Consider the following 84,990-nt stretch of genomic DNA (forward strand, 5'->3'; position numbering starts at 1 on the left):
GAACGGCTGCATGTGCTGCTTGCGATCGAGCGTGTCACCGACGCAGTGATAAAGCGCGCACCAGGGTTCGAGCCAGGAGTACTTGCTGTCGACCTTGAGGTCGGTCATGTCCTGTTTCTCACCAGCGCGCGCTTTGAAGTGGCTAGGGTCGCGAGCGCCGGCCAGTACCCCTTCGCCCAGGCGCTGCAGGGCGAAGTTGTTTTCGCTGCGCAGGTCGACGTTGTTGGCCTGGGCGAAGCTGGCAATCATCGCCAGCGGCGGCAGGGCGTAGTTGTGGTACGCCAGCGCGCGCTGCTTGCGCTTGATTTCGTTTGGCAAGAAACCCTGGTCATCGATCTGGTTGGCGCCCACCTTGTATTCCTTCACGGCCCAGTCGAACAGGTCGCGACGGTCGGTGGCGACGGCGGTAGCCATGACCGACCAGGCGGCCCAGTAGCTGTGGTTGTTGATCTTCTCCAGCGGCAGATCGCCCCAGTCGCGCACGGTCTGTTCGGCCAGGCGGGCGAACCATTTTTCGATCAGCTCGGCCTCGGTGCGGTGCGCGGCCAGTGGCTGCGAGTTGGAGAACTTCAGGCGCAGCCACGAACCGCTCATGCTGCCCAGCGCCCATTTGCGCATCGACTTGCCGGTGTGGTTGTAGTCGGTGGACAGCAACGCATCGGCGCGCGCCCAGTCGCCCAGCCACGCCAGGGTGCAGTCGAGCTGCGCCGGGCGGCCGTCGCGCATGTACTGGCCAACCATCTTGCTCACGCCTTTCTCAAGGGTGGTGATGTCTTCGGTCGACTTGCGGAAGGCCTTTTCCGAGGCCGCGTTGAGCGTTGCCCGTGCCTTGTCCGAGCCTTCGTACTTGCTGCGGAACTGCAGCGCGCCGGTGTACGGCTTGGGCGCCGCTTCACAGCGGAAGTTGCCGTCGCCGGTCTTGAGCTTTTCGATCCCCTCGTAGTAACCCTGGGGCGGTATCAGCGCGGCGTGCGCAGCACTGCCAAACAGGGCCAGAGCGAGCAGGGCGGGGCGAAAGATGTGCTTCAGATGGGTCATGGGTCGCCTCACTGGCCGGCCTGCGCGGTTTGCGCGGGCACGGCGAAGTTGTTGCGTTTGCAGAGCTTGGCCTCGACCTTCTGGGTGCCGTTCTCCGGCCCCTGTACCTCGAACGCCAGCAGGCTCTGGCTGGCCCAGTCTTCGTCTTCGCGCATCTGGAAGACAAAGCGGCCATCAGTGTCGGAGGTTTCCGGTTTTTCCAGCTTGATGTCTTCGTGGCGGCCGTTGAGGTACCACAGGGTGGCTTGCAACACCTTCACCGACGGGTCTTCGAACTTCACGTCCATCTGCAGGTTGCGGTTGATCAGGTCTTTGATCACGCCGCCCTTGCCGTTGACCATCAGCTCGTTCTTGCCGGGCTTGAGGGTGGTGCTGGCGCTCATCAGGGCCGGGCGGTCGTCGCAGCCGTCATCCAGCAGGCCAAGGATTTGCCGCCAGATGGTTTCCTGGTCCAGGCGGTACAGCGGGGAGAATTCCCACACCAGGATCTTCGGCGGGTTCTTCTGGAATTCCTCGCTGCCCAGGTACTGGATCATCGAGCCTTCCAGGCCACCGCCCGGGAAGGCGACGTTGAGCACGTCGGCGCCGATGTATTGCTCGAGGAAGCCCGAGAAGTTGTAGTTCTTGCCACTGTGGCTGGTGCCGACCAGGGTGATCTGCGCGTTGCCGCCGTCACCGAACAGGTCGTCGCCGCCGCTGGAGCCTTTCGGCTCGGTGGCGAACTGGTCCATGTACTGCACCGCGTAGCTGGTGCCACACAGTTGGCCGGCAACGTTGTGCAGGGTGCCGGTCTTGCCCATGCGCCCGGATTTCTTCGTTTCGAATTCCTTGCGCGGGATGCCTTCGAAGGCCGGCATCTTGTGCACGGTGTCGGCCACGATTTTGGCAGCGCGCTCGGCGCCATACGGCGTCCAGTGCTGGTCGCCACGGAAGTAGAAGTCCTTGCCCTGGTCGGCGGCGGCCAGTTGTTCGTTGGTCAGCGGCGACAGGTCGGGCACGTTGTAGCCCATGCTGGCGAAGCGCTTGAGCATGGCCTGGTAGTTGCCCAGGGCCTTCTGGTAGTCGAAGGCGGCTTTCTCGGCCGGGTTGAGCATGTTGCGGTTCACCAGGCCACGGGTCGGCTGGTACACCACCACCAGTTCCACACCACGCTTCTTGAACGCGTCGTGCACTTGCTGCAGGCGCTTGTAGCCTGCCGGGGTGGTGTTGAACTCGGTGCGCAGGTCTTCGCGGGTACGGAACAGCCAGTCACCGTGGGCCTGTACCAGCGTGGTGAAGTTCTGCTGGTAACGGGTGGTGTAGCGGCTGGCGTCGTGCGCTTCGGGGCACAGCTGGCAGCAAGGCTCGGCGCTGAAGGTGGGTGCCTTCACTTCGTCGGCGCGCACGCCTTGGCTGATCGCCAGAAGGGCGGCGGACAGGCCCAGCAGTTTCATCAGGTGTGGGGTCATGGTCTGGGCTTCCTTAATCGATCATTTCGGTCTGGCGTTCGACCGGGTCGATCAGCACAGCCTTTTGCTGGCGCACCAGCAGGTCGAGGATTTCGTCCTGGCGCTCGCCGAGGATGCCGTTAAGGCTGATACCGCTGGCCTTGCGCGGGGCGAGCATCGACACCTTGTACAACTCGACCGACAGCGGCGAGTCGATCGACAGTGGGCCGGACCCGTTGGCCGCCAGCTCGCCACCCACCACGATCAGCGACACCTTGGTGTCGAACGGGTCGAGGGCGATGTCGCGGTCGGTGTCGGACAGGTCCTTGATGTGGCCGTACACGCCCACCAGGCCGTTGGCCATGGCGACGTTTTCGTACAGGCGGATGTTCACGCTGTTACGCACGCGGATGCCGTGGCGGCGGTTGTTGATCAGCTTGTTGCCCCAGATCAGGTTGTCGCCGCTTTCGTACAGGGTGATGCCGTCGGTGTGGTTGCGGTAGATCTGGTTGTAGGCGATCAGGTTGTTGACGCTGTTACGGTCGATCACCACGCCCGAGAGTTTGTTGTCGTAGCTCTTGTTGTTGATGATCCAGCTGTCGTTCACCTCACGCGAAACGATGATGCCGTGCTTCTTCTTGGTGCCGTACACCGTGTTGCCGGCGATGATCAGGCGGTGCGAACGGTCGTGCGGGTCGATGCCGTAGACGATGTTGTCGCGGTAGGTGCTGTCCTTGACCACGAAGTCCTGGGTCTCGTAGCAGTAGAAGCCGTACCACATGTCGCTGAATTCCGAGCCGATGATCCAGCCCGTGGGTTCGGCACGGCCCATGCGCTTGGCCATGTTCGGCGTGTACTGCGAAATGCTCACGCCATACGACTTGGACTTGGCGTAGCCGAAGCTGGCCATCTTGGTGTTGACGATGTAGGTCTCGGTACCGCCCCACGACAGCAGGAACGGGCGGAATTCCTTGGGCGAGCGGAAGGTCGCCGGGCCGTTGTCTTTTTCGCGCCAGCCGGTCACCTGGGTGTCGGTGACGAACAGCTTGCCGTCATTGACCAGGAACGAACCGCCCTCCTGGGACAGGCGCAGTTGTTTGACCTTGCCGTCGATCTCGAGGATGCCCTTTTGCCCGACCACGATCGGCAGGCGTGCCAGGTACACCCCTGGCTCGACCTCGCTGAGGTACTGCTTGGGTACCTTCTTGCTCAACTCGACAAGGTCGACATGGCCGTCATCGACGAAGATCGCCTGCGGGATGCCGTGCTGGCGCTGCACCCACTCGGCTGCCTTGTTGTCGCCGCCGACGAACTCCTTGAGGGTGTCCTCCTGGAACATGCGGCGCAGGCTGACCTTGCCTTTGTGGCGGCGGTCGATCTTCTTCTGCACCGCTTCGGCGGTGAAGCCGGTCAGGTCGGGCAGCTTTGGCGGGTCCATCTGCAGCGGCTCGATCGGTGCGCTGGCCACGGTGTAGGTCTTGGCCTGCTGCAGCTCCTTGGCGATCACCTTGGGTTCTGCGGCAGCGACCAGGCCGCTGGCCAGCAGCAAGGCGCTGGCCAACAGGCTGTGACGTAAGTGCGGGTGAAGGTTCATAACGGTCAGTCCCCTACCGGCCTCAGAAGCGCCAGATCACATCGACGAAGGCGCGGTGCACGTACGAGTCCGCTTCCTTGCCGTAGGCGTCGCCCGGCTTGAACACACCGGCACGCAGGCGCACCAGGGCGGACGGTTCGTCGATGGCCTGGCTCATCGAAGCGGGCAGCAGGCCTTGCTTGAAGTACTTGGTCACGACCACGTCCATCTCTTGGCCAAGGTCTTTTTCGCCATCGACCAGCGGGCGGTTCACGCCGTTGTCGTTGACCACCGCGTTGATGCCGCTGGAACCGATGTTCTGGTTGCCGTCGACACGCCAGAACTTGTGGTAGATCAGGCTGGCGTCGTAGTCGTCGCGCAGCTGCCAGGAGGCGAACAAGGTGGCGGCCTGCAAGTTGCCCAGCTCGCCGCGGAAGGCTTCGCCGAAGCGGTGCACGCGCGAGCGGGTGCCGGTGAAGTTGGAGCGGTTGCTCTCAAGGCCGGTCTGTTCGAAGTTGTTCGAGCCGTCGTCGCCACCGCCGCCGCTGCCTCGGGCGTAGGCCGCACCGACCTGCCATTGCGGGTCCAGGCGCAGGCGGATGCCGAGGTCGGTGGCCCAGGCGTTGACGTCGCCGCTCTGCTTGCCGGTGGCAACCTGCTCGTCGCCTACGGCCTGGCTGCTGAGGGTGTCGCGGTCACCGGTCAGCCAGGTGACGCTGCCCCAGTAGTTGACGGTGTGGTCGTTGCGCCAGTTGTAGGCGTCGCTGTTGGCTTCAAGGCCCAGCCAGGTGAGGTCGCCGGTGCGGGTCTTGTCCAGCGCATCGACGGTTTCGCCCGGGTTCTTCAGGCTGCCGCTGTCATGGGTGTGGTGGGCGCGTACGCCTACCCAGTGGCCAGGGGTCCACTGCGTGGCGACGTTGCCGTAGATGTGCGTGCGGTCCTTGTCTTCCGGGGCCAGTTCGGTGAGGTCGGTGCGGTACTCGCTGAAGCGCTGGGCCACGCCCAGGTCGGCCTTGAGCAGGGTGGTGTCGAAGGTCCAGTTCAGCGCTTCGATGTTGGTGTCGCGCCACATGCCGTCATCGCTGCGCAGGCGTTGCCGACCCAGGCGCAGTTGCTCGCCCGGGTAGGCGGTGAGGCCGCTGTAGCCGACCCAGAACTCGCGCATGGCCAGGTAGCTTTTGTCCGGTTGGCGGCTGTCGTCACCGGTTTCGGTGCTGGTGCCGTCGTCGTTCTGGCGCAGGGTGTCGGTTTCGATGGTGTCGGTGGCGGCGACTGCCTGGCCCATGGCATAGGCGCTCCAGTTACCGCGCTCGCCGTACACCCAGGGGCGCAGGTCCAGGCCCAGGCCGTTGACGTCGCCGCCAGGGCGGGTGCCCAGGTCACGGTCGTCTTCCGACTGGCCGGTGATTTTCACGTCCAGGCCGAAGTTTTTCTCGGCGGTCATTTCCGCCAGGGTCGGGCAGGACCACAGCAGGGCGAAGCTCAGGCCGATGCCAGCTTTCACGAAGGGATTAAGCGTCATAGCGAGTCCTCACCGTCTACTTCTTTTTCGTCGTCTTGCAGGGCTTCGATGGCCAGGGTGCTGTTGGCCCCCTGCGCGATGCTGCCGCGTGCCTGCTTCTCTTGCGCCAGCAGTTGCTGGGCCTGGCTGCGTTGATCAGGCGTGAGTTGCTGGTCGAGTTGCTGCAGCAGCTCAGCCGATTGCGGCGTCGGGTTGACCTGCGACAGCTGGGCGAACACCCAGGCGTTGCCTGGTTGCGGGCGGATGCCGTGGCCTTCACTGAACAGCTGGGCCAGGGCATAGTCGGCGCTGTTCTGCCCGCCACGGGCGGCGGTCAGCAGGTTGTCGACGGCCTTCTGCGGCTCGACATTGCCCAGGTAGCCGCGGCGGTACAGCTGGCCCAGGTAGTAATGGGCGCTGATTTCACCGGCGTCGGCGGCGGCTTGCAGGTGCTGCTCGGCTTTCTTGGCGTCGGCCGGCAGGGTCTTGCCCTCGTAGTACAGGCGGCCCAGCAACAGTTCGGCGCGTGGCTGTTCGGCCTCGCGGCCCTTGTCGATGTAGGCCAGCAACTGGTCGGTGTCGCCCAGTTCGGGGAAGTCGTACAGCAGTTGCGCCAGGCTGACCCAGGATGCCGGGTTGGCCGGGGCCACCTGTTCCAGCAGGTCCTTGGCGGTTTTCTCGTCGGTCTGGCCCAGGCTGCGGTCGGCCAGTACACGGGCAACGCTGTCGACCCGGGTAGCCGGTACGGCGCCACGGGCGTAGGCAGATTTCAGTTGGGCGAGCAGGGCGGCTTGCTGGTCGGCCTGGCCACGCTTCTGGTACACGGTGGCCAGTTCGACGTAGCAGATGTCGGTGGTGTTCAGCGCGGCCTTGCAGATCTTCTCAACGTCGCCCAGGTGCTGGTCGTAGGTGCCCTGGGTGCGGTACAGCAGCACCTGGGCCAGGCCCGCTTCCGGGTTGCCGGCCGCGCGCCACTGGTCGATCTGCTGCTGCGCGTTGACCTTGGGGAAGCTCTGCGGGTAGCTGAGGTAGAGCATTGCCAGCGGAATCAGGGTGTTGCTTTCGCCCTGTTTCGCGGCCTGCTTGAGCAGGGTTTCGGCTTCCTCGCGTTCGGCCTGGGTGCTGTCGGGCTTGGCCACCAGCAGGCGGCCAAGGCGCGCCTGGGCACGTGGCGAGGTGGCGGCCGCGGCGCGGTAGGTGGCCTCGGCTTCCTTGATTTGCGACGGGTCGCGGGTGGCCACCTTGATGTCCGCCAGGCCCACTTGCGCTTCGCTGTAGCCCAGGTCGGCCAGGGCCTTGTAGTTGCGCTCGGCCAATGCCGTGTCGCCGCGCTTCAGGGCCTCGTTGGCCAGGCGCTGGTCAGGCAGGCCTGCACAGCCGGCCAGGGTGATGGCCAGGGCGAGCGTGCACCATGCGAATGGGCGAGCGCTGTGCGCTCGATCGCGACGCAAGGCCGCTCCTACAGGTTTAGTGCCAGGCGACAGATGGTGGAGCGACTCGGGCTCTGTAGGAGCGGCCTTGTGTCGCGATCGAGCGCGCAGCGCTCGCAACGGCGGCATGCTAGTCATCGCAAGTTCCTCTTACAGCCCGCGGGCCACGGCTTTGTCGATCAGCCAGTTCATAGACGGGCCACGGTCGCTGTTGACCGCTGCCGGGCGGCCGGCCAGTTCGGCGGGCATGCCACTGTCGGGCTTGATCTGCACGCGGATGTCGGAGGACAGGTCTTCGCTGTTGAGGCTGGTGCTGCTGACGATCTGGCCGGTGCGCACTTCGTCTTCGCCGGCAACCTGGAAGTTGACCCGGGTACCTGGCTTGACCTCATCGAACTGGCGGTAGCTGAAGCGGGCCTCGACCATCGGCGTGGTGGTGCGCGGGATCAGCTGGAAGATCGCCTGGCCCTTGGCTGCGTACTGGCCATCGTCCACCAGCTGGCGGGCGACCACGCAATCGCAGGGGCTGGTGAGGGTGCCGGACAGCTGCTTGCCGAACAGTTCCTCGATCTTCGCCGGCTCCAGCTGCGCGTCGTCCAGGTTGCCCTTGAGCATGTCCAGCATGCTGGTGGTGAAGCTGGCCAGTGGTGCGCCCTTGGCGATCTGCCCGCCGCTTTCGACCAGGCTGCTCACGGTGCCGTCGCGCGGCATGGTGACCGTGGTGGTCGGTACCGCGACCACACCGGCTTCGGCATGGCTGACGAAGTACATGCCATACAGCGATTTGGCGACGAAGCCGAACGCCGCGACGCCAACCACGAACACGCCGAGGGTGACGGTGACGGCCTTGAGCCGGCCGAAGGCGCTCAGGCCCGAACCACCGTCCTTCTGTTTGCGTGCCTTGGTGAAGTTGTCGCGCTGCAGGGTGCTGAGCACATCGCCGATGCTGATCAGCTCACCCGACAGGTGGCTGGTGATGATGTGCCGCAGGGTGGCGATGTCGCGTGGTTCAAGGTTCTGGAACTGCGCACCGGTACGGCCGCTGCTCGGGTTGTACGAGCGCACCTGGAACTCGATGTCGATCGACAGGCCCAGGTTGTCGACCACGAACTGCAGGCGCCCGCGCAGTACATCGCCCACTGACAGTGGCTGTTTGGTCTGGAAGCTCAGGCCACCGGCAGAAAGGTCGTCGACCTTCACTTCGTGGGTTTGGCGCTGGGCGTCCAGGAAACGCAGCTTGGCGGGAATGCGCACCCGAGCGTGTTGGCGCTGGGCTTCGGACTCATGCACGACATTGACGTTCACGGCGGTATTCATGGTGGTTTGTTCCTGTTAGATCCGATCCGGGTTGGGCTCACACGACCATGAACAGCACAGCAACGAAGATGCTGGCAGCCGAGAAGGTCATGGTCCGCGAGGACCAGGTGTTGAACCATTGTTGAAAGCTGGCGAGGTCACGCTTGAGGGCAGTGGGCTGACGCGTCCACGACTGCTTGTCGAGGCGGAAGAACACGTAGATCTTCATCAGCGCGCCGATGATCTGGTTGTAATAGAGAATCAGCGGGTAGGCGGGGCCTACGTTGTGGCCGGAGCACAGCAGCATGATGGTGAGGATCAGGCGGGTGATGCCGATCCACAGCAGGTACACCAGCAGGAAGGCCAGGCCGAACTTGAGGCTGGCGATCACCGCCACGGTCAGCCCCAGCAGGCTGGTCCACATCGACACGCGCTGGTCGAACAGCACGATGCTGGTGAACAGCCCCAGACGCCCCAGGCCCAGGCCCAGCGCACGGGAGTTCTGCCGCAGGTTGTTGCCGTACCAGCGGTACATCAGCTTTCGGCTGGCCTTGAAAAAGCTTTTCTCTGGCGGGTGCTCGACCGTGTTGATGGCGGCGTCCGGCACGTAGAAGGTGTCGTAACCCAGGCGCATCAGGCTGAACCAGCTGGACTTGTCGTCACCGGTAAGGAACTTGAAGCGGCCCAGGCGCCAGTGCATCAGCGAGTCGCTTTCGACGTCGGCGATGAACTCGGGGTTGGTCACCACGCTGGCGCGGAACATCGACATGCGCCCGGTCATGGTCAGCACGCGCTTGGACAGGGCCATCGAGCACATGTTGATATGGCGCTGGGCGAAGCGCAGCTTGTGCCACTCGCTCATGATGTAGCCGCCACGTACTTCGCAGAACTCGTTGGTGGTCAGGCCACCGACGTTGGGGAACAGCTTGAACCACGGCACGGTCTTGCGGACCACGCCATCGGCCAGCACGGTGTCGCCGTCGATCACTGCCACTACGGCGTTCTCGTCGGGCAGCATCCGCGAAATGGCACGGAAGCCGTAGGCCAGGCCATCGCGCTTGCCGGTACCGGCAATGCGCACGATGTCCAGCTTCACATGGGCCGGCGGGTTGTACTTGGCCCACAGGCTCTTCACCAGCAGTTCATCCGACATTTCCACCAGCGAGCAGACCACGGTGGTGGGGAAGCCGCAGTTGATCGCCTCGTGGATCACCGAGCTGTACACCTGGGCAGTGGTCAGCGCCTCGATACGGAAGCTGGTGACCATCAGGTAAACGTGAGACGGGTCGGCAGCATTGCCCATTTTCTGCACCTTGCGGCGCAGGTACGGGTACACGCCGTAGAGGAAGATCATGCCGCGGATGAAATGGGTGGCGCCCATGGAATAGCGCCAGATGCCGACTGCGCCGACCAGGAAGATGAAGTGCTTCGATTGCGAGTCGAAGATATCGGCTGGCAGGGCCAGGGCGATCAGCATGAGCAGGCTCATGTAGAGCAGCCACCCGGCGCACTGCAACAGCACGGTCTGGAGCCTTTGCATGTTCAGCATCCGTCGAGAATTCGGGAAAGGGTGGGCAGCGCAAGTGGGGAGGCTTGCGCTGCCCGGCCAGGCACTTACCAGCAGATGCCTTCAGTGCGGCTGGTGGTGCAGGTCGGCTTGCTCATGAAGCCGACCAGGTCGATCACCTGCTTGCCGGCTGGCGCTTGCTGGGCCAGCGCACGGAACTGCTCGTCACGGTTGCCGAGGACGATGATGTCGGCGTTGTCGATCACCTGCTGGAAGTCCGCATTGAGCAGCGACGACACGTGCGGGATCTTCGACTCGATGTAGTCCTTGTTGGCGCCGTGTACACGGGCGTACTGAACGTTCTCGTCGTAGATGTCCAGCTGGTAGCCCTTGCCGATCAGGCGCTCGGCCAGCTCTACCAGGGGGCTTTCGCGCAGGTCGTCGGTGCCGGCCTTGAAGCTCAGGCCCAGCAGGGCGACCTTGCGCTTGTCGTGGGCTTCGATCAGCTCGAAGGCGTTTTGCACCTGCGATTCATTGCTGCGCATCAGCGAGTCGAGCAGCGGTGCACGCACGTCGAGGCTGGCGGCGCGGTAGGTGAGGGCGCGCACGTCCTTGGGCAGGCACGAACCGCCGAAGGCGAAGCCAGGGCGCATGTAGTACTGGGACAGGTTCAGCACCGTGTCCTGGCAGACCACGTCCATCACTTCACGACCATCAACACCTACCGCCTTGGCGATGTTGCCGATTTCGTTGGCGAAGGTGACCTTGGTGGCGTGCCACACGTTGCAGGTGTACTTGATCATCTCGGCCACTTCGATCGGCTTACGGATGACCGGGGCGTCGAGTTCTTCGTACAGGGCTTGCAGGATGTCGCCGCTGGCAGTGTCCAGTTCGCCGATGACGGTCATCGGTGGCTGGTCGTAGTCCTTGATCGCGGTGCTTTCACGCAGGAATTCCGGGTTGACCGCGACACCGAAGTCGACGCCGGCTTTTTTGCCCGAGCAGTCTTCGAGGATCGGGATGACCACGTTCTTGACGGTGCCCGGCAGCACGGTGCTGCGCACCACGATGGTGTGACGGCGGGTGGTGTCACGCAGTACGTAGCCGATTTCACGGCACACCGACTCGATGTACTCCAGGCCCAGGTCGCCGTTCTTCTTGCTGGGCGTACCCACGCAGATCATCGACACGTCGCTGGCACGGATGGCTTCGGCGAAGTCGGTCGTGCCGCGCAGGCGGCCATTGGCGATGCCCTGTTGCAGCAGTGCTTCCAGGCCAGGTTCGACGATGGGCGACTTGCCCTGGTTGATCAGGTCGATCTTGGTGCTGGACACGTCCACACCGATCACTTCATGGCCACGCGCCGTCAGGCAGCCTGCACAGACTGCACCTACATAACCCAAACCAAAGATGCTGATACGCATCGCTATCACCTCATGTGTTTATCACGCCGGCGCCTTCTGGAAGACCCGGCTGGGTTGATTAACAACAGTTTTTGGGCGCACGGATCCATGGCGAGTGCACACTTCGCCGAGCGCAGACCAAATAAATGTGGAACGCAGAAAGTTATGCGCTCAAAGTTGGCAGTAAAAAGCCATCCATTAAAAAACGTGCCTTGAAATGCAGCCGTCTTTATTGCAATGCGCTACTTGGCGCATTGCTGTGCTTGTTTTTTCAAGTGGAAAAATCCTTTGAAATCAACCACTAGGACGAATTGTAAAGGGCGCGTCTCTCCTGCGTGGACAGGGGTTTCGGGGGTTCCCGCCATACCTGTCGAAGTTATCAAGGCGGTAGTAGATACCTGCCCCTTGTCATCTGTAAGTCATCTCTCACAGCCCGTGGGCAGGAAATTCGTTACGGCACTATGAGCGATCCGCCGCAGTAGAAGTTCCTGAGTGGGTTTGGTCAGGATGAAAGTTTTCTAAATATTTATTCAGTTGTGGGCAGTTTCAATTTGATGGCACTCGGGTGTTTCACCCCCGTGTATCAAGGGTGAGACTGTTACGAGATGTTTTTATGCCAGCATCGGAAAATTTTTTTCAAAAAACGTCAAAAAAGGTATGAGCGGTCTTATGGCGTTTGGCGATAAAGGTAGGCGTGGTGGGTTTTTGGCGTCAAAAAAAGATCTTTCTTGGAGGTGGTTGGCAGATCATTCGAGTGGAGCGGAGGGGGCAGGTGGGGTATGCCTTGAGAGGGGCTTTGCCTGTGAGATCGAGCGCCGCCCGCGCGGCGCTTCGCAGCACAAGGCTGCTCCTACATGCCTTTTTTGTTCCATTAGATATCGAAGGGGACGCCGTTGTTCTTCATCGATCTTCAGCTATGCACCAGGGGCGCGCGCCCAAGGTGCAGGAGTAACTGGCCCGAAACAGATGTAGGAGCAGCCTTGTGCTGCGAAGCGCCGCGCGGGCGGCGCTCGATCTCACAGGCGCTGCAACGCTTGCGGCGAGCACCTGTCAGCCCAACGCATCAACCCCAGCTCGGCATCATCCAGCAGCGCTTTGGATGCGTAGGAAGAGTCTGGAATTATTGTAGGTTGCTGGGGTATGTCTTGCGAGGGCATCAGGGCTGAAAGGTGATCGGCCCAGCATATTCAGCGCCTGTGAGATCGAGCGCCGCCCGCGCGGCGCTTCGCGGGGCAAGCCCGCTCCCACATTTGTTCCATTCGATATCGAAGGGGACGCCGTTGTTCTTCATCGATCTTCAGCTATGCATCAGGGGGTGCGCGCCCAAGGTGCAGGAGTAACTGGCCCGAAACAGATGTGGGAGCGGGCTTGCCCCGCGAAGCGCCGCGCGGGCGGCGCTCGATCTTGAGAGCAAAGCGAATGCCGGATCAATCGCCAGGATGATCCCGCAAAAACACCAAATGATCAGCCTTGGACTGCTCGGCACTGTAGTAGTAGCCCTGCACGTCGAACTGCTTGAGCTGCTCCGGGTCGCTGATGCGCTGCTGGATGACGAAGCGGCTCATCATGCCGCGGGCTTTCTTGGCGTAGAAGCTGATGATCTTGTACTGGCCGTTCTTCAGGTCCTTGAAGTCGACATTGATCACCCGGGCCTTCAGCGCGCTGCGTTTCACGGCACTGAAGTACTCGTTGCTGGCCAGGTTCAGCAGCACGTCATCGCCTTGTTCGGCCAGGGCCTGGTTCAGCCATTCGCTGATGCGTGTACCCCAGAAGGCATACAGGTCCTTGCCGCGGGCGTTGGGCAGCTTGGTGCCCATTTCCAGGCGGTAGGGCTGCATCAGGTCGAGCGGGCGCAGCAGGCCGTACAGGCCCGAAAGCATGCGCAGGTGGTCTTGCGCGTAGCTGAAGTCGTCCTCGCCCAGGCTTTCGGCGTCGAGGCCGGTGTACACGTCACCCTTGAACGCCAGCAGGGCCTGCTTGGCATTGGCGGGGGTGAAGTCTGGGGTCCAGCTGCCGAAGCGGGCGGCGTTCAGGCCGGCGAGCTTGTCGGACAGGTGCATCAGTTCGCTGATCTGCGCCGGCGACAGTTCGCGCAGCTGCTGGATCAGTTCCTGGGAGTCGTCCAGGTACTGGGGCAGGGTGAAACGCTCGGTCACAGGTTTGGTGTCGTAGTCGAGGGTCTTGGCGGGGGAAATCACCGTCAGCATCGGGTCGGCTCCTGGCATCGTTGGCCACAGATTCTACGGGCTGGGCGGTGCAAGTCCAAACTATGGCGACGATAGTCACAGACCATGGCCGGTGCAGGCGCTATAGTTCGCGTTTTGCCGTTACGGAGCCTTCCACCGTGCGCATCGTGTTTACCTTGCTGGCCGCTCTGCTGAGCCTGGCCGTGCAAGCCGCCCCATTACCCCAGGTAAGCCTGGACCGCAGCCTGTGGCCGGAACAACTGAGCAGCCCGGCGTTGTTCGATGTGGCCTCGCGGGCCGAGATCCTCTCGTTTGCTCAGGTGCTGCATGAAAGCGAGTTGCTCGACGACGCAGCGCTGGCGGCACGGCTGGAGTTGCGGCAGATCAACCTGCAGAAGGTACGCCTTGTGCGTGCGCGCATGTGGCAGCGGCTGTGGCAAGGGTATGAACAGGCGCAGCGCAGCTGCGAGCAGGATGCCTCATTCTGCTATCCGGTGACATCGATGGCAGGTCTGCGCACCCAAGCCGCAACGTTCGCTGCCGATGTCGGCACGTTCTATACAAGCTGGATTGAACCGAGCCATCAGTTTCATGTGCGTTATCTGGACGAGCAACTGCGCAAGGCGGCACTGCTGCCGCAGACCAGCAGCGAGGTGGAGCGGCTGTCTGCGCGGGAACGCAATGGCGATGAACTGAACGACCGCATGTTCCTGCTGACCTTCGTCGGCGGGCCTGGACCAGATGGCGGCAACACCGACCTGCTTGCCGACTACCTGCGCCGACAGAAGCTTGAAGGTACGTTCTTCGTGTTGGGCAACCGCTTGCAGCAGCGCCGTGACGCCGGGGCGGCGAATGCCTTGCGTCAGCTCTACCGCGGGCAGTGTGTGGGCATTCAAGGTTGGGAATATCGTTCACATGCCCAGTGGACGGAGTGGCAGGACTCATTGCGGCGCAGCCAGGCACGGGTGCAGGCCGACCTGCCGGCAGCGTACGTGCCGTTGTTCCGGCCACCCTACGGGCAGCGTCGGGCCGATGGCGAGGCGTTCATGGCCAGCCAGCAACTGCGGGTGTCGTTGTGGGATATCGATGCCCTGGACGATGGCGCACTGAGCGCAGAGGCCTCTGCGCAGCGGGTGCTGACCCTGATGCTGTTGTGGCGCAAGGGCGTGATCCAGCTTCATGACAGCCTGCCCAAGGCTCAGCCCGCCGTGGAATGGTTGCTGCGCAACACGGCCCAGAGCGGCATTGGCTGGGCGGATTGCCGGGAATATGCTTATCGCGAACAGGGGGTATGACTTCTGAGCGTAGCCCCCTCTGGCTTCGCCGCCAAGGCTTCTTCATCAATCAGAAAAATAAACTTCAAAACACATAAAAATACTTTTTTCGTTCATCGTTTTTGCGGTATGAAGAAACCAGACAGCCGATTCCTGCAGCACAGGTGGCGTCATCCAGGCCCACCTAGCCAGGTTCGCTTCCCGCCCGTAACAACGCGGTGCAGGGGAGACCGGTAGTCACTCTGCGGCGCAACAGACCGCGCCGTGTGGCTTCGACATAAGGTGACCGAGTATGGATGACCAAGGACGCAACCCTTCCTCCAGCAAGCCAATCCTGTATGTGCTCGATACCAACGTCCTGATTCACGACCCCAACGCGTTACTGAACTTCGAGGAGCACCATGTCGCCATCCCGATGACGGTGCTGGAGGAACTCGACAAGCTCAAGACCGGCAAACAGACCATCGCCGCCGAATGCCGCCAGGCCATCCGCCTGATAGACCAGACGCTTGGTGACGCTTCGCCCAGCGATGTCGAGCAGGGCGTGCCTATCCAGCGCAACAAGAGCGGCCCCAAGGGCTTCCTGTCCATCCTGATGACCCCGCGCAACGAGCCGAACAAGCTGCTGCCGGAAAACCTCAACGACAACATCATCATCAACCAGCTGCTCGAAGTACGGGCGCGGCGCACCGACCTGGACGTGGTGCTGGTCACCAAAGACATCAACATGCGCCTGAAAGCGCGTGCCTGTGGCATTGCGGCCGAGGACTACAGCACCGACCAACTGGTGGATGACGTGTCCTTGCTGTCCAAGGGCTACCATTCGGTTACCGGCTCGTTCTGGGACCGCGTCAGCAAGGTCGATACCCGTCAGGAGCGCGGCCGCACCTGGCATCGGGTGCAGATGATCGACAACCTGCCTGCGGTACACATCAACGAGTTCATCATCGATGAACAGGGCTTCGTCGGCTGGATCAAGGGTATCCGCAACGATGAACTGCTGCTGCTCGACCTGCACCAGGAGCCACTGCTGCACCAGGAAGCCTGGGGGCTGAAGCCACGCGACATCCACCAGAGCCTTGCGCTGTTCGCCCTGCTCGACCCGGATATCCACCTGGTCAACCTGACCGGCGCGGCCGGTTCCGGCAAGACCATCCTGGCGCTGGCCGCGGCCATCGAGCAGACCATGGTCAGCAAGCGCTACCGGCGCATCATCGCCACCCGCAGCGTGCAGGGGCTGGACCAGGAGATCGGCTTCCTGCCGGGCACCGAGGCCGAGAAGATGGAGCCTTGGCTGGGCGCCATCACCGACAACCTCGAAGCCTTGCACATGGATGACGAAAGCACCCATGGCAGCGTCGAGTACATCCTCGAGCGCGTGCCGTTGCAGTTCAAGTCGCTGAACTACATCCGAGGCCGTAGCTTCCAGCAAAGCCTGATCCTGATCGACGAGTGCCAGAACCTGACGCCGCACCAGATGAAAACCATCATCACCCGTGCCGGTTCCGGTTCCAAGGTGGTCTGCCTGGGCAACCTGGCGCAGATCGACACCCCCTACCTGTCCGCGACCAGCTCGGGCCTGACCTACCTGACCGAGCGCTTCAAGGACTTCCCCCATGGCGTGCACATCACCCTGCAGGGCGTGCCACGCTCGGTGCTGGCCGAGTACGCCGAGTCGCATCTGTAAAACGATGTGGCCGGGCAGATCACTGCCCGGCCTCTTCGCGGGCACGCCCGCTCCCACAGGTACACCACAGCATTCGAAATCTGTGAAATACCTGTGGGAGCGGGCGTGCCCGCGAAGAGGCCAGACCTGCCGACACATACCTCTGCTCAAACCTGACCCACAGGTTTACACTGGCTGTTCCCTTCACAGGAGCAGAGCAGTGCTGACACATCTTGATTCCCAGGGGCGGGCCAACATGGTCGACGTCACTGAAAAGGCCGTGACCGAGCGGGAGGCCATCGCCGAGGCGCGGGTGCGCATGTTGCCGCAGACCTTGCAGATGATCGTCGACGGCGAACATCCCAAGGGCGACGTGTTCGCCGTGGCACGCATTGCCGGGATCCAGGCGGCGAAGAAGACCAGCGACCTGATCCCGCTGTGCCACCCGCTGATGCTGACCAGCGTCAAGGTCGAACTCAGCGCCGAGGGCGAGGACGCCGTGCGTATTGTCGCCCGCTGCAAACTGGCCGGGCAGACCGGTGTCGAGATGGAAGCGCTGACCGCTGCCAGCGTTGCCGCGCTGACGATCTACGACATGTGCAAGGCCGTGGACAAGGGCATGGTCATCGAACAGGTGCGTCTGCTGGAAAAGCTCGGCGGCAAGAGTGGCCACTACAAGGTGCAGGCATGATGAAGGTCAAGGTGATGTACTTCGCCCGCTACCGCGAACGGCTAGGCGTGGATGGCGAGCGTATTGAAGGCGCGTTCACGGTGCTGGATGACGTACGCCAGGCCCTGGTGGCCAAGGGCGGGCATTATGCGGTGCTGGCCGAGCAGAACCTGATGTGCGCGCGCAACGAAGAGCTGTGCAAGCTCGATGAGCCGCTGGAAGAGGGCGACGAAGTGGCGTTCTTCCCGCCGGTGACCGGAGGCTGAACATGGCAGTGCGAGTGCAGCAAGGCGCGTTCGACCCGGGCGCCGAGGTGAATGCCATGCATGCGGCCAACGTTGGCGTGGGCGCGGTGGTCGGTTTTGTCGGCTATGTGCGGGATTTCAACGATGGGCGCGAAGTGGCGGGGATGTTCCTTGAACACTACCCGGGCATGACCGAAAAGGCCCTGGCCAAGATCGTGGTCGAGGCCGAGCAGCGCTGGCCGTTGCTCAAGGTGGAAGTGTTGCACCGCATCGGGGCGCTGGAGCCGGGCGAGCCGATCGTGTTTGTCGGTGTGGCCAGTGCTCATCGGCAGGCGGCGTTCGATGCCTGCAACTTCATCATGGACTACCTGAAGACCCGGGCGCCGTTCTGGAAGAAGGAGAATACCGAGGAAGGACCGCGGTGGGTTGAAGGCAAGCAGAGTGATCAGGATGCGGCGGGGCGCTGGTAGCCAAGGCAGTATTGGCCCCTTGTGGGAGCGGCCTTGCCGGGACGCCGGACCGGTCGGAAAGGGCCGCGAAGCGGCCCCAGGATTTTAGCGTTGATGCAAAAATTGATGGGGCCGCTTTGCGGCCTTTTCCGACCGGTCCGGCGTCCCGGCAAGGCCGCTCCCACAGGGGATGTGTAGCCCACTGAGATATCAGTGGTGTTTACGCGGCACCGGCTTCAACAGCTCATCCGGCGGCATTTCACACTTGATCTTGCGCCCCAGCAGTTCTTCGATCGCCGGCAGCTGATACGAGTCATCCTCCCCGGCAAAACTGATCGACACGCCACTGGCCCCGGCGCGGCCGGTACGGCCAATGCGGTGCACGTAGTCGTCCGGGTCTTCTGGCAGGGTGAAGTTGATCACGTGGCTGATGCCATCGATATGGATGCCACGCCCGGCCACGTCGGTGGCCACCAGCACGGTGATGCGCCCTTCGCGGAAGCTCTCCAGGGTGCGGATGCGCTTGTGCTGCGGCACGTCGCCCGACAGCTGGGCGGCATTGATGCCGTCGCGCACCAGTTTTTCCTCGATGCGACGCACTTCGTCCTTGCGGTTGGCAAACACCATCACCCGTTCCCAGTTGTTCTGGGTCACCAGGTTGTACAGCAGCTTGTACTTGTCGCTGCCAGCCACCGCATACACGTGCTGCTCGACCGTTTCGCTGGCCACGTTCTCCGGCTCGATCTCGACGATGGCCGGGTTGGTGGTCCACTGCTTGGCCAGGTTCATCACGTCTTCGGTGAAGGTGGCGGAGAACAGCAGGGTCTGGCGCTCGCTCTTCGGTGGCGTCTGGCGAATGATCTGGCGCACCTGGGGGATGAAGCCCATGTCGAGCATGCGGTCGGCTTCGTCCAGCACCATCACCTCGACCATGTCCAGGTGCACCTCGCCGCGCTGGTTGAAGTCCAGCAGGCGGCCTGGGGTAGCTACGAGGATGTCGCAGTGGCGTGCTTCAAGGGCCTTCAGCTGCTTGTCGAAGTCCATGCCGCCGACGAAGCTCATGACGTTCAGCCCGGTGTACTTGGTCAGCGCAGCGGCGTCCTTGGCGATCTGCACCACCAGCTCGCGGGTAGGCGCGATGATCAGCGCACGCGGTTCGCCCATGTAGCGTTCCTTGGGCGGTGGCGTCTGCTGCAGCTGGGAAATGATCGAGATCAAAAACGCCGCAGTCTTGCCGGTACCGGTCTGGGCCCGGCCGATGGCGTCCTGACCACGCAGGGTATAACCCAGCACCTGCGCCTGGATCGGCGTGCAGTACGGGAAGCCCAGGTCGTGGATGGCGTGCATCAGCTCGTTGGACAGCTTGAAGTCGTGGAAGCGGGTCTTGCCTTCCTGCGGCTCGACCACGAAGTCTTCCGGCTTCCACAGGCTGGCCTGCGGCTTGGGCTTGCGCTCGCGACGCGGTTTGTCCTTGGCTGCTTTGTCGGCAGGTGGCGTAGCGGTAGCGGTAGCGGGTTGTTCAGCCTCGGGGGCGGGGTTGGCACGCGGTACGGCCGGTTTTGCTGCGGGCCGGGCCTCGCTGGCGGGTGCGGGCGCAGGCGGCGTCACGCTGGCAGCAGGAGCGACGGCTTGTGGCGCGGCGTCTCCCTTGCCGAATATTTTCTTGAGTGCTTTGAGCACGGTCGTCTCATCAACTGATTAAGGAATGTACGCCGGGCAGTGTAATGCAAGATCCGGGCGCGGCGTAGCGGAATACTCCCACAACTACAAGAGAGCCGGCCTATTGCAGCTGCTCGCTCAGCCAGTTGTGGATGTCGTTCAGTTCTTCGACCACCACTTCGTGTTCCATCGGGTATTCGTACCAGCGGGCGGCGACGCCCCAGGTGTTCAGGTACTCGAAGGCGGTGCGGCCCATGGACGGGATCACCACCGGGTCATGCACGCCATGCAGGCACAGGGCCGGGGTGCGCTGCTGGCAGGCACTCAACTCGTGCTCGTCATTGAAGGTGGGGGCATAGGTGGACAGGGCAATCACCCCACCGAGTGCTTCTTGCCACTTTATATAGGCAGTGTGCAGCACCACCGCGCCACCTTGGGAGAAACCGGCCAGGAAGATCCGCGACAGGTTGATGCCTTTGGCCTGCTCGGCCTTGATCAGGGCAACCACTTGCTCGGCCGACGCTTCCAGCTGCGCTTCGTCAATGGCGCGGGCCGGGGTCATGGCCTTGATGTCATACCAGCTGGGCATGGCATACCCGCCATTTATGGTGACTGGACGGGTCGGGGCCTGGGGCATGATGAAGCGGGTGCTGAGCAGGCGCTCCTGCATGAATTCGGCCACAGGTAGGAAGTCGTAACGGTCGGCCCCCAGACCGTGCAACCAGATCACACAGGCGTCAGCGGTTTTCTGTGGTTCGAGAATCAGCGGGTTGGTCATGACTGCTCCGAAAGTGTGCGGGTCTTGTTATGGCGTGCGTGAAAAGAAGGCGCTGGAAATGATTGTCGGAAAAAGAATGTCGCAACGATACAACTTTCCCTACTTGACGAGCGCTTAAACGCTACAGCCAGAGAATCTGGTACGCGCTTTGCAGTTCAACCTGTGATGCAAAGGGCAGGCCGTGACGGTAACACCCTTTGCACGCGAAGGCTGTCACAGAACAGTCCATTGCGCCAATTGACCCAATAACAAGCCAATACGGGTCGGATACGCCTCAAAAGGGTGCGGTGCAATTCCGGCTCGATACAACAAGAGCGATTTGGAGGTTGTGAATGAAGATGTTGAAAACCACCCTGGCAGTCCTGACCGCTGCCGCCGCACTGGGCGCCGTGAGCACTGCCCAGGCCGGCGCCACCCTCGATGCGGTAAAGAAGAAGGGCTTCGTCCAGTGTGGCGTGAGCGACGGTCTTCCGGGCTTCTCGGTACCTGACGCGCAAGGCAAGATCGTCGGGATCGACGCCGATGTCTGCCGCGCCGTGGCCGCCGCCGTGTTCGGCGACGCGACCAAGGTCAAGTTCAGCCAGCTCAACGCCAAGGAACGCTTCACCGCCCTGCAGTCGGGCGAGGTCGACGTGCTGTCGCGCAACACCACCTGGACCAGCTCGCGCGATGCCGGCATGGGCCTGGTGTTCGCCGGTGTCACCTACTACGACGGCGTAGGCTTTTTGGTCAACAAGAAGCTGGGTGTCTCCAGCGCCAAGGAACTCGATGGCGCGACCATCTGTATCCAGGCCGGTACCACCACCGAGCTGAACGTGTCGGACTTCTTCCGCGCCAATAACCTCAAGTACACCCCGATCACCTTCGACACCTCGGACGAAAGCGCCAAGTCGCTGGAGTCGGGCCGTTGCGACGTGCTGACCTCGGACAAGTCGCAGCTGTTCGCCCAGCGTTCCAAGCTGGCCGCGCCGACCGACTACGTGGTACTGCCGGAAACCATCTCCAAGGAGCCGCTGGGCCCGGTGGTGCGTAAAGGCGACGAGGAGTGGTTCAGCATCGTCAAGTGGACCCTGTTCGCCATGCTCAACGCCGAAGAGGCGGGCGTCACCTCGAAGAATGTCGAGGCCGAAGCCAAAGGCACCAAGAACCCTGACGTCGCCCGCCTGCTGGGTGCAGACGGTGAGTACGGCAAGGACCTCAAGCTGCCCAAAGACTGGGTAGTGCAAATCGTGAAACAAGTCGGCAACTACGGCGAAGTGTTCGAGAAGAACCTGGGCCAGAGCACCGACCTGAAGATCGACCGTGGCATGAACGCCCTGTGGAACAACGGCGGCATCCAGTACGCGCCACCTGTGCGCTGATGGTTGCACCCTGCGGCGGCATCCCGCCGCCGCAGGCTGTTCGAATCCCTACTGTCCGGGGCACTTCATGCAAAATCAAATCGGCGCACCCAAGGGCTTGTCCCTGAACGATCCGCGTGTGCGCGCGTGGCTGTTCCAGATCCTCACGATCGTCTTCGTGGTGGGTCTGGGCTGGTACCTGTTCCACAACACACAAACCAACCTGCAACACCGGGGTATCACCTCGGGCTTCGACTTCCTCGACCGCAGTGCCGGCTTCGGCATCGCCCAGCACCTGATCCCCTATGTGGAATCCGACAGCTATGCGCGGGTGTTCGTCATCGGCCTGCTCAATACCCTGCTGGTGACCTTCATCGGCGTCATCCTGGCGACGATTCTGGGCTTCATCATCGGTGTGGCTCGCCTGTCACCGAACTGGATGATCAACAAGCTGGCGACCGTGTATGTGGAAACCTTCCGCAACATTCCGCCGTTGCTGCAGATCCTGTTCTGGTATTTCGCCGTGTTCCTGACCCTGCCGGGACCGCGGGGCAGCATCAACATCGACGATATGTTCTTCATCAGCAACCGTGGCCTGAACATGCCGGGCGCGTCCACGGCCGATGGCTTCTGGCCGTTCGTGGTTGCCTTGGCGGTGGCCATTGCGGCCATTGTCGTGATGGTGCGCCTGGCCAACAAGCGCTTCAACGAAACCGGCGTGCCGTTCCACAAGTTCTGGGTGGGGCTGGCGCTGTTCATTGCCATCCCGGGCCTGAGCGTGCTGTTGTTCGGCAGCCCGGTAAGCTGGGAAGTGCCGCAGCTCAAGGGCTTCAACTTTGTCGGTGGCTGGGTGCTGATCCCCGAACTGCTGGCGCTGACCTTGGCGCTGACTATCTATACGGCAGCTTTCATCGCTGAAATCGTGCGCTCGGGCATCCGTTCGGTCAGCCATGGCCAGACCGAGGCTGCGCGCTCGTTGGGCCTGCGCGAGGGCCCGACCCTGCGCAAGGTGATCATCCCCCAGGCACTGCGGGTGATCATTCCGCCGCTGACCAGCCAGTACCTGAACCTGGCGAAGAACTCTTCGCTGGCGGCCGGTATCGGCTACCCGGAGATGGTTTCGCTGTTCGCCGGCACCGTGCTCAATCAGACCGGCCAGGCCATCGAGGTGATTGCGATCACCATGAGTGTCTATCTCGCCATCAGCATCAGCATTTCGCTGCTGATGAACTGGTACAACAAGCGCATAGCGCTGATCGAGCGGTGAGGATACGCCCGTGAATGCCCATGTTTTCAAACCCGATATGCCGCCACCGGTGAAAACCGTCGGCGTGCTCGCATGGATGCGTGCCAATCTGTTCTCCAGCTGGCTCAACACGCTGTTGACCCTGCTCGCCATCTACCTGGTATGGCTGATCGTGCCACCGCTGCTGCAGTGGGCCTTGATCGACGCCAACTGGGTTGGTACCACCCGCGCCGACTGCACCAAGGAGGGCGCCTGCTGGGTGTTCGTGCAGCAGCGTTTCGGCCAGTTCATGTACGGCTACTACCCGGCCGAGCTGCGCTGGCGGGTGGACCTGACCGTGTGGCTTGCGGTCATCGGCGCTGCGCCGCTGTTCATCAAGCGCTTCCCACGCAAGGCCTTCTACGGCCTGGGCTTCCTGGTGCTGTACCCGGTGCTGGCCTACACCCTGCTGCATGGGGGTTACCTGGGCCTTGAAAGCGTACCGACCAGCCAGTGGGGCGGGCTGATGCTGACCCTGGTGATCGCCACCGTGGGTATCGTCGGCGCCTTGCCGCTGGGCATCCTGTTGGCCCTGGGCCGGCGTTCGAGGATGCCGGCCGTGAAGGTGGTGTGCGTTACCTTCATCGAGTTCTGGCGCGGCGTGCCGTTGATCACCGTGCTGTTCATGTCGTCGGTGATGCTGCCGTTGTTCCTGCCCGAAGGCATGAGCTTCGACAAGCTGCTGCGGGCGATGATCGGCGTGATCCTGTTCCAGTCGGCGTACATCGCCGAGGTGGTGCGCGGCGGTCTGCAGGCCATCCCCAAGGGCCAGTACGAAGCCGCTGCAGCCATGGGCCTGGGCTACTGGCGCTCGATGGGTCTGGTGATTCTGCCGCAGGCGCTCAAGCTGGTGATCCCCGGTATCGTCAACACCTTCATTGCCCTGTTCAAGGACACAAGCCTGGTGATCATCATCGGCCTGTTCGACCTGCTGAACAGCGTCAAGCAAGCTGCCGCCGACCCGGCCTGGCTGGGCATGGCTACCGAGGGCTATGTGTTCGCCGCCCTGGTGTTCTGGATTTTCTGTTTCGGTATGTCCCGCTACTCCATGCACCTGGAGCGCAAGCTGGACACTGGCCACAAGCGTTAGGAGTTTCGAAATGAGTGAAGCGATCAAGCAGCCTGCCGGCCCCGAAGGCATCATCCAGATGCAGGGTGTGAACAAGTGGTACGGCCAGTTTCATGTGCTCAAGGACATCAACCTGAACGTGCGCCAGGGCGAGCGCATCGTGTTGTGCGGGCCGTCCGGCTCGGGCAAGTCCACCACCATCCGTTGCCTCAACCGCCTGGAAGAGCACCAGCAAGGGCGCATCGTGGTTGATGGCGTCGAGCTGACCAACGACCTGAAGCAGATCGAGGCCATCCGCCGTGAAGTGGGCATGGTGTTTCAGCACTTCAACCTGTTCCCGCACCTGAGCATTCTGGAAAACTGCACCCTGGCGCCGATGTGGGTGCGCAAGATGCCGCGGCGCAAGGCCGAGGAAATTGCCATGCATTATCTGGAGCGGGTGCGTATTCCCGAGCAGGCGCACAAGTACCCGGGGCAGTTGTCCGGTGGCCAGCAGCAGCGTGTGGCGATTGCCCGTGCGTTGTGCATGAAACCAAAGATCATGCTGTTCGACGAGCCCACCTCGGCGCTGGACCCGGAAATGGTCAAGGAAGTGCTCGATACCATGGTAGGCCTGGCCGAAGATGGCATGACCATGCTCTGCGTCACCCACGAGATGGGCTTCGCCCGCACCGTGGCGAACCGGGTCATCTTCATGGATAAAGGCGAGATTGTGGAGCAGGCGGCGCCGGATGACTTCTTCGACCGGCCGCGCAGTGACCGGACCAGGTTGTTCCTGAGCCAGATTCTGCACTGATGCCGTAGCGGCTGCAGATGCGGTCAACTGTGGGAGCGGCCTTGTGTCGCGATTGGGCCGCATGGCGGCCCCGGGGATATGTGCTGCGAAGCTGAATTTCTGGGGCCGCTATGCGGCCCAATCGCGACACAAGGCCGCTCCCACAGGTTTGCGAAACAACCTGTATTGCGGCTTTATTTCTCTTCCGGGTTGGCAGCCGGTGCCGGCGGCGGCCGCAGCCCCACCTCGGCAATCAGCTTCAGCTGCTGTCCATTGCGCATCACCTCGATGGTGATCTTGTCAGTGGGCTTGATCCGCGCCACCTGGTTCATCGATTTGCGGCCGTCACCGGCCGGTTCGCCGTTGATGCTCAGGATCACGTCACCCAGTTGCAAGCCAGCCTTGGCCGCCGGCCCTTCGCGGAAGATACCGGCCACCACGATACCCGGGCGGTCTTTCATGCCGAACGATTCGGCCAGCTCCTGGCTCAGCGGCTGCACTTCGAGGCCCAGCCAGCCACGGATCACCTGGCCGTGTTCGACGATCGACTTCATCACCTCCAGTGCCAGTTTCACCGGGATGGCAAAGCCGATGCCCTGCGAACCGCCGGACTTGGAGAAGATCGCGGTGTTGATGCCGACCAGGTTGCCATTGGCATCGACCAGCGCGCCGCCCGAGTTGCCCGGGTTGATCGCTGCGTCGGTCTGGATGAAGTCTTCGTAGTTGTTCAGGCCCAGCTGGTTACGGCCGGTAGCGCTGATGATACCCATGGTCACGGTCTGGCCGACACCGAACGGGTTGCCGATGGCCAGCGACACGTCGCCGATGTGAATGGTGTCGGAGCGGCCGATGGTGATCGCCGGCAGGTTCTTCAGGTCGATCTTCAGCACCGCCAGGTCGGTTTCCGGGTCGCTGCCGATCACGCGGGCCAGGGTTTCGCGGCCATCTTTCAGGGCCACGACGATCTGGTCGGCGCCGCTGGTGACATGGTTGTTGGTCAGCAGGTAGCCCTCGGGGCTCATGATCACCGCCGAACCCAGGCTCGATTCCCAACGGCGCTGCTTGGGCAGGTTGTCGCCGAAGAAACGGCGGAACTGCGGGTCTTCGAACAGCGGATGGGCGCTCTTGTTCACCACCTTGGTGGTGTACAGGTTGACCACGGCGGGGGCAGCGAGCGTCACGGCGTCGGCGTACGACACCGGGCCTTGCATGATCCGCGTCGTCTGCGGCGCCTGTTGCAGGTTGACGTCCTGGCTGGGCAGGCCGACCCATTCCGGGAAACGCTGGATGATCAGCATGGCGATCAGTACGCCGGTAAGCAGGGGCCAGCCAAAGTAACGCAAAGCCTTGAACATGAACGAATCCTGGAAAGAGCGAGGGCCAGTGGCCGCGCAGTGGGGCATGAGCGCGCGGGATCATACACCGGTTCCCCCAGTGCCGGCGACGGCCCATAATGGCCGGCATTATACGGGCGTTCCATTGGCGTTGTGCCCGAGAAAAGCGCAGTTTTCGAGGAGATTTTCATGGCCGTCGCTCTAAACACCCTGGTCGAGGAAGCCGAGCGTTACCTGGGCAGCGCGAAGATCCAGGATTATTGCCCCAATGGCCTGCAAGTGGAGGGCCGGCCGCAGGTCAGCCGTATCGTCAGCGGCGTTACCGCCAGCCAGGCCTTGCTGGATGCTGCGGTCGAGGCCCAGGCCGACCTGGTGCTGGTGCACCATGGTTACTTCTGGAAGGGTGAGAACCCGTGCATTACCGGCATTCGCCAGCGTCGGCTGAAGACCTTGCTGAACAACGATATCAGCCTGCTGGCGTTTCACCTGCCGCTGGATGTGCACCCGGAGGTGGGTAATAACGTGCAGCTGGCGCGGCAACTGGACATCACCGTCGAAGGCCCGCTGGACCCGGAGAACCCCAAGGTGGTCGGGTTGGTCGGCTCACTGGCCGAACCCTTGACCGCGCGCGATTTTGCCCGGCGGGTTCAGGAAGTGCTGGGGCGTGAGCCGTTGCTGGTGGAGGGGGACCAGATGATCCGCCGGGTCGGCTGGTGCACCGGTGGCGGGCAGGGTTACATCGACACGGCGATTGCGGCCGGGGTGGACCTGTACCTTACCGGTGAGGCGTCGGAGCAGACCTACCACAGTGCGCGTGAGAATGGCGTCAGTTTCATTGCCGCCGGGCACCATGCCACCGAGCGTTACGGGGTGCAGGCGCTGGGGGATTACCTGGCGCGGCGGTTTGCCGTTGAGCACCTGTTCATCGATTGCCCGAACCCGATCTGATATCGGCGTCGCCTGCTTCGCGGGCACGCCCGCTCCCACAGGGATCGCACCAAGCCTGAGGGTGGCGCAGTACCTGTGGGAGCGGGCATGCCCGCGAAGAGGGCGGGCCTGGCAGCCCAAACCCCCAGTCATATCGTTAGACCTTTTCGATCTAGCCCGCCTTCTAAATAGAAGCACCCGCTGTGATAAAGTGGCTCGCTCGAACACGGCCCGCAGGCCGTCCATAAGATCGTTTTTCGTGAGTAGCCATGGTCGACAAACTGACGCACTTGAAACAGCTGGAGGCGGAAAGCATCCACATTATCCGCGAGGTGGCCGCCGAGTTCGACAACCCGGTGATGCTGTACTCGATCGGCAAGGATTCCGCCGTGATGCTGCACCTGGCGCGCAAGGCCTTCTTCCCGGGCAAGCTGCCGTTCCCGGTGATGCACGTCGACACCCAGTGGAAATTCCAGGAGATGTACAGCTTCCGCGACAAGATGGTCGAGGAAATGGGCCTGGAACTGATCACCCACGTCAACCCTGAGGGTGTGGCGCAGGGCATCAACCCGTTCACCCATGGCAGCTCCAAGCACACCGACATCATGAAGACCCAGGGCCTGAAGCAGGCATTGGACAAGCATGGTTTCGACGCCGCCTTCGGTGGCGCGCGCCGCGACGAAGAGAAGTCGCGGGCCAAGGAACGCGTGTACTCGTTCCGCGACAGCAAGCACCGCTGGGACCCTAAGAACCAGCGCCCCGAGCTGTGGAACGTGTACAACGGCAAGGTCAACAAGGGCGAGTCGATCCGCGTCTTCCCGCTGTCGAACTGGACCGAGCTGGACATCTGGCAGTACATCTACCTTGAAGGCATCCCGATCGTCCCGCTGTACTTCGCCGCCGAGCGTGAAGTCATCGAGAAGAACGGCACCCTGATCATGATCGACGACGAGCGCATCCTCGAGCACCTTTCCGAGGAAGAGAAAGCCCGTATCGTCAAGAAGAAGGTGCGTTTCCGTACCCTCGGCTGCTACCCGCTGACGGGCGCTGTCGAGTCGGAAGCCGAGACCCTGACGGACATCATTCAGGAAATGCTCCTGACCCGAACGTCCGAACGCCAGGGCCGTGTCATCGACCACGATGGCGCCGGTTCCATGGAAGACAAGAAACGCCAAGGCTACTTCTAATTTCAGGGTTACTCCATGTCGCACCAATCTGATCTGATCAGCGAGGACATCCTCGCCTACCTGGCCCAGCACGAGCGCAAGGAACTGCTGCGCTTTCTGACCTGCGGCAACGTCGACGACGGCAAGAGCACCCTGATCGGGCGCCTGCTGCACGACTCGAAGATGATCTACGAGGACCACCTCGAAGCCATCACCCGTGATTCGAAGAAAGTCGGCACCACTGGCGAAGAAATCGACCTGGCATTGCTGGTCGACGGCCTGCAGGCCGAGCGCGAGCAGGGCATCACCATCGATGTCGCCTACCGCTACTTCTCCACCGCCAAGCGCAAGTTCATCATCGCCGACACCCCGGGCCACGAGCAGTACACCCGCAACATGGCCACCGGTGCGTCCACCTGCGACCTGGCGATCATCCTGGTCGATGCCCGCTACGGCGTGCAGACCCAGACCCGTCGCCACAGCTACATTGCCTCGCTGCTGGGCATCAAGCACATCGTGGTCGCGGTCAACAAGATGGACCTCAAAGGCTTCGATGAGGGCGTGTTCGAGTCGATCAAGGCCGACTACCTGCAGTTTGCCGAGGCCATCAACCTGACCCCGAGCAGCCTGCAGTTCGTGCCGATGTCGGCGCTGAAGGGCGACAACGTGGTCAACCACAGCGAGCGTTCGCCGTGGTACGCCGGCCCGACGCTGATGGAAATCCTCGAAACCGTCGAGGTTGCGGCCGACCGCAACTTCACCGACCTGCGCTTCCCGGTGCAGTACGTGAACCGCCCGAACCTGAACTTCCGCGGCTTCGCCGGCACCATCGCCAGTGGCGTAGTGCACAAGGGTGACGAAATTGTCGTGCTGCCGTCGGGCAAGAGCAGCCGCGTCAAGTCCATCGTCACCTACGAAGGTGAGCTGGAAAACGCCGGCCCAGGCCAGGCCGTGACCCTGACCATGGAAGACGAGATCGACATCTCCCGTGGCGACCTGCTGGTACATGCCGACAACGTACCGCCAGTGACCGACCAGTTCGACGCCATGCTGGTGTGGATGGCCGAAGAGCCGATGCTGCCGGGCAAGAAGTACGACATCAAGCGCGCCACCAGCTATGTGCCGGGCTCGATTGCCAGCATCACCCACAAGGTCGATGTGAACACCCTGGAGCAGGGCGCTGCCAGCGCACTGCAACTGAACGAGATCGGCCGTGTGAAGGTTGCGCTGGACACCTCGATCGCCCTGGACGGCTACGACAGCAACCGCACCACCGGTGCGTTCATTGTCATCGACCGCCTGACCAACGGCACCGTTGGCGCCGGCATGATCATCGCTCCGCCTGTCCTGCCGCACGGCAGCACCGGCCAGCATGGCAAGCAGGCCCACGTGTCGACCGAAGAGCGTGCACTGCGCTTCGGCCAGCAGCCAGCCACCGTGCTGTTCAGCGGCCTGTCCGGCGCTGGCAAGAGCACCCTGGCCTATGCCGTGGAGCGCAAGCTGTTCGACATGGGGCGTGCGGTATACGTGCTCGACGGCCAGAACCTGCGCCACGACCTGAACAAGGGCCTGCCGCAAGACCGCGCCGGTCGCACCGAAAACTGGCGCCGCGCCGCCCATGTGGCGCGCCAGTTCAACGAAGCCGGCCTGCTGACCCTGGCTGCGTTCGTGGCCCCGGATGCCGAAGGCCGCGAACAGGCCAAGGCGCTGATCGGCAAGGACCGCCTGGTGACCGTTTACGTCCAGGCCTCGCCGCTGGCTTGCCGCGAGCGTGACCCGCAAGGCCTGTACGCGGCCGGTGGCGAAAACATCCCGGGCGAAAGCTTCCCGTTCGATGTGCCGCTGGATGCCGACCTTGTGATCGACACCCAGGCCACCAGCGTGGACGAAGGTGTGAAACTGGTGCTGGACGTACTGCGCCAGCGCGGCGCGATCTAAGCGCTAGCTTGCAAGGAAAACCCCGCTTCGGCGGGGTTTTTTGTTTCCGTCCCAACCGGCTTACGCGGCCAATATCCAGTGGAGGCCTCGTGTCGCGATGGGTTACGCGGCAGTGCCGGGTTTTATTTACAGGTTGACTGGTTGACAAGTTGACAGGATGAGAGAGGAAGCCTACCTTGATATGCAAGGAGCCTGTACAGGCTGGAGGAGAACCGATGGCAACCGCTACCCACGAAGCGATTCACCCTGCACTCGCGCACCTTGAAGCTGCCAAAGCTGCCCTGCGGCAGCGCTTTGAAGAGCACCTTGCGCGCGCTTCGGAAGCAGTGGTGCTTAAAGCACTTGGCCTTGCGGACGAGAAGGCTTTTGCTGCGCTTGCCAAAGTAGATATCGAAGCGAAGCGCAGTGTTGCCACACGTAACCAAGAGGCTATGGCCAGGATGAAAGCACGTGCATTCGAGCGTGTGGCCAGTCGTTGTGAACTCCTGGACGCCAAGGCCGCTTGTGAAATTCTGGGGATTACCAAACAGGCCCTGAGTCAGAAGACAAAGGCAGGGAAGCTGCTCGCCTATACCAATACTGGCAATCGCAGGAAATTCTATCCGTCGTTTCAATTCACCGACAACAAGCCTAAGCCGGTTGTAGAGGCACTGTTTTGGTCGCTCGCTGTGGACCCGGCAGATACCGAAGCGATGAATTTTCTGGTTCAGCACCTCGTCGGCAGCATGGATTATTCCGAGCCTGGAGAACCACGTAATGTGGTGCCACGCTTTGAGTTGCTGAATGACGATGCGGCCATGGAAATCATCAAGCGCGATTTTGTGAACGCGTTTGAAGCAGGACAGTGAAGATCTTCCAGGGTTGGGTTCTGCAGCTATTCCAGCGCTACGCCCAGACTGCACAGAAATTCTACTACCGTTTCACCGTTCGGCAGCACTGCAATGCTCACAGGCTGATGGCTTATTGCTTGGATCTGGGTTGAGCGACCTTCGAATAATACAATGTTGCAACCTTCCATGGCGCCGGTGACGGTATAGACCGCAGACAGATAGAGCAGGCCATCAACATGGTCTTGGCTCATGCACACCTGGCTGATTTTACGCGTGAGGGCGTAACCTTCTTTGCCTTGACCCTTGGCCTGAACGATGTCCCGGATTTTGTGATGAGTAGCCCGATTCGCCAGGGCAGCTACGTCCACCAAGCACAATTTGCGCGCCGCCTTTAGCAGGTGTAGCGAGGCCTGTTGCAGTTGCGAGAAACGCACCGGTTGATCATCGACACCTTGGCCTGGCTGGAACGACTCGGCCACGGCAACCTCTGCGGAACAACCCAGGTAGTAAACGCCAACACGTTTGGACGGGTCGGCGTAGCGGGTATCGGAATCGGCGCGGTAGTTCACGGGGTTGGCGTCGTAGCGACAAGGTTGAACCCTGTGTAAAAACGTGTTTGCCGGGAGCTGTTTCAGCAGCTCCGGATACTTGTTCAGTGCGTCGAGAACTTGATCGGTTATTTCATTCACGGATGGATGTGCTCATGGCAAATCCCTGGGCGCGGAAAGGCCCTTCGATTGCCTCCATGCCACGATGCGGGTCATGACCTGCTCGGCGCAGTCTTGCGGCTTATCTTCGGTGTAATAGGTCAGGTCGGAACCATCGGGGTGCGCAACCAGCTCGATAAAATGCTCCAGCAGTCTGTCCTGCCAGTCCTGGGAGCCTGTCGCCTGAATCAACGCGTCAACAATCGACCGGAACTCGCTGTATGAATAGTCTGCCAGGCTGTGCTTCAAGCTGATCACAATGGCATCTCCGATGAAAGCGTGTATTGCATGGCGCTCATGATCCGCAGGTTTTCAGCGTCGTACATCAGTCCACCCCACTCGGGTGGGGCTAGGTGGCATATCTGATAGGAGCGCAGTCCCATTACCGTTTCATAGAATGGCGCGCGAGGGGGCCAGCCTTTCTTGAGGCGGTTGAGCTGGGCGGGGATGAATTGCTGGCTGTCGATTGGGTCTTCTGCGATGGCTAGCCAGAAGGACCGGGAGAAGTGGTCGAAATTCTTGAATGCTTGTCCTGACAGTTTTTTTGCTATGTATTCTGGAAGAATGGTGGCCATTTCAGCAATTTTCTCAGTTGATAGTGAGTTGAAGTCTATCGTCCGAACGCAGCTCAGTATGCATGGTGGAGTTGAGTATCTTGTGCGAGTTGTTTGACTGGGGTGTAGGACTTTTCTCTTTGCGCTTTTTTATTTAGAGAATTGACACCCCGCGTTAGCGGGGTGTTAGGTTTACTCCGCTTTGAAGCCTGGTTTGTTGTTGGCTGCGCGCCATTTTTTTATGATGCGTACAATTTCTTCCGGTGTGTCCAGTCCGTCTGCTTCAGGCCAATATATGAGGTCTGAACCATTTGGGTGTTCGGTTAATAACTTGAATTTCATGATCCTTGCGTCGAGCTCATGCTCGCTCAAGTCATCAGGAGGGTTCGTAATGGAGTTTATAAACTCCAGGAATTCGAGCTCGGTGTATTCGGAAATGCTATTTTTTTGATTCATTCGGATGTCCCGTAGTGGATGCTATTATGCGCTGCCGGTGTTACCACTCTCAGGTTATCAATATCGTAGACAGCTCCGTTTTCGGAGATTGGTATGACGTGATGGAGTATGAAGGTTGCGTGTCCTTTGTAATGGTCTTGGTCACGTGCTTTGGGGGCATGTCCTTTGGACATAAGATTTCTATTCACAATGTTAAATTGGCTAGACAGCTCAGAGGTTTCGGCTACAGCCTTCCAGAATGTAGATCTGAAAGCATCGAAATCCCGAAACTCTCTATCTCTAAGCACATCTGCAATCTGTGTTGGAATTGCAGCCCCGGTCAGCCTTGCTGCCTCACCGAGCCAGACACCATTGGTGTGCGAGCCCTGCCCTGTAGCAATACCAGGCTCATATCGCGGGCTTTTGAACACCACCAGAATAGGCGGTAAACCCGAGTCCATGGGGAAGGTGATGATCAGCCGTTCCTGGTCCAGCAAATCCAGCGCCGGGTAACCCTCTGTTTCGGTACTGACGGGGTTCAGGGTACTGCCGGTGTAAACGACGGTACCGGGCGGCGCTGGCGGCAAGCTGGTAGAACTTCCACCTTCACCGCCCGGCGCGCTGGCAGGTGTCCAGGTCAAAATCCGCTGCGGGTTATCCAGCGCCAGGCTGTAGACCTGCCGCTCACTGTCGAATGTCGCAGCGCGTACCGGTACCGATTTACCCCCAGCCACCACATACAGGTCCATGCCATTCTGGTGCTCGGATCCAGCCAGCAGATACGGCAGATCGATGCTGGTTGATGACGCTGCCAAGGTTGCAAGGTCAGGCCCACCGGGTGGCGTAAGGCTGGCTAGAGGGGTGCTGATAAGATAACGGCGCTCACTGTTACCCAGCGTTGACGGCCAGGCCATCGCAAGAGTGCCTACTGCAAGCGAAGGGATAGTCGTAGCAACAAGGCGGGCAATCGCGGTCGTGATTGCTTCACCCAAAGCCGAGTAAGCCGCTTCGGCTACTGCAAAAGAGGTAGCACCAATGGGGATTACGGCAGGCGTCAGTCCCGCCAGACGCGCTTCATTGATATAGGAAATGCTCCGCCGCAGAGTCTCTTGCCTTAGCCGCTCGGCATCTGCAGCCAAGCGCTCAGCTTCGGCCTGCTGGTGTGCAGCTTCTTCCTGTGCGGCGAGTTGACCTTGGAGGTTCTCCACTTCAGCGGCGCGCTGCATCAGGTGTTGCGTGGCACCTGCATATACGCCCAGGAATCTGATCGATTCGGTTAGCGCCAGTGCGAGGTGGTATTCCTGCCAGCGCGGGCCAGCCCGGCGTAAACGTTGTTCATCTACAAGATGCAAAAGCCCTTCAAGTTGAGGCTTCGACAGAGGGGTGTTGATACGGGGATTATGATTATGGTACAGCGGAATTTGTGATTGCTTGGCCTGCACCAAGGCAGCAGCGGTTGCCAGATAGGCGCTGAAGGTTTGAACAAGCGTGAGCGCGTCGTCAATGACGGTTTGCCCCAGCTCATGCTGAAGGACGTTGGGTAAACAATCGAAATGTATCTGCCGCTCTGCGTGAATCTGAGCTGTTCTGCGCGCGATCACTTCCACCAGATTTGGAGGCTGATGGTTGAGCTCCTCCTGATCCACTTGCCTTGCGAGGCCCTCAAGTTCGTCTGCCAGCGCTTGGTGCTTTTGAGCTTCGATGTGTAAGCGGTACGTGCCTTCCCAAGACCTCTGCAGCCTCGTGGCCCATTCCACACCTAGCTCTTGGCCTGTTGTTGCTGCGAAGAAGCCCGGGTCCAGAAACCGGCTCATCATTGAATCGCCGCGCTTGTAGAATGCGGGTACGCCAAAGTAGTTACTGGCGTCGGGTAAGATCTGCAAATAACCATCACGAATCTGACTGATTTGCGATGACAGGATTTGTTGTTCTGTTGAGAGCGTTGATGTCGCGCCGTTTGTACTGTTCGCCTCGGCTTTGATCTGGGCTTTCAGTGCAGTAATGGTTTCAGGGAGCTGGTTTACTTCGTGAGCATATTTTTCTGAATAGTCCTTCTCGATGATCTGAAATTCTTCTGTCAGCACTCTGCGAGTGGAGATAACCCGTGCAATGTCATTTTTGGTTGGACTGGTGCCGCGTGGATAACCATCGCTTAGCCCCCAGCCACCTGAGCCCGGTCCACCACCACCTCCCCCCATCAACCTTAGTTCGGCACCTGTTGGTGCTTGCGCACTGATGTACAGCGCTTCATCGAGATAATACGTGTTGTCACGTGCCATGTAGGTTCTCCTGGTCACTACACGGGCTAGCTTTATATATATTGAATTCGCGGTATGTCAGCTGCGGCCTGTCAATCGGTAGGAAGCTTCCTGGCACTCGGAAAGATCTGTCTTAGATGTGTTTTTCCGACACAGGTATTACCCTTTTCTCCTTCACCGCCTTGTAGGAAAAACTCGAATAGATCTCCTTCACCCCCGGCAGCCGTTGCAGCACTTCCCGGGTAAATTCGCCAAACGACTCCAGGTCCCGCGCCAGAATCTCCAGCAAAAAGTCATAGCGCCCGGAGATGTTGTGGCAGGCGACGATTTCGGGGATTTCCATCAGCCGCTGCTCGAATGCCAGCGCCATGTCCTTGGTGTGGGAGTCCATCATGATGCTGACGAAGGCTGTCACGCCAAACCCCAGTGACTTTGGCGAGAGGATGGCCTGATAGCCGGTGATGTAGCCGTTGTCTTCGAGCAGCTTGACCCTTCGCCAGCATGGCGAGGTGGTCAGCGCCACCTGGTCGGCAAGTTCGGCGACGGTGAGGCGGGCGTTGTCCTGCAAGGCGGCGAGCAGGGCACGGTCGGTGCGGTCGAGGCTTGAAGGCATGTTTTGCCCTCCTGGTCCGTTAATTGTTGTTTTTGTTCCAGCAAGCACGCAGATGCGTGGGCTATTTTGGAAAAAATCGGGCAGCTCGGTGGCATAAGCTTATAGCAAACCACAAGAGGCTGTTGCCATGCGCGACTCCCATAACAACACCGGTTTTTCCACACGGGCCATTCACCATGGCTACGACCCGCTTTCCCACGGTGGCGCCCTGGTGCCACCGGTGTACCAGACCGCTACCTATGCCTTCCCGACTGTCGAATACGGCGCTGCCTGCTTTGCCGGGGAGGAGGCGGGGCACTTCTACAGCCGCATCTCCAACCCCACACTGGCCTTGCTTGAGCAACGCATGGCCTCGCTGGAGGGCGGCGAGGCGGGATTGGCGCTGGCGTCGGGGATGGGGGCCATTACTTCGACCATCTGGACCCTGCTGCGGCCTGGTGATGAGCTGATCGTCGGGCGCACCTTATATGGCTGCACCTTTGCATTCCTGCACCATGGCATCGGCGAGTTCGGTGTCAAGATTCACCATGTTGACCTCAACGATGCCGAAGCCCTGAAAGCGACGATCAACAGCAAAACGCGGATGATCTACTTCGAAACACCGGCCAACCCCAATATGCAACTGGTAGACATACCTGCGGTTGTCGAGGCGGTGCGAGGGCATGATGTGCTTGTGGTGGTCGACAACACCTACTGCACGCCTTACCTGCAGCGGCCGCTGGAACTTGGGGCCGACCTGGTAGTGCATTCGGCGACCAAGTACCTCAGTGGTCATGGCGACATTACCGCCGGCCTGGTGGTGGGGCGCAAGGCGCTGGTCGACCGCATTCGCCTGGAAGGGCTGAAAGACATGACCGGGGCTGTGCTTTCGCCGCATGACGCTTCGCTATTGATGCGCGGTATCAAGACCTTGGCTCTGCGCATGGACCGCCACTGCGCCAATGCGTTGCAGGTGGCGCAGTTCTTGGCTCGGCAGCCGCAGGTGGAGCTTCTTCACTACCCGGGGTTGCCGTCGTTTGCCCAGTACGAACTGGCACAGCGGCAGATGCGTTTGCCGGGCGGGATGATTGCCTTTGAGCTCAAGGGGGGGATCGAGGCTGGGCGGCGTTTCATGAATGCGCTGCAGCTGTTTGCCCGGGCAGTGAGCCTGGGGGATGCCGAGTCGCTGGCGCAGCACCCGGCGAGCATGACGCACTCCAGTTACACGCCGGAGGAGCGGGCGCATCATGGGATATCGGAGGGGTTGGTGAGGTTGTCCGTGGGGCTGGAGGATGTGGAAGACCTGCTAGCGGATGTCGAGCAGGCATTGCAGGCTTGCTGTTAGGTAGCCTGCCCCGGCCTCTTCGCGGGCACGCCCGCTCCCACAGGTACACCACAGCATTCGAAATCTGTGAAATACCTGTGGGAGCGGGCGTGCCCGCGAAGGGGTCAGTGAATCCAGCCCACAAAAAAGGCCTCTTGCGAGGCCTTTTTCATGTTCAGCAGATCAACGCTTGAGCCCGTAGCTCTCGTCGAGCATGCCCGGCGAGTTCGGCGCTTTTGGCGCATAGTCGCGTGGCACTTCGGCGGTGTCCTTCGGCGGAGTCAGGCGGTCACGGGGGCCTTGCGACGCTTCGGAATGCAGGGCAGCCAGCAGGCGCTGGCGAGTGACTTCATCGAGGGCCAGGCTGTTGGCGCCTTCGGCCAGGTGATCCTGTACGTCCTGGTAGCTCTGGGTCAGTTTCTTGACCAGCATGGCGGTGCTGTTGAAGTGGGTGACCACTTCGTTCTGGTAGCTGTCGAAGCGCTTCTGGATGTCATCCAGTTGGCGCTGGGTGTTGCTCGGCGCCGCGTTGGGCAGCAGGCGGGCAACAATGAAACCGACCGCCACACCGATGACCAGGGCCAGGGTTGGCAACAACCAAACAAGGAGCGAGAGTTCCACGAGTCCTTCCTCTATAAACGGCTTTGCTTTACGTTAACGGCTCAGACCTGCGCTGTATACCGCGAGCGATCGCAAATCAGAACAGAATTCCTCACCTAGACGAATCGACCCTTCCCGAGGTCACGGAGTAGTGCCTTGCTTGTCCGCGAAACCCCCTTGTTCATCGATGGCCCCAGCGGCCAGCTGGAAGCCTTGTACCTGGACGTGGCCGACGCCCGTGGCGCGGTGCTGATCTGCCACCCCAACCCGGTCCAGGGCGGCACGATGCTCAACAAGGTGGTCTCGACCCTGCAACGCACCGCTCGCGATGCCGGCTACGTGACCCTGCGCTTCAACTACCGTGGCGTCGGCCAGAGCGCCGGCAGCCATGACATGGGTGCCGGCGAAGTGGCGGATGCCGAGGCCGCCGCGGCCTGGCTGCGTGCCAGCCACCCCGAGTTGCCGCTGGTACTGATGGGCTTCTCGTTCGGCGGTTTCGTTGCCACCAGCCTGGCCGGCCGCCTGGAAACCGCCGGGGTAACGCTGCAACATTTGTTCATGATTGCCCCGGCAGTCATGCGCCTGACGGCCGAGTTCCCGCTGCCACAGCACTGCCCGATCACCGTGGTGCAGCCAGATGCCGACGAAGTGGTCGCGCCGCAGCTGGTTTACGAATGGTCCGACAGCCTGTCGCGCCCCCATGAGCTGCTGAAAGTGGCAGAATGCGGACACTTCTTCCATGGCAAGCTGACCGATCTGAAGGATCTGCTGCTGCCGCGCCTTTCGAACTGAGCCAAGCCTGAATAAGCGAACACCCATGACCACGCGCATTCTTACCGGTATCACCACCACCGGCACTCCGCACCTGGGCAACTACGCCGGCGCCATTCGCCCTGCGATCCGTGCCAGCCAGCAGCCCGGTGCCGACTCGTTCTACTTCCTGGCCGACTACCACGCCCTGATCAAGTGCGACGACCCGCTGCGTATCCAGCGTTCGCGCCTGGAAATCGCCGCCACCTGGCTGGCCGGTGGCCTGGACCCGGACAAGGTGACCTTCTACCGCCAGTCCGACATCCCGGAAATCCCCGAGCTGACCTGGCTGCTGACCTGCGTTGCCGCCAAGGGCCTGCTGAACCGCGCGCATGCCTACAAGGCCTCGGTGGACAAGAACGTCGAGAACGGCGAAGACCCGGACGCCGGCGTGACCATGGGCCTGTTCAGTTACCCGGTACTGATGGCCGCCGACATCCTGATGTTCAACGCCCACAAGGTGCCGGTCGGCCGCGACCAGATCCAGCACGTGGAAATGGCCCGTGACATCGGCCAGCGCTTCAATCACCTGTTCGGCCAGGGCCGGGACTTCTTCGCCCTGCCGGAAGCGGTGATCGAGGAAAGCGTGGCCACGTTACCCGGCCTGGACGGGCGCAAGATGTCCAAGAGCTATGACAACACCATCCCGTTGTTCACCAGCGCCAAGGACATGAAAGACGCCATCTCGCGCATCGTCACCGACTCGCGCGCGCCAGGCGAAGCGAAAGACCCGGACAACTCGCACCTGTTTACCCTGTACCAGGCCTTCTCGACGCCGGAGCAATGCACCGAATTCCGCGAAGAGCTGTTGCAGGGCCTGGGCTGGGGTGATGCCAAGCAGCGCCTGTTCCAGTTGCTGGATGGTCAACTGGCCGAAAAACGCGAGTACTACCACCAGCTGGTCGCCCGCCCGGCGGACCTGGAAGACATCCTGCTGGCCGGCGCCGCCAAGGCCCGCAAGATTGCCACGCCGTTCCTCGAGCAACTGCGCGAAGCCGTTGGCCTGCGTTCGTTCCGCAGCAGTGTGCAAGCCGGCACCGAGGTGAAGAAGAAGGCTGCCAAGAGCGCACGTTTTGTCAGCTTCCGCGACGAAGACGGCAGCTTCCGCTTCCGCCTGCTGGCCGCTGACGGCGAGCAACTGCTGCTGTCGCGCAGCTTCGCCGACGGCAAGAGCGCCGGCGCCGTGAGCAAGCAGCTGCAGCAGGGTGGCGAGGCCGATGTACGGGTCGAAGGCCTGAGCTTCGGCCTGTGGCTGAATGGCGAGCAGGTTGCCGACGGGCCGCAGTTCGACAGCGTCGAAGCCCGTGATGTGGCCATTCAAAGCCTGCGTGATGCCCTGGCACCACAGCAGGACTGAGGTTGTTGCACTGTGGGAGCGGGCAAGCCCGCGAAGCAGGCGCCGCGGTGTATGGCACCGGCTTCGCCGGTGTTCGCGGGCATGCCCGCTCCCACAGACTGATTGCCATTAAGCGGGCCTGTCGCTACAGTGACGGCCCGTTTTTTGTTGCCTCGCTAACGAATCATGACTCCCTTAGAACGCTATCAAGCAGATCTGAAACGTCCCGACTTCTTCCATGACGCGGCGCAGGAAACTGCGGTGCGTCACCTGCAGCGCCTGTACGACGACCTGGTACAGGCGCAGAACAACAAGCCGGGCGTGTTCGGCAAGCTGTTCGGCAAGAAGGAGCAGACCCCGGTCAAGGGCCTGTACTTCTGGGGTGGGGTAGGGCGAGGCAAGACCTACCTGGTCGATACCTTCTACGAAGCGCTGCCCTTCAAGCAGAAGATGCGTACGCACTTCCACCGCTTCATGAAGCGTGTGCACGAGGAAATGAAAACCCTCAAGGGCGAGAAGAACCCGCTGACCCTCATCGCCAAGCGCTTCAGCGACGAAGCCAGGGTGATCTGCTTCGACGAATTCTTCGTGTCGGACATTACCGACGCCATGATCCTCGGCACCCTGATGGAAGAGCTGTTCAAGAATGGCGTGTCGCTGGTGGCCACCTCCAACATCGTGCCGGATGGCCTGTACAAGGATGGCCTGCAACGCGCACGCTTCCTGCCTGCCATTGCCATGATCAAGCAGTTCACCGACGTGGTGAACGTTGACAGTGGGGTCGACTACCGGCTGCGTCACCTGGAGCAGGCCGAACTGTTCCACTACCCGCTCAACGATGCGGCGCACCAGAGCATGCGCGCCAGCTTCAAGGCGCTGACGCCGGAGTGCACCCAGGCGGTCGAGAACGATGTGCTGATGATCGAGAACCGGCCGATCAATGCCCTGCGTACCTGCGACGATGTCGCCTGGTTCGACTTCCGCGCCCTGTGCGATGGGCCGCGCAGCCAGAACGACTACATCGAACTGGGCAAGATCTTCCATGCCGTGCTGCTGAGCAATGTGGAGCAGATGGGTGTCGCCACCGACGACATCGCCCGCCGCTTCATCAACATGGTGGACGAGTTCTACGACCGCAACGTCAAGCTGATCATCTCGGCCGAGGTGGAGCTGAAAGACCTGTACACCGGTGGGCGCCTGAGCTTCGAGTTCCAGCGCACCCTGAGCCGGTTGCTGGAGATGCAGTCGCACGAATTCCTGTCGCGCGCGCATAAGCCCTAAAGGCAGCTGCGAGTTTCGAGCTTCAAGCTACAAGAAAAAGCCAGAGCAGATCGTGTATTGCTCTGGCTTTTTCTTGTAGCTTGAAGCTCGAAGCTTGGCGCTCAGGAAGCCTTTCAGGCTTCCTGCATGAACTGCTGCCGGTACTGGTTCGGCGACAGCTCGGTGTGCTGGCGGAACAGCCGCGCAAAGAAACTGGCATCGTCGTAACCAACCTCGTAGCTGATGGTCTTGATGCTCTTGCGCGTGCTCGACAACAACCCCTTGGCGGTCTCGATCCGCAGCCGTTGCAGGTAGTGCAGCGGCTTGTCACCCGTTGCGCCCTGGAAGCGGCGCATGAAGTTGCGGATGCTCATGCCGTGGTTGCGGGCCACATCCTCGAAGCGGAACTTGTCGGCGAAGTGTTCCTCCAGCCAATGCTGGATCTGCAGGATGATCAGGTCCTGGTGCAGCTTTTGCCCACCAAAGCCCATGCGCCCCGGGGTGTAGTTGCGCTGCACTTCATAGAGAATGTCGCGGGACACGGCCCGGGCCACGTTGGCGCCGCAGAAGCGCTCGATCAGGTAGATGTACAGGTCGCAGGCCGAAGTGGCGCCGCCGGCGCAATAGATATTGTCGGCGTCGGTCAGGTGCTTGTCCTGGTTCAGTCGGATCTTCGGAAAACGCTCGGCAAAGCTGGTGAAGAAGCGCCAGTAGGTGGTCGCCTCCTTGCCATCGAGCAGGCCGGATTCGGCCAGCCAGAACACGCCACTGGCCTCGGCGCACAGCACCGCGCCGCGGGCATGCTGTTCACGCAGCCACGGCAGCACCTGTGGATAACGTTGCAGCAGGTTGTCGAAGTCGTCCCAGTAGGCCGGGAGGATGATCACATCGGCGTCGTCCAGGCCACCGTCGACCGGTAGCTGCACATTGCTGAAGCTGTCCACGGGCTGGCCGTCGGGGCTCACCAGGTGGATCTCGAACATGGGCTGCAAGCCCAGGCCCAGCTGCTTGCTGTAACGCAGGCTGGCGAGGTGGAAGAAATCCTTGGCCTGCATCAAGGTCGAAGCAAACACCTTGTCAATGGCCAGGATGCTGACGCGCCGCAGCGACGCGGAGGGTTGGGTAAACATCATTGTCATTGTTCTTATAGGGTAGAGTGGTCAATCACCGGCTGGATCGTCTTATTTTTTGGCGATTGTGTCTAGCCCATGTAACAGAGGGGCCGCAAAGCAGCCCCTCTGGCGATCAAGGCGCCGGGTTCGGCTGCTCCTGGTGAATGGCTTCGATTGCCGCGAGCAACTCATCGCTCAGGCTCAGCTCAAGGCTCGCCAGGTTGCTGTCCAGCTGTTGCAGGCTGGTCGCGCCAATGATGTTGCTGGTCACGAACGGCTGCCGGGTGACGAACGCCAGGGCCATCTGCGCCGGGTCCAGGCCGTGCTCGCGGGCCAGTTGCACGTAACGGCTGCAGGCTGCCACGGTCTGCGGGTTGGAGTAGCGGGCAAAACGGCTGAACAGGGTCAGGCGGGCGTTGGCCGGCCGTGCGCCGTTCTCGTACTTGCCCGAGAGCATGCCGAACGCCAGCGGCGAATAGGCCAGCAGGCCGCACTGCTCACGGATGGCCACTTCCGCCAGGCCCACCTCGAAGCTGCGGTTGAGCAGGCTGTACGGGTTCTGGATCGACACCGCCCGTGGCCAGCCTCGGCTATCGGCCAGTTGCAGGAACTTCATGGTGCCCCACGGCGTTTCGTTGGACAGGCCGATGTGGCGGATCTTGCCCGCACGCACCTGCTCGTCGAGCACCTCAAGGGTTTCTTCCAGAGGGGTGAAGTGGTCCTGGGGCAGGTGCTGGTAGCCCAGCTTGCCGAAGAAGTTGGTGCTGCGTTCCGGCCAGTGCAGCTGGTACAGGTCGATACGGTCGGTCTGCAGGCGCTTCAGGCTCTCGTCCAGCGCCGCGACGATGTGCTGGCGGTTGTGCTTGAGCTGGCCGTCGCGAATGTGGCTGATGCCGTTGCCAGGGCCTGCGACCTTGCTGGCCAGCACCCAGTCGTCGCGATCACCGTTGTCGCGGAACCAGTTGCCGATGATGCGCTCGGTGGCCGCGTAGGTTTCGGGGCGGGGTGGCACGGGGTACATTTCTGCGGTGTCGATGAAGTTGACCCCGGCGGCCTTGGCCCGGGCAATCTGTTCGAAGGCTTCGGCCTGAACGTTCTGTTCGCCCCAGGTCATGGTGCCCAGGCACAGGGCGCTGACATTGAGGTCGGTACGGCCGAGCTGGCGGTATTCCATCGGTTAGACACTCCTTGGCAATAGATACCTATCAAAGCAGGTTGAAATTTTTCTCGCAATCTGGATAATTCAGCCCCTCTCCGCGTGGCGGAAGTGATGCACCATCACGCAGGAAGAACCCCGTCGAACATTGGCGTGCCCGACCCGAGCCCCCAAAAGCGTCTGTGTTCGGCTGCGCGCTTGCTCTTGGCAACGTGTGCACTATCCAGTAAGATTCGCCGTCTATTTTTCGCTGGGCGGCCTCTGAGGCTTTAGAGAATGAAAACTTTTACTGCTAAACCGGAAACAGTAAAGCGCGAGTGGTTCGTAGTCGACGCCGCTGGCCAGACCCTGGGTCGTCTGGCTACTGAAATCGCTACCCGTCTGCGTGGCAAACACAAACCAGAATACACCCCTCACGTTGACACCGGCGACTACATCGTCGTTATCAACGCCGAGCAGGTTCGTGTGACTGGTGCCAAGTCTTCCGACAAAATGTACTACTCCCACTCCGGCTTCCCGGGCGGTATCAAGGAAATCAACTTCGAGAAGTTGATCGCCAAGGCCCCTGAGCGTGTTATCGAAACCGCGGTCAAAGGCATGCTGCCTAAGAACCCGCTGGGTCGCGACATGTACCGCAAGCTGAAAGTGTACGCGGGTGCTGCTCACCCACACACTGCTCAGCAGCCTCAAGAACTGAAGATCTAACGGGATAGTTCATTATGTCGGCGACTCAAAATTACGGCACTGGCCGTCGCAAGACCGCAACCGCTCGCGTATTCCTGCGTCCGGGTACTGGTAACATCTCCATCAACAACCGTTCTCTGGACGTGTTCTTCGGTCGCGAAACCGCTCGCATGGTTGTTCGCCAGCCACTCGAGCTGACCGAAACCGTTGAGAAGTTCGACATCTACGTCACCGTTTCCGGTGGTGGTGTCAGCGGTCAAGCCGGTGCGATCCGTCACGGTATCACCCGCGCTCTGATGGAATACGACGAAACCCTGCGTGGCGCTCTGCGTCGTGCTGGCTTCGTTACCCGCGATGCTCGTGAAGTCGAGCGTAAGAAAGTGGGTCTGCGTAAAGCGCGTAAGCGTCCTCAGTACTCCAAGCGTTAATACCGCTTCGGCAGTCGAAAAAAGCCCGGTTCCTTGGAACCGGGCTTTTTTTTTGGCTTGAACTAACCTGTCAGCATGTCAGTGGCCGCTTGTCGCATAGACGCAGATCAAGCAAAGCGCGGGTTGTCGCCCTTGCCAGGGTAATCACCTTGTCAGTGTGTGGATTTGTTTCTTACCATGACGGCCAAATTTTAGTGCCATTGACACAACCTAAGTACGAGCCTGGTTCAACAGGCCAAGCAAGCTGATGGGAGAGGACTGAATGAGCAATGACGGCGTCAACGCAGGCCGGCGCCGCTTCCTCGTAGCCGCGACATCCGTGGTCGGGGCAGCGGGAGCAGTGGGGGCTGCGGTACCGTTCGTGGGGTCATGGTTTCCCAGTGCCAAGGCGAAAGCCGCAGGGGCACCGGTGAAGGTCAATATCGCCAAGGTCGAGGCCGGGCAGCAGATGGTGGCCGAGTGGCGTGGCCAGCCGGTTTTCATCGTGCGGCGAACGGAGGAAATCCTCGGCAACCTGAAAAAAATCACGGGTGACCTGTCTGATCCAGAGTCCAAAGCCTCGGTGCAGCCGACCTACGTCGACCCTGAGGTTCGCTCGATCAAGCCGGAAATCCTCATTCTCGTCGGCCTGTGCACGCACCTGGGCTGCTCGCCCACCTTCCGCCCGGAAGTTGCGCCTGCTGACCTCGGTCCGAAATGGGTGGGTGGCTATTTCTGCCCGTGCCACGGCTCCCACTACGACCTGGCTGGCCGTGTCTACAAGTCGCAGCCGGCACCTCTCAACCTGCCAGTGCCACCGCACTCTTACGAGACGGACGACATCATTGTCATCGGCGTCGATCAGGAGAACGCATGATGAGCAAGTTCATGGACTGGATTGATGCTCGCTTCCCCGCCACCAAGATGTGGGAAGACCACCTGAGCAAGTATTACGCGCCCAAGAACTTCAACTTCCTGTACTTCTTCGGCTCCCTGGCATTGCTGGTGCTGGTCAATCAGATCGTCACCGGTGTGTGGCTGACCATGAGCTTCACGCCCTCGGCGGAAGAGGCGTTCGCCTCGGTCGAGTACATCATGCGTGACGTGGAATACGGCTGGATCCTGCGCTACCTGCACTCCACCGGTGCGTCGGCGTTCTTCATCGTGGTCTACCTGCACATGTTCCGCGGCCTGCTCTACGGCTCCTACCAGAAGCCGCGCGAGCTGGTCTGGCTGTTCGGCATGCTGATCTACCTGGCGCTGATGGCCGAAGCATTCATGGGCTACCTGCTGCCGTGGGGCCAGATGTCGTACTGGGGTGCCCAGGTGATCATCTCGCTGTTCGGTGCCATCCCGGTGATCGGTGACGACCTCACCCAATGGATCCGTGGTGACTACCTGATTTCGGGCATCACCCTGAACCGCTTCTTCGCCCTGCATGTGGTCGCCCTGCCAATCGTGATTCTCGGCCTGGTAGTGCTGCACATTCTTGCCCTGCACGAAGTAGGTTCGAACAACCCCGATGGTGTCGACATCAAGAAGAAAAAGGACGAAAACGGTATTCCGCTGGACGGCATTCCGTTCCACCCGTACTACACCGTCAAGGATATCGTCGGTGTGGTGGTGTTCCTCTTCGTGTTCTGCGCCGTGGTGTTCTTCTTCCCGGAAATGGGCGGTTACTTCCTGGAAAAACCGAACTTCGAGCAGGCCAACGCCTTCAAGACGCCTGAGCACATCGCGCCGGTGTGGTACTTCACACCGTTCTACGCAATCCTGCGTGCGGTGCCTGACAAGCTGATGGGCGTCATTGCCATGGGCGCGGCCATCGCCGTGCTGTTCGTACTGCCCTGGCTCGACCGCAGCCCGGTGCGTTCCATGCGTTACAAGGGCTGGATCAGCAAGGTCTTCCTGCTGGTGTTCTGCGTGTCCTTCGTCATCCTCGGCGTGCTGGGCGTTCTGGCGCCGACACCTGGGCGTACCTTGCTGTCGCAGGTGTGCACGGTGTTGTACTTCGCCTACTTCCTGTTGATGCCGTTCTACACAAGGCTCGAGAAGACCAAACCGGTTCCGGAAAGGGTGACTGGCTGATGAAAAAGTTGATTGCAGTATTTTTGCTGGCAGTGATGCCTGTCTTTTCCTTTGCTGCCGAACACGGCCTGGAGCTGGACAAGGCCGATATCGACCTGACCGACAAGGCCGCCATGCAGGACGGTGCGCGCACCTTTGCCAACTATTGCATGGGTTGCCACAGTGCCAAGTTCCAGCGTTACGAGCGGGTGGCCGATGACCTGGGCATCCCCCACGAGCTGATGCTCGAGAACTTGGTGTTCACCGGTGCCAAGATCGGTGACCACATGCAGATCGGCATGAAACCCAGTGACGCCAAGACCTGGTTCGGCGCTGCGCCGCCCGACCTGACCCTGGTCGCCCGTGTGCGTGGTACCGATTGGCTGTACACCTACCTGCGCAGCTTCTACGAGGACCCATCGCGGCCTTACGGGGTGAACAACAAGGTGTTCCCGAACGTCGGCATGCCTAACGTGCTGGTTGGCTTGCAGGGCAACCAGGTTATTGGCTGCAAGCAGGTGCAGACGGTCACCGATGGCAAGAAGCAATTTGACCCATTGACCGGCAGCCCGATCACCCACGAAGCCTGTGACCAGCTGACCATCACGCCGAAATCCGGTACCCTGACGACCGAGCAGTTCGACGAGAAGGTCAAGAACCTGGTGACCTTCCTGGCCTATTCGGCCAACCCGGTCAAACTGGAAAGCCAGCGCATTGGTACCTACGTGTTGCTGTACCTGGCTTTCTTCTTCGTATTCGCCTATTTGCTCAAGCGTGAATACTGGAAGGACGTGCACTGATCACGCAGTAAGTTCTGGTTGTTGAACGCGCCCGGGGGGCCCTAGCGAAGCAGCTAGGGCGCCCCGGGCGCGTTTTCATTTACAGTTTCACAAGCATCCCGTGCGAGGAGGCGCTAAATGGGCGCAACCAACAGGTTAGCCTGCTATTCCGATCCCGCTGATCACTATTCTCATCGTGTACGCCTTGTGCTGGCCGAGAAGGGTGTCAGCGTCCAGGTCATCGATGTCGACCCCAGTCGCCTGCCGCCCAAGCTGGCCGAGGTGAACCCTTACGGCAGTGTGCCGACCCTGGTCGACCGTGACCTGGCGTTGTATGAATCGACCGTGGTGATGGAATACCTCGAGGAGCGTTACCCGCACCCGCCGCTGATGCCGGTGTACCCGGTTGCACGGGGTAACAGCCGTTTGCTGATGCACCGCATCCAGCGCGACTGGTGTGCCTTGGCTGACACCGTGCTGGACTCGCGCAGCACCGAGGCCGCCCGTGCCGAGGCGCGCAAGGCCCTGCGCGAAAGCCTGACCGGCGTATCGCCATTGTTCGGTGAATACGCCTGCTTCATGAGTGAGGATCAAAGCCTGGTCGATTGCTGTCTATTGCCCATACTCTGGCGCTTGCCAGTGTTGGGTATCGAATTGCCGCGGCAAGCCAAGCCGCTGCTGGATTACATGGAGCGGCAGTTCGCCCGCGAGCCTTTCCTGGCGAGCCTGTCCTCCGTAGAACGTGAAATGCGCAAGCTTTAAGGAGCTGTTGATGAACTCCAGTCGCCCCTATCTGGTTCGAGCACTGTATGAGTGGATCGTCGACAACGATTGCACGCCCCATATGCTGGTCAATGCCGAATTCCCGAAAGTACAGGTGCCGGATGGTTTCGCCAGTGATGGCCAGATCGTCCTGAATATCTCGCCAAGTGCCGTGCGCAGCCTGCACATGGATAACGATGCGGTCAGCTTCGAGGGCCGTTTCAGTGGCGTGGCCCATTCGCTGTTCGTGCCGGTTGGCGCCATCCTGGGCATCTATGCCCGTGAAAATGGCCAGGGCATGGTCTTCGAGCTGGAGTCGTCGATGGATGACGACGAGCTGGAAGACGATGATGTACAGCCGGACGACGATGGCCCGCCAGAAGGGGGTGGTCAGCCGCCGCGCCCAAGTGGCCGGCCAAGCCTGAAAGTGGTCAAGTAACAAAAAAGGCGATCCAACCGGATCGCCTTTTTCTTTGCCGCCAACTTCGGGTTACAGGTCGCTGATGGTGCGTACCTGGTCCTTGTTGATGCGGGTGCGCTTGCCGTCGAGTTGCTGGAACTCGTAGAAGCCGGCGTCGCGGTCGTACTTCGGTGCATCGACAGCCTGGATTTCACGGCCATCGTTGAGGGTGATCAGGCTTGGAGTGGAGCAGCCGGCCAAAGTGGCGAAAGTGCCGATCAGCAGGGCAGGCAGCAGAAGCTTAGACATGCGGTGTTTCCTGGGTTTCTGGGAAGACAGAGGGTTGTGCGGGGCGGTGCCGGCCTCTTCGCGGGCTTGCCCGCTCCCACAGGTATCGCGCAGGTTTCGAGGCCTTTGGTATTCCTGTGGGAGCGGGCATGCCCGCGAAGAGGCCACTACAGCCGGTCATGGAGTCAGTCGATGTACTCGAACAGCTTGACGATCTTCTGCACGCCCGACACACCCTGCACCACTGCGGTGGCCGAGTTGGCCTCCTTTTGGGTCACCAGGCCGAGCAGGTAGACGATACCGTTCTCGGTGATCACCTTGATGCGTGAGCTGGGTACGGCGTTGTCGCCCAGCATCTGGGTCTTGATCTTGGTAGTCAGCCAGGCGTCGTTGTTGCGTGCCAGGATGGAGGAGGGCTGCATCACCTGCAGCTCGTTGTGCACCTTCTTGACGCGCTGCACCTGGCCGGCGGTCTGCTCGGCGAGGCTCTTGAGGTCGGCGCGTGGGGTCTGGCCGGCCAGCAGGACGATGCCGTTGTAGCTGCTGACAACAATGTGCGAGCCCTTGTCCAGGTCAGGGCTGGCCTTGGAAATGTTCACCGAGGCCTTGGTCTCGATCAGCGAATCGTCGATCTTGCTGCCGATGGTGCGCGTACCGCGATCGTCTTCGATCGGCGAATTGCGGGTAGAGGTGAGTACCGAGCTGCAACCGGTGACGCTCAGGCACAGGGTCAGGGCCATCAGGCCGAGGCGCATAGGGGTCATTCTTCACTCCCGAACAGTTGGCTGTCGATCAGATCGCACAGGCAGTGGATCGCCAGCAGGTGGACTTCCTGGATGCGTGCGGTAACCGTCGAAGGTACGCGGATTTCCACGTCTTCGGGCAGCAGCAGCGAAGCCATGCCGCCGCCGTCGCGGCCAGTCAATGCTACGACAATCATTTCGCGGTCATGTGCGGCCTGGATCGCCTGGATCACGTTGGCCGAATTGCCGCTGGTGGAGATCGCCAGCAGAACGTCGCCGGGCTGGCCCAGGGCGCGAATCTGCTTGGAGAAGACTTCGTTGTAGCTGTAGTCGTTGGCGATCGAGGTCAGGGTCGAGCTGTCGGTAGTCAGCGCGATGGCTGGCAGGCTCGGGCGCTCGCGCTCGAAACGGTTGAGCAGTTCCGACGAAAAGTGTTGGGCATCACCGGCCGAGCCGCCGTTGCCACAGGCGAGCATCTTGCCCTCGTTGAGCAGCGCATTGACCATGACCAGGCTGGCCTGCTCGATGTGCGGTGCCAGGATGTCCATTGCCTGTTGCTTGGTATCGATGCTGGCCTGGAACAGCCGGCGAATTCGGGATTGCATGTCCATCTGGTGACCTTAAGTGGGGCGGTGGCCTTTGCTGCGCGCATCAACGACCAGCCCGCGAAACATAGAGCAAAAAAAACGAAGTGGGTTCAGCATTCGAAGGCGTTTTTCAGCCATTGAAGCGGTCTGCCTGCATGGTGGCTGCCCTGCAGGGCGACTACGTCGAAGCGGCAGGGGTGGTTGCCCCAGTGGGGCGCCTTCTGCAGGTACAGGCTGGCGGCGAGCACCAGCCGTTTCTGCTTGCGCCCGTCGATGCTTTCGAGGGCGCCACCGAAGCACGCGTGCAACCGGTAGCGGACTTCGACGAATACTACTGTATCGGCGTCAAGCATGACCAGATCAAGCTCACCGCCTTTGCATCGCCAATTGCGCGCCAGCAGCTGCAGGCCCTGCCCTTGAAGGTACTCAAGGGCCTGGGTTTCTGCTGCTTGCCCGGCGCTGGTGGGCGACGCTGCTGCCATCAGCGTGCGGTGTCAGGCAGGCGCTTGACCTGGCCGCCGGCGAACTCGGCCCATGGCAGCTGGCGCTCGATACGCTGGTTGGCGTTGATGCTCAGGCTGCCCGAAAGGCCCAGGACGCGGTTGTCCGGCAGCGCTTTGAGCTGGCCCAGGCGCGGCGCCAGGCTGTAGGCATCGACGCCCATGGCATACAGGCGGCCAAGGCTGCCAGCGGCCTGCGGCCATTGCTGTACCACCTGCTGGCGCAGGCTGTTGCTGGTGTCGAGCAGCCACGGCGTTTCGCAGAAGCGGATGCCGTTCATGTCGTTGTACTGGTTGACGTCACCGCTGGCGCTGTACAGGTTCGAGGTGGCGTAGACCGGTACGTCACCGGCGTACTGGAAGTTCAGGGTCGGCTTGATCTGCTGGGCCTGTTGCGGGGTCGAGGCCAGGAAGATGAAGTCGATATCCTGGCGGCGCGACGGTTGTGCGGCGATGCTGCCGCCTACCGTGCTTTGCAGGCTCTTGGCGCGGCCTTCGCTCTGGCGCAGCTGGAACAGGTCGGCGATCTGCTGGGCCAGGGCAACCGGCTGGGCGATGCGCTCAGCGGCGAGCAGGGTGCCGCCATTGCCTTCCCAGTCCTGGCGGAAGGCGGCCAGCACGCGGTCACCCCATTCGCCACTCGGCACCAGAGCCACGGCGCGGACCATGCCGTCGGCGCGGGCGCGGCGGGCTACTTCGCGCGCTTCGTCTTCGGCAGCCAGGCCGAACTGGAACAGTTGCGGCGGGGCCTTCTGGCCGGCGTCGGCGTAGTTCAGGGCCAGGGTGGTGATCGGCAGTTGTGGTTTGGCGGCCAGTTGTTTCACCAGTGGCTTTTCAAGCGGGCCGATGACCAGTTGCACGCCGGCGGCCTGGGCCTGGCGATAGAAGTCGTCGAGCGAGCCGATGCGCGAGCTGTCGAACACCTGCACCGCAGGCGCTGGCTGACCGGCTTGCTGGGCCTGGAAGTGGGCAGCCATGAAGCCGTCACGCAGGGCACGGGCAACACCGGCCAGCGGGCCTTCCTGAGGCAGCAGCAGGGCGATCTTGGTCAGCGGCTGGCTGGCCAGTTCCTTGAGCTTGGTCAGTGCCAGCGGCAGTTGCTGGGCGGCAGGGTGGTCCGGGTGCTGTTTGACCCAGGTATCGATGGCCGCTTGCTGCTGTTCCAAGGTGCCGGCGCTTTTCACGGCGAGGGCCAGGCTGGTCCAGCCGGCCAGGGTCTGGTCATTGGCTGGCTGCTGCAGTTGTTCGGCCGGCAACGAGGCGACCAAGGCCCAGATGGCGTCATTGTTGGCGCTGGCAGCCTGGCCGCTGAGCAGCGGGGCCAGCAGCATGCGCTGTTGCGCGGCAGCCAGGGCCTGGCCGTCGGCTTCAAGGGCGGCGGCGTGCACGCTGTAGGTGCGCGCTTGCTGCTCTGCTGGCAACTCGGCTATGCGTTGCAGGCTGGGGTGTGCCAGGGCGGTGATGGCCGCCTTGGGCTGGTTGCGGCTCATGGCCAGCTCGGCCGCGAGGGTGCTGGCGAACACTTGCTGGGCCGGCTTGAGCGTGTCCAGCGGGACTTGCTCAAGAATGCGTGCGGCGCGTGGGAAGTCCTTCTGCTTGTAGGCCAGGTCGGCCGCGCTCAGGCGCAGCAGCGCGGCGTCTTCCGCAGACTTGCTGGAAGCGGCCTTTTCGAGCAGTTGCTCGATGCTGGCGTCCGGGGTGCGTGGCAGTTCGCCCAGGCTGGATGAGGGCGAGCTGGCGCAAGCTGCCAGCAGGGCAGCGAGGCAGAGGGCTGTGAGCAGCCGCAGGCAAGCGATCATGTAAAGGTCCTGTTACTCGATCAAGTTGGCCGGCAATTGTACCCAAGCACTGGCCGGGGCGCGATGTTGCTGTGCTGATCCTTCACTATAGGTGGCCTGCGGCCGATCGCCGGCGAAGTTCTTTGCGCCCTGTTGCAGGCGCTCGGGCTACAATGGCGCCTTTGATCCGAATGACAGGTGTGCGCAGTGACTGATGTGGCAGGGGCTTCGAAATCCACGGTGGGGACGCTGTATGTGGTGGCAACCCCCATCGGCAACCTCGACGACATGAGCGCCCGGGCGCTGAAGGTACTGGCGGATGTGGCGCTGATCGCTGCCGAAGACACCCGCCATTCGATCCGCCTGCTGCAACACTTTGGCATCGACACACCGCTGGCGGCCTGTCATGAACACAACGAGCGTGATGAGGGCGGGCGTTTTCTCACCAAGCTGCTGGCTGGCGAGAACGTGGCGCTGGTTTCCGATGCCGGCACGCCGCTGATTTCCGACCCGGGCTACCACCTGGTGCGCCAGGCGCGAGCTGCGGGGGTGAGCGTGGTGCCGGTACCGGGCGCCTGCGCCTTGATCGCCGCGCTGTCGGCGGCCGGGCTGCCGTCGGACCGCTTCATCTTCGAAGGCTTCCTGCCGGCCAAGCAGGCAGGGCGTCGGGCGCGCCTCGAGCAGGTGAAGGAAGAGCCGCGCACGCTGATCTTCTATGAAGCCCCGCACCGTATCCTTGAATGCCTTGAAGACATGGAGCTGGTATTTGGTGGTGAGCGCCCGGCGTTGCTGGCGCGCGAATTGACCAAGACCTTCGAGACCCTCAAGGGCCTGCCGCTGGCCGAGCTGCGTGCGTTTGTTGCTGGCGACAGCAACCAGCAGCGCGGTGAATGCGTGGTACTGGTTGGCGGCTGGAGCGCGCCGGAGGGCGAGCAGGCCATCAGTGCCGAGGCCCAGCGAGTACTCGACCTGCTATTGGCCGAGTTGCCATTGAAGCGGGCGGCGGCCCTGGCGGCGGAAATCACCGGGGTGCGCAAGAACCTGTTGTATCAACTTGCCCTGGAAAAGCAGAAAGCCGAGTAGTGGCAATTTGATATAAATGCTGGTATTGCTTGTTCTTGTGCGCGCGTGCCGGTAACCTTGTCGGCGGAGAGTCGATCGGACAGTCGCTGCCTGTTTTTGTTCCGCAACTTTTGGTTGTGTGAACAGCAGGGGGAGGAAAGTCCGGGCTCCATAGGGCAGAGTGCCAGGTAACGCCTGGGAGGCGCGAGCCTACGGAAAGTGCCACAGAAAATAACCGCCTAAGCACTTCGGTGCCGGTAAGGGTGAAAAGGTGCGGTAAGAGCGCACCGCACGGCTGGCAACAGTTCGTGGCTAGGTAAACCCCACTCGGAGCAAGACCAAATAGGGTTCCATTAGGCGTGGCCCGCGTCGGAACCGGGTAGGTTGCTAGAGGCGTCCAGTGATGGCCGTCGTAGAGGAATGACTGTCCTCGACAAAACCCGGCTTACAGATCGACTCTCCACCTTTTCCTCCCCTGCTTGATTCGATAGCAGATCCTCTCTGGTAATACCGAAAAAATCTTACTCTTCATAAATCACTTTAACTTCGAACTCCATTTGCCTGCGTGGGTTTGATTTTTCTCGCGTTTTCTCCTCCTCGGTAATCGTTCCACATTCCTTTATCGCGCTAAATCTCGGTCCCGTAAGGCTTTTCCTTATGAACGTGCCTTGACGGTGCTGCGGGCGGATTCCTATAGTGTGCGCAAGTGGCAGAAAGTGGGATGAAGTGGGTTTTCTGACACAAAAAAGCTAATATTGTGGGGAATCGCAGCCGTGTTCCGCGGAGCCAACGCCGTCAGCCTCGATGCCAAGGGACGTCTCGCCATGCCGAGCCGGTACCGTGACGAGCTGGATTCGCGTTGCAATGGTCAGCTGATCGTGACCATTGACGCCGTTGACCCCTGCTTGTGTGTATATCCCCTCGACGAGTGGGAACAGATAGAAGCCAAGTTGCGTGCCTTGCCATCGTTGCGTGAGGAAAACCGCCGTCTGCAGCGTTTGCTGATCGGTAATGCGGTTGACCTGGAGCTCGATGGCAGTGGGCGTTTCCTGGTACCGCCCCGCCTGCGTGAGTACGCCAAGCTCGACAAGAAGGCGATGCTGGTGGGGCAACTGAACAAATTCCAGCTGTGGGATGAAGATGCCTGGAACACGGTTTCGGCAGCCGACCTTGCAGCTATTCAACAACCGGGCGCCATGCCCGACGAATTGCGTGACCTGATCCTGTGACCATAGATAGCGGCTTCAACCACATTACCGTCCTGCTCGACGAAGCTGTCGAGGCATTGGCCCTGCGCGCCGACGGTTGCTATCTGGACGGCACCTTCGGCCGTGGCGGACACAGCCGGCTGATTCTCAGCAAGCTCGGGCCGCAAGGGCGGCTGCTGGGCTTCGACAAAGATCCACAGGCGATTGCCACAGGGCAAGCGCTGGCGGCCGAAGACGGCCGCTTTGTCATTGTGCAGCGCAGCTTTGCCGAGCTGGGTGCAGAGGTGGCCGAGCGCGGCCTGGACGGTAAGGTCAGCGGTGTACTGCTGGACTTGGGCGTGTCCTCCCCGCAACTGGATGACCCCGAGCGTGGCTTCAGCTTCCTCAATGATGGCCCGCTGGACATGCGTATGAACCCGGACCAGGGCATCAGTGCCGCCGAGTTCATCGCCACGGCGCCTGTGGAAGAAATTGCCCGCGTCTTCAAAGAGTACGGTGAAGAGCGCTTCTCCGGCCGCATGGCGCGTGCCGTGGTCGAGCGCCGTGAAAAGGAGCCGTTCACCCGTACCGGCGACCTGGCGGAAGTGCTGAAGGTTGCCAACCCTGCCTGGGAGAAAGGCAAGAACCCGGCTACCCGTGCCTTCCAGGGGCTGCGGATCCATGTCAACAACGAACTGGGTGACCTGGAGGCTGGCCTTGAGGCCGCACTCGATGCGCTCGAGGTCGGTGGTCGCCTGGCAGTGATCAGTTTCCACTCGCTCGAGGACCGTATCGTCAAGCTGTTCATGCGCAAGCTGGTCAAGGGCGAGGCCGACAACCTGCCGCGCAACCTGCCGGTACAGCACAAGGTCTTCGAGCCGAAAATCAAGCTCATCGGCAAAGCCCAGTTCGCCTCCGAAGCCGAGCTCAAGGCCAACCCGCGGTCGCGTAGCGCCGTGATGCGTGTGGCGGAGAAGCTGCGGTGAGCAGGCTGTTCGCCAAGCCTTTGCCAGGCGGAAGCTTCCTGATGCTTCTGCTGTTTGTCGGCGTGCTGGTTTCGGCCGTCGCCGTGTCCTACAGCGCGCACTGGAACCGCCAATTGCTCAACACCCTTTACGGCGAGTTGAGCGAGCGTGACAAGGCCCAGGCCGAGTGGGGCCGGCTGATTCTCGAACAGAGCACCTGGACCGCCGCCAGCCGTATCGAAAACCTGGCTTCCGAGCAGTTGAAGATGCGCGTGCCTTCGGCTGACGAAGTACGGATGGTGGCGCCATGATGAAGCTCGAAGGCGCACTCTACCCGTGGCGCTTCCGCGTGGTGATCGGCCTGCTGGCAATCATGGTGGGTGCCATCTGCTGGCGCATCATCGACCTGCAGGTGGTCGACCGTGACTTCCTCAAGGGCCAGGGCGATGCGCGCAGCCTGCGTCATATTCCTATCCCGGCGCACCGCGGCCTGATTACCGACCGCAACGGTGAGCCATTGGCCGTGAGTACCCCGGTCACCACCCTGTGGGCCAACCCCAAGGAAATGCAGGCGTACAAAGACCGCTGGCCACAGTTGGCTGCAGCGCTGGGGCAAAACCCGCAGCAGTTGGTCGAACGCCTGACCGCGCAGGCCAGCAAAGAATTCATCTACCTGGTCCGCGGCCTGACCCCGGAGCAGGGCCAGCACGTGCTCGACCTGAAAGTGCCCGGTGTGTACGGCCTGGAAGAATTCCGCCGCTTCTATCCGGCCGGTGATGTCACCGCGCACATGGTCGGTTTCACCGACCTCGACGACCACGGTCGCGAAGGGGTGGAGCTGGCCTATGACGAATGGCTGGCCGGTGTGCCCGGCAAGCGCCAGGTGATCAAGGACCGGCGTGGCCGGCTGATCAAGGACATCCAGGTAACCAAGAACGCCAAGGCCGGGAAGACCTTGGCGTTGTCGATAGACCTGCGCCTGCAGTACCTGGCTACCCGCGAGCTGCGCAACGCCATTGCCGAACAGGACGCCAAGGCCGGCAGCCTGGTGATCATGGACGTCAAGACCGGTGAAGTGTTGGCCATGGTCAACCAGCCAACCTACAACCCGAACAACCGCCGCAGCATGTTCCCGGCAGCGATGCGCAACCGGGCGATCATCGACGTGTTCGAGCCCGGCTCCACGGTCAAGCCGATTTCCATGAGTGCGGCACTGCAGAGCGGCCGCTGGAAGCCGACCGACAAGGTCGAGGTGTACCCGGGCAGCCTGCAGATCGGCCGCTACACCATCAAGGACGTGTCGCGCAGCGAGGGCCCGATCCTCGACCTGACCGGCATCCTGATCAACTCCAGTAACGTCGGCATGAGCAAGATCGCCTTCGACATCGGCGGCGAGGCCATCTACCGGGTCATGTCCCAGGTCGGCCTGGGCCAGTACACCGGCCTTGGCTTCCCGGGTGAGCGTGTCGGCAACCTGCCCAACCACCGCGAGTGGCGCAAGGCCGAGACCGCGACCCTTTCCTATGGCTACGGCCTGTCGGTGACCGCCCTGCAGCTGGTGCATGCCTACGCGGCGCTGGCCAACGACGGCAAGATGGTGCCGCTGTCGATCATCAAGGTCGACAAGGCGCCGGAAGCCGTGCAGGCCATTCCGAAGGAAACCGCCGAAACCGTTCAGGGCATGCTGCAGCAGGTAATTGAAGCGCCGCGTGGCGTGTTCCGTGCCCAGGTGCCGTTCTATCACGTGGCCGGCAAGTCCGGTACCGCGCGTAAAGCCACCGTGGGGTCCAAGGGTTACACCGAAAACGCCTACCGCTCACTGTTCGCCGGCTTCGGGCCAATGAGCGACCCGCGCTACGCCATCGTCGTGGTCATCGACGAGCCGGGCAAGGGTGGTTACTTCGGTGGCCTGGTTTCGGCGCCGGTCTTCAGCAAGGTCATGTCCGGCACCCTGCGTCTGATGAACGTGCCGCCAGACAACCTGCCGCCACCAGCACCCGCAGCACCCGCCGTGCAATCACAAGTCAATGCAGCAGCCGCCAAGGGAGGGCGTGGATGATGACAATGCCATTAAGCAAACTTTTCGCTCACGCCAGCCGTGACCCGCTGATTCGTGAACTGACCCTGGACAGCCGCAATGTACGCCCGGGCGACCTGTTCCTGGCCGTGCCGGGCGCCAAGGTCGATGGCCGCGAGCATATCGCCGATGCCCTGGCCCGTGGCGCTGCCGCCGTGGCCTATGAAGAGCAAGGCGCCAATGTGCTGCCGCTGACCGATGTGCCGCTGATTCCGGTCAAGGGCCTGATCGCCCAGCTGTCGGACATCGCCGGGCGCTTCTATGGCGAGCCCAGCCGCCAGCTGAACCTGGTGGGCGTGACCGGTACCAACGGCAAGACCAGCGTCACCCAGTTGGTGGCCCAGGCGCTTGATGTGCTCGGCCAGCGCTGCGGCCTTATTGGCACTTTGGGCACCGGTTTCTACGGTGACCTGCAAAGTGGTCGGCTGACCACGCCAGACCCGATTGCCGTGCAGTCGACCCTTTACGACCTGAAAAAGCAGGGCGCCAAGGCCGTGGCGATGGAGGTTTCCTCCCACGCCCTGGAGCAAGGGCGTGTCGCCGCATTGGCGTTCGACATCGCGGTCATGACCAACCTGTCCCGTGATCACCTGGACTACCACGGCAGCATGCAGGCCTATGAGGCTGCCAAGGCCAAGCTGTTCGCCTGGCCAAACCTGCGTTGCCAGGTGGTCAACCTGGATGACGACTTTGGTCGTCGCCTGGCCGAAGACTTTGCTCGCCGCCCGAGTGTCGATCTGGTCGAGACCCGCCTGATCAGCTACAGCCTGGAAAACCCGGATACCTCGCTGTTCTGCCGCGAAGCCGTGTTCAGTGACGATGGCGTGCGCGCCACGCTGGTGACCGCCCAGGGGGAGCGCACCCTGCGCAGCCAGCTGCTGGGTCGTTTCAACCTGAGCAACATGCTGGCCGCCGTGGCAACCCTGCTGGCGCTGGATTACGCGCTGGACGAAATCCTGGAGGTCGCGCCGCGACTGCAAGGGCCGGTAGGCCGTATGCAGCGCCTGGGTGGCGGCCAAAAGCCGCTGGTGGTGGTCGACTACGCGCACACCCCGGACGCCCTGGAAAAAGTGCTTGAGGCCTTGCGCCCGCATGCCCACGGCAAACTGCTGTGCCTGTTCGGCTGCGGCGGCGACCGTGACCGCGGCAAGCGCCCATTGATGGCCGAAGTGGCCGAGCGCCTGGCCGACCACGTGTTGGTCACCGACGACAACCCGCGCACCGAAGACCCGCTGCGCATCTTCGATGACATCCGCCCCGGTTTCACCAAGCCTGACGACGTCGAGTTCGTCGCCGGCCGTGGCGAAGCCATTGCGCAGCTTATCGCCTGCGCCGCTGCCAACGACGTGATCGTGCTGGCCGGCAAGGGGCATGAGGATTACCAGGAGATCAATGGCGAGCGCCATGACTTCTCCGACCTGATCGAAGCCGAGAAGGCCCTTGCAGCCTGGGAGGCTCCACATGCTTAAGCCGATGACACTCAGCCAGCTGACCACAGCACTGAGTGGTCGACAAGTCGGTGCCGACGCCACATTCACCGGTGTCAGCATCGACAGCCGCAGCGTCAGCCTCGGGCAATTGTTCGTCGCCCTGGCCGGCCCGCGCTTCGATGGCCATGACTACCTGGCTGATGTCAAAGACAAAGGCGCAGTTGCCGCGCTGGTCGAGCGTGAAGTGGCCGGTGTCGACCTGCCGCAATTGCTGGTCAAGGATTGCCGGGTGGCACTGGGTCAGCTCGGCGCCCTGAACCGCGCCGCTTTCGACAAACCCGTAGTGGCCATTACCGGCTCCAGTGGCAAGACCACGGTCAAGGAAATGCTTGCCAGCATCCTGCGCACCCGTGGCCTGGTGCACGCCACCCGCGGCAACCTGAACAACGACCTCGGCGCGCCGCTGACCCTGCTGGAAATCGCCCCGGAGCACAGCGCCGCAGTGATCGAGCTGGGTGCTTCGCGCATTGGCGAAATCCGCTACACCGTTGGCCTGACCCAACCTCAGGTGGTCATCATCAATAACGCCGGTACCGCCCACGTTGGCGAATTCGGTGGCCCCGAGAAGATCGTCGAAGCCAAGGGCGAGATTCTCGAAGGCCTGGGCGAGGGCGGCATCGCCATCCTCAACCTGGCCGACAAGGCGTTCGATATCTGGCGCAAGCGTGCCGGCAACCACCGCATCTTTACGTTTGCACTGGATAACCCGCAGGCTGATTTCCACGCCAGCGACATCGGTCGCGACGCGCGGGGCTGCCCATCGTTCACCTTGCACGGGCCTGAGGGTAGCGTGCCGGTACAGCTGAACCTTCTGGGTACCCACAACGTCAGCAACGCCCTGGCTGCCGCCGCCGCTGCCCATGCCGTTGGTCTGAGCCTGAGTGGCATTGCTGCCGGCCTGGCTGCCGTGCAACCGGTCAAAGGCCGTACCGTGGCGCAGATCGCGCCGAATGGTGTGCGGGTGATCGACGATAGTTACAACGCAAATCCCACCTCCATGTGCGCGGCCATTGATATACTCGCCGGCTTTTCCGGACGCACCGTCCTGGTGCTTGGGGATATCGGCGAATTGGGGCAATGGGCGGAAGAAGGCCACCGTCAGGTGGGTGACTACGCGCGTGGCAAGGTCGACGCCCTGTACGCAGTGGGTTCCAACATGACACATGCGGTCAAGGCGTTCGGCGCCAATGGCCGTCATTTCGCTACTCAAGCTGAGCTGATCGACGCGGTTAGCGACGAAAATGCCAGCGACACCACTATCTTGATCAAGGGCTCGCGCAGCGCTGCGATGGAAAACGTCGTGGCGGCATTGTGCGGTGCCAGCGGGGAGAAACATTAATGCTGCTGCTGTTGGCCGAGTATCTGCAACAGTTCCACAAAGGCTTCGCGGTCTTCCAGTACCTGTCCCTGCGCGGGATTCTTGGTGTACTGACCGCGTTGTCCCTGGCGCTGTGGCTGGGGCCGTGGATGATCCGTACCCTGCAAATCCGCCAGATCGGCCAGGCCGTGCGTAACGACGGCCCGCAATCGCACCTGTCCAAGTCCGGCACCCCGACCATGGGTGGCGCACTGATCCTGTCGGCCATCGCCATCAGCACCCTGTTGTGGGCTGATCTGTCCAACCGCTATGTGTGGGTGGTGCTGATCGTTACCCTGGCATTCGGCGCGATCGGTTGGGTTGACGACTACCGCAAGGTGATCGAAAAGAACTCCCGTGGGCTGCCAAGCCGCTGGAAGTACTTCTGGCAGTCGGTGTTTGGCCTGGCTGCGGCGGTGTTCCTGTACAAGACCGCGCCGACCAGCGTCGAGACCACGCTGATCCTGCCGTTCATCAAGGATGTCACCATCCCGCTGGGCGTCGGCTTCGTCGTATTGACCTACTTCGTCATCGTCGGCTCCAGCAACGCGGTCAACCTTACCGATGGCCTCGACGGCCTGGCAATCATGCCGACGGTGATGGTCGGCGGCGCCCTGGGCATCTTCTGCTACCTGTCGGGTAACGTGAAGTTCGCCGAATACCTGCTGATCCCTTACGTACCGGGCTCGGGCGAGCTGATCGTGTTCTGCGGTGCACTGATCGGTGCCGGCCTGGGCTTCCTGTGGTTCAACACCTACCCGGCACAAGTCTTCATGGGTGACGTCGGCGCGCTGGCGCTGGGCGCCGCGCTGGGCACCATCGCCGTGATCGTCCGCCAGGAAATCGTGCTGTTCATCATGGGCGGCATCTTCGTTGTGGAAACCCTGTCGGTGGTGATCCAGGTCGCCTCCTTCAAGCTGACCGGCAAGCGCGTGTTCCGCATGGCGCCGATCCACCACCACTTTGAACTCAAGGGCTGGCCAGAGCCACGGGTGATCGTCCGCTTCTGGATCATTACCGTGATTCTGGTGCTGGTTGGCCTTGCAACCCTGAAACTGAGGTAGATGAGCGTGTCTTTGATCGCTTCCGACCAATTCCGCATCGTTGTCGGCCTCGGCAAGAGCGGCATGTCCCTGGTTCGCTTCCTGGCGAACCGGGGCATTGCCTTTGCGGTCGCCGACACCCGCGAGCAACCGCCGGAACTGGAAACCCTGCGCCGTGATTACCCGCAGGTGGAAGTGCGCTGTGGTGAGCTGGACGTGGACTTCCTGTGCCGCGCCAACGAGCTGTATGTGAGCCCCGGCCTGGCGTTGGCCACCCCGGCCCTGCAGCAGGCAGCCGCGCGTGGCGTGAAGCTGTCCGGTGACATCGAGCTGTTCGCCCAGCACGCCAAGGCGCCGATTGTTGCCATCAGCGGTTCCAACGCCAAGAGCACCGTTACCACCCTGGTCGGCGAAATGGCCGCCAAGGCCGGCAAGCGCGTGGCCGTGGGCGGCAACCTCGGTACCCCGGCGCTGGACTTGCTGGCTGATGATGTCGAGCTGTACGTGCTGGAACTGTCCAGTTTCCAACTGGAAACCACCGACCAGCTCAACGCCGAAGTGGCCACCGTGCTGAACATCAGCGAAGACCACATGGACCGCTACAGTGGCCTGCCGGCCTACCACCTGGCCAAGCACCGGATTTTCCGCGGCGCCCGCCAGGTGGTGGTCAACCGCCAGGACGCCCTGAGCCGGCCGCTGCCGGTGGAAGGCCGCCCATGCTGGACCTTCGGCCTCAACCAGCCCGACTTCAAGGCCTTCGGCCTGCGTGAAGTGGACGGTGAGAAATACCTGGCGTTCGAGTTCCAGACGCTGATGCCGGCGCGCGAGCTGAAGGTGCGTGGCGCTCACAACCAGAGCAACGCCCTGGCCGCACTGGCCCTGGGGCATGCCGCAGGCCTGCCGTTCGAGCCCATGCTCGAAGCCCTGCGCGAGTTCGGTGGCCTGGCCCACCGTTGCCAGTGGGTGCGCGAGCGTAATGGCGTGAACTGGTATGACGATTCCAAGGCCACCAACGTCGGTGCCGCCCTGGCCGCCATCGAAGGCCTGGGTGCCGATATCGAAGGCAAGCTGGTGCTGATTGCCGGTGGCGACGGCAAAGGTGCTGAATTCACTGCGCTGCGCGAGCCCGTCAAGCGTTTCTGCCGCGCCGTGGTATTGCTTGGCCGAGATGCCGAGCGCCTGGCCAAGGCCTTGGGTGATGACGTGCCGCTGGTACGGGTCAAGACCCTCGACGACGCCGTGCAGCAGTGTGCCGACCTGGCCCAGGCCGGCGATGCGGTGCTGCTGTCGCCGGCGTGCGCCAGCCTCGACATGTTCAAGAACTTTGAAGAGCGCGGGCGCCTGTTCGCCCAGGCAGCGGGAGGTCTTGCATGATCTTCGGCATCTTCAAGCCCTACCCGTCGCCGCTGATCAGCGGCCGTGGCATCGACCTGGACTTCCCGATGCTCGCCGGCTGCCTGGCCTTGCTTGGCCTGGGCCTGGTGATGATCACCTCGGCGTCCTCGGAAGTGGCCGCGGTGCAGTCGGGCAACCCGCTTTACCACATGTTCCGCCACCTGGTGTACGTGGTGATTGGCCTGGTTGCCTGTGGCGCGACCATGCTGGTGCCGATCGCCACCTGGCAGCGCATGGGCTTCATGATGCTGCTGGGCGCCTTCGGCCTGCTGGTGCTGGTGCTGGTGCCAGGCATCGGCCGTGAAGTGAACGGCTCCATGCGCTGGATCGGCTTCAGCTTCTTCAACGTCCAGCCTTCGGAAATCGCCAAGGTGTTCGTGGTCGTCTACCTGGCAGGTTACCTGGTACGCCGACAGACCGAGGTACGCGAAACCTGGATGGGCTTCTTCAAGCCGTTCATCGTGCTGCTGCCCATGGCCGCCCTGTTGCTGATGGAGCCGGACTTCGGTGCCACCGTGGTGATGATGGGCGCGGCTGCTGCCATGCTGTTCCTCGGCGGTGTGGGGCTGTTCCGCTTCAGCCTCATGGTGGTGTTGGCGGTGCTGGCAGTGTTTGTGCTGGTACAGGCGCAGCCCTACCGGATGGCGCGGCTTATCACCTTCACCGACCCGTGGTCCGACCAGTTCGGCTCGGGCTACCAGCTGACCCAGGCACTGATCGCCTTCGGCCGTGGCGAGTGGCTGGGCGTTGGCCTGGGCAACAGCGTGCAGAAGCAGTTCTACCTGCCCGAAGCGCACACCGACTTCGTGTTCTCGGTACTGGCCGAAGAGCTGGGCGTGGTCGGCTCGCTGCTGACCATTGCACTGTTCGTGTTCGTGACCGTGCGTGCCCTGTATATCGGCCTGTGGGCCGAGAAGGCCAAGCAGTTCTTTGCCGCCTATGTGGCCTTCGGCCTGGCGTTCCTGTGGATCGGCCAGTTCCTGATCAACATCGGGGTGAACGTCGGCCTGCTGCCAACCAAGGGCCTGACCCTGCCGTTCCTCAGCTACGGGGGCAGTTCGCTGGTGATCTGTTGCGCCTGCGTGGGCCTGTTGCTGCGTATCGAGTGGGAAAGCCGCACGCACCTGGGCAGTGAGGAACACGAGTTCAGCGAAAGCGATTTTGCCGAGGAGACCAGTCATGGCCGCTGACGGCAAGAACATACTGATCATGGCGGGCGGCACCGGGGGCCACGTATTCCCGGCCCTGGCCTGCGCCCGTGAGTTCCAGACGCGTGGTTTTACCGTGCACTGGCTGGGCACACCGCGTGGCATCGAGAACGAGCTGGTGCCCCAGGCCGGCTTGCCGCTGCACCTGATCCAGGTCAGCGGCCTGCGTGGCAAAGGCAAGCTGTCGTTGCTCAAGGCGCCGTTCACCCTGGTCAAGGCCGTGCTGCAGGCGCGACGCATCATTCGCCAGCTAAAACCGGTATGCGTACTGGGCTTTGGTGGCTACGTGACCGGCCCCGGTGGTGTGGCCGCGCGGCTGTGCGGCGTGCCACTGGTGATTCACGAGCAGAACGCCCGTGCCGGTACCGCCAATCGGTTGCTGGTGCCGCTCTCTGCGCGGGTCTGCGAAGCTTTCCCGAACACCTTCGAGGCCAGCGACAAGCGTCGTACCACCGGCAACCCGGTGCGCCCGGAGCTGTTCATGGATGCACACCGCGCGCCCCTGGCCGAGCGCCGTGCGCGCCTGCTGGTGCTCGGTGGCAGCCTGGGTGCGGAACCATTGAACAAATTGTTGCCTAAGGCCCTGTCCGAAGTCCCTGCCGCGCTGCGGCCAGAGGTGTTCCACCAGGCCGGCAAGCAACACGCGCCAATCACCGCCGAGCGTTATCACGAGGCGGGCGTCGAGGCTCAGGTAGAGCCCTTCATCAAGGACATGGCCCAAGCCTATGGCTGGGCCGACATGGTGGTGTGCCGGGCCGGTGCCCTGACCGTCAGCGAGCTGGCGGCAGCAGGCCTGCCTTCGATGCTGGTGCCTTTGCCCCACGCCATCGACGACCACCAGACCCACAACGCCCAATATCTGGCCCGCGAAGGCGCTGCCTTCCTGATGCCACAAGCGACAACTGGCGCAGCGCAGCTCGCTGAACGCCTGAACGAGGTGCTGATGCAACCCGAGAAACTCAACGTCATGGCAGGCACCGCACGGCGCCTGGCCAAACCTGCTGCAACCAGCACCGTGGTCGATATCTGCCTGGAGGTGGCCCATGGTTGAAAGCCAGAAAGCCATGCCCCATCCAAAGATGGGCCGTATCCGCCGTATTCACTTCGTCGGTATCGGCGGCGTGGGCATGTGCGGCATTGCCGAAGTGTTGCTGAACCTGGGCTATGAAGTGTCCGGTTCGGACCTGAAAGCATCGCCGGTGACCGAGCGCCTGGAATCGTTCGGCGCCGAGATCTTCGTCGGCCACCGCGCCGAGAACGCTGCCACCGCTGACGTGCTGGTGGTGTCCAGCGCCATCAACCCGGCCAACCCGGAAGTGGCTACCGCCCTTGAGCGACGCATTCCGGTGGTGCCGCGTGCCGAAATGCTCGCCGAGCTGATGCGCTACCGTCATGGTGTGGCCGTTGCCGGTACCCACGGCAAGACCACCACCACCAGCCTGCTGGCGTCGGTGTTCGCCGCCGGTGGCCTGGACCCGACCTTCGTCATCGGTGGCCGCCTGACCGCTGCCGGTACCAATGCCCAGCTGGGCACCAGCCGCTACCTGATCGCCGAAGCAGACGAAAGCGACGCCAGCTTCCTGCACCTGCAGCCGATGGTAGCCGTGGTCACCAACATCGACGCCGACCACATGGCGACCTACGAAGGTGACTTCAACAAGCTGAAGAAAACCTTCGTCGAGTTCCTGCACAACCTGCCGTTCTACGGCTTGGCGGTGATGTGCCTGGACGACCCAGTGGTGCGCGAAATCCTGCCGCAGGTGAAACGCCCGACGGTGACCTATGGCTTCAGCGAAGAGGCCGACATCCGCGCCATCAACGTGCGCCAGCAGGGCATGCAGACCCACTTCACCGTGTTGCGCCGTGACTGCGAGCCGCTGGAAGTGTCGGTGAACATGCCCGGCAACCACAACGTGCTCAACGCGCTGGCCACCATCGCCATCGCCACCGACGAAGGCATCAGCGACGAAGCCATCGTCCAGGGCCTGTCCGGCTTCCAGGGTGTCGGCCGACGCTTCCAGGTGTACGGCGAACTGCCGGTCGAAGGCGGCAGCGTGATGCTGGTCGACGACTACGGCCACCACCCGACCGAAGTGGCCGCGGTGATCAAGGCCGTGCGCGGTGGCTGGCCAAGCCGCCGCCTGGTGATCGTCTACCAGCCGCACCGTTACAGCCGTACCCGCGACCTGTACGACGATTTCGTCCAGGTGCTGGGCGACGCCAACGTGCTGCTGCTGATGGAAGTCTACCCGGCCGGTGAAGAGCCGATCCCGGGTGCCGACAGCCGTCAGCTGTGCCACAGCATCCGCCAGCGCGGCAAGCTGGACCCGATCTACATCGAGCGTGGCGCCGAGCTGGCACCGCTGGTCAAGCCACTGCTGCGCGCTGGCGACATCCTGATCTGCCAGGGTGCCGGTGATGTCGGCGGCCTGGCCCCGCAGTTGATGAAAAGCCCGCTGTTCGCTGGCGCCAAGCAGGAGAAGTCGAAATGACCAGCGCCTACGAAAACCTGCACTCGACCCTGGACGTCAAGGCGTTCGGCCGCGTCGCCGTGCTGTACGGTGGCAAGAGCGCCGAGCGTGAAGTGTCGCTGAAGTCCGGCGCAGCGGTGATCGACGCGCTGACCACTGCCGGTGTCGACGTGGTCGCCATTGACGTCGGTGACGACCTGCTCACGCGCCTGCAAAGCGAGAAGATCGACCGTGCCTTCATCATCCTGCACGGCCGTGGCGGTGAAGACGGCAGCATGCAAGGCCTGCTGGAGTGCCTGGGCATCCCTTACACCGGCAGTGGCATCCTTGCCTCGGCGCTGGCCATGGACAAGCTGCGCACCAAGCAGGTGTGGCAGAGCCTGGGCATTCCGACCCCGCGCCACGCGGTGTTGGCGAGCGAAAACGATTGTTTGTTGGCCAGTACGGAACTGGGCTTCCCGCTTATCGTCAAACCCGCCCATGAAGGCTCTAGCATCGGCATGGCCAAGGTGAACAGCGCCCAGGAACTGGTCGCCGCCTGGCAGGACGCCGCCAAATACGATTCCCAGGTACTGGTGGAGCAGTGGATCCACGGCCCGGAGTTCACCATCGCGGTCTTGCGCGGCCAGGTGCTGCCGCCGATCGCCCTGGGTACGCCGCACGTGTTCTACGACTACGACGCCAAGTACATCGCCAACGATACCCAGTACCGCATCCCGTGCGGCCTGGATAGCGTCAAGGAACAGGAACTGATCGACCTGACCGCTCGCGCCTGTGATGCCATCGGCATCGAAGGCTGGGGGCGTCTGGACGTGATGCAGGACGAGCAGGGCCGGTTCTGGCTGCTCGAAGTCAACACCGCACCGGGCATGACTGATCATAGCCTGGTGCCAATGGCGGCCCGCGCGGCCGGCCTGGACTTCCAGCAACTGGTGCTGGCAATCCTGGCCGAAAGCGTGACGACGCGAGGTTAACAACCATGCAAGGCGCGATGATACGTCAGCAGCAACCCGTTCCCGGCCGTAGCAAGCCGGTGCCGCGTGGTGCCAGCCGGCTGGTGGCCGACGAGCCCGTATCGGCGCGCCTGCCGCGGCCAAGCCTGGGAGGCCTCAAGCGCCTGCTGTGGCCGGTGCTGCTGGTGGCGGCCGGCTTTGGCGCCTACGAGGGTGCCATTCGCCTGATGCCGTATGCCGACCGGCCGATCACCAAGATCGACGTGCAGGGCGACCTCAGCTACATCAGCCAGCAGTCGGTGCAGCAGCGCATCGCGCCCTACGTGGCGGCGAGCTTCTTCAGCGTCGACCTGCCAGCGATGCGTGCGGAGCTCGAACAGATGCCCTGGATCGCCCACGCAGAAGTGCGCCGGGTGTGGCCTGACGAGGTGGTGATCCGCCTGGAAGAACAGCTGCCGGTGGCGCGCTGGGGTGACGAAGCCTTGCTCAACAACCAGGGCCAGGCCTTCACCCCGCGCGAACTGGCCAACTACGAGCACCTGCCGCAGTTGGCCGGGCCGCAGCGTGCTCAGCAACAAGTCATGCAGCAGTATCAGGTATTGAGCCAGATGCTGCGCCCCATGGGCTTTTCCATTGCTCGCCTGGAGCTGCGCGAGCGAGGCAGCTGGTTCCTGACCACCGGTGCGAGCAGCGCCGGGCCAGGCATCGAGCTGCTGTTGGGGCGCGACCATCTGGTGGAGAAGATGCGCCGTTTCATTGCCATTTACGACAAGACACTCAAAGACCAGATCACCACTATCGCCCGCATTGATCTGCGTTATTCCAACGGACTTGCCGTTGGTTGGCGGGAACCGATTGCACCGACGACGGCCCAACCCGCCGTTGCGAAGAATTAGAGAGAGGCAGGACCATGGCAAACGCGCATAGCGGCAAAATGATCGTCGGGCTGGACATTGGCACCTCCAAGGTGGTGGCGCTGGTGGGCGAAGTGGGCGAGGACGGCACCCTGGAAATCGTCGGGATCGGTACCCATCCGTCCCGCGGCCTGAAGAAAGGCGTGGTGGTGAACATCGAGTCCACCGTGCAGTCGATCCAGCGCGCCGTGGAAGAAGCGCAGCTGATGGCCGGCTGCCGTATCCACTCGGCCTTCGTCGGGGTGGCCGGCAACCACATCCGCAGCCTGAACTCCCACGGCATCGTCGCCATCCGCGACCGCGAGGTCAGCCTGGCCGACCTGGAGCGTGTACTCGACGCCGCCCAGGCCGTGGCGATCCCGGCCGACCAGCGCGTGCTGCACACCCTGCCGCAGGACTACGTGATCGACAACCAGGAAGGCGTTCGCGAGCCGCTGGGCATGTCCGGCGTGCGTCTGGAAGCCAAGGTCCACGTGGTCACCTGCGCGGTCAACGCGGCGCAGAACATCGAGAAGTGCGTACGCCGCTGCGGCCTGGAAATCGACGACATCATCCTTGAGCAGCTGGCCTCGGCCTACTCGGTGCTGACCGACGATGAAAAAGAGCTGGGCGTGTGCCTGGTGGACATCGGTGGCGGCACCACCGACATCGCCATCTTCACCGAGGGCGCCATCCGTCACACCGCGGTCATCCCGATTGCCGGCGACCAGGTGACCAACGACATCGCCATGGCCCTGCGTACCCCTACCCAGTACGCCGAAGAAATCAAGATCCGCTACGCCTGCGCCCTGGCCAAACTGGCTGGCGCCGGCGAGACCATCAAGGTGCCGAGCGTGGGCGACCGGCCACCGCGCGAGCTGTCGCGCCAGGCGCTGGCCGAGGTGGTGGAGCCACGTTACGACGAGCTCTTCACCCTGATCCAGGCCGAGCTGCGCCGCAGCGGCTACGAGGACCTGGTGCCAGCCGGCATCGTCCTCACCGGCGGCACTGCGAAGATGGAAGGTGCCGTGGAACTGGCCGAGGAAATCTTCCACATGCCGGTGCGCCTGGGCGTACCGCACAGCGTTCGGGGGCTGAGCGACGTGGTGCGCAACCCGATCTATTCCACCGGCGTGGGCTTGCTCACTTACGGCCTGCTGAAGCAGTCCGAGGAGCTGATCCTGACCGGTAACACCAACAGCAGCAACAACAGCTATGGCGATGAACCGAAGGCCCCAGTGCTTGAGCGCTTCAAGAAGTGGGTCCAGGGCAACTTCTAAGTTTCAAAGCAGTAGTGGTAGGCGCAACAACTAGAGAACTGTAAGGAGAGGGAAAATGTTCGAGCTCGTAGACAACGTCCCGCAAAGTCCGGTCATCAAGGTGATCGGCGTTGGTGGTGGTGGCGGCAACGCCGTCAACCACATGGTCAAGAGCAGCATCGAAGGCGTGGAATTCATCTGCGCCAACACTGATGCCCAGGCGCTGAAAAGCATTGGCGCGCGCACCATCCTGCAATTGGGCACTGGCGTGACCAAGGGCCTGGGTGCCGGCGCCAATCCGGAAGTCGGCCGTCAGGCTGCGCTGGAAGACCGTGAGCGCATTGCTGAAGTGCTGCAGGGCACCAACATGGTGTTCATCACCACTGGCATGGGTGGCGGTACCGGTACCGGTGCAGCGCCGATCATTGCCGAAGTGGCCAAGGAAATGGGCATCCTCACCGTAGCCGTGGTGACCCGTCCGTTCCCGTTCGAAGGCCGCAAACGTATGCAGATCGCCGATGAAGGCATCCGCATGCTGGCTGAAAGCGTCGACTCGTTGATCACCATTCCCAACGAGAAGCTGCTGACCATCCTGGGCAAGGATGCCAGCCTGCTGTCCGCCTTCGCCAAGGCCGACGATGTGCTGGCCGGTGCCGTTCGCGGTATCTCCGACATCATCAAGCGCCCTGGCATGATCAACGTCGACTTCGCCGACGTGCGCACCGTGATGGGCGAAATGGGCATGGCGATGATGGGTACTGGCTGTGCCAGCGGCCCGAACCGTGCACGTGAAGCCACTGAAGCTGCGATCCGCAACCCGTTGCTGGAAGACGTCAACCTGCAGGGCGCCCGTGGCATCCTGGTGAACATCACCGCAGGCCCGGACCTGTCGCTGGGTGAGTACTCCGATGTGGGTAGCATCATCGAAGCCTTCGCCTCTGACCACGCCATGGTCAAGGTCGGCACCGTGATCGACCCGGACATGCGCGACGAACTGCACGTGACCGTTGTGGCCACTGGCCTGGGCGCGCGCATCGAGAAGCCGGTCAAAGTGGTCGACAACACCCTGCAGACCGCCCAGCAGGCGTACGAAGCTTCCAACCCTGCACCGGTTCGCCAGGAGCAGCCAGCGGTCAACTACCGTGACCTGGAGCGCCCGACAGTCATGCGCAACCAGGCCCATGCAGGTGCTGCTGCAGCCGCTAAACTGAACCCTCAGGATGACCTGGACTACCTCGATATCCCGGCTTTCCTGCGTCGTCAGGCTGATTAATGGAATTTATCAGGGGTATAAAGGTGATTGGTATTCATCAAAGGTTGGGTCTGTTATCATCCCCAGCCTTTGTTGATACCTGTTCGCAATTTGCGCTGAAGCGGCCAATGCCATGATTAAACAACGCACCCTGAAGAATACCATCCGTGCCACAGGTATCGGTCTGCACTCTGGGGAGAAGGTTTACCTGACCCTCAAGCCTGCACCTGTGGACACCGGCATCGTCTTCCGCCGCGCCGATCTCGACCCTGTGGTCGAAATCCCTGCGCGTGCGGCCAACGTCGGCGAGACAACCATGTCGACGACGTTGGTCAACGGTGACGTCAAGGTCGATACGGTCGAGCACCTGCTCTCCGCCATGGCGGGCCTGGGCATCGATAACGCCTACGTCGAGCTCTCCGCCTCGGAAGTGCCGATCATGGATGGCAGCGCCGGACCCTTTGTATTCCTGATTCAGTCTGCCGGCCTGGAAGAGCAGGACGCAGCCAAGAAGTTCATCCGCATCCTGCGTGAGGTAACCGTGGAAGAGGGCGACAAGCGCGCCACGTTCCTGCCTTTCGAAGGGTTCAAGGTGAGCTTCGAGATCGACTTCGATCACCCGGTCCTCAAGGGCCAGACCCAGAGTGCGGTCGTCGACTTCTCCAGCACCTCGTTTGTGAAGGAAGTCAGCCGCGCGCGTACCTTCGGCTTCATGCGTGATATCGAGTACCTGCGCAAGCACAACCTTGCGCTGGGCGGCAGTGTCGAGAACGCCATCGTGGTCGACGAGACCGGTGTGCTTAACGCAGACGGCCTTCGTTCCGATGACGAATTCGTCAAGCACAAGATCCTCGACGCCATTGGCGACCTCTATCTGCTGGGCAACAGCCTGATCGGCGAGTTCAAGGGCTACAAGTCCGGCCACGCGCTGAACAACCAGCTGCTGCGCAAGCTGATTGCTGAAACCGATGCCTGGGAAGTGGTTACTTTCGAAGATGCCAGCACGGCACCGATCTCGTACATGCGCCCTGTTGCGGCCGTGTAAGTTCGAACACTCTCTCTAGTGTTGAATCAAGGCCACCTTCGGGTGGCCTTTTTTATGGCTTGTTCCTGGCGTGGGCGGCCAACCGTTCCAGCGCTGCGCGCAGCTTGGGGTCGGTGATGCCCTCGGCGGTGTCGCGCAGGCTTTCGGCGGCGCTGATCGACAGCTCTGCAGCATGCCCACCTCGCTTGGCTGGCACCAGCGGTGGCTGCACCTTGTACAGGATGCGCCTGAGGTTGCCGAATGCTTCCATGGCTTGCAATGCGGCCAGCAGGCGCTTCTGCTGGTAGCGCAGGCGGGTTGCCCAATGGCCGTCGGTAACCACCAGCAACAAAGTACCATCGCGCCACGACGCCACATGGCAGTGCTCGCGGGCAGCCGGTTGCAGCTGGCTTTCCAGCAGGCGCTGCAAGTGCTCCAGTCGCTCGGCCTGGTTCAGCAGCAGGCGCAGCGGGCGCACCTGGCGCAGCAGTGCGGAGGGCGGCTGGGCAGGGGAGGGTTTGTAGGCCATGGGGTACACATGAGGTTGCAAGAGCAGCAGTTTAACACCTCTGTAGCCTGCACCGGCCTCTTCGCGGGCATGCCCGCTCCCACAGGTGTGCCACCAGGCCAGGCCTGTGGAAATCATTGTGGGAGCGGGCGTGCCCGCGAAGAGGCCGGTGCAGGCGACACAAGATACGAGTCATTCTCGATAGCTTTCATGTTGCCAAGCCTTGAACTCAGGGAAAATGCCCCTATCTAAGGCAGGCCCCTACCAAAACGCTGTAATAGCATCGTGGAAATCCACCACTTTCCTCACCATCGTTTCCGGGTAGAATGCTCGTTCGCATGCGGCCTCAGGGCTGCACGGGCGACTCATGGGGCCGCCCTCCATCCCTACGTGTGGAAGATCCTGCCGATATGTTTGCGCCTTTGTTAAAAAAACTTTTTGGAAGCAAGAACGAGCGTGAAGTGAAACGCATGCTCAAGACGGTGAGTATCGTCAATGCCTTCGAAGAGAAGATGGTGGCCCTCTCCGACGAACAACTGCGGGGCAAGACCGCAGAGTTCAAGGAGCGCTTGGCCAAAGGCGAGACACTGGACCAATTGCTGCCTGAGGCCTTCGCCGTGGCCCGAGAGGCCGGCAAGCGCGTAATGGGCATGCGCCACTTCGATGTGCAGTTGATCGGTGGCATGACCCTGCACGAGGGTATGATCGCAGAAATGCGCACCGGTGAAGGCAAGACCTTGGTCGGTACCCTGGCCGTGTACCTCAACGCACTGTCCGGCAAGGGCGTGCACGTGGTCACCGTCAACGACTACCTGGCCCGCCGTGACGCCAACTGGATGCGCCCGCTGTACGAGTTCCTCGGCCTGTCGGTCGGTATCGTTTCGGCCTTCCAGCCGCCGGAAGAAAAGCGCGCCGCCTATGCGTCCGACATTACCTACGGCACCAACAACGAATTCGGTTTCGACTACCTGCGCGACAACATGGCGTTCAGCCAGGAAGAGAAGTTCCAGCGTGAACTCAACTTCTCGGTAATCGACGAAGTCGACTCCATCCTCATCGATGAAGCGCGTACCCCGCTGATCATTTCCGGCCAGGCTGAAGACAGCTCCAAACTGTACATCGAGATCAACCGCCTGATCCCGCGCCTGACTCAGCACATCGAAGAAGTCGAAGGCCAGGTCACTCAGGAAGGCCACTTCTCCATCGATGAGAAGAGCCGCCAGGTCGAGCTCAACGAAGCCGGTCACCAGTTCATCGAAGAGATGCTCACCCAGGCCGGCCTGCTGGCCGAGGGCGAGAGCCTGTATTCCTCGCACAACCTGGGCCTGCTGACCCACGTTTATGCTGGCCTGCGCGCGCACAAGCTGTTCCACCGCAACGTCGAGTACATCGTCCAGGACGGCCAGGTCCTGCTGATTGACGAGCACACCGGCCGTACCATGCCGGGCCGTCGCCTGTCCGAGGGCCTGCACCAGGCCATCGAGGCGAAAGAAAACCTGAATATCCAGGCCGAGAGCCAGACCCTGGCGTCGACCACCTTCCAGAACTACTTCCGCCTGTACACCAAGCTGTCCGGCATGACCGGTACCGCCGACACCGAAGCGTTCGAGTTCCAGTCCATCTACGGCCTCAACGTGATGGTGATCCCGCCGAACAAGCCGCTGGCACGTAAAGACTTCAACGACCTGGTGTACCTGACCGCCGACGAGAAATACGCCGCGATCATTGCCGACATCAAGGAAAGCATGACCCACGGCCGCCCGGTGCTGGTGGGTACTGCCACCATCGAAACCTCCGAGCACATGTCGAACCTGCTGCTCAAGGAAGGCATCGAGCACAAGGTACTGAACGCCAAGTACCACGAGAAGGAAGCCGAGATCATCGCCCAGGCCGGTGCGCCAGGCGCACTGACCATCGCCACCAACATGGCCGGCCGTGGTACCGACATCCTGCTGGGCGGTAACTGGGAAGCCGAAGTGGCCACCCTGGAAAACCCGACACCCGAGCAGATCGCCCAGATCAAGTCGGACTGGCAGAAACGTCACCAGCAAGTGATCGAGTCGGGCGGCTTGCACGTGATCGCTTCCGAGCGCCACGAATCGCGCCGTATCGACAACCAGCTGCGTGGCCGTTCGGGCCGTCAGGGCGACCCGGGTTCCAGCCGCTTCTACCTGTCGCTGGAAGACAGCCTGATGCGCATCTTCGCCTCTGACCGGGTGAAGAACTTCATGAAGGCGCTGGGCATGCAGTCGGGCGAGGCCATCGAACACCGCATGGTCACCAACGCCATCGAGAAGGCCCAGCGCAAGGTCGAAGGCCGCAACTTCGACATCCGTAAGCAATTGCTCGAATACGACGACGTGGCCAACGAGCAGCGCAAGGTGATCTACCACATGCGCAACAGCCTGCTGGCCGCCGAGAACATCGGCGATACCATCGCAGAATTCCGCCAGGAAGTACTGGACGCTACCATCAGCCAGCACATCCCGCCGCAGTCGCTTCCCGAGCAGTGGGATGTGGTCGGCCTGGAAGCGGCATTGGCCAGCGATTTCGCCATGAAGCTGCCGATCCAGCAGTGGCTCGACGAGGACGATCACCTCTACGAGGAGACCCTGCGCGAGAAGCTGCTGCACGAGATCACCACCGCCTACACCGAGAAGGAAGACCAGGCCGGTATCGACGCCCTGCGTACCTTCGAGAAGCAGATCCTGCTGCGCGTGCTGGACGACCTGTGGAAAGACCACCTGTCGACCATGGACCATCTGCGTCACGGTATTCACCTGCGTGGCTATGCGCAGAAGAACCCGAAGCAGGAGTACAAGCGCGAGTCGTTCAGCCTGTTCCAGGAGCTGCTCGAGTCGATCAAGCGCGACACCATCCGCGTGCTGTCGCACGTTCAGGTTCGCCGCGAAGATCCGATCGAAGAAGAAGCCCGCCTGCGCCGCGAGGCCGAGGAACTGGCCAGCCGCATGCAGTTCCAGCATGCCCCTGCACCGGGCCTGGAGAGCGAGCAACTGAGCGAGGAGGGCGCCGAAGTGGCGGTCGCCGCAGCACCAGTGCGCAACGACCAGAAGCTGGGCCGCAACGAGCCGTGCTGGTGCGGTTCGGGCAAGAAGTTCAAGCATTGCCACGGGCAGATCGAGTGATCTGACCCGCATGGGGCCGCCTTGCGGCCCTATCGCGACACAAGGCCGCTCCCACAGGGACAGCGCACAGCCGCAACGCTGCGCAGTCCCTTGTGGGAGCGGCCTTGTGTCGCGAAAGGGGCGCGAAGCGGCCCCGCTTTTCGACATCAACCGTATTTTCTAGGAGCGCTCTAATGGCTGTTGGTCTTGGTCCTTTGCCCACCCTGCACCCGGTTCCGGGTTTTGAACTCGGCATCGCTTCTGCCGGCATCAAGCGCCCGGGGCGCAAGGATGTGGTGGTCATGCGCTGTGCCGAAGGCTCCAGCGTGGCTGGCGTGTTCACCCTCAACGCCTTCTGCGCAGCGCCGGTGATCCTGTCCAAGCAACGTGTACAGGGCACCGTGCGCTACCTGCTGACCAACACCGGTAACGCCAACGCCGGTACCGGCGCGCCAGGCCTGGCCGCCGCCGAACGTACCTGCGCCAAGCTGGCCGAGCTGACTGGCGTGCCAGCCGAGTCGGTACTGCCGTTCTCCACCGGCGTGATCGGCGAGCCACTGCCGGTCGAGAAGATCGAAGGTGCACTGCAGGCCGCCCTCGACAACCTGTCGGAAAACCACTGGGCTGAAGCTGCCACCGGCATCATGACCACCGATACCCTGCCCAAGGGCGCCAGCCGTCAGTTCCAGCACGATGGCGTGACCGTGACCGTCACCGGCATCAGCAAGGGTGCAGGCATGATCCGCCCGAACATGGCCACCATGCTCGGCTACATCGCCACCGACGCCAAGGTTGCCCCGGCGGTGCTCAAGGACCTGATGCTGGACGGCGCCAACAAGTCGTTCAACCGCATCACCATCGATGGCGACACCTCGACCAACGACTGCTGCATGTTGATTGCCACAGGCAAGGCCAACCTGCCGGAAGTGACCGAAGCCAGCGGGGCGCTGTTCGAAGCGCTGAAAAAGGCCGTGTTCGAAGTGTGCATGGAAGTGGCCCAGGCCATCGTCCGTGACGGCGAAGGCGCCACCAAGTTCGTGACCGTGCAGGTCAACGGTGGTGGCAACCACCAGGAATGCCTGGACGTCGGTTATGCCGTGGCCCACTCGCCACTGATCAAGACCGCACTGTTCGCCTCCGACCCGAACTGGGGCCGCATCCTGGCCGCCGTTGGCCGTGCTGGCGTGCCCGAGCTGGATGTAAGCCTGATCGACGTGTACCTGGACAGCGTGTGCATCGCCAGCAAAGGCGGCCGCGACCCGAGCTACACCGAAGCACAGGGCTCGGCAGTGATGGCCCAGGAAGAGATCACCATCCGCATCGAGCTGGGCCGTGGCCAGTGCAGCGAAACCATCTGGACCACCGACCTGTCCCACGAGTACGTGAAGATCAACGCCGAATACCGTACCTGATCGAAAATGGGACCGCGTTGCGGCCCAATCGTGACACAAGGCCGCTCCCACAAGGTCCTGCGAACACCGACCCATGTGGGAGCGGCCTTGTGTCGCGATTGGGCTGCAAAGCAGCCCCAGAATTCCAAACCGATGGAGCCGAACCATGAGCTATCACCTGATCATCGGCGACAAGCTGTATTCCTCCTGGTCGCTGCGTGGCGCCCTGGCCCTCGAGCTGGCTGGCGTGCCCTTTGAGGAAACCCTGATCAAGCTCAACCAGCCTGATACCCGTCAGCGCATCCTCGCTTTCTCCTCCACCGGCAAAGTGCCGTTGCTCAAGACCGGGCACGGTGTGATCGCCGATTCCCTGGCCATCGCCGAATACCTCAACGAACAGCACCCCGACGCCCAGCTGTGGCCTGTCGACGTAGCCGCGCGTGCCCAAGCCCGTTCGGCTTGTGCACAGATGCACAGCGGTTTCTTCGCCCTGCGCGGTGCCATGCCGTTCGACCTGTCGCGTGACCAGGCCCTGGACGATGTGCCGCTGGACGTGCAGGTCGACATCGACCGTATCGTCGCGCTGTGGTCCGAATGCCGCGTGGTGGCCAAGGACAGCGGCCCGTTCCTGTTCGGCAAGCCGAGCCTGGCCGACGCCTTCTTCGCCCCGGTGGCCGTGCGCCTGCGCACCTACCGCGTGGAAGTGCCGGCAGAGGCGGCAGCCTACATCGAAACCATTTATCAGTGGCCAGCCTTCCAGGCTTGGCAGCAGGCCGGCCTGGCGGAGCGTGAAGGGTGAAACGGATACATGTTGTAGCGGCAGTCATTCGCGGTACTGACGGGCGCATTCTGATTGCACGCAGGGCCGATACCCAGCACCAGGGTGGCCTGTGGGAGTTTCCCGGTGGCAAGGTCGAAGAGGGTGAAGGCGTGGAAGCGGCACTGGCCCGTGAGCTGCGCGAGGAGCTGGGCATCGAGGTGACCCGCTCGCGTGCGCTGATCAAGGTCAGCCATGACTACCCGGACAAACAGGTGCTGCTGGACGTGCGCGAGGTCGAGGCGTTCACGGGCGAACCTCATGGTGCAGAAGGGCAGCCGCTGGAGTGGGTGTCGCCACGGGACCTGGCGCAATACGAGTTCCCTGAGGCCAACAAACCGATCGTGGCTGCGGCGCGTCTGCCGGACCAGTACCTGATCACCCCGGATGGCCTGGAAGTGCCGCAGATGCTCAAGGGCATCCAGAAGGCGGTGGCCAACGGTATTCGCCTGATCCAGTTGCGGGCGCCGGACATGTACGACCCCAAGTACCGTGATGTGGCGGTGGATGCCGTAGGGCTGTGTGGGGGCAAGGCGCAACTGATGCTCAAGGGGCCGCTGGAATGGCTGGGTGATTTCCCGTCCGCCGGCTGGCACCTGACGGCGGCGCAGTTGCGCAAGTACGCCGCCAAGGGCAGGCCGTTCCCCAAGGAACGCTGGCTGGCGGCGTCCTGCCACAGCGCCGAGGAGCTGGCGCTGGCGGAGCAGATGGATGTGGACTTTGTCACCTTGTCGCCGGTGCAGGCGACCCAGACTCACCCCAAGGCGGTACCGCTGGGGTGGGATGAGGCGCAGCGGTTGATTGCCGGGTTCAACAAGCCGGTTTACTTGCTGGGTGGGGTAGGGCCGGGTGAGCGCGAGCAGGCCTGGGAAGCCGGGGCGCAGGGTGTTGCCGGGATTCGGGCGTTCTGGCCCGAGGCCTGAGTTGCCTGTAACAGGGGCCGCTGCGCGGCCCATCGCGACGCAAGGCCGCTCCCACAGGGTACGGCGCCGTTCTTGCTTTTTGTGGGAGCGGCCTTGTGTCGCGAAAGGGCTGCAACGCAGCCCCGGCAATATCAGCCTTTCGGTTTCTCGGCAGGCTGCCACAACACCTCTGCCACTCCCTGCCGCCGCCCGATGATCCGCGCCGCTACAAACAGCAGGTCGGATAGCCGGTTGATATACGCCAACCCAACGCCCTCCAGTGGCTCCACGGCATTCAACTGCTGGCACCGTCGCTCCGCACTGCGCGCCAGGCAGCGGCACACATGCGCCTGCGCCACCAGCGCCGAACCACTGGGCAAGATGAAGTTCTTCAACGGCCCCAGCTCTTCGTTCCACACATCGATGGCCGCCTCCAGGCGCTCCACCTCTGCCAGGGTCAACGCCTGGTAACTCGGCATCGCCAGCTCACCGCCCAAGTCGAACAAACGGTGCTGACACGGCGCCAGCACGGTGCTCACCTCGTCCAGACCTTGCTCGTCCAGGCCCGCCAGCAGCAGGCCCAACTGGCTGTTCAGGCTGTCCACCTCGCCAATCGCCTCGATCCGCGGGTGGTCCTTGGGCACCCGGCGTCCGTCGCCCAGGCCGGTTTCGCCCTTGTCGCCGGTGCGTGTGTAGATCTTCGACAGGCGATAGCCCATGTCACTTCTCCGTGTTGGCCGGCGTCGCCGGCTGGCCCAGGGGCAGGCGCAGGGTAAAGCAGGTGCCCTGGCCGGGCGTGGACTGCACTTCCATCTGCCCCTTGTGGTTGTTGGTGATGATGAAATACGAAACCGACAGACCCAGGCCAGTGCCCTGGCCGATTTCCTTGGTGGTGAAGAACGGCTCGAAGGTGCGTTTGCGCACGGCCTCGGGCATACCGACGCCGTTGTCCTCAACCTGGATTTCCGCCCATGGCGGGTTTAGCCGGGTACGCAGGGTGATGCGCCCGGGCTCGCTGGGCTGTGGCCGCACGTGGATGGCCTGTGCCGCGTTCTTCAGCAGGTTGAGCAGTACCTGTTCCAGTTCGTTGGCGGTGCACGGCACCGGGCCCAGTTCAGGGTCGAACTGGCGCACGATGGCCTGGCCCTTGAAGTCGAAGCCGATGGCCAGGTCAAAGTCATTGCCGGCAATGTCCACCGCCTGGTCGATCAGTGCCGGCAGGTCGCACGGCGCCAACTGGCGGTTGCTGCGGCGGCTGAAACTGAGCATGTGGGTGACGATCTTCGCTGCCCTGGCGCCAGCCTGCTGAATGCCATCGAGCAGCTGTGGCACCTCGCGGCTGTCCAGGTAGCGGTTGACCGTGGCCAGGTCGATGCCCAGCTCTTCGGCCTGCTCCTGGTTACGCGGCAGCTCGGTCGACAGGCGCCGGCGAATGTTCTGCACGTTGTGCAGGATGGCGCCCAGCGGGTTGTTGATCTCGTGGGCCATGCCCGCCGCCAGGCCACCGACCGAGAGCATCTTCTCGGATTGCACCATCATCTCTTCCAATGACAGGCGCTGGGTAATGTCGTCGATACGGATGACCACGCCGCGCCCGCCGCCGCCGGTCAGTGGGTAGAAGGTCAGGGCGTAGTGGCGCAGGTCGTCGTCCTTGGCCCAGGTGACCCGCTCGATCTTCGCCACCCGATGCTTTTCCACGGTTTCCTTCAACTGCGGCAAGAACGGCTTGAGCGGCTCGAATGCGATGAACACCGGCTGGTTCAGCGCTTCGTCCAGTGGCGTACCGGAAAGGACCGTGGCTTCGTTGTTCCACTGGGTCACATAAAGCTGTTCGTCGAGGGCGATCAGCGCCGAGGGCATCGAGTCGATGATGCTGTTGAGGTAATTCTGGAAGCCTGTGAGTTTTTTCTCGATCTTGCTGCGCACCTGCACTTCCAGCTCAAGCTTGCGGTTGGTGTGGCGGGTTTCTTCGGCCAGGCCCTGGGCTTGGTCATAGGCGCTCTGGAATTCGTCTCGAGCGCGTTTTAGCTGCTGCTCGCGGCCCTCGATGCGCGTGAGCATGGTGTTGAAGGCTTCGGCCAGGCTGCCGATTTCGTCGTCGTTGCCGCGCCTGGCGCGCAAGGCATAGCTCTCTTCGCGGGTGACTTGGCGGCTGAGCTCTTCGAGCTGGTTGATCGGCTGGGTGATCAGGCGTTTTATCTGCCGGGCGACCACAATCCACAGCAGGATGCTGAACACCAGGATGCCCAGGCTGGCGCTGAGGGTGCCGGTGTAGAACGCCGTGGGCAGCTCGCTGCTGGCCACCAGCAGCAGGTGCGCCGGCGGGTTGGCGTCGCGCGGTATGCGGATCAGTTGGGTGCTGCGAAACTCCATCAGGCGCCAGCCGTCGATGCTGCGAAAATGCTTGGGCAGGGCCAGTGGTTCGCCATGCTGCAACTGCGCCAGGATGCGCCCATCGCCACCGTAGACGGCGGCGGCGCGCAGCGGCGTGTAGCTGTCCAGTTCCTTGAGCAGGGCGTTGGCTGTTTCCGGGGTGTCGCCGGCGCGGGCCGCAAGCTGTGGGTTGGCCACCAGCCGGCCAATGGTCTGCAGCGCCTGCGGGGCCATGCTTTCCTGGGTGATCCAGTAGGCGGCGCTGATGAAGGTGAGGTTGGCCACCAGCAGGATGGTCACCAGCAACACCAGCAGGGCCGCCAGCAGTTTCTGCCCGACCGGGAGGTTTTCCAGGCGTTGGCGCAAGGTCATGGGCTAGGCAATGTCCGTATCCGGTTGAAAGGGCCGCGTCAGTCGCAGGGCAAGCCACGCGTGCGCAAGTTATCGACCAGGCGCTGTTGCAAGCGTTCCAGTAGTGGCACTTGCAGGCCATGGCGCCCGGCCGCACGGCAGGCATGGCCGAGCAGATAGTGCACCTCGGTGCGTCGGCATGCTCGCACGTCCTGGTACATGGAAGAGTAGTTGGCCGCGGTGGCAAGGATCACCCGCTGCACTTCTTCGCTCAGCTCATCTGCCGCTTCTGGCTGGCCGCAGCGCCGCAGCAACTGGACCAGTTCGGCGCACAGCGCATCGACTTCTCCCAGGTGCCCCAGCAGCCCGCCGTTCTGGCATTCGTGCAGCACAGTCAGCGGGTTGATGGCGCAGTTGAGCGCCAGCTTGCGCCACAGGCGGGTGAGGATGTCCACCGTCCATTCGGCAGGGATGCCGGCTTCGTGCAGGTCATCGAACCAGGCGGGCATTGCAGGGTTGCGTGGGTCGCCCAGCCAGTTGAAACCGTGGCCGGCAAAGCGCACCTGCCAGTCCCCCTCGCGAAAGGCACCTTCAGTGCTGGAGGCGAAGATGCAGCGTGCGTGGGGCACCAGGTCGGCCACTTCGTCCTGGCTACCCAGGCCGTTCTGCAGCAACAGCACTTCGGCGCCCTCGGCCAGCCGCGGTGCCACACCGGCAATTGCCGGCGCCGCATCGTAGGCCTTGCAGGCCACCAGCAGGCGGTGGATGGGGCCCTGCGCCTGTGCGGTTTCGGCGGGGATGGCGTAGTGACGGGGCTGGTCCTGTTCGACCAGGGTCAGACCGCCGGCCTGCTGATAGGCCTGCAGGCGTTGCCCGTCACGCAGGATCAGGTGCACGGCCTTGCCCGCGCGCGCCAGGCGGCAAGCCCACAGGCTACCGAGGCTACCGGCGCCGAGAATATGCCAGGTGCTGCTCATATGCGTTTCGCAACCCGTTATAATGAGCCCGCATTTTAACCGTCTAACTCAGCGTGCTCCATCTTCAGACCGAGCGCGCTTTATTTTTTGGAGAACAACCATGCCTTCGTTCGACGTGGTATCGGAACTGGACAAGCACGAAGTGCAGAACGCCGTTGATAACGCCATCAAGGAACTTGATCGCCGTTACGACCTGAAGGGCAAGGGCACCTTCGAGTTCAAGGACAAGGATCAGACCGTTCTGCTTACCGCCGAGGAAGAGTTCCAGCTCGAAGCGATGCTGGAGATCCTGCGCCTGGCGCTGGTCAAGCGCAAGATCGACGTGAAGTGCCTGGAAACCCAGGACCCGTACCCATCCGGCAAGGAAAAGAAACAGGAAGCCAAGTTCCGCGAAGGCATCGACAAGGACCTGGCGAAAAAGATCGTTGCCACCATCAAGGATGGCAAGCTGAAAGTACAGGCCGCCATCCAGGGCGAGCAGGTGCGCGTAACCGGCAAGAAGCGTGACGACTTGCAGGAAGCCATTGCCCTGCTGCGCACCAAGGAATTCGACATGCCGCTGCAGTTCAACAACTTCCGCGACTGATGCAGGTGCTGCCCGGAACCCCGATGGCGTAATGATGTCCATGGGGGCCGGGGCTGCGTAAATGCGCGCGGCCTGTTTTACCGTGTACTTGCCGCTCGGCATCAGGAGATGAGTATGGATTTGAACGCTGAAGTCGATCAGCTGGTCCGCCAGTCGCAAACCTGGATCCCCTTGATCATGGAGTACGGCAGCCGTGTGCTGCTGGCGCTGCTGACCCTGGCGGTCGGCTGGTGGATCATCAACAGGGTCAGCGCCCGCCTCGGCAAGCTGGTTGGCATGCGCAACGCCGACCTGGCGCTGCAGGGCTTCATCAGCACCCTGGCGAACATCGTGCTGAAGGTGCTGCTGATGGTCAGCGTGGCGTCGATGATCGGTATCGAGACCACCTCGTTCGTCGCCGCAATCGGTGCCGCGGGCCTGGCCATCGGCCTGGCCTTGCAGGGCAGCCTGGCGAACTTCGCCGGCGGCGTGCTGATTCTGATGTTCCGCCCGTTCCGCATCGGTGACTGGATTGAAGCGCAGGGTGTGTCCGGTACCGTCGACAGCATCCAGATCTTCCACACCGTGTTGCGTACCGGTGACAACAAGACTGTGATCATGCCTAACGGCAGCCTGTCCAACGGCATCATCACCAACACCAACCGCCAGCCGACGCGCAAGGTGGTGTTCGACGTGGGCGTTGACTACGAGGCGGACCTGCAGAAGGCCCGCAACGTGCTGCTGGAGCTGGCCAAGGACCCGCGTGTTCTGCCAGACCCGGCACCGCAGGCGGTCGTGGCGACGCTGGGCGACAGCTCGATTACCGTCTCGCTGCGCTTGTGGACCAAGACGTCCGATTACTGGGACGTGGTGTTCATGCTCAACGAGCATGCGCGTGACCGGTTGAAGGCCGAAGGGATCGACATCCCGTTTCCGCAGCGGGTGATCCGCGTGGTGCAGGAGACTGCAGCGCAGTAACACCGCGTTGAAACTGGGGCCGCTTCGCGGCCCATCGCGACGCAAGGCCGCTCCTACAGGGGATCGCGTAAGCTCTGTAGGAGCGGCCTTGCGTCGCGATGGGGCGCGAAGCGGCCCCGGCTTTTCCAGCCCTCATTACACTTGTTCACAGCAAACCCTGGCCATTTCTGGCATATAGCCTGACCCCACCTGCCACACCCGATATCCCATCATGAAACCACTGCTGTACATCACCCCCCTGCGCGCCTTGCTGTTCGGCCTGACCCTGGCCCTGTTCGAGCTGCTCACCTACCTGGCCAGCGACGCCGTCATGCCGGCCATGCCGGTGGTGGTGGGCGACCTGAACGCCAGCCCCGAATACATTCCCCATGCCCTCAACCTGTACCTGCTGGGGGGCGTGGTACTGCAATGGCTGATCGGCCCGCTGGCCGACCGTTATGGCCGGCGCCCGCTGCTGCTGGTTGGCTGCGCGTTCTTCGGCCTGGCCTGCCTGGCCAGCTTCTGGGCCCACGACATCGGCGTGTTCAACCTGTTGCGCCTGCTGCAGGGCATCGGCCTGGGCTTTGTGGTCACAGTCAGCTACCCCGCCCTGAACGAAGCCTTCAGCGAGGCTGACGCCGTGCGCATGATGGCCTTGCTGGCCAACATCGCCTTGCTGTCACCGCTGCTCGGGCCGTTGGTGGGCACTTTGCTGCTGCAGTGGCTGGACTGGCGCTGGCTGTTCGTGGCCTTTGCCATCGGCTCAGTGCTGGTGTGGGGGCTGCTGTACCGCCTGATGCCGGAAACCCTCGGTGTGGAACGCCGTGACGGCTCGCGCCTGGCGTTCACGCCGATTCACCTGCTGCCACTGCTGGCGGGCTACGGTCAGTTGCTGGCCAACCGCCGCTTTGTCGCTGGCAGCGCTGCCTTGGGCCTGGTCGGTTTGCCGTTGATTGGCTGGATCGGCCTGTCGCCGGTGCTGCTCATCCACGACGAGGGGCTGAGCACGATGGAATACGCCTTGTGGCAGCTGCCGGTGTTTGGCGGGCTGATCCTCGGTAACCTGATCATCAACCGTATCGCCGACCGCTACCCGCTGCCGGCCCTGGTGCGAGGTGCGCTGTGGCCCTACCTGGCTGGCCTGTGCCTGATGGTGCTGGCGACCTGGTACTGGCCGAGCGTTACCAGTGTGGTGGCGGGCATGTCGCTGTACGCGCTGGGGCTGGGTGTGGCCAACGCGGTGCTGTACCGCATGACGTTGTTCTCCAGCGAGCAGAGCAAGGGCCTGGTCTCGGCCATGCTGGGGATGATCACCATTGCCTTGCTTGGGTTGGGCGGGGCGGTGCTGGCGATGATCGGCGCCGGGGCCAGCTTGCTGCACTTTGCCCTTGCGGCGGGTGTGGCGGGGGCTTTGGCGTTGTGGCCGCTGTGGTTTGTGGTGGGTGGGCGGCCTGATGAGGGGGCTGTCGCGCAGTAATCTTTG

Annotated in this window: 78 protein-coding genes and 1 other RNA gene (1 of these 79 cut by a window edge); 49 read left to right on the forward strand and 30 right to left on the reverse strand. The window is 62.2% G+C overall.

Annotation, left to right across the window (positions count from 1 at the left end):
• The 9 genes from AK81_RS07515 to yaaA all read right to left on the reverse strand — a co-directional run.
• A protein-coding gene (locus AK81_RS07515; RefSeq protein WP_043197965.1) for a mannuronate-specific alginate lyase crosses the window boundary here: on the reverse strand, positions 1-1,038 show its 5' portion. It extends 66 nt beyond the left edge of the window; the window shows 1,038 of its 1,104 coding nt (coding positions 1-1,038); the start codon lies at positions 1,036-1,038; the stop codon falls past the left edge of the window.
• A gap of 8 nt (positions 1,039-1,046) precedes the next feature.
• Complete coding sequence (locus tag AK81_RS07520; RefSeq protein WP_043197968.1) at positions 1,047-2,486, reverse strand: alginate O-acetyltransferase; 1,440 nt, start codon at positions 2,484-2,486, stop codon at positions 1,047-1,049.
• Positions 2,487-2,499: 13 nt separating this feature from the next.
• On the reverse strand, positions 2,500-4,059 hold the full coding sequence (gene algG, locus AK81_RS07525) for a mannuronan 5-epimerase AlgG (RefSeq protein ID WP_043197970.1): 1,560 nt from the start codon (positions 4,057-4,059) through the stop codon (positions 2,500-2,502).
• 22 nt (positions 4,060-4,081) lie between these two features.
• Complete coding sequence (locus tag AK81_RS07530) at positions 4,082-5,560, reverse strand: alginate export family protein (protein WP_043197971.1); 1,479 nt, start codon at positions 5,558-5,560, stop codon at positions 4,082-4,084.
• Positions 5,557-7,107 carry an alginate biosynthesis TPR repeat lipoprotein AlgK gene (gene algK, locus AK81_RS07535; RefSeq protein ID WP_241496064.1) on the reverse strand — a complete coding sequence of 517 codons (1,551 nt, stop codon included), beginning with the start codon at positions 7,105-7,107 and terminating at the stop codon, positions 5,557-5,559. Before algK ends, AK81_RS07530 begins: the two co-directional genes overlap by 4 nt.
• 12 nt (positions 7,108-7,119) lie before the next feature.
• Positions 7,120-8,286, reverse strand: coding sequence for an alginate biosynthesis protein Alg44 (locus AK81_RS07540; protein WP_043197972.1), 1,167 nt, complete (start codon positions 8,284-8,286; stop codon positions 7,120-7,122).
• 37 nt (positions 8,287-8,323) lie between these two features.
• Positions 8,324-9,805, reverse strand: a complete 1,482-nt coding sequence (locus tag AK81_RS07545; protein ID WP_043197974.1) for a glycosyltransferase family 2 protein — start codon at positions 9,803-9,805, stop codon at positions 8,324-8,326.
• Between the two features lie 74 nt (positions 9,806-9,879).
• Positions 9,880-11,196 carry a nucleotide sugar dehydrogenase gene (locus tag AK81_RS07550; RefSeq protein ID WP_016498010.1) on the reverse strand — a complete coding sequence of 439 codons (1,317 nt, stop codon included), beginning with the start codon at positions 11,194-11,196 and terminating at the stop codon, positions 9,880-9,882.
• 1,406 nt (positions 11,197-12,602) lie between these two features.
• Positions 12,603-13,382: a peroxide stress protein YaaA gene (gene yaaA / locus AK81_RS07555; protein WP_043197975.1), complete on the reverse strand. Its 780-nt coding sequence runs from the start codon at positions 13,380-13,382 to the stop codon at positions 12,603-12,605.
• 137 nt (positions 13,383-13,519) lie between these two features.
• Between yaaA and AK81_RS07560 the strand changes: the two genes are divergently transcribed.
• The 5 genes from AK81_RS07560 (at position 13,520) to moaE (ending at position 17,686) form a co-directional block, all read left to right on the forward strand.
• A complete protein-coding gene (locus AK81_RS07560; protein ID WP_043197977.1) occupies positions 13,520-14,656 on the forward strand; it encodes a polysaccharide deacetylase family protein in 1,137 nt (378 codons plus the stop codon).
• Positions 14,657-14,927: 271 nt separating this feature from the next.
• Complete coding sequence (locus AK81_RS07565) at positions 14,928-16,322, forward strand: PhoH family protein (protein WP_043197979.1); 1,395 nt, start codon at positions 14,928-14,930, stop codon at positions 16,320-16,322.
• Between the two features lie 199 nt (positions 16,323-16,521).
• Positions 16,522-16,992 carry a cyclic pyranopterin monophosphate synthase MoaC gene (moaC, locus tag AK81_RS07570; protein ID WP_016498014.1) on the forward strand — a complete coding sequence of 157 codons (471 nt, stop codon included), beginning with the start codon at positions 16,522-16,524 and terminating at the stop codon, positions 16,990-16,992.
• Complete coding sequence (gene moaD / locus AK81_RS07575) at positions 16,992-17,237, forward strand: molybdopterin converting factor subunit 1 (RefSeq protein ID WP_043197980.1); 246 nt, start codon at positions 16,992-16,994, stop codon at positions 17,235-17,237. The genes moaC and moaD overlap by 1 nt, the downstream gene beginning before the upstream one ends.
• Before the next feature lie 2 nt (positions 17,238-17,239).
• Positions 17,240-17,686: a molybdopterin synthase catalytic subunit MoaE gene (gene moaE, locus AK81_RS07580; protein WP_012274094.1), complete on the forward strand. Its 447-nt coding sequence runs from the start codon at positions 17,240-17,242 to the stop codon at positions 17,684-17,686.
• A 189-nt stretch (positions 17,687-17,875) separates the two neighbouring features.
• Here moaE and rhlB read toward each other — a convergent pair whose 3' ends face one another.
• Together rhlB and AK81_RS07590 are read right to left on the reverse strand one after the other, a co-directional pair.
• Positions 17,876-19,345, reverse strand: a complete 1,470-nt coding sequence (gene rhlB / locus AK81_RS07585; protein ID WP_043197983.1) for an ATP-dependent RNA helicase RhlB — start codon at positions 19,343-19,345, stop codon at positions 17,876-17,878.
• A 100-nt stretch (positions 19,346-19,445) separates the two neighbouring features.
• Positions 19,446-20,102: an alpha/beta hydrolase gene (locus AK81_RS07590; protein WP_043197984.1), complete on the reverse strand. Its 657-nt coding sequence runs from the start codon at positions 20,100-20,102 to the stop codon at positions 19,446-19,448.
• Positions 20,103-20,434: 332 nt separating this feature from the next.
• Here AK81_RS07590 and AK81_RS07595 point away from each other — a divergent pair, with 332 nt between their 5' ends.
• The 4 genes from AK81_RS07595 to AK81_RS07610 all read left to right on the forward strand — a co-directional run bounded on the left by AK81_RS07595 (position 20,435) and on the right by AK81_RS07610 (position 24,592).
• Positions 20,435-21,463: an amino acid ABC transporter substrate-binding protein gene (locus tag AK81_RS07595; RefSeq protein WP_043197986.1), complete on the forward strand. Its 1,029-nt coding sequence runs from the start codon at positions 20,435-20,437 to the stop codon at positions 21,461-21,463.
• Positions 21,464-21,530: 67 nt separating this feature from the next.
• Complete coding sequence (locus tag AK81_RS07600; protein ID WP_043197987.1) at positions 21,531-22,709, forward strand: amino acid ABC transporter permease; 1,179 nt, start codon at positions 21,531-21,533, stop codon at positions 22,707-22,709.
• A gap of 10 nt (positions 22,710-22,719) precedes the next feature.
• Complete coding sequence (locus tag AK81_RS07605) at positions 22,720-23,817, forward strand: amino acid ABC transporter permease (RefSeq protein ID WP_019470615.1); 1,098 nt, start codon at positions 22,720-22,722, stop codon at positions 23,815-23,817.
• Positions 23,818-23,827: 10 nt separating this feature from the next.
• Positions 23,828-24,592, forward strand: a complete 765-nt coding sequence (locus AK81_RS07610) for an amino acid ABC transporter ATP-binding protein (protein ID WP_016498022.1) — start codon at positions 23,828-23,830, stop codon at positions 24,590-24,592.
• Between the two features lie 173 nt (positions 24,593-24,765).
• On the opposite strand, the gene algW is transcribed toward AK81_RS07610, so the two are convergent.
• Entirely contained in the window at positions 24,766-25,926 is a 1,161-nt protein-coding gene (algW, locus tag AK81_RS07615; protein ID WP_043197990.1) for a Do family serine endopeptidase AlgW, read from the reverse strand.
• Positions 25,927-26,094: 168 nt separating this feature from the next.
• On the opposite strand from algW, the gene AK81_RS07620 reads away from it, so the two are divergent.
• The 4 genes from AK81_RS07620 (at position 26,095) to AK81_RS07635 (ending at position 30,784) form a co-directional block, all read left to right on the forward strand.
• The gene (locus tag AK81_RS07620; RefSeq protein ID WP_043197992.1) at positions 26,095-26,853 is read left to right on the forward strand and encodes a Nif3-like dinuclear metal center hexameric protein; all 759 of its coding nucleotides are present in this window, start codon (positions 26,095-26,097) and stop codon (positions 26,851-26,853) included.
• 248 nt (positions 26,854-27,101) lie between these two features.
• Entirely contained in the window at positions 27,102-28,019 is a 918-nt protein-coding gene (cysD, locus tag AK81_RS07625; protein WP_003251799.1) for a sulfate adenylyltransferase subunit CysD, read from the forward strand.
• A gap of 15 nt (positions 28,020-28,034) precedes the next feature.
• Positions 28,035-29,936: a sulfate adenylyltransferase subunit CysN gene (cysN, locus tag AK81_RS07630; RefSeq protein WP_043197995.1), complete on the forward strand. Its 1,902-nt coding sequence runs from the start codon at positions 28,035-28,037 to the stop codon at positions 29,934-29,936.
• 215 nt (positions 29,937-30,151) lie between these two features.
• Entirely contained in the window at positions 30,152-30,784 is a 633-nt protein-coding gene (locus AK81_RS07635; RefSeq protein WP_193393747.1) for a hypothetical protein, read from the forward strand.
• Positions 30,785-30,810: 26 nt separating this feature from the next.
• Here AK81_RS07635 and AK81_RS07640 read toward each other — a convergent pair whose 3' ends face one another.
• From AK81_RS07640 to AK81_RS07665, 6 genes are all read right to left on the reverse strand, one after another.
• The gene (locus AK81_RS07640) at positions 30,811-31,455 is read right to left on the reverse strand and encodes an RES family NAD+ phosphorylase (protein WP_043197996.1); all 645 of its coding nucleotides are present in this window, start codon (positions 31,453-31,455) and stop codon (positions 30,811-30,813) included.
• A 12-nt stretch (positions 31,456-31,467) separates the two neighbouring features.
• Entirely contained in the window at positions 31,468-31,731 is a 264-nt protein-coding gene (locus AK81_RS07645; RefSeq protein ID WP_241496065.1) for a bacteriocin immunity protein, read from the reverse strand.
• Complete coding sequence (locus AK81_RS07650) at positions 31,728-32,048, reverse strand: S-type Pyocin (RefSeq protein WP_043197999.1); 321 nt, start codon at positions 32,046-32,048, stop codon at positions 31,728-31,730. Before AK81_RS07650 ends, AK81_RS07645 begins: the two co-directional genes overlap by 4 nt.
• 171 nt (positions 32,049-32,219) lie before the next feature.
• Positions 32,220-32,483, reverse strand: a complete 264-nt coding sequence (locus AK81_RS07655; protein WP_043198000.1) for a bacteriocin immunity protein — start codon at positions 32,481-32,483, stop codon at positions 32,220-32,222.
• Positions 32,480-34,741 carry an S-type pyocin domain-containing protein gene (locus tag AK81_RS07660; RefSeq protein ID WP_043198001.1) on the reverse strand — a complete coding sequence of 754 codons (2,262 nt, stop codon included), beginning with the start codon at positions 34,739-34,741 and terminating at the stop codon, positions 32,480-32,482. The genes AK81_RS07655 and AK81_RS07660 overlap by 4 nt, the downstream gene beginning before the upstream one ends.
• A gap of 112 nt (positions 34,742-34,853) precedes the next feature.
• Positions 34,854-35,333 carry an Lrp/AsnC family transcriptional regulator gene (locus AK81_RS07665; RefSeq protein WP_016488989.1) on the reverse strand — a complete coding sequence of 160 codons (480 nt, stop codon included), beginning with the start codon at positions 35,331-35,333 and terminating at the stop codon, positions 34,854-34,856.
• 127 nt (positions 35,334-35,460) lie between these two features.
• Here AK81_RS07665 and AK81_RS07670 point away from each other — a divergent pair, with 127 nt between their 5' ends.
• A complete protein-coding gene (locus AK81_RS07670) occupies positions 35,461-36,657 on the forward strand; it encodes a methionine gamma-lyase (RefSeq protein WP_043198003.1) in 1,197 nt (398 codons plus the stop codon).
• Between the two features lie 162 nt (positions 36,658-36,819).
• On the opposite strand, the gene AK81_RS07675 is transcribed toward AK81_RS07670, so the two are convergent.
• Positions 36,820-37,257 (reverse strand): YhcB family protein, encoded by a 438-nt coding sequence (locus AK81_RS07675; RefSeq protein ID WP_043198004.1) that lies wholly within the window; start codon positions 37,255-37,257, stop codon positions 36,820-36,822.
• Positions 37,258-37,392: 135 nt separating this feature from the next.
• Between AK81_RS07675 and AK81_RS07680 the strand changes: the two genes are divergently transcribed.
• The 3 genes from AK81_RS07680 (at position 37,393) to zapE (ending at position 40,663) form a co-directional block, all read left to right on the forward strand.
• On the forward strand, positions 37,393-38,028 hold the full coding sequence (locus AK81_RS07680; RefSeq protein ID WP_043198005.1) for an alpha/beta hydrolase: 636 nt from the start codon (positions 37,393-37,395) through the stop codon (positions 38,026-38,028).
• A 25-nt stretch (positions 38,029-38,053) separates the two neighbouring features.
• On the forward strand, positions 38,054-39,403 hold the full coding sequence (locus AK81_RS07685) for a tryptophan--tRNA ligase (RefSeq protein ID WP_043198007.1): 1,350 nt from the start codon (positions 38,054-38,056) through the stop codon (positions 39,401-39,403).
• A gap of 165 nt (positions 39,404-39,568) precedes the next feature.
• On the forward strand, positions 39,569-40,663 hold the full coding sequence (zapE, locus tag AK81_RS07690; protein WP_043198008.1) for a cell division protein ZapE: 1,095 nt from the start codon (positions 39,569-39,571) through the stop codon (positions 40,661-40,663).
• Between the two features lie 113 nt (positions 40,664-40,776).
• Here the strand turns inward: zapE and AK81_RS07695 are convergent, their stop codons facing one another.
• Both AK81_RS07695 and AK81_RS07700 read right to left on the reverse strand, forming a co-directional pair.
• On the reverse strand, positions 40,777-41,697 hold the full coding sequence (locus AK81_RS07695; RefSeq protein WP_176393829.1) for a GlxA family transcriptional regulator: 921 nt from the start codon (positions 41,695-41,697) through the stop codon (positions 40,777-40,779).
• A gap of 190 nt (positions 41,698-41,887) precedes the next feature.
• A complete protein-coding gene (locus AK81_RS07700) occupies positions 41,888-42,928 on the reverse strand; it encodes an NADP(H)-dependent aldo-keto reductase (protein WP_043198011.1) in 1,041 nt (346 codons plus the stop codon).
• 258 nt (positions 42,929-43,186) lie between these two features.
• Here AK81_RS07700 and rplM point away from each other — a divergent pair, with 258 nt between their 5' ends.
• The 7 genes from rplM (at position 43,187) to AK81_RS07735 (ending at position 48,048) form a co-directional block, all read left to right on the forward strand.
• Complete coding sequence (rplM, locus tag AK81_RS07705; RefSeq protein ID WP_003251819.1) at positions 43,187-43,615, forward strand: 50S ribosomal protein L13; 429 nt, start codon at positions 43,187-43,189, stop codon at positions 43,613-43,615.
• A 14-nt stretch (positions 43,616-43,629) separates the two neighbouring features.
• On the forward strand, positions 43,630-44,022 hold the full coding sequence (rpsI, locus tag AK81_RS07710; protein ID WP_043198013.1) for a 30S ribosomal protein S9: 393 nt from the start codon (positions 43,630-43,632) through the stop codon (positions 44,020-44,022).
• A gap of 262 nt (positions 44,023-44,284) precedes the next feature.
• Positions 44,285-44,878, forward strand: a complete 594-nt coding sequence (petA, locus tag AK81_RS07715; RefSeq protein ID WP_043198014.1) for a ubiquinol-cytochrome c reductase iron-sulfur subunit — start codon at positions 44,285-44,287, stop codon at positions 44,876-44,878.
• A complete protein-coding gene (locus AK81_RS07720) occupies positions 44,878-46,089 on the forward strand; it encodes a cytochrome b (RefSeq protein WP_010952438.1) in 1,212 nt (403 codons plus the stop codon). Before petA ends, AK81_RS07720 begins: the two co-directional genes overlap by 1 nt.
• Positions 46,089-46,868 (forward strand): cytochrome c1, encoded by a 780-nt coding sequence (locus tag AK81_RS07725; protein ID WP_043198016.1) that lies wholly within the window; start codon positions 46,089-46,091, stop codon positions 46,866-46,868. The genes AK81_RS07720 and AK81_RS07725 overlap by 1 nt, the downstream gene beginning before the upstream one ends.
• Positions 46,869-46,985: 117 nt before the next feature.
• The gene (locus tag AK81_RS07730) at positions 46,986-47,609 is read left to right on the forward strand and encodes a glutathione S-transferase N-terminal domain-containing protein (protein ID WP_043198017.1); all 624 of its coding nucleotides are present in this window, start codon (positions 46,986-46,988) and stop codon (positions 47,607-47,609) included.
• A gap of 10 nt (positions 47,610-47,619) precedes the next feature.
• Positions 47,620-48,048 carry a ClpXP protease specificity-enhancing factor gene (locus tag AK81_RS07735; RefSeq protein WP_043198019.1) on the forward strand — a complete coding sequence of 143 codons (429 nt, stop codon included), beginning with the start codon at positions 47,620-47,622 and terminating at the stop codon, positions 48,046-48,048.
• Positions 48,049-48,099: 51 nt separating this feature from the next.
• Here the strand turns inward: AK81_RS07735 and AK81_RS07740 are convergent, their stop codons facing one another.
• The 5 genes from AK81_RS07740 to AK81_RS07760 all read right to left on the reverse strand — a co-directional run bounded on the left by AK81_RS07740 (position 48,100) and on the right by AK81_RS07760 (position 51,926).
• Entirely contained in the window at positions 48,100-48,318 is a 219-nt protein-coding gene (locus AK81_RS07740; RefSeq protein WP_043198021.1) for a YgdI/YgdR family lipoprotein, read from the reverse strand.
• A 164-nt stretch (positions 48,319-48,482) separates the two neighbouring features.
• Positions 48,483-49,061 (reverse strand): BON domain-containing protein, encoded by a 579-nt coding sequence (locus AK81_RS07745; RefSeq protein ID WP_043198023.1) that lies wholly within the window; start codon positions 49,059-49,061, stop codon positions 48,483-48,485.
• A complete protein-coding gene (locus AK81_RS07750) occupies positions 49,058-49,651 on the reverse strand; it encodes a phosphoheptose isomerase (RefSeq protein ID WP_012274070.1) in 594 nt (197 codons plus the stop codon). The genes AK81_RS07745 and AK81_RS07750 overlap by 4 nt, the downstream gene beginning before the upstream one ends.
• Before the next feature lie 86 nt (positions 49,652-49,737).
• The gene (locus tag AK81_RS07755) at positions 49,738-50,109 is read right to left on the reverse strand and encodes a YraN family protein (RefSeq protein ID WP_043198024.1); all 372 of its coding nucleotides are present in this window, start codon (positions 50,107-50,109) and stop codon (positions 49,738-49,740) included.
• Positions 50,109-51,926, reverse strand: a complete 1,818-nt coding sequence (locus AK81_RS07760; protein WP_043198026.1) for a penicillin-binding protein activator — start codon at positions 51,924-51,926, stop codon at positions 50,109-50,111. Before AK81_RS07760 ends, AK81_RS07755 begins: the two co-directional genes overlap by 1 nt.
• Positions 51,927-52,112: 186 nt before the next feature.
• On the opposite strand from AK81_RS07760, the gene rsmI reads away from it, so the two are divergent.
• From rsmI to lpxC, 18 genes are all read left to right on the forward strand, one after another.
• Positions 52,113-52,988 (forward strand): 16S rRNA (cytidine(1402)-2'-O)-methyltransferase, encoded by an 876-nt coding sequence (gene rsmI, locus AK81_RS07765; RefSeq protein ID WP_016498040.1) that lies wholly within the window; start codon positions 52,113-52,115, stop codon positions 52,986-52,988.
• 67 nt (positions 52,989-53,055) lie between these two features.
• Positions 53,056-53,431: RNase P RNA component class A (gene rnpB / locus AK81_RS07770), an RNA gene on the forward strand.
• A gap of 309 nt (positions 53,432-53,740) precedes the next feature.
• Positions 53,741-54,196 carry a division/cell wall cluster transcriptional repressor MraZ gene (gene mraZ / locus AK81_RS07775; RefSeq protein ID WP_019439042.1) on the forward strand — a complete coding sequence of 152 codons (456 nt, stop codon included), beginning with the start codon at positions 53,741-53,743 and terminating at the stop codon, positions 54,194-54,196.
• Positions 54,193-55,140, forward strand: a complete 948-nt coding sequence (gene rsmH / locus AK81_RS07780; RefSeq protein WP_043198028.1) for a 16S rRNA (cytosine(1402)-N(4))-methyltransferase RsmH — start codon at positions 54,193-54,195, stop codon at positions 55,138-55,140. Before mraZ ends, rsmH begins: the two co-directional genes overlap by 4 nt.
• Complete coding sequence (ftsL, locus tag AK81_RS07785; protein WP_043198029.1) at positions 55,137-55,430, forward strand: cell division protein FtsL; 294 nt, start codon at positions 55,137-55,139, stop codon at positions 55,428-55,430. Before rsmH ends, ftsL begins: the two co-directional genes overlap by 4 nt.
• Positions 55,430-57,178: a peptidoglycan D,D-transpeptidase FtsI family protein gene (locus AK81_RS07790; RefSeq protein WP_162491972.1), complete on the forward strand. Its 1,749-nt coding sequence runs from the start codon at positions 55,430-55,432 to the stop codon at positions 57,176-57,178. Before ftsL ends, AK81_RS07790 begins: the two co-directional genes overlap by 1 nt.
• Complete coding sequence (locus AK81_RS07795) at positions 57,175-58,665, forward strand: UDP-N-acetylmuramoyl-L-alanyl-D-glutamate--2,6-diaminopimelate ligase (protein WP_193393748.1); 1,491 nt, start codon at positions 57,175-57,177, stop codon at positions 58,663-58,665. Before AK81_RS07790 ends, AK81_RS07795 begins: the two co-directional genes overlap by 4 nt.
• Positions 58,658-60,025, forward strand: a complete 1,368-nt coding sequence (locus AK81_RS07800) for a UDP-N-acetylmuramoyl-tripeptide--D-alanyl-D-alanine ligase (RefSeq protein WP_043198034.1) — start codon at positions 58,658-58,660, stop codon at positions 60,023-60,025. Before AK81_RS07795 ends, AK81_RS07800 begins: the two co-directional genes overlap by 8 nt.
• Positions 60,025-61,107 (forward strand): phospho-N-acetylmuramoyl-pentapeptide-transferase, encoded by a 1,083-nt coding sequence (mraY, locus tag AK81_RS07805; RefSeq protein ID WP_043198036.1) that lies wholly within the window; start codon positions 60,025-60,027, stop codon positions 61,105-61,107. The genes AK81_RS07800 and mraY overlap by 1 nt, the downstream gene beginning before the upstream one ends.
• A 6-nt stretch (positions 61,108-61,113) precedes the next feature.
• Positions 61,114-62,460: a UDP-N-acetylmuramoyl-L-alanine--D-glutamate ligase gene (murD, locus tag AK81_RS07810; RefSeq protein WP_043198079.1), complete on the forward strand. Its 1,347-nt coding sequence runs from the start codon at positions 61,114-61,116 to the stop codon at positions 62,458-62,460.
• Positions 62,457-63,671 carry a putative lipid II flippase FtsW gene (gene ftsW, locus AK81_RS07815; protein WP_043198037.1) on the forward strand — a complete coding sequence of 405 codons (1,215 nt, stop codon included), beginning with the start codon at positions 62,457-62,459 and terminating at the stop codon, positions 63,669-63,671. The genes murD and ftsW overlap by 4 nt, the downstream gene beginning before the upstream one ends.
• Positions 63,661-64,740, forward strand: coding sequence for an undecaprenyldiphospho-muramoylpentapeptide beta-N-acetylglucosaminyltransferase (gene murG / locus AK81_RS07820; protein ID WP_043198038.1), 1,080 nt, complete (start codon positions 63,661-63,663; stop codon positions 64,738-64,740). Before ftsW ends, murG begins: the two co-directional genes overlap by 11 nt.
• Positions 64,733-66,181, forward strand: a complete 1,449-nt coding sequence (gene murC, locus AK81_RS07825; protein ID WP_016498049.1) for a UDP-N-acetylmuramate--L-alanine ligase — start codon at positions 64,733-64,735, stop codon at positions 66,179-66,181. The genes murG and murC overlap by 8 nt, the downstream gene beginning before the upstream one ends.
• Positions 66,178-67,134, forward strand: coding sequence for a D-alanine--D-alanine ligase (locus tag AK81_RS07830; protein WP_043198039.1), 957 nt, complete (start codon positions 66,178-66,180; stop codon positions 67,132-67,134). Before murC ends, AK81_RS07830 begins: the two co-directional genes overlap by 4 nt.
• Positions 67,135-67,139: 5 nt before the next feature.
• Positions 67,140-68,009 (forward strand): cell division protein FtsQ/DivIB, encoded by an 870-nt coding sequence (locus AK81_RS07835; RefSeq protein WP_043198041.1) that lies wholly within the window; start codon positions 67,140-67,142, stop codon positions 68,007-68,009.
• A 14-nt stretch (positions 68,010-68,023) separates the two neighbouring features.
• Positions 68,024-69,286 (forward strand): cell division protein FtsA, encoded by a 1,263-nt coding sequence (ftsA, locus tag AK81_RS07840; RefSeq protein ID WP_043198042.1) that lies wholly within the window; start codon positions 68,024-68,026, stop codon positions 69,284-69,286.
• 55 nt (positions 69,287-69,341) lie between these two features.
• On the forward strand, positions 69,342-70,538 hold the full coding sequence (ftsZ, locus tag AK81_RS07845; protein ID WP_016488958.1) for a cell division protein FtsZ: 1,197 nt from the start codon (positions 69,342-69,344) through the stop codon (positions 70,536-70,538).
• Between the two features lie 112 nt (positions 70,539-70,650).
• Positions 70,651-71,562 (forward strand): UDP-3-O-acyl-N-acetylglucosamine deacetylase, encoded by a 912-nt coding sequence (gene lpxC, locus AK81_RS07850; RefSeq protein WP_016498054.1) that lies wholly within the window; start codon positions 70,651-70,653, stop codon positions 71,560-71,562.
• Between the two features lie 52 nt (positions 71,563-71,614).
• On the opposite strand, the gene AK81_RS07855 is transcribed toward lpxC, so the two are convergent.
• Positions 71,615-72,070 (reverse strand): DUF721 domain-containing protein, encoded by a 456-nt coding sequence (locus tag AK81_RS07855; RefSeq protein WP_043198044.1) that lies wholly within the window; start codon positions 72,068-72,070, stop codon positions 71,615-71,617.
• A gap of 389 nt (positions 72,071-72,459) precedes the next feature.
• Here AK81_RS07855 and secA point away from each other — a divergent pair, with 389 nt between their 5' ends.
• From secA to AK81_RS07875, 4 genes are all read left to right on the forward strand, one after another.
• The gene (secA, locus tag AK81_RS07860; protein WP_043198047.1) at positions 72,460-75,195 is read left to right on the forward strand and encodes a preprotein translocase subunit SecA; all 2,736 of its coding nucleotides are present in this window, start codon (positions 72,460-72,462) and stop codon (positions 75,193-75,195) included.
• Positions 75,196-75,368: 173 nt separating this feature from the next.
• Complete coding sequence (argJ, locus tag AK81_RS07865; RefSeq protein WP_043198048.1) at positions 75,369-76,586, forward strand: bifunctional glutamate N-acetyltransferase/amino-acid acetyltransferase ArgJ; 1,218 nt, start codon at positions 75,369-75,371, stop codon at positions 76,584-76,586.
• Positions 76,587-76,731: 145 nt separating this feature from the next.
• Positions 76,732-77,364 carry a glutathione S-transferase family protein gene (locus tag AK81_RS07870; protein ID WP_043198050.1) on the forward strand — a complete coding sequence of 211 codons (633 nt, stop codon included), beginning with the start codon at positions 76,732-76,734 and terminating at the stop codon, positions 77,362-77,364.
• Positions 77,361-78,305 (forward strand): Nudix family hydrolase, encoded by a 945-nt coding sequence (locus AK81_RS07875; RefSeq protein WP_043198052.1) that lies wholly within the window; start codon positions 77,361-77,363, stop codon positions 78,303-78,305. The genes AK81_RS07870 and AK81_RS07875 overlap by 4 nt, the downstream gene beginning before the upstream one ends.
• A gap of 131 nt (positions 78,306-78,436) precedes the next feature.
• Here the strand turns inward: AK81_RS07875 and AK81_RS07880 are convergent, their stop codons facing one another.
• The 3 genes from AK81_RS07880 to AK81_RS07890 are packed head-to-tail and all read right to left on the reverse strand — an operon-like array spanning position 78,437 to position 81,985.
• Complete coding sequence (locus AK81_RS07880; RefSeq protein WP_043198055.1) at positions 78,437-79,003, reverse strand: cob(I)yrinic acid a,c-diamide adenosyltransferase; 567 nt, start codon at positions 79,001-79,003, stop codon at positions 78,437-78,439.
• 1 nt (position 79,004) lies between these two features.
• Positions 79,005-81,029, reverse strand: coding sequence for a sensor histidine kinase (locus AK81_RS07885; RefSeq protein ID WP_043198057.1), 2,025 nt, complete (start codon positions 81,027-81,029; stop codon positions 79,005-79,007).
• Between the two features lie 38 nt (positions 81,030-81,067).
• A complete protein-coding gene (locus tag AK81_RS07890; protein WP_043198060.1) occupies positions 81,068-81,985 on the reverse strand; it encodes a putative 2-dehydropantoate 2-reductase in 918 nt (305 codons plus the stop codon).
• A gap of 100 nt (positions 81,986-82,085) precedes the next feature.
• Between AK81_RS07890 and AK81_RS07895 the strand changes: the two genes are divergently transcribed.
• The 3 genes from AK81_RS07895 (at position 82,086) to AK81_RS07905 (ending at position 84,984) form a co-directional block, all read left to right on the forward strand.
• The gene (locus AK81_RS07895) at positions 82,086-82,571 is read left to right on the forward strand and encodes a YajQ family cyclic di-GMP-binding protein (RefSeq protein WP_043198062.1); all 486 of its coding nucleotides are present in this window, start codon (positions 82,086-82,088) and stop codon (positions 82,569-82,571) included.
• 114 nt (positions 82,572-82,685) lie between these two features.
• The gene (locus AK81_RS07900; protein WP_043198065.1) at positions 82,686-83,528 is read left to right on the forward strand and encodes a mechanosensitive ion channel family protein; all 843 of its coding nucleotides are present in this window, start codon (positions 82,686-82,688) and stop codon (positions 83,526-83,528) included.
• 211 nt (positions 83,529-83,739) lie between these two features.
• On the forward strand, positions 83,740-84,984 hold the full coding sequence (locus AK81_RS07905; protein WP_043198066.1) for an MFS transporter: 1,245 nt from the start codon (positions 83,740-83,742) through the stop codon (positions 84,982-84,984).
• Positions 84,985-84,990 lie beyond the last annotated feature (6 nt).

The sequence above is a fragment of the Pseudomonas putida W15Oct28 genome, from assembly GCF_000708715.2.
GTDB lineage: Bacteria > Pseudomonadota > Gammaproteobacteria > Pseudomonadales > Pseudomonadaceae > Aquipseudomonas > Aquipseudomonas putida_R.

Coding starts and splice junctions, on each gene's coding strand:
- rplM (WP_003251819.1), top strand. CDS start 43,187: ATGAAAACTTTTACTGCTAAACCGGAAACAGTAAAGCGCGAGTGGTTC.
- AK81_RS07650 (WP_043197999.1), bottom strand. CDS start 32,048: ATGGCCACCATTCTTCCAGAATACATAGCAAAAAAACTGTCAGGACAA.
- AK81_RS07745 (WP_043198023.1), bottom strand. CDS start 49,061: ATGACCCCTATGCGCCTCGGCCTGATGGCCCTGACCCTGTGCCTGAGC.
- AK81_RS07695 (WP_176393829.1), bottom strand. CDS start 41,697: ATGCAGGCCAAGGATTTCTTCCACCTCGCCAGCCTGCGTTACAGCAAG.
- AK81_RS07880 (WP_043198055.1), bottom strand. CDS start 79,003: ATGGGCTATCGCCTGTCGAAGATCTACACACGCACCGGCGACAAGGGC.
- AK81_RS07530 (WP_043197971.1), bottom strand. CDS start 5,560: ATGACGCTTAATCCCTTCGTGAAAGCTGGCATCGGCCTGAGCTTCGCC.
- secA (WP_043198047.1), top strand. CDS start 72,460: ATGTTTGCGCCTTTGTTAAAAAAACTTTTTGGAAGCAAGAACGAGCGT.
- zapE (WP_043198008.1), top strand. CDS start 39,569: ATGACTCCCTTAGAACGCTATCAAGCAGATCTGAAACGTCCCGACTTC.
- AK81_RS07725 (WP_043198016.1), top strand. CDS start 46,089: ATGAAAAAGTTGATTGCAGTATTTTTGCTGGCAGTGATGCCTGTCTTT.
- ftsZ (WP_016488958.1), top strand. CDS start 69,342: ATGTTCGAGCTCGTAGACAACGTCCCGCAAAGTCCGGTCATCAAGGTG.
- cysN (WP_043197995.1), top strand. CDS start 28,035: ATGTCGCACCAATCTGATCTGATCAGCGAGGACATCCTCGCCTACCTG.
- AK81_RS07670 (WP_043198003.1), top strand. CDS start 35,461: ATGCGCGACTCCCATAACAACACCGGTTTTTCCACACGGGCCATTCAC.
- AK81_RS07740 (WP_043198021.1), bottom strand. CDS start 48,318: ATGTCTAAGCTTCTGCTGCCTGCCCTGCTGATCGGCACTTTCGCCACT.
- AK81_RS07735 (WP_043198019.1), top strand. CDS start 47,620: ATGAACTCCAGTCGCCCCTATCTGGTTCGAGCACTGTATGAGTGGATC.
- AK81_RS07795 (WP_193393748.1), top strand. CDS start 57,175: ATGATGACAATGCCATTAAGCAAACTTTTCGCTCACGCCAGCCGTGAC.
- AK81_RS07750 (WP_012274070.1), bottom strand. CDS start 49,651: ATGGACATGCAATCCCGAATTCGCCGGCTGTTCCAGGCCAGCATCGAT.
- AK81_RS07595 (WP_043197986.1), top strand. CDS start 20,435: ATGAAGATGTTGAAAACCACCCTGGCAGTCCTGACCGCTGCCGCCGCA.
- AK81_RS07700 (WP_043198011.1), bottom strand. CDS start 42,928: ATGGAATACCGCCAGCTCGGCCGTACCGACCTCAATGTCAGCGCCCTG.
- AK81_RS07755 (WP_043198024.1), bottom strand. CDS start 50,109: ATGGCAGCAGCGTCGCCCACCAGCGCCGGGCAAGCAGCAGAAACCCAG.
- AK81_RS07760 (WP_043198026.1), bottom strand. CDS start 51,926: ATGATCGCTTGCCTGCGGCTGCTCACAGCCCTCTGCCTCGCTGCCCTG.
- AK81_RS07830 (WP_043198039.1), top strand. CDS start 66,178: ATGACCAGCGCCTACGAAAACCTGCACTCGACCCTGGACGTCAAGGCG.
- algK (WP_241496064.1), bottom strand. CDS start 7,107: ATGACTAGCATGCCGCCGTTGCGAGCGCTGCGCGCTCGATCGCGACAC.
- cysD (WP_003251799.1), top strand. CDS start 27,102: ATGGTCGACAAACTGACGCACTTGAAACAGCTGGAGGCGGAAAGCATC.
- AK81_RS07655 (WP_043198000.1), bottom strand. CDS start 32,483: ATGAATCAAAAAAATAGCATTTCCGAATACACCGAGCTCGAATTCCTG.
- yaaA (WP_043197975.1), bottom strand. CDS start 13,382: ATGCTGACGGTGATTTCCCCCGCCAAGACCCTCGACTACGACACCAAA.
- AK81_RS07905 (WP_043198066.1), top strand. CDS start 83,740: ATGAAACCACTGCTGTACATCACCCCCCTGCGCGCCTTGCTGTTCGGC.
- AK81_RS07620 (WP_043197992.1), top strand. CDS start 26,095: ATGGCCGTCGCTCTAAACACCCTGGTCGAGGAAGCCGAGCGTTACCTG.
- AK81_RS07870 (WP_043198050.1), top strand. CDS start 76,732: ATGAGCTATCACCTGATCATCGGCGACAAGCTGTATTCCTCCTGGTCG.
- AK81_RS07720 (WP_010952438.1), top strand. CDS start 44,878: ATGAGCAAGTTCATGGACTGGATTGATGCTCGCTTCCCCGCCACCAAG.
- lpxC (WP_016498054.1), top strand. CDS start 70,651: ATGATTAAACAACGCACCCTGAAGAATACCATCCGTGCCACAGGTATC.
- AK81_RS07590 (WP_043197984.1), bottom strand. CDS start 20,102: ATGACCAACCCGCTGATTCTCGAACCACAGAAAACCGCTGACGCCTGT.
- AK81_RS07610 (WP_016498022.1), top strand. CDS start 23,828: ATGAGTGAAGCGATCAAGCAGCCTGCCGGCCCCGAAGGCATCATCCAG.
- AK81_RS07665 (WP_016488989.1), bottom strand. CDS start 35,333: ATGCCTTCAAGCCTCGACCGCACCGACCGTGCCCTGCTCGCCGCCTTG.
- AK81_RS07900 (WP_043198065.1), top strand. CDS start 82,686: ATGGATTTGAACGCTGAAGTCGATCAGCTGGTCCGCCAGTCGCAAACC.
- algG (WP_043197970.1), bottom strand. CDS start 4,059: ATGAACCTTCACCCGCACTTACGTCACAGCCTGTTGGCCAGCGCCTTG.
- ftsA (WP_043198042.1), top strand. CDS start 68,024: ATGGCAAACGCGCATAGCGGCAAAATGATCGTCGGGCTGGACATTGGC.
- AK81_RS07800 (WP_043198034.1), top strand. CDS start 58,658: ATGCTTAAGCCGATGACACTCAGCCAGCTGACCACAGCACTGAGTGGT.
- AK81_RS07635 (WP_193393747.1), top strand. CDS start 30,152: ATGGCAACCGCTACCCACGAAGCGATTCACCCTGCACTCGCGCACCTT.
- AK81_RS07545 (WP_043197974.1), bottom strand. CDS start 9,805: ATGCAAAGGCTCCAGACCGTGCTGTTGCAGTGCGCCGGGTGGCTGCTC.
- AK81_RS07790 (WP_162491972.1), top strand. CDS start 55,430: ATGAAGCTCGAAGGCGCACTCTACCCGTGGCGCTTCCGCGTGGTGATC.
- AK81_RS07885 (WP_043198057.1), bottom strand. CDS start 81,029: ATGACCTTGCGCCAACGCCTGGAAAACCTCCCGGTCGGGCAGAAACTG.
- AK81_RS07890 (WP_043198060.1), bottom strand. CDS start 81,985: ATGAGCAGCACCTGGCATATTCTCGGCGCCGGTAGCCTCGGTAGCCTG.
- AK81_RS07540 (WP_043197972.1), bottom strand. CDS start 8,286: ATGAATACCGCCGTGAACGTCAATGTCGTGCATGAGTCCGAAGCCCAG.
- murG (WP_043198038.1), top strand. CDS start 63,661: ATGGCCGCTGACGGCAAGAACATACTGATCATGGCGGGCGGCACCGGG.
- AK81_RS07520 (WP_043197968.1), bottom strand. CDS start 2,486: ATGACCCCACACCTGATGAAACTGCTGGGCCTGTCCGCCGCCCTTCTG.
- rpsI (WP_043198013.1), top strand. CDS start 43,630: ATGTCGGCGACTCAAAATTACGGCACTGGCCGTCGCAAGACCGCAACC.
- AK81_RS07600 (WP_043197987.1), top strand. CDS start 21,531: ATGCAAAATCAAATCGGCGCACCCAAGGGCTTGTCCCTGAACGATCCG.
- AK81_RS07660 (WP_043198001.1), bottom strand. CDS start 34,741: ATGGCACGTGACAACACGTATTATCTCGATGAAGCGCTGTACATCAGT.
- AK81_RS07550 (WP_016498010.1), bottom strand. CDS start 11,196: ATGCGTATCAGCATCTTTGGTTTGGGTTATGTAGGTGCAGTCTGTGCA.
- AK81_RS07835 (WP_043198041.1), top strand. CDS start 67,140: ATGCAAGGCGCGATGATACGTCAGCAGCAACCCGTTCCCGGCCGTAGC.
- moaD (WP_043197980.1), top strand. CDS start 16,992: ATGAAGGTCAAGGTGATGTACTTCGCCCGCTACCGCGAACGGCTAGGC.
- mraY (WP_043198036.1), top strand. CDS start 60,025: ATGCTGCTGCTGTTGGCCGAGTATCTGCAACAGTTCCACAAAGGCTTC.
- AK81_RS07685 (WP_043198007.1), top strand. CDS start 38,054: ATGACCACGCGCATTCTTACCGGTATCACCACCACCGGCACTCCGCAC.
- moaE (WP_012274094.1), top strand. CDS start 17,240: ATGGCAGTGCGAGTGCAGCAAGGCGCGTTCGACCCGGGCGCCGAGGTG.
- petA (WP_043198014.1), top strand. CDS start 44,285: ATGAGCAATGACGGCGTCAACGCAGGCCGGCGCCGCTTCCTCGTAGCC.
- AK81_RS07730 (WP_043198017.1), top strand. CDS start 46,986: ATGGGCGCAACCAACAGGTTAGCCTGCTATTCCGATCCCGCTGATCAC.
- ftsW (WP_043198037.1), top strand. CDS start 62,457: ATGATCTTCGGCATCTTCAAGCCCTACCCGTCGCCGCTGATCAGCGGC.
- AK81_RS07895 (WP_043198062.1), top strand. CDS start 82,086: ATGCCTTCGTTCGACGTGGTATCGGAACTGGACAAGCACGAAGTGCAG.
- murC (WP_016498049.1), top strand. CDS start 64,733: ATGGTTGAAAGCCAGAAAGCCATGCCCCATCCAAAGATGGGCCGTATC.
- AK81_RS07855 (WP_043198044.1), bottom strand. CDS start 72,070: ATGGCCTACAAACCCTCCCCTGCCCAGCCGCCCTCCGCACTGCTGCGC.
- algW (WP_043197990.1), bottom strand. CDS start 25,926: ATGTTCAAGGCTTTGCGTTACTTTGGCTGGCCCCTGCTTACCGGCGTA.
- argJ (WP_043198048.1), top strand. CDS start 75,369: ATGGCTGTTGGTCTTGGTCCTTTGCCCACCCTGCACCCGGTTCCGGGT.
- AK81_RS07565 (WP_043197979.1), top strand. CDS start 14,928: ATGGATGACCAAGGACGCAACCCTTCCTCCAGCAAGCCAATCCTGTAT.